This window comes from Streptomyces sp. NPDC043726, from assembly GCF_056436565.1.
On sequence record NZ_JBWKCI010000005.1, the window covers coordinates 461,707 to 555,806 of the forward strand.

Below are 94,100 nucleotides of genomic sequence, written 5' to 3' on the forward strand. Positions count from 1 at the left end.
GCGCTCGGCCCGGCGTTCCGGCCCAGCCGGGTGATCGCCGTGCCGCAGCTGCCCAGAACCCGCAACGGCAAGGTGATGCGGCGCCTCGTCCGCGACGTGCTCACCGGCCGGGAACCCGGCGACCTGTCCACCCTCGTCAACCCCGAGAGCCTCGAGGCGCTGCGCGCGGCCGTACGGCAAGACCCCTCATGACGGGCGACCCGCCCCTGGACCGAAGGAATTCCATGCCGACCGTCGACATTCTCCTGCCTGGCTTCGGCCTCGACACCGACCAGGGCTACCCCGCCTTCTGCGGGGTGTTCCTGGTACGCGGCCCCGACGCCGCGGGACGGCCCCGGAACATCCTCGTCGACGCCGCCCACGTGGGCCGGCGCCCCTTTCTGTGGGCGGCGCTCGCCCGCCACGGGCTGGCCGCCGCCGACATCGACACCGTCGTCCTCACCCACGCCCACTGGGACCACGTGCAGAACATCGACCTGTTCCCGTCGGCGACCCTGGTGCTCCACCCCGACGAGCGCCGCTACGCGCACACCCCGCACGCCAACGACTGGGCCACGCCCGCCTGGACGGGACTGCTGCTGGAGCAGCTCCCCGTCCGCGAGGTCGTCGACGGCGAGGAGCTCATCCCCGGCGTCGACGTCATCGGTCTGCCCGGCCATTCACCGGGCAGCATCGGCCTGACGGTGGACACCGCCGCGGGCCGCGCCACGATCACCGGCGACGCCCTGCACTTCGCCTACGTCGCCACCACCGGGCGCAACCCCCTCGTCTTCTGGGACGCCGACCAGGCCGAGCACAGCATCGGGCGGATCCTGGAGGTGTCCGACGTGATCTATCCCGGCCACGACCGCCCCTTCCGGCTCGCCCCGGACGGTGAGATCGACTACCTGGCATCCTTCGCCCTCACCCTGACCGGAGTCGGCCCGGACACCCCGGGGCTCGGCTTCGCCGACTCCTCGGCCCGGCCGTCCTGGGTCATGCCGGGCATCGAGGAGCAGCGCGCGCTGTACGAGAAGAACGCAGATGACAGCCGGCTACGGATCAGCCGGGTGCCGCGGGTGGTCGGGCCGGTGCCGGATCTCCGAGCAGCCGGTCCAGGGAGCGGTTGAGCCGGGCGAAGAACGGGCCGGGCTCCTCGCGCGGGAAGAAGTGACCGCCGGGCACGAGGGTCAGCCGGAAGTCGCGTGCGTACCGCTCCCACGCCCGCACCCGTGCCGGGTCCACCAACGGGTCGTCGAAGCCCGCGAACGCCTCGACGACCAGGGGCAGCCGGGCCCGCTCGTCGTCCGGGTCCGGCAGCCCCGCCCGCCCATGACTCGCGCAGACCCGCAGATCGTCCCGGACGATGGGCAGCAGCACCCGCAGCCAGTCCTCCCGCTGCAGGAACTGCGGGTCCATCCCCCCGAAGTCGACCAGCAGACGGGCCAGTTCCCGGTCCTCGTACCGGTCGGGCGCGGGCAGCGTGGGGGTGAGATGCGGAGGAGCGTAGGCCCCGAGGAACAGCGCCTCGGGACCACGGCCGCCCGCCCGCAGCCGGGCCGCGGCCAGCGCGGCGGCCACCAGTGCCCCCATGCTGTGGCCGTACGCCGCCCAGGGGCCCTCGTCGAGGCAGTCCGCGAGTTCCCGCCCGAGGACCTCGACGAGTTCCCCGGCGTCCCGGAAGCGGGGTTCCCGGTAGCGGGCCTCGCGCCCGGGCAACTGCACCGGCAGCACGTCCACACCGGACGGCACGCGGGCGCCCCACGAGCTGAAGAACGATGCCCCGCCGCCCGCGTGGTGGAAGCAGAACAGACGCAGCCGGGCGTCGGCGCGGGGCGCCCGGCTGAGACAGGACACGGCCGCGGTGGTCACCGGAGCGCTCCGGCCGGCGTGCCGTTCAGACGGCGGCGGGCGCGCAGCACGTGCGCGCGGACCGAGGCCGCCCGTCGTACCGCTCCCGCCGTGCCCGCCATCCGCAGCGCCTGCGCGAGCAGCCACAGCCGGGTCTCGGCGGCCTGCTCGGGCCGGCCGCCGAGCGTGTCGTTCTCGACCAGCCGCAGGCGGGGGACGGTGCTTTGGAGCAGCCGGGCGTCGGACCAGGGCGCGATCTCGTCGTCGCGGCCGGCCACGCAGGCGACCGGGACGCGCAGTCCGTGCAGCCGCTCCTCGTCCAGGCCCCAGTCGGCCAGCGCGGCCGGAAGCCGGTCCCCCGGGGTGCGCATCACATGGGACAGGGTGAGGCGCACCAGACGCGGCAGCGGTGTGCGCTCCGCGGTCCGGGCGAAGAAGTCCCGCACCGGCGCGCCGACCACGGCCAGCCCTCGGACGCGGTCGTCGTCCAGCACGTGACGCAGGGCCAGATGGCCGCCGAAGCCGAGACCGACGACGCAGGTGCGGGAGGTGTCGGCGGCACGGCCGAGGAGATCGACGAGGTAGGTGAGCATGCGCACGCTGTCCGTTCCGTAGGTGAGGGCGTTCTCGCCGACCCCGGGCAGTTCGGTGACGACGACGGCGGCGCCGAGCCGGTCGGACTCGGCCAGCAGCGGCGCCCACTGCTCCTTGACACCGGCGATGCCGCCGACGACGAGGATCAGCGGCAGCCGCTCGCGCAGCGACAGGCCGGTGGCCCAGCACGCGAAACCGGCTTCCTCGAAGGGGAGATCGAGCCGGGAGACGCCCCGGACGCCTCTGCGCCAGCGGTCGAAGGCCGCGACGCAGGCCTGCTGGGCGGCGAGCCGATCGGGGCCGTCGGGGTAGGGGAAGCGGGCCATCGCCCAGTAGCGGACCGCGTCCAGATCGCGGCCGCGTGCCTCGGCCGCCACCGCGAGCGAGGACCAGGCGTGGGTCCAAGCGCCCTCGTCGTCGGCGGCGTCGGCGAGGTTGTCCGTCACCTGGTGGATGACGTCGGCGGGGATGCCCTGGGCGTGGGCGTGCGGGAGGGCGAACCGTCGCAGCTCCGCCATGGGGATCATCGGGCTGCTCCCTTCTTCTCCGGTTGCTGTGCGGGGACGCGGTCCCGAAGGTCCGGCCGGGGTGACGGCCCGCGGCCGGTGGCGAGCCGGGCGACGCAGGCCCGGATCCGCCTGCCGAGGCCGGGGGACCAGACCAGGTCCAGCTGGGTGTCGAGGAACAGCGCGTGGAAGTGCAGGCCGGCGTCGGGGCGCGGGGGCCGGGAGTCGGCCGCGGGACGAGTCATCGCACCGTCACCACCAGGTGCATCTGCCGGAACGTCCTGACCTCCAGCAGATCGGCCACGGGGATGCGCCGCCCCACGACGCGTTCCACCACGGTCACCAGCCGCAGCAGCAGCACCGAGTCCCAGTCGGGGAAGTCGTCCAGCGGCCGGTCCAGGTCCTCCTCCTCCAGGTACAGGCCGAGTTCCTCCTCCAGGAGCGTGCGGAATTCCGCCGTACCGGCGAGGGCGGTGGTGGTCATGTGCGGTCTCCGTCGTCGGGCCCGAACGCGGCGTGCAGCCGCAGATGGGCGGGGGCAGGGGTGAGGTCGCGCAAGTCGTGCCGGAAGAAGACGGCGTCGGGGTCGTCCGGGTCGGTGCCGACCGGGGTGAAGCCGTGGTCGGCGTAGAACGCGCCGAAGGCGGCGTTGCGCGGCGAGGGCAGATAGCGGCCCGTCACGGCCCGCGCCTTGGTGGCGCGGGCGAATTCCAGCACCGCGGCCACACAGGCGCTCTCGATGCCCCGGGCGAACACGCGGCAGCTGAGGGCGAAGTTGTCGACGCGCAGCACGTCTTCGTCGCGCCGCAGGAACAGCGCGCCGACCAGGCCGTGGTCGCCGAACCGGTCACGCGCGTGCACCGCGAGCACGTGGTGCCCCGGCTGCGTCATCCGCTCCGTCACCTGAGGGACGTCGAGCCGCTCGGTGGCCAGGTGGAACTGGTTCGTGCGCAGGGTGAGTTGCGAGATCCGCGCGAGTTCCGACTCGTGCGGCGGCCGCAGGACGACCTCCAGCTTGAGCCCGTCGAGGTAGTCCTGGTAGGAGGCGACGTCCTCGCGGAACTCCTGCCGCCGGGCCTCCGTGCGGTAGCGGTCCGCCCGTTCCAGGTCGGCCTCGGTCAGTTCGAACAGGTCGAACCAGCCGTCGGCCAGCAGCGCCGAGGGGTGCAGGGCGGGTTCGTCGTCGACGCGGACCACGGCGACCTCGGCCAACTGCTCGGCGACGAGCCCGCATTCGAAGAGGCTGTCGTCGACGAAGACGAGGCTGTCCAGGCCGAGTCCGAGCCGCCCGGCGATGCCCCGGAGATTGTCGTGCTTGGGCTTCCAGTTGGCGCTCACGTGCACGAAGTCGGGCTCGCGCAGCACCATGCCCGGATGCGTCCCCAGAGTGCGGGTCACCAGGTCCGCGTCGTTCTTGCTGCTGATGGCGAGCAGCACCCCCTGAGCGGCGAGCTGCCGGAGCACCCGCTGGAACTCCGCGAAAGCCTCGCCGCGCAGCCCCGCCCCGAGCTCGATGCCGCCGGGGCCGTCCTCGCCGAGCACCCCGCCCCACAGGGTTCCGTCCAGGTCCAGCACCAGCACCTTGCGGGTGCGGCCGAGGCGGGCGCGGACGATGTGCGCGGCCTCCCGGGCGTAGGCGGCGAGCAGCGGCTCGGACAGCCGGGCGCGGGCGTACTGGGCGGCGCGCGGTTCACCGGCGGGCACGCCCTCGCCGATCAGCGGATCGAGGTCGACGACGACCACGCCCGGGTGATCCGCGGCGAGCGCCAGCAGCCCGCTGTTGAACTCCCGCCACACCACGCCGAGTCGGGCGCGGTGGCGCAGGTCGACGAGCTGGTGGGTGAGGTGGCGGTGCAGCGGGACGGTGTTGAGCACGAGCAGGCCGCGGCCGGCCTGTTGATGGGCGTGTACGGCCGCGGAGAGCAGCGCGAGCTGGGTCCGTGCCGCCTTCTCGACGTCCTCGGCCCGCCAGGGCGCGGTGAGGCCGCCGACGACCGTGTGCGCGTCGAGCACGCACAGCGTCAGGTGGGACCGTCCCGCGTCCTGCGACGGGTCGGCCGGCCGCATCAGGTCCTGCACGTACGAGCCGTAGGGGGCGACCTTCGCGTCCAGCAGCAGTCCGTGGCGGGCCAGTTCGGCGGTCAGCGGTCCCACCAGCGGGGCCACCGTGGACTCGCCGGTGACGGCCACGGAGACCACCGGCGCGTCGGGGGCGTGGCGGCGGACCTCCTCGGGGTCGAGCCGGGCCAGCAGCTGGCCCGCGGCGGGGAGGTCGGCCCGGGGCATCCGGGCCAGCAGCGCCCGCACCGTGCCGTACTCCGCGGGCAGCCGGCCGGCGCGGTACAGGCCGCGCAAGGTGGCGAGGGACGCCTGGTCGTGCCAGCTCGCCGGGGACTGCGGGCCCGTGATCCGGTCCTGGGCCTGGGTCATGACCGCTCCAGGGCGAGACCGGACTTGATCCACTTGCTGGACTCGACGGCCACCGCGACGGCACGCCCGGGATCGTCCCATTGCTCCAGGAGTTCGGCGAGCTGGAGGAAGGGCAGGGCGTTGCCGTTGTTGCCGACGGTGCGCACCACGTTGATCCGTCGGGCGCCCGGCGCGGGCATGCCCGCGGAGATGCGGTCGCTCATCCGGCCGGAGAGCTGCGGAGGCAGCAGGTAGTCGACCTGGTCGGCGGTCCAGCCCAGGTCGCCGAGGAGTTCCCAGAACGTCTGCTGGGCCAGGAGCGGCACGGTCTCCTCGATCGCCTTGTAGTCCTCGGACACCGCCGGACGGTCGCTGTGCCGGTCGCCGAGCCCGAACCAGTCGATGATCTGGCCGGGTTCCCGGTTCAGGCCCACCAGCCGGTTGAGCACCTGGCGGATCGCGATGCCCGGGCCGAGCGGTTCGGTGCTGAGCACGGCCGCTCCGGCGCCGTCGCCGAAGAGGGCGTAGTTGACGAGTTCGGCGGAGCTGCGGGTCCCGGGGTCGAAGTCCCGCTCCAGGTGCTTGGCGCACACGTCGCCGCCGATCACCAGGGCGTTGGCGCAGCGCCGGGCCAGCAGCAGGGTGCGGGCAACGTCGAGGGCCTGGACCGCGCCGGCGCAGCCGGACTGGAGCTGGTAGGTGGGGGTGTTGTCGATGCCGAGCCGGTCGGCGACCAGGTTCACGGTGGCGGGCATCAGGTGGTCCGGGGTCGCGGTGCCCATGACGACGCAGTCGATGTCCCGCGGTTCGAGACCGGCCTTTGCCAGCGCCCGGTCGGCGGCGGTGGCGGCGATGTCGGCCAGCGTCTGCCGTACCTGACCGGTGGCCAGGTCGACGGCGAAGTACCGGCTGGTGTTGCCGATGAACATCTCGGCCCAGGTCTCGTCGACGCCGACGAGTTTGGCGAGGGCCGCGTTGTCCACGGGATCCCCGGGCAGGCAGGTGCCGACCGAGGCCAGGTGTGCGGTGGGGGCGTTCATCGGCCGGTTCCTTCCGGGGTCAGGGTTACGGCGGCGTCGTCGAGGCGGCGGCCGCGCAGATAACGGACCAGGTCGCCGACGGTGCGCATGCTCTCCAGCAGTTCCTCGACCGGGAGCGTGCCGAGCCGCGGCAACTCGTGTTCGATCCGCGCCTTGAGTTCCACGGCCTGGATGGAGTCGAAGCCCAGGTCCTCGTGGAGCCGGGTGTCGTCGTGGATCAGGCCCGGGTCGTGTCCGCCGACCCGGCACACCAGTCGGCGTGCCAGTGCGGCCAGGGAGTCCGGCTCGTCCCCGGCCGGGGACGGCGGACACGGGTCCCCGCGGTCCGCACACGGCGGTCCCGCGGTGTCCGCGCCGCGGGGGGCGGGGGGCGCGGACGGTTCCGGACGACGGGGGGCGGCGCCGGAGCGCCAGGCGCGGAAGGACGTGTCGAACAGGTGGGGCGGCAGCCGTCGGGGCAGCCGGTCGGACTCGGTGTACAGCACGTCCCAGTCGGGGGTGAGGCCTGCGCACCACAGCTCGCCGAACAACTGCTGGGGCCGGTGGCCGGGGGCGCGTTCGCCGGGGTGCGCGGCGTGCAGGCTCACCGGCGAGCCGACCTCGGCGCGCAGGCGGGACAGCAGCGGAGTGAGCACAGCGGACGGGCCGAGCTCCACCACGTGGGTGACGTCGGTGGCGAGCAGCGCGCGGGCGGCGTCGGCGAACCGCACCGGCGCGGTGATCTGCGCCGCCCAGTAGTCGGCGTCCAGGGTCTCCGTGTCGGTCAGCTCCCTGCCGTGCACGGTGGAGAAGACCGGCAGGTTCGGCCGCCGGTCGGCTGTGCCCGCGCACGCCTGGCGGAACTCCTCGACGACGGGCAGCATCAGCGGCGAGTGGAAGGCGTGGGAGACCGCGAGCGGCCGTGCGGCCACCTTGCGTTCCGCCAACTCCATTGTGAGCTCCACGAGTTCATCGCGGTCGCCGGCGATCACCGTCCGCCGGGGGCCGTTGGCGGCGGCCAGGCCGAGCCGTTGCCGTCCCGCGAGCAGCGGCTCGACCTCCGCGGCGTCCAGGGCCACCGCGAGCATCCCGCCGCCGTCGGGCAGCCTCTCCATCAGTGCCCCGCGCCGGGCGACCAGCCGGGCGGCCTCCGCCGGGTCGAGCGCTCCGGCCACGCAGGCGGCGGCGAACTCGCCGATGCTGTGCCCGATGACGTAGGCGGGCCTGATCCCGGCCTCGGCCAGGGTGGCGGCCATGGCGTACCCGATGGCGAACAGCGCGGGCTGGAGCAGCCCCGGGCGGTGGATGCCCGGGCCGTCGTCGAGGAGCAGATCGCGCACGGAGTGCCCGGTGTGCGGGGCGAGCAGCTTGTCCAGGTCGTCGAGGTGGCGTGCGTAGACGGGGCACGACCGGTACCAGGAGGCGGTGGTACGCGGGTCCTGGGCGCCCTGCCCGGTGAACGCGAACGCCACCGACGGCGCCGCACGGCGTGTGGTCCCGCTCCCGTCGGCCTGTTCGGCGGCCTCGCGCAACCCCGCCACCAGCGCGGGCAGGTCGGGGGCGGCGACGGCCGCCCGTCGCGGCAGCCGGGACTTGACCCGGTTGCTGGTCCAGCACAGCTGCGCCAGCTGGTCGCCCGGTCGGCGGGCCAGGGCGTCGGCCTGGACCAGCAGGTTGGCCCGCAGCCCCTCCGCGCTGCGGGCGGAGACGGTGAACACGCCCGGTGCGCCGGGGCGGGTCCGGTGGCTCACCCGGGGTGCGGAGGCCAGCACGGCGTGGGCGTTGCTGCCGCCCATGCCGAAGCTGCTCACCGCGGCGTGCACGGTGCCGGAGCCCAGCCGGAGCGGCGACTTGAGCAGGTTCAGCCGGTTTCCGGACAGGTTCAGGCGCGGGTTCTCGTCGTGGGCGTAGCGGCTCGGCGGCACCGTGCGGTGGTGCAGCGCGAGGACGGCCTTGATCAGTCCGGCGAGGCCCGCCGCGCCCTCGGCGTGCCCGAAGTTGCTCTTGACCGAGCCCAGCGCGACGCTGCCGCCGCTGCGGTCACCGGTGAACCGGCCGAGCGCCTGGGCCTCGATGAAGTCACCGAGCAGGGTGCCGGTGCCGTGTGCCTCGACGAACCCGATGTCGTCGGCAGTGACGCCGGCCCGCTGCCACACCGACTCGATCAGCTGTTCCTGGGCCCAGCGGTTGGGCGCGGTGATGCCGTTGCTGCGGCCGTCCTGGTTGCTCCCCGTCTCCTTCAGCACGGCGTACACCGGCTGACGGTCCGCCAGGGCGTCGCTGAGGCGGCGCAGCACCAGCACCGCCACTCCCTCGGCGCGCCCGATGCCGTCCGCCGCGGCGCTGAAGGGCTTGCAGCGGCCGTCGGGCGCGGAGAGACCGGCCTGGGTGTAGAAGATGTTGATGACCGGCGTCATGATCAGGTTGGTGCCGGCCACCAGGGCGTGGTCGCTCTCGCCGGAGCGCAGCGAGTTCATGGCGAGGTGCACGGCGACGAGGGAGGAGGAGCAGGCCGTGTCCACGGCCAGGCTGGGCCCCTTGAGGTCGAGGTGGTACGAGACGCGGTTGGCGCCCATGAAGTAGCCGTTGCCGGAGCCGTGGCGTGCAGTGATCCGGTCGTAGTCCCCGAGCGCCAGGAACGCCCACTCGTTGGCCATCACCCCGACGAACACGCCGGTCGCCGTACCGGCCAGGTCCTGAGGAGCGAGAGTGGCGTCCTCGATCGCCCGCCACGCGCACTGCAGCAGCATCCGCTGCTGCGGATCCATCGCGGCGGCCTCGCGCGGCGCGATCCCGAAGAAGGCGGGATCGAAGGCGTCGGGGTCGTGGATGAAGCCGCCGCGCACGGTGTTGCTGCGGCCGGGCGGCCGGTCGTCGGCAGGGGTGGAGGAAGCGAAGTGGTAGCGCTCGGCGTCCCAGCGCTGTTCGGGCACCCGGCCGGTGCCGTCGCGTCCGTCCATGAGCAGCGCCCAGTACTCCTGGGCGTCGCGTGCGCCGGGGAACCGGCAGTCGAGACCGACGACCGCGATGGGTTCGCGCACGGTCATGACCGGCCCTCGCCGTCCGACGCCAGGTCGGCCAGGCGTTCGGCGAGATGGGCGGCTATGGCGTGCACGGTCGGGAAGTCGTACGCGATGGTGGGGGAGACCGGGATCCGGTGCCGCTCCTCGATCTCGCCGCAGATGCTGATCGCCGCGACGGAGTCGATGCCGTAGTCGGCGAGGGGGGTGTCCGGGTCTATCTCCTCGGCCGTCCGGCGCAGGTGGAAGGCGACCCGCCCGGTCAGCCACGGTTCGAGGTCGGATGCCGTGCCGTGGGGCGAGTGCCGGTCCATGGGAGCGGTGGGAGGGGCGGCGCGGGTTTCGGGGGCGATGCTCATGGCTTTTCTCTCTCCGAGGGGCTGAGGGCTTCGGATCAACGGGGGGTGGAGGCGGGCTCCGGTGCGTTGGCCGTCGCGGGGACCAGGGCGGCGACCGAGGGCTGGAGTCGCTGGTGCAGCACCGGCAGGGCGCCGTCGAGGAAGAGCCGGCGCATGAGGGTGCGCTGCGTCTTGCCGCTGGTGGTCTTGCGGATCACGCCGGTGCGCACCAGGACCACGTTCACGGAGGGCAGTTGGAACTGACGGCTGAGCAGGGACTGGACGCCGGCGGCGAGGCCGGCCAGGTCCTGGTCGGCGGCGTGGGCCCGCAGCTCCTGCACCACGACCACGTGCGCGCGCTCGGACGCCTCGTCGGTGACGGTGAAGACCGCGCCCCCGCCGCGCCGGAAGGAATCCCCGGACTCCTGGACGGCCTGCTCGATGTCCTGCGGATAGAGGTTGCGGCCGTGCTGGATGAGCATCTCCTTGATCCGCCCGGTGACGTAGAGCTCCTCGTCGAGCAGGGCCCCGAGATCGCCGGTGCGGAAGTAGCCGACGCGGCCGTCCGCCGTCTCGGCCCGGAAGGTCTCGGCGGTGAGTTCCTCGCGGTTCCAGTAGCCACCCGCCACCGAGTCGCCGCGCAGCCAGATCTCGCCGACCTGGCCGCCGGGCAGGACCCGCAGGGTCACCGGGTCCACGATCAGCACCTCGGTGTTCTTCGGCCGGCCGCAGCCGACCAGGGTGCGGGTGGGCCGGTCGGTGCGGGCGGGGCGCAGCTCGTCCTGCTCCAGGGCCTGCGCGTCGACGGTCAGTTCGACGTGCGGGGTCTCGGTGTCCCCGCTGGAGACCAGCAGGGTGTTCTCGGCCAGGCCGTAGCAGGGCAGCATGGCCTGCGGGCGCAGCCCGTTGCCGGCGAAACGGCTCACGAAGGCGCGCAGGGTGTCGGCGCGGACCGGTTCGGCGCCGTTGAGGGCGACCCGCAGGCTGGACAGGTCCAGGTCGGCCGACTGTTCCTCGGTGACGCGGCGGGTGCACAGCTCGTAGCCGAAGTTCGGGGAGGCGGTGCCCTCGACCCGGTAGTCGTGGATCATGCGCAGCCAGCGGTGCGGTTGCTTGATGAAGGCGATCGGCGACATCTGCACGCTGGTGCCGCCCACCCACAGCGGGTGCAGGGTCATGCCGATGAGCCCCATGTCGTGGTAGAGCGGCAGCCAACTGCCCGCCACCACGCCGTCCGGGGTCACCATGGCCCCGCGGATGGCCTCCTCGTTGGCGGCGAGGTTGGCGTGCGTGACCATGACGCCCTTCGGCTCGCTGGTGGAGCCGGAGCTGTATTGGAGGAAGGCCACGTCCGAGTCGCGGGTCCGGGGCGGGGTCCACAGGTCCGGGTCGGCCGTCTCCTCGGTGTCCCCGCCGGTGGCCAGGCACAGCACGTCGCGCTCGCCGGCGGCGGCCAGCCAGGCGCTGATGCCCTGCCGGTACTTCGGCAGCGTCAGCACCGCACCGACGTCGGCGTCCCGCAGGATGCCGTGGACGCGGGCGAGCCGTTCGCCCGGCTCGTCGGGCAGGGGCGCGGGGATGGCCGTGCGTCCGGCGTAGAAGCAGCCCAGGAAGGCCGTGACGAAGTCCAGGGTCGGCGGGTAGAGCAGCAGCACCGGACGCGAGGGGTCCTTGGGGGACGCCTGCCGCAGCCGGGTGGCCACCACGCGGGCCCGGCGGTCGAGTTCGGCGTAGCTGAGGTGTTCGGGCCGCATGTCCGGGCCGTCTTCGTGCAGGTAGACGAACGCGGGACGCCCCGGATGGCGCTCCGCGCCGGTGCGTACGGCGTCCGTCATCGTCCGGTAGTGAAGCTGGTGTGGCACGAGCTGTCCTCTCCCCGATCCGATCCCTTGCGGCGGCACCGAGTGCCATCCGATGTCCCCACCCTTGGGGTGCGGTGAAAAGGCGGCGTAAAGCGAAAATTGGTGCGCACGTCAACGGTTTGAGGCGGAGCGCCGACCGGATGCGACGGAGGGTGCCGGTTGGGACACGTAAGGTGCTGGCACCCGGTGCCTGAACTGTTGTGCGAGGAGGCCACGTGTGGGCAGAGGACGTGTTCGAGGCCGGCCGGCTCCCCGACGCTCCGCTGCCTCCCGGCGGGCATGCCGTCTGCCTTGGCCGACTGGCCGAGTGGGCGGGCCGACCGGAGGGGTATGGCGGTGCGGACCTCGCCCGGGCACGGTCGTGGGGAGCCAGGTCGCTGCTGCGTCACGTGGTGGCCGCGCTCGGCGGCGCGGAGCCGCACCACGTGCTCCTGGACCGGGACGGGCGCGGACGGCCGGTGCTGCGCGCGCCCGCCGGGCTGGACGTGAGCATCAGTCACACCGACGACGTGCTCGTCGTCGGCGTCGCCCGCGGCCGCCGGATCGGCGTGGACGTGGAGGCGCGGGACCGCCCGCTGCTGGCGCCGGGGCTCGCCGAGAAGATATGCCACCTGGAGGAACTGGCCGAGCTGCGCGACCTGTCGCCCGTCGCGCGGAACGCGCGGCTGGTACGGCTGTGGACGCTCAAGGAGGCCTACACCAAGGCCCTCGGCCTCGGCCTGGCCCACGACTTCGCCCGCCTGCGCCCCCGGCTCGTCCCGGAGACCGGCTGGTGGCTGGAGCGGACCGCGCCGGGCTGGCGGCTGCGGTGCGATCCGGTCATGGACCGCTTCGTCGTGGCTCGCGCGCTGGGACCCGACGGGTGAGGGCCCGGGGTCCGGGAATCGAGTCAACGGTGTTTCGATACACCGTTGACTCGATTGCTCGCCGGGTCTAGCGTCAAGGCCGAACGGCACTCGCTCACGATCACCCTCTTCTCACCGAGGAGCGGACATCCGTGACAACTCCCTTACGCCGCACGTCCTCCGATCACCCGTCACAGACCGGGCACCCGCACCGCTGGCGCGTCCTCGCGGTTCTCCTGGTCGGGCTGCTGCTCGTGGTCCTGGACACGTCGATCCTCAACGTGGCCCTGAAGACCCTGGCCGAGCCCGCCCCCGAGGGCCTCGGGGCCTCGCCGGGCGCGCTGCAGTGGTCCATCGACTCCTACGCGCTCGTCTTCGCCGCGCTGCTCTTCACCGCCGGAGCGCTCGCCGACCGCTGGGGGCGAAAACGCGTCCTGCTGGCCGGACTCGCGGTCTTCGGCGTCTGCTCCCTGTGGTCCGCCTACGCCCGCAGCGCCGAGGAACTGATCGTCGCGCGGGCCGGGTTGGGGGTCGGGGCCGCCTTGGTGCTGCCGGCCACCCTGGCGATCATCATGGCGGTGTTCCCGCCCGCCGAGCGCCCCAAGGCCATCGGTCTGTGGGCCGGTGCCGCCGGACTTGCCGTCGCCCTCGGACCGATCACCGGCGGCGCGCTGCTGGAGCATTTCTGGTGGGGCTCGGTGTTTCTGATCAACCTGCCCGTCGTGCTGGTCGGCGCGGTCGCCGCCCTCGTCGTGATCCCCGAGTCCAAGGACCCCGGCCGCGGCGGCCTCGACCCGGTCGGCGCCCTGCTGTCCGTCGCCGGACTGACCTCACTCGTGTACGGCGTGATACGGGGCGGCGAGTCCGACCACTGGGCGGAGGCCGCGGTGTGGGGCCCGATCCTCGGGGGTCTTGTGGTCCTGGGCCTGTTCGCCAGGTGGGAGCATCGCGCCGAACGGCCCGCGCTGGACCTGGAGCTGTTCACCGTCCGGCGCTTCTCGGCCGCTGTCACCGTGATCGGCCTGGTCTTCTTCGCCCTGCTCGGCGCCACCTTCTTCCTGGTGTTCTATCTCCAGAGCGTGCGCGGCTGGACGCCGTTGGAGGCCGGGTTCCTGCTACTGCCCCTGGCCGTGGCCCAGTTGGCCTGTTCGGCGCCGGCCACACTGCTGGCCAAGCGGATCGGGGCGGGGCCGGTGTGCGCCACCGGCATGCTGCTCACCTCGCTGGCCTTCCTCGCCGTGGCCGTCATCGACGAGCGGACCGACGTCTGGGTCATCGAGTCCGTCCTGTTCGTCATGGGCCTCGGCATCGCCTGCGTGATGCCGCCCGCGACCTCGGCCGCCATGTCCGCGGTCTCCCCGGAACGGGCGGGCACCGGCTCGGCGGTCACCACCACCTTCCGTCAGGTGGGCGGCGCCCTCGGGGTCGCCGTCCTGGGCTCGGTGCTCTCCGCCGCCTACCGCTCCCGGATCGAGGACGACCTGACGGCGCTGCCCGCCCCCGCCCGCGAGCCGGCGCGAGAGTCCATCGCCACCACCCTCACCGCCGCCCGGGAGCTGGGCCCGCACGGTGCGCCGCTCGCCGACCGGGCCGTCGACGCGTTCCTGGCCGCCATGCACCTCACGGCCCTCGTCGCGGCCGGCGCCACCCTGCTCGGCGCCCTCGTGAGCCTGTTGTTCCTGCCCTCCCGTGCCCTCGCCGGTGCCGCCGGCGGCCAGGGGGCGACCGCGCGAGAAGTCCACACCACGGAGGTCTGAGCCGTATGCCCCACGCCGAGCCGCCCACGGCTGCCCCGGGACCGTCCCCCCGGGGCGGCCGTCAGCGCGACCCCGCCGCCGACCAGGCCATCCTGCACAGCACCCTGGGCCTGCTCAGCGAGGGGTGCAGCTTCGGCGACCTGTCGATGGACCTGGTCGCCCAGCGCGCGGGCGTTGCCCGAGCCACCATCTACCGCCGCTGGCGCAACAAGGAGGAGCTGGTGCTGGCCGCGCTGGGCAGCCTCGACCTGCCCGTGCCGCCGCTGGACGGGCTCAGCCTGCGGGACCGGCTGGTGGCCCTCGTCGACCAGCTCCGCCACCGCGGCCAGGACACCAACCTGCACCGGCTGATCGGCAGCCTGCTCGGTGAGGCCGTACGCCGCCCTCAACTCGTCGAGCGGTTCGAGGACACCGTCGTCGCCGCCCGCCACGAGGCCCTCCTGCGGGTCCTGGCCGACGGCGTCGACAGCGGCGAACTCCGCGCCGACCTCGACCTCGAGGACGCCGTCGAGATCCTCACCGGCCCGATGGCCGCCCGCCTGATCCTGCGCCAACGCCCTGTGCGTTCAGCGGCGTTCGCCGAACGCATCGTCGACACCTTCCTCAACGGAACCCGCACGAGCCGCGCCGGGACCCACCCGGCCACCCCACCGGAGCACCTGCCCCCACCAGAGGAGCCGCTGCCATGAAATTCCTCTTCGACGACCCCGCCTTCGACTACCAGGCACTGCGCGCCGCCGGATACGCGGACTACGGTGGCGCGCAGCTCGGCGAGGTCGTCGCGGTCGCCTCCCGCATCCCCGGCGGAGACACCGACGCCTGGCGGCGCGCGTGGACCTCGCTCGCCGAACGTGTCCACGGCCTGGCCGTCACGGCACGCGGCGAGGGCCGCACCGACTCCGCCCGGGCGGCGCTGCTGCGCGCCCACAACTACTACCGGACCGCCGAGTTCTTCGAGCGGGACGACCCGCATGGCGCGGAGGCGGCGCGGCTGATGCGACTGTCCCGGGAGACCTTCGCCGACGCCGCCGAACTCATGGAGCACCCGCCGCAGTTCATCCGCATCCCCTACGAGGACACCTCCCTGCCCGCCTACCTCTACCGGGTCGACGACTCCGACGAGCCCCGGCCGACGATCATCCACCACGGCGGGCTCGACTCCACGGTCGAGGAGGGCTACTTCTTCGTCGCCGCCGCGGCCCTCGCGCACGGCTGGAACTGCCTCTGCTTCGAAGGGCCCGGACAGGGCTCCGTCGTGCGCGACCAAGGCCTGGTCTTCCGGCCCGACTGGGAGAACGTCGTCACGCCGGTCGTGGACCACGCCCTGGGCCTGCCCGGCGTGGACCCCGACCGGCTGGCGCTGGTCGGTACCAGCCTCGGCGGGCTGCTCGCCGTGCGGGCGGCGGCCTTCGAGCACCGGCTGGCCGGCTGCGTCGCCCACGACGCCGTCTGGCAGCTCGGCGACGTCGTCGCCCTGCCGCCCTTCGTGCTGGAGTGGGTCGAGCAGGGACACGACGACTTCGCCAACCCGGTCATGTGGGGGATCGCGGCCCAACAGACCTTCACCCGCTGGCTGCTGCGACACGCGCTGTGGACCTTCGGCACCGACACCCCGGCCGGACTGCTGCGCCGGCTGCCCGACTTCGACCTGTCGGAGGTCATCGGTCGGGTGCGCTGTCCCGTGCTAGCGATGGACGCGGAGGAGGACCTGTTCTTCGCCGGGCTGGAGCACGCCAAGAAGGTCTACACAGGGCTGAACTCGCCCAAGACGCTGCAGGTGTTCCCCGCGGACGAGGGTGGCGGGGCGCACTGCCACTCCGGAGCCATGCGGCTCTTCCACGACCGGTTGTTCTCCTGGCTCACCCGGACTCTCGACCCGGGGCGGACGGTCGCGGTCTGACCGTCCCGGCCCCGGACGGTGTCCGGCGGACAGCCCGGCCCTGGGTTGCGGGCCGGGCTGCCATCCAATTCGAACGGCCGAAATGCATTCCCGGCGCGAATCCGGCGGCCCGAGTTGTGTTGCACTTAATGACGGCGTAACAGGGAGGGGGTGGCAGCGAGAGGAGGGCTCGCATATGCTTCACGCACCAGTCGATATATCGTCGACTATGTGCGTCCCAGACCTGAGGACGGACGGGGGAACCAGAATAAGTTGAATGCGTACCCACGCATTCTGGGGGGTTTGCTGTGGCCCTGTCCTCTGTACAGGCTGACCAGCCACTGCGCTACGACCTGCTCGGGCGCCTGCGGGTGACCCGGGGCGGTGCCGACCTGACACCCGAGCCGCCCAAGCTCGTCAAACTGCTTGCCCTGCTGCTGATCAGGGCGGGTGAGCCGGTGGCCGGAGAGAAACTCGTGACGGAACTGTGGGAGGAGGATCCACCGCGCTGCGCGGTCGCGAGCCTGCGGGTGTACATCTCACAACTACGGAAAATCCTGAGCACGCCGCGAGGAATATCGCCGATCCTCACGACGCCGCCGGGATATATCCTCGACACCGGCGGTACGGTGACCGATCTCCATGAATTCGAGATGCTCTACACCCGTGGCCGAGAACGCTATATGGCAGCCGATTACCAGCACGCCGCCGAACTGCTCCGCCGGGCGCTGTCGCTGTGGCGCGGCCCCGTGCTGGAGGGTATTCCCGGCTCCCTCGTCATAGATTCGTTCACCACGGTCCAGGACGAGAAACGGCTGAATTGCACCGAGCTGAGGATGGAGTCAGCGCTGGCCCTCGGCCGCCACCACGAGATGATCGAGGAACTGCGCGGCCTGGTCCTGCAACACCCGCTGCGGGAGCCCTTCCACCACCAGTTGATGGTCGCCCTGTACCGGGCGAACCGTCAGGGCGACGCGCTCGCGGTGTACCGCAGCGCCCGCCGGGTCCTCAGAGAGGAACTGGGCGTCGAGCCCGGCCCGTCCCTGCGTCTGGCCCACGAGGCGATCCTCGGAGCGGACCCCGAACGCCTGGAGGCGGCGGGGGTCATTCCCGCCCTGCATTGAAGGCCGGCGGCGGGCGGCCGACGGCCGTCGCACTCCTCGGGGCGCAGCGGTCCGCGCCCGTACGCCTTTGACAACTGGCGAATGGTTCGACGGTCAGCGGCGGGAGCGGACCCTCGCCTCCTTGGGCGGATCGATGAACTGCAGCTCCAGGGTCACCGGCGGCTCGGCCACGCCCGGCCCGCCCGCCGCCGCCCACTCCACGATCTCGTCGACGCTGTCGTGGTCCGAGGCGAAGCCGATCCAGGTCGGACGTCCGCCGGAGCGGCGGCCCGCCGCCGAGGGCCCGACGACGATCACGTTGGCCTGGTCGCACGGGCCGAGGCAGTCCGTCGTACGGATCCGGAAGCCGTGCTCGGCCGCCGCGCCGCGCAGGATCTCCAACTGCCCCTCGTGATCGGTGCCGGGGTGCTTGCGGGCGTTGCCGCAGCAGCAGCCGCGGCAGACGACGAGCGTGCAGGCGGAGGCGGAGGCGGTGAGGGGGGTGCGGGGCGTCGAAGGCATGACAGAAGCATGCCGTCCATGGCGTTCGTGCCGGTCACCGGGCCGCCCGCTGCGTACAGTTGACGCCGTGACCGACAGCAACAGGCTTCCGCTCGCCGTGTTCGACCTCGACAACACCCTCGCCGACACCGCCCACCGGCAGCGGTTCCTGGAGTCCAAGCCCCGCGACTGGGACGCCTTCTTCGCCGCCGCGCCCGCGGACCCGCCGATCCCCGAGGGCATCGCGCTGGTGCTGGCCAGCGCCGAGGAGTGCGAGATCGTCTACCTCACCGGCCGCCCCGAGCGCTGCCGAAGCGACACGCTGGAGTGGCTGGCGGCCCAGGGTCTGCCCGAGGGCCGGGTCCACATGCGCCGTGACAACGACCGCCGCCCCGCCCGGCGCACCAAGCTGGAGATCCTCCGGCGCCTCGCCCGCACCCGGGAGATCCGGGTCCTGGTGGACGACGACGAACTCGTCTGCGCGGACGCGGAACAGGCCGGATTCACCGTCGTACGGGCGCACTGGGCGAAGCCGTCCGCGGCCCTGAAGACGGCACAGGAGAAGGAGGGGCGGACCTGATCTCCGGCTCATGAGAAGTCGAGCACCACGACGTCGGTGAGCCGGCGGTATCCGAGGCGTTGGTACAGGGCGTTGCTGGTGGGGTTGGCCGCGTTCGTGTACAGGACCACCTCCTCGGCGCCCGCGGCCAGTGCCGCCCGGCTCACCTCGACCGTCACGGCTGCCGCGTAGCCGTGGCCACGCAGGTGGGCCGGGGTGTAGACGGGGTCCACCCGGACCTGGCCGCCGACCATCGGGTTGGCGCCCGCCATGGAGACGGGGGAGCCGTCGGGGGTCTCCCAGAAGGTGTAGCGCTTCTCGGCGAAGCGCGTGCCCGCCCAGGTGGCCGCGGTGATGGAGACCTCCTCCCCCACCTCCGCCGCGAACTCGCGGCACCAGCGCATCAGGTGCTCCTGGTCCTCGTCGCCCACGAGCCGGCCCCGGCCCGCCGGGAAGGGCTCCGGCGGGGTGAGCGCGTCCAGGCGGTACAGGTGCAGCCGTACCCGGGGCTTCGAGGTCGTGCCGGTGTGCCGCTGCCAGGCCTCGGCGAACGCGTTGGCGGTGCTCTCGTCCGCGGTGACGTACGGGATGGAGTGGCCGAGGGCCAGCAGGTGCGTGGCGAGGGACTCGGCCTGGGCGGGGGTGAGGGAGGTGACGTTCAGGCCGAGGTTCGGGAAGCAGTAGAACGTCGCCCGGACCTCGCCCGCCCGGTCCAGACGGCCGAGGACCGGTGCGCCGCCGCCGTACGCCTGCGGCCCGAGCGTGCGGAGTTTCTCGGTCACCGACAGCGGGGTGGTGTGCAGTGCGGGCCGTGAGCGCAGGAACTCCCCGGCGTGGGTGAGGAATTCGTCGATGTCTTGGGTGAGGTGCCAGTCCTCTGAGGGCATGCGTCATCCATGCCCGTCGCAGGGCGTCGTTCACGCCCCTCACAGGACATGCCGCCTCACAGGACACGTCCCTCACAGGACATGCCTCTCACAGGACGTCATACGTCAGATGCGTCGCCGTCGTGGTCGGCGTCACGCTTCGCCGCACCAGCGTCCGCGGCGGGCCGCCGGTGAACAGGGGCGTCCCCGCGCCGAGGACGACCGGCGCGAGATGCAGGGACAGCACGTCGACCAGACCGGCGTCGAACGCGGAGCGGATCGTGGCGCCGCCGCCCATGAGGACGACGTCGAGGCCCTGCGGCGCGCGTTCGCGAGCGGCCGCGACGGCATCGGCGACCCCCGTCGTGACGAACGTCCAGTCGAGACCGGTCAGCCGTACCGACTCCGGCGGCGCGCCGGTCACGACGACGAAGGCGGGTTTTCCCGCCTCGCCCGCGCCGTAGCCGACCTCGTCGTCCCAGCCGCCCGGCCCGTCGACGATGTCGAAGAGCCGGCGGCCGAGGACGACGGCACCCGAGCGGGCGGTTGCCTCGCGCAGGAGCCGGCGGTCGTCCGGGTCGTCGGAGAACGCCCAGGTGTGCAGGGCCTCGCCACCGGTGCCCAGGCCGTTGTCGGGGCCGGGGTCAGGACCGGTGACGAAGCCGTCGAGGGAGACCGAGATGTCAGCGACGATGCGTGTCATACCAGTGCTGACCCGTCTCTCCCCCCGAACTCATCGGCGGCTGTCAGTCGGAGTCCTCGAGCCGGAACCCGACCTTCAGGCCGACCTGCCAGTGCGCGATCTCTCCGTTCTCCAGCTGGCCCCTGACCTGGGTCACCTCGAACCAGTCCAGATTGCGCAAGGTCTGCGACGCGCGGGCGATGCCGTTGCGGATGGCCTGGTCGACGCCCTCGTGCGAGCTGCCGACGATCTCGGTGACCCGATAGGTGTGGTTCGACATGCGGGTGCTCCTCTCCATCACTCCACCGTGCCTCAGGCGGCGACGCCGCGCGAGCCGTCGGTCACCGCGCCACGCTCAGTGACAGGGCGAACCGGCCTTCCTCGTCCGTCCACCAGTGGGTCAGGTCGAGACCCGCCGCGGACAGTTCGGCGCGCACCCCCTCCTTGCGGAACTTCGCCGAGATCTCGGTGTACAGCTCCTCGCCCGGCGCGAAGTCGACGGCCAGGTCCAGCGCGGGCACCTTCACCGTCTGCCCGGTCCGGGCCCGCAGCCGCATCTCGATCCACTCGCACTCGGGGTCCCACAGCGCCACATGGTCGAAGGCGCCGGGATCGAAGTCGGCGCCGAGTTCGCGGTTGACGACCGTCAGGACGTTCTTGTTGAACGCGGCCGTCACCCCGGCCGCGTCGTCGTACGCCCTGACCAGCACCTTCTCGTCCTTGACCAGGTCCGTTCCGAGGAGGAGGGCGTCGCCGGGGGCCAGCAGGGCGCGGACCCGGGCGAGGAAGTCGGCGCGCTCGGCGGGCAGCAGGTTGCCGATCGTGCCGCCGAGGAACGCCACCAGCCGGGGGCCTGGGGTGTCGGGCAGGGTGAGCCCGCCGGTGAAGTCGGCGATGAGCGCGTGCACGGCGAGTCCGGGCCGCTCCTCGATGAGGGCGTGCCCGGCCTGGGTGAGGGCGCTCTCGCTGACGTCGACGGGGACGTAGGTGTGCAGTTCGGTCAGCGCGTCGATCAGGTACCGCGTCTTCTCCGAGGAGCCGGAGCCGAGTTCGACCAGGGTGCGGGCGTGGGTGGCGGCGGCGATGTCGGCGGCGCGGGCGATGAGGATCTCGCGTTCGGCGCGCGTGGGGTAGTACTCGGGCAACTCGGTGATCCGCTCGAAGAGTTCGCTGCCGTGGGCGTCGTAGAACCACTTCGGCGGGAGTGCCTTGGGGGTGCGGGTGAGGCCGTGCAGGACGTCGGCGCGCAGGGCGGCCTCCGTCGCGTCCTCGGGCAGCTGGCGGGTGAGAAGGAACGGGCTCACGTGCGGGGCTCCTTGAGGGGAGTGAGGGTGACGTCCGTGCGGCTCGCCACGAGGAGAGTGCGGTCCGGGACCTCGTGCCAGAGCGGATCGTCGTCGTACGGCTCGGAGGCCACGACCGTGCCGTGGCCGGGTGTCGTCAGGTACCACAGCGTGTCGCCCCAGGCGGTCGCCGCGATGGTGTCGCCGCTGGTCAGCAGCAGGTTCAGCCGGGCGTCCGGCGCCGCCTCGGCCACCTCCTGGACCGTGTCGGCCAGCGCCTGGCCCGTGTCGTCCCCGGCGCGCAGCCGGGCCAGGACCAGGGCCCACACGAACGCCGAGTCGTTGCGGGCCTCCAGGGACAGCAGGTCCACCGCCGGCAGGGTCCGGGTCAGCGGCGCCAGGGAGTCCGGCCAGCCCGGCACGGCGCCGTTGTGGCTGAACAGCCAGACGCCGGAGGCGAAGGGCGCCGCGGCGGCCTCCGCGTCCGCGCCGGACAGGGTCGCGTCCCGGACCGCCGCGAGCAGCGCCGTCGTCCGTACGACCCGGGCGAGATCGGCGAAGGACTGGTCCGCCCAGATCGGACCCGCCCGCCGGTAGCGGGCCGGCACCGGGTCACCGGCCGCGTACCAGCCGACCCCGAAACCGTCGGCGTTGACCGTGCCGTACCGCTGCCGCCGGGGCGCCCAGGACTGCCGGTACAGGCCGTGCGGGGGCCGTACGACGTAGCTGCCGAGTGGCTCCTCGGGCCCCAGATACGCCAGATGACGGCACATCAGACGGCCTCCGAGCGGGCCGTGCGGAAACCGGAGAAGATCTGCCGGCGGACGGGGTAGTCCCAGTTGCGGAACGTGCCCCGGCAGGCCACCGCGTCCACGGCGAACGAACCGCCGCGCAACACCTTGTACTCCGGCCCGAAGAACACCTCCGAGTACTCCTTGTACGGGAAGGCGACGAACCCGGGGTAGGGCAGGAAGTCGCTCGCCGTCCACTCCCACACATCGCCGATCAACTGGCGCACACCCAGCGGGGATTCGCCCTGCTCGTAGCTTCCGGCGGGGGCGGGGCGCAGATGCCGCTGGCCGAGGTTGGCGTGCTCGGGCCGCGGGTCCTCGTCACCCCAGGGGTAGCGCATCGAGCGGTCGCCGACGGGGTCGTGCCGGGCCGCCTTCTCCCACTCGGCCTCGGTGGGCAGCCGCCGGCCGGCCCAGCGGGCGTAGGCGTCGGCCTCGTACCAGCTGACGTGCACGACCGGCTCGTCGGGCGGTACGACCTCGGTGACGCCGAAGCGGCGGCGCAGCCACTGGTCGCCGTCCCGGCGCCAGAACAGCGGGGCGTCGATCGAGTGCTGCCGGATGTGGTCCCAGCCGGCCGGGGCCCACCAGCGCTCGACGGAGTAGCCCCCGTCCTCGATGAACGCCTGGTACGCCTCGTTGGTGACCGGGGCCGTGTCGATGTGGAAGGGTGCCACCTCGCGCCGGTGCGCGGGGCGTTCGTTGTCCAGCGCCCAGGGCTCGGTGGAGGTGCCCATGGTGAACGGGCCGCCGGGGACGAGGACTTCGGCCGGGCCGGTGAACAGCGGGGCCGGATCCGGGTCCGGGGCGGTCAGGGCCTGCGGGCCCTTGCGGAGCTGATGGGTGATCAGCATCGTCTCGTCGTGCTGCTGTTCGTGCTGGGCGATCATCCCGAAGGCGAAGCCCGCCTCGGTCAGCCGGGTCCCGTGGAACGCGGTGCTCTCCAGCAGGTCCATCACCCGTCCGCGCACGTCGGCGGCGTACAGCCGGGCCTCGGCGGGCGGCAGCAGCGGCAGCGTGGGACGGGCGGAGCGCGGGTGCTCGAAAGCGTCGTAGAGGCTGTCGATCTCCGGGCGCATGGCCTCCCGGCCCGCCACCGCCCGCAGCAGCCACTGCTCCTCCTGGTTGCCGATGTGCGCCAGGTCCCACACCAGCGGCGACATCAGCGGGGAGTGCTGTGCGGTCAGGTCCGGGTCCTCGACGCAGCTGGTGAGCAGGGTGGTGCGGTCCCGGGCGGTGGTGAGGGTCGTCAGGGCCCGGACCCGGAGCTCATCGGTGTCGACGGAGGGCTCGGTCATGAGCTGAAGTCCTTCCCGTGCAGGCGGTCGAGCAGGTCGTCGGCGGGACTGCGGCCCCGGGTGATGTAGCGGTCCCGGTACGCCGCGACGGCGGCCGTGACCTCGTCGGTGGCGCCCATCCTCGGCAGCGCCTCCAGCGCGGCGGCGAAGCAGAGGACGGCCGCCTCGTGCAGTTCGGGGTCGGACATGCCCTGCCGGGCCGCGTCGGTCCACAGCGGGTTGTGCGGCGCGGGGCTGGGCAGCGCCCGTTCGGCGAGCGGCTTGACCGCGCGGTAGGCGGTCTCGGCGGCCTGCGGGTCGTCGAACAGCGCGGCCGTCACGGCGAGCGGCACGATCCAGCCGTCGTCGCCGGGCTGTGCGTCGATCATGCGCAGTTCGAGATGGCCGCGCGGTCTGACCGGCGGGAACAGGGTCGTCAGGTGGTAGCCGAGGTCCTCCTGCGTGGGCGGTCTGGGTATCGCCGATCGGGTCCATTCCCGGAAGGTGAGCCCCTCCGGGACCTCCCAGGGGCCGCTGTCCTGGCGTACGCACATCACCGGCGCGTCCAGGACGTGCCGGGCCCAGGCGGCGCGTGGATCGCCGTCCAGCGGGGGTGCGCCCGCCCGGCCCGCGCCGATCTCCATCCACATCAGCTGCCGGGTGGAGCGCCAGCCGGTGGGCTCGTTCCCGGCGAGGGGGGAGTTGGCGAAGGCCGCCACCAGGACCGCGCCGAGCTGGTGGGCGAGCCACCAGCGCCGTACATGGCCGAGGGGTCCCGGTTCCTCGTGGCCCGCGTCGAGGCAGACCTGGACGGAGGCCGAGGTGCACATCATGGCGCGGCCGGCCGGGCCCCTGCGGTCCAGGCAGGCCTCCATGGCGTCGTAGCGCGGCTCCCGCAGATAGCGGCGGGGTTCGTGCCAGGGATCCTGGCCGATGCCGACCAGACCGAGACCGTGCCCGCGCAAGGTGGCGCGGACGGCGTCGAGGTCGGCGGAGACGGTACCGATGCACTCCATCAGGGAGGCGGCGGGCGGCGAGCTCAGCTCCAGCTGACCGCCGGGTTCGACGGTGAGCGCCGACCTCAAGGGCACGGTCCGCAGGGCGGCGTAGGCCGCTTTGAGTCGTTCGGGTGTGACGGGGAGCTGCGGGCTGCGCAGCTCGTGGACGAGCCATTCCACCTCGACCCCGAGGGTGCGGGGCGGACCGGTCTTGAAGCAGATACCGCGGACCAGGGCCTCGACCTCGGCCTCGGAGACCGAGGTGCGGGGCCTGGTACAGCCGCTCGGCGAAGAGCCGCTAGACGAATCTGGCATGTCGGGATCCTCCTGATATTCCACCATGCCACCAGCCCGGCATTTCGGGTGGGCCGGGACGGCACACTCGTCCCACCCAAGACGCTGAAATGGCTCCGCACAAGGGCGCCTCCCCGGATGTTCTTCTTCGGTCACATCCGGTTTCCGCGGGTTTCCGAGGGTGTTCGCGGCTTCAAAAACTCTGTTGCACCTCCTGTGGAGCATCGCCCACGATGCGTGCATGAGCACGACGGGGGAGTGCGCCCGGCGCGCGCTCGAGGCGCTCACGGGGGTGGCGCCATGAGCGCGCGCCTGCGGGGGATCGCACAGCAGACGGAACAGATCGTGGCGGCGGGCGGCTACACCCGCTCCGACGGCCGCGAGGTGCCGATCGCGCAGGCGGTGGCCGCCGCCAGGCGCGGCACGCGCATGTACGGGCCCGAGCCCGTGCCGGTGCCGCCCGCGCCGCCGGTCGTCCCGCGCGTCGAGGTCACGGGCGAGTCCAGCCTGGAGGCGGCGCGCAGGCTCGGGGACGGCACGGCCGTACTGAACTTCTCCTCGGCCCGCAACCCGGGCGGCGGCTACCTCAACGGCGCGCAGGCGCAGGAGGAGGCCCTGTGCCGCGCCTCGGCGCTGTACACGTGCCTGATCGGGGTCCGGGAGTTCTACGACCATCACCGCGCGCACCGGGACGCGTTCTACACGGACCGAGTCATCCACTCACCCGGCGTGCCCGTCTTCCGCGACGACCGCGGACGCCTGCTGGACGAGCCGTACACGCCCGGCTTCCTCACGTCCGCGGCGCCGAACGCGGGAGTCGTCCGGCGTACGGCACCCGAGCGCGTCGCCGAACTCCCGGCCGCCCTCGCGCAGCGCGCCGAGCGGGTGCTGGAGACGGCCGCGGCACACGGCTACCGGCGGCTGGTGCTGGGCGCCTGGGGCTGCGGGGTGTTCCAGAACGATCCGGCGCAGGTGGCGGGCGCGTTCCGCGGACTGCTCGGACCGGGCGGACGGTTCGCGGACCGCTTCGAGCACGTGGTCTTCGGGATCCTCGACCGTACGCCGCAGGCGGCGACGCGGGCGGCATTCGTACGGGCGTTCGCGCCGGCGTCGGAGCGCGGGACCGCTCAGCTCCAGCCGTAGCGCTCCCGCAGGCGGTGCCGGACCAGGTTGAAGCGCATCCGGTCCAGCGCGCACGCCTCGCGCCGCATGCCCCGCTCGTGCAGCCGCAGCACCCGGTCCACGTCGACCCAGGATTCCCGCCCGGACCGGTCCCAGGGCCCGTTCCCGATCGGCACCCAGTCCCGGTCGGCGTCATGCCGCTTGCTGGACAACTGCACGGCGAGAAAAGTCCCGGCCGGCTCCCGGGCCACGACGAGCACCGGGCGGTCCTTGCCCCGGCCGTCGTTCTCCTCGTACGGCACCCAGGTCCACACGATCTCGCCGGGGTCCGGGTCGCCGTCGTGCGCGGGCGAGTACTCGGTGCGCACCCGGCCCACCTCTCGGGGGTCGGCCTCGACGGTGGCGGACGGGCCGGAGCGGCCGGGGACGTCTTCTTCGGTGGTCGCGGTCACGGGGATCACGTTAGAGGGTGCCGCCGAACGGCGTTCAGGCGACCGGCGCCTCCGCGGCCACCTGCTCCGGCGGCCACGTCTCGTGCCAGCGCAACTCCGCCTCCAACTGGGCCGCGAGCGACAGCAGAAGGGGCTCGCTGTGGGAGGGGCCGAGGAGTTGGGCCCCCACGGGCAGTCCGCCGTCGACGAACCCGGCGGGCACGTTGACGCCGGGCCAGCCCAGCACGTTCCACGGCCACGCGAAGGGACAGGCGGCGATCATCGCCCGGTCGGTGGCGAACCCGCCGAGCCCCAGCATCGCGCCGATCCGCGGCGGGGGAGCGGCCGTGGTCGGCGCGAGCATCACGTCGTACGACTCGAAGAACGTGCCGATACGGCGGTGCAGGACCGCCTCCGCGCGCCGGGCCGCCCGCAGGGGTGCCCCGCCGAGCAACTTGCCGAGCCGGGCGGCGTCCAGGGTGCGCCGGTCGAGCAGGGCCGGGAAGGGCGACTCGCTGACCCACTCGGCGATCCCGGCGGTCGCCCGGGGCACGAAGGTGAGCCCGATCTGCCCGTACGGCGGATCGGCCTCCTCGACGGTGTGCCCCAACGCGGCCAGTTGGTCCGCGAGTTGGACGACCTTGGCCCGTACCTCCGGCCGGAGCCGGGCGGGCACCGCGGTGAACGGCGGCTTGAGGGAGAGCGCGATCCGCAGCCGCCCCGGGTCCCGGCCCACGGCCGCCGAGGCGTCGACGGCGGGCGGCCGGTGCGGGTCGCGCTCGTGGTTGCCGCTCGCCGCGTCGAGCAGCAGGGCCGCGTCGGCGACCGTGCGGGCCAGCGTGCCGTTGACAGTGATGCCCTGGAAGGACTCGCCGCGCGGCCAGGTCGAGATCCGGCCGCGCTGCGGCTTGATGCCGATCAGATGGGTCCAGGAGGCCGGGATCCGCACCGACCCGGCGCCGTCCGAGCCCAGCGCGGCGGGCACCAGACCGGCGGCGACGGCGGCGGCCGAACCGCCGGAGGAGCCACCGGGAGTGTGCGCGGTGTGCCAGGGGTTCCGGGTCTCACCGAAGGCCGGGCCCTCGGTGAACGGCCACTGGCCCAGCTCGCAGGTGTTGGTCTTGCCGACGATCACGGCCCCGGCCGCGCGCAGCCGCCGTACCGCCTCACCGTCCTCGGAGATCGCCGGGAATTCCCCCTGGCAGCCGAACGCGGTGGGCTCGCCCGCCACGTCCATGTCGTCCTTGACCGCCACCGGCACCCCGAGCAACGGCCGCCGCGCCCCGGCCGCGAGTTCCTTGTCCGCCGCGTCCGCCTCGGCGAGCGCCGCCTCGGCCCGGACGATCCGGAAGGCGTTGAGGGAGCCCTGCGTGGCCTCGATGCGCGCCAGGGCCCGCTCGACCAGCGCCCGGGACGTCACCTCCCCGTCGGCCAGCGCGCGGGCGGACTCCGCCAGGCCTGCGGAACGGTCGAACGTCATGCGGAACACCTCCGGGGACGGCCTTGTCTACTGAACAGTAACCTCTGGGGGTCCGCGACGGAACGTCCTCGCGGCGAGCCGGACTTGGGTGTACGGGGCACCATTGCGCGAACCATTGACGCACTCTGGCCCCAGTCCTAACTTCTGACCGACTTGCCGAACTGAGTTCGAAATTCCGAACGTTCGGCGTTTTCCGTGTCAGAGGGAGAGCCGCCCATGACCCCCGTCCCCGCGTCCCGCCGCACGCTGCTGCGCGCGATGGCCGCCGTGCCCGCCTCCGCGCTGCTGCTGTCCGAGGCCACGGCCCATGCCGCCGCACCCCCCAGCGGCTCGGCGACCCGCTACACGATCGTGCCGTTCCCCAACAGCGACGACGGAACGGTGAACGTATACCAGTCCGACGACGCCACCGACTTCCGGCTGCTGCGCTCCTCCGCCTACACCCCGCCCGCGGGCCGCATCCGCGACGCCAGCGTCATCAGACACTCGGACGGCTACTACTACGTCACGTACACGACCCGAACCTGGCAGGACACCAGCACGACGATCGGCTTCGCGCGCAGCGCGGACCGGGTCAACTGGACCTTCCTGTACGACCATCCGGTCCCGATCGCGAACCTGTCCCGGGCGTGGGCGCCGGAGTTCTTCGTCGACAGTGACGGCAGCGTGAACGTCATCGTGTCCTGCTCGACGGCCAACGACGAGTGGATCTTCACGCCGTATCTGCTGAGGGCGACGAACTCCGCGCTGACGGGCTGGAGTTCTCCGGTCGCCCTGTCCGGCATCGGCGCCAACCACATCGATACGTTCGTGGTGCGGACCGGCTCGACCTACCACGCCTTCACCAAGAACGAGACGACGAAGTACATCGAGTACGGCACGGCATCGAGCCTGGCCGGCCCCTACACGATCACGCGCACCGGCAACTGGGCGGGCTGGGGCAGCTATCGGGAGGGCCCGGCGCTGATCCAGCTGGACAACGGAGCCTGGCGGCTGTTCTTCGACGGCTACGGCGACGGCACCTACTACTGCAGCGACAGCTACGACACCTTCGCCACCTGGTCGGCGCCCGCCGCCCTGCCCGCGATCTCCGGCACGGCACGCCACTTCACGGTGGTGAAGGAGACGGTGTTGGGCGGCCCGAGCCTGGCCCGCAACGTCACCCGCTCCTTGCGGTCGGCCAACTACCCCACCCGCTACTGGCAGCAGCAGTCGTCCCTGCTCAACCTTCCCGTCGTCAGCGCGTCCAGCACGACGGCGGAGAAGCAGGCGGCCACGTTCACGGTCGTCGCCGGCCTCGCTGACGCGAACGGCTACTCCTTCCGGGACGCGTCCGGGAACTACCTGCGCCACTACGACTTCCGTGCTCGCTTCGACGCGAACAGCGGAACGCCGACGTTCGCCAGGGACGCGACGTTCATCGCGCGCACCGGGACGGCGAGCGGTTCGCTGCGCTTCGAGTCGTACAACTACCCGGGCCGCTACCTGCGGCACTACGGCTATCAGCTGCGAGTGGAACGGTCCGACGGGACGGACCTGTTCCGCCAGGACAGTTCGTTCGTCCCGGTGACATCCTGGGCCTGACCTGCACACCTGGGCAAACGTGCTGGTGGTCGCGGGTTGTGCCGCTGCGAGCAGATCACGGGGCTCGAACCGTCCCCGGGGTGGCTGCATGGGCAGCGGCACAGTCACCTCCCTCCGGCGTTGGGAGCGGACAACGACGGGCCCGAAACGCATGGACCGACCGGTCGGTACGTGCTCGGGTGGGCCCGCATCAGGGCAATGCCGTCAGGGGCAATGCCCGCGCGAGGCCTCGCCCGAGTCAGGCGATGTGCGCGTCCCTGCCCGCCAGGAGAACTCCATGGCCCATCAGCACGCCCATCCGCACACCCCCCAGCACCATCAAAGACCCCGGCCCCACCCGCCCGGCAGGTCCTTCCTGCTCGTCAACGGACTGACCTTCGCGGTTCACCTCCTGCTCGCCTGCACCGCCGAGGACCTGCTGGCCACGCGCATCGCCGGACAAATCACCCTCGGTGTCGTCACACTTCTCGCCCAGGTATTGCTCCTGCTGTGGACGGCGGCGCGCTACGACCGCGCCCCCTACGGCGAAGCCCACGACGAGACACCGAGCGACGAGGCCTCGTACGGGCCGCAGGGGGAGCGCTGATGCTTCCTCAAATGCTGCTCGCAGGGGCACCCGGCACCCTCGACCTGGACGCGGACACCCGCTCCTGGGTCCTCGTCGGCTTTCTGACCTTCATCGTCCCGATGCTGCTGATCTGTGTGCTCAACGGCCCCGAGCGCGACCGGGTCAACGACTTCTACACCGCGGGCCGCAGGCTGCGCCCCGTGCAGGGAGCCATCGTCCTCTCCGGCGTCTATCTCTCCGCCGCGACCGTGCTCGGTACGACGGGAACCGTCGCGGTCTTCGGCTTCGACGGCCTGTTCGTGGCCCTGTGCACCGTACTGTCGCTCGGCGTCCTGCTCCTGCTGGCCGGCCCGCTGCGCGAGCGCGGCAGTTACACCCTCGGCGACACCTTCGCCCTGCGCGCCCCGGGGCCCGCCGTGCGGATCGCGGCGGCCGTCGTCACGCTGAGCGCCTGCATCCCGTATCTGATCGTCCAGCTCTCCGGCGCAGGCCGCACCACCGCCATGCTGCTCGGCCTTTCCGGGCCGGGCGCCGAACAGACCGTCATCGTCATGATCGGCACGCTCGTCGTCTGCGCCACGGCCTTCGGCGGGATGCGAGGCATGATCGCCCTGCAGATCATCAAGACGGTGCTCCTGCTCGCCATGGCGCTCGCCGTGGCCGCGGTGCTGCTGCACCGCTTCCACTGGAGCGCCGACGCCCTCATCGACACCGCCGCTCGGGGCAGTGGCCGCCCCGAGGGCTACATGCGTCCGGGCTTGCGCTTCGCAGCCGGCGGCCCGGTCAAGAGCACGCTCGACTTCATCGGCCTGATGATCACCGTGGTGCTGGGTGTGGCGTGCCTGCCCCATGTCGCCACCCAGCTCAATACCGCACCCGACCCGGCCGCCGCCCGACGTACGGTCCGCCACACCATCGGCATCGTCGGCGCCGTCTGCCTCGTCACCACGGTGCTGGGCTTCGGCGCCTCGGCGTTGATCGGTGCCCCGAAGATCCTCGCCGCCGATCCCGGAGCCACCAGCAGCCTGCTGATGCTCACCGGCGATCTGGCGGGAGGATCGTCGGCGCGGACGGGCGAGGCATGGCTCGTCGTGCTGGTCGCCTGCGCGGTGTTCCTCACGACCCTTGCGGTCGTCGCGAGCGTGACCCTGGCGGCGGCGGGCGCCGTGGCCCACGATCTCGTGACCAACGTCGTGCGCCGCGGGCGCACCACCGAGGGGCGGGAGGTGGCCGCGGCCCGTATCGCGTCCGCCCTGGTCGGGGTGCTGAGTATTTTCTGCGCGGTGTGGGTCCAGGGCTGGAACATGGGCTTCCTGTCCACGCTCTCCCTGGCGGTGGCGGCCTCCTGCCTGCTCCCGGCGCTGGTGTACGCGTTGTTCTGGCGCGGCTTCACCCGCCGGGGACTGCTGTGGACGCTTTACGGCGGCCTGGGCTCCGCGATCGGACTCCAGGTCTGCAGCCCTGTCTTCTCGGGCAACCCGATGGCGCTGGTGCCCGAGTGGCACATCGACTGGTTCCCCCTCCAGACCGTCGCGCTGGTGTCGCTGCCGGTGGCGTTCCTCCTCGGCTGGCTCGGCAGCGTGACGGGACAGCGGCACCGGGCCCCGGTGACGCAGGCGCAGGTGGAGCCCGACGCCCTGACGTACTGACGCACGAAGGCGGCGGCCGGCGAGCGCCCACACAAGCTTCCCGACCGCCGCCCCGGTATCAGCGGGACTTGTGGCGCATCTCCCGGGGGCTCACCCCGTAGCGTCGGTGGAAGGCCGTGCTCATGGCGCTGGCCGAGGAGAAGCCCGAGGCGAACGCCAGGTCCGTGATCGTCATGTGTGCGCAGTCGGTGCACAGGAGACGCTCGCGGACCAGACGGAGGCGCTCCTCGCGGATCAGATCGCGGGGTGTGGTGCCCACGTGCTGGAGTGCGAGCTGGATCTGGCGGAGGGACCAGCCGAGGGCGCGGGCCATGGAGTTGCCGGACAGGTCGGGGTCGGCCGCGTGCTCGCGGACGTGGCGGCGGACCACCGCCTCGACCTCGGCCAGATGCCCGGGCGCGCCAGGGCGGTCGTCGCCGCAGGCGAGCATGCAGAGCAGCTCGACGACGCGGTCGCAGACGGCGTCGAACTGCGGGGTGGTGAGGTGCTCGCGCTCCTCGCTCAGGCTGTGCATCACGGACTGCACCACGCGGCCGAGACCCTGGGTCAGATCGAGGCCGGTCGCCAGCGGTGCCTTCCGGTTCAGCGGGCCGTCGATCTCCTGGGCCGGGATCGACATGATGACAGCGCGCAGGGACGCGCCGTGCTGGAGCTCGAAAGGCGCGCCGAGCGTGAACAGGCTGCCCGTGCCCGGCCTCAGCCGCACCTTCTGGTCGCCCTGGCACAGCCGCAGTTCGCCGGAGAGCGGGAAGAGGAGCCGGTAGTCGGGGTCCGGCATCTGGCGGATCAGGCCCGGTGTGCGGGCGTACTCGATCTGGTCGCTGTGCCAGGTGACGACCTGGTAGGTGTCGCTGCGCTGACGGACCATCTCGCCGCGGAAGCCCTCGGCGCGGGCGTACTTGTAGTCGAGCCGGGTCTGGTACGTCCCGACGCGCTCGCTCCACAGGTCGGTCCGCTCGCCTGCCGCGACCTCGGCGGTCCTCGTCGTCTCCACGACGTAGCTTCCCGTGGGCAACGCTTTCCCTTCATGGTGATGTGCTTCGAACGGCCTTGTCCGTTACTCGGCGCAGACTAGGGATCGGCAATCGGTTTCCGGAACTCGTCCCCGCCTCATTGGCCGGTGCCGGAGACGAGCCTGGCGCGATCGGCCCGTCCCACGAACGTGCCTGCGTCCCACGGCAACTTCCTTGCGCGCTCGGACAAGTGCGTCACGCGACGTCCTACTACCGTCGTGCGCCCGTCGACCCGCCACCTGCTGTGAGGACCTGATGACGGAACGGATACCGGAGACGGTGTTCTGGTGCCTGGCCGTTGGCCTGATCGCCGTCGCCGTGCTGCTGGTGCGCGAACGAGGTATCTCCGCGCGGCAGCGCAGACGGAACACCGCATTGAGCGACCGACTGCGGGGCTGGGACGAAGAACTCCGTCATCTCGTCTCGGCCCGGCTGCCCGCCTTGGAGGACGCGGCCCACCAGCAGTTCCCGGCCGTCGGCCTGCTCGACGAGCGGCTCGCCGACACCGAGTTCGCGAAATGCCTCGACGCCGTTCTGGAACGGTTCGTCGGCGCAGTGGAGCACGCACGCTCGCGCGCCGACCAGTCGGCGAAGGCCGCCCTGAAGGCGTCGATGCGTTCCCTTCAGGCGATGGCCAACGAACAGCAGGTGGCCATCGCCGAGATGCAGGACCGGCACGACAACCCCGGCGTGCTGCGCGACCTGCTCGAAATCGACCACACCAACGCCCAGTTCGGCCGTCGTGCCCAGGCCGTCGCCGTGCTGTGCGGATCATGGCCGGGCCGCCAGCGTGCCACCTCCGCGCTCATCGAGGTCGTACGCGGCGCCACCTCCCGCATCCGCGACTACCGGCGCATCCGCATCAACGGCGAGGTCGACATCGCCGTGCGCAGCCGCGCGGTCGAACCGGTGGTGCTCGCGGTCGCCGAGCTCCTCGACAACGCGGCACGCCACTCGCAGCCGGGCACGACCGTCGAGGTCACCGTCCAGACGGTGCACAACGGCGCCTGCGTGGTGATCGACGACGCCGGGGTCGGCATGGACGGACGGGCGGCCGAGGATGCCGCCGAACTGCTCGCCGGCGCACACGCGGTGGACATCACCCGGCTCGGCGACCCGCCCCGCTTCGGCTTCGCCGTCATCGGGGCGCTGACCGAGCGCTACGGGTTCACCGTCTCCGTGGACACGCTCTCCCCGTACGGCGGTGCACGCGCCGTGGTGTTCCTGCCGGCCGCCCTGCTCACGCACCTGGCCCCTGCGCAGGGGCCGGCGCCGACCGCCGAACCGCTCGCGCCCGCCCCTGCGCAGGGGCGCGTGCCGACCGCCGAACCGCTCGCGCCCGCCTGCGTGCCCGCCCCTGCGCAGGGGCCCGCGCCGACCGCCGAACCACTCGCGCCCGCCCCTGCGCAGGGGCCCGCGCCGACCGCCGAACCACTCGCGCCCGCCCCTGCGGAGGGGCGCGTGCCGACCGCCGAACCGCTCGCGCCCCCGTCCGGCACGACACCCCTCGCGGACCCTGATGACCGCGAGCCCGAACCCGAACTCGATCCCGGACCGGCAGCGGCGACCACGCCCGGAGGCCTGCCCAGGCGCCGCCGCCGCGCACGGCGACCGGCCGCGCGGCCCGCACCGGCGGCCGACGAGGTCGGTGGCCGCTCGGCCGAGGAGAACGCCCGGCGCATGGGCGCCTTCGCACGCGGCACCAGTTCCGGCAGGGCCGCCCGGCACACGATCCACGACGACGAAGGGAACAGCCACGAATGACCGGGCCCACCAACAACACGTTGGGCTGGATGCTGGACGAGGTGCTGAAGGTCCCGCGGGCGCGGCACGCGATCCTGCTCTCCGCCGACGGCATGCTCCGCGCCCATTCCAAGGACATCGACCGTGACGACGCCGAACGGCTGGCCGCGGGCCTGTCCGGCGTCCAGTCGATCAGCCGCAGCACCGCCGAGTTCTGCGGCACCCCGCACACCCCGTGGCGGCAGACCCTGATCGAGTTCGCGCACGGCTACGTCTTCCTGGTCGCCGCCGGCGAGGGCGCCTACCTCGCGGTCTCCACCGGCGAGGACGTCGACATGGAGGCGGTCACCTACCGCATGCACAAACTCGTCGACCGGCTCGGCAAGGAGCTGACCAGCCCTGCCCGGCAGGACACCGGCAGCCCGGCATGACACCCCAGCGCCGCCCCACAGACAGGCTGGTGCGGTCGTACGTCGTCACGGACGGCCGCGCCCACCCCACCCGCAACACCCTGGACCTGGTCACCCTGCTGATCGCGGCCGACGATCTGCCGCTGACCGGTCTCAACCCGGAAAAGCGCAGGCTCATGGAGCTGTGCCGGCCCGGAGCCCTGTCCGTCGCCGAGGTGGCCGGCCATCTGTCGCTGCCGGTCGGTGTGACCAAGGTGCTGATCGCCGACCTCATGGACAGCGGCCACATCGTCACCCGCGCGCCCATTCCGGCGGCCCGCCCGGCCGACGCCCGCATCCTCCGGGAGGTGCTCGATGGACTCCGCGCCCGCCTCTGACGACGTCTACCTGAGCCCCAGCGTGCAGACGGCGGTCAAGCTGCTGGTCGTGGGCCACTTCGCGGTCGGCAAGACCACGTTCGTCGGCACGCTCTCCGAGATCCGGCCGCTGCGCACCGAGGAGGTGATGACCGAGGCCGGGGCCCTGGTCGACGACCTGGCAGGGATGCGGGACAAGACGACCACCACGGTCGCCCTCGACTTCGGGCGGCTCACCCTCAACGACAGCCTGGTGCTCTACCTCTTCGGCACCCCGGGCCAGCAGCGCTTCACCCGGCTGTGGCAGGACATGACCCAGGGCGCGCTCGGCGCGCTCGTCCTCGCCGACACCCGCCGCCTCAGCCAGTCCTTCGAGGTCATGGGCGTGCTGGAGGAACACGGACTGCCGTACGCGGTCGCCGTCAACCAGTTCCCCGGCGCCGCCGCGCACCAGCTCGACGAGGTGCGCGACGCCCTCGACCTGCTCTCCGAAACCCCCCTCGTGCGGTGCGACGCCCGCGACCGGGTCTCGTCCACGCGGGCGCTCATCAGCCTCGTCGAATACCTCCTGAACCGCACCGGCAACCTGGAGCACGCGTGACCTCCACATCTCCCGTACCGCCCGTGCCGCCGGGCTGCCCCGCGCACGAGTCCCTGTACGGGCCCGAGTTCGCCGCCGATCCGGCCGCCGTCTACCGGAGGCTGCGCGAGGTCGGACCGATCGCGCCGGTCGAACTGGCGCCCGGCGTGACCGCCTCGCTGGTCGTCGGATACGACGCCGCCCTGCACGTGCTGCGCGGCACCGAGACGTTCTCCAAGGACGCTCGCCGCTGGAAGGACCTGGCGGACGGCATTGTCCCCATGGACAGCCCGGTCGTGCCGATGATGATGTACCGGCCGAACGCACTGTGGACCGACGGCGCCGAACACCGCAGGCTGCGCGGCGCGATCACGGACAGCCTGGCACGGGTCGACTCCGCCACCCTGCGCGGCCATGTCGAGGCGAGCGCGGACACCCTCATCGACCGCATCGCCCCGGCCGGGCGGGCCGATCTGCTCGGCGAGTACGCCCAGGTGCTTCCCCTGCTGGTGTTCAACCGTCTGTTCGGCTGCCCGGCCGACTACGGCGAGCGGCTGGTGCGGGGGATGTCCGGGATCTTCGACGGCGTGGACGCCGAGCAGGCGAACGAACTGCTCGCTACGACGCTGCTGGACCTCGTCACGCTGAAGCGCCGGCGGCCCGGGGCGGACGTGACCTCCTGGCTCATGGCCCACTCCGCCGGGCTCACCGACGAGGAGATGGTGCACACCCTCGTCCTGCTCATGGGCGCGGGCACCGAACCGCAGCAGAACCTGATCGCCAACAGCCTCCGGCTGCTGCTGTCCGACGACCGGTTCGCGGGCAGTCTCTCCGGCGGCAGCCTGCCGGTGGAGGACGCCCTCGACGAGGTGCTGTGGACCGACCCGCCCATGGCCAACTACGCCGTCCACTACCCGGTCCGCGACGTCGTGCACGAAGGGACGCTGCTGCGGGCCGGGCATCCGCTCGTGGTCAGTCTCGCCGCGGCGAACACCGACCCGTCTCTGACGACACATCAGCGCGCGGGCAACCGAGCCCACTTGGCCTGGAGCGCGGGCCCGCACAACTGCCCGGCACAGAGCCCGGCCCGGCTGATCGCGGCAGTGGCCGTGGAGAAGCTGCTCGACCGGCTCCCCGACGTCGAACTCGCCGTACCGGTCGAGGAACTGGCGTGGCGACCGGGCCCCTTCCACCGGGCCCTGGCCGCACTGCCCGTGACGTTCCCGCCTGCCGCTGTCACCCCGCCCGGCGTCGGCGACGAGCAGCCCGTGGCACCCACCGCCCCGGTGCCCCGGCCGTCCGACGCGCCCGCCCTCGTGCGGCACGGATGGGGCGCCCGGCTGCTGGCGTGGTGGCGTGGCGAGTGATCAGGACAGGTGGACCGGAAGGGTGCGGTGGCCGTTGGAGATGAAGGAGTCGACGGGTTCCAACTCGCCCTGCGCCACAGCGAGTCGGAGCCCGGGGAAGCGGTCGAACAGAGCCCGGAGTGCGATGCGGGCCTCCAGCCGGCCCAGCGGGGCGCCCAGGCAGAAGTGCAGGCCGTGCCCGAAGGCGAGGTGCTCCTTGTCGGCGCGGGTGACGTCGAAGCGGTGGGCGTCCTCGCCGTACTTGCCGGGGTGACGTCCGGCGGCCGCGTACGCGGCGAGGATGGCCTCGCCCTTGCCGATCACCACCTGGTCCGGGCCGCCGAGCTCGCTCATCTTGAGGTCGTCGACGGCGTACCGCAGGGGCAGGCTGGCGACGGGTGCCTCCACGCGCAGCGCCTCCTCGACCACGTCCTCCCAGGGGACGCGGCCGGAGCGGACGTGGGCGAGCTGGTCCGGATGGGTCAGCAGGAGGTGGATGGCGTTGTCGATCAGGTTGACCGTGGTCTCGTGGCCGGCACTGACCATGAGCACCAGGGTGTCGAGCAGTTCCTGCTCGCTCAGCCGGTTGTCGCCGTCGCGGGCCGCGATCAGCGCGGAGGCCAGGTCGTCGCCCGGCGAGCGCCGCTTGACGGCGACGAGTTCGCCCAGCGCCGCGTACAACCGCGCGTAGTTGTCGGTGACCTCCTCGGGGGTGGCGGAGGTGTGGAAGACACCGTCCACGACGGCCCGTAGCTCGGCACCCTGTTCCTCGGGCAGGCCGAACAGTTCGCTGATCACCCCGATCGGCAGCGGATAGCAGAACTCCTCGCGCAGATCGACGGCTCGGCCCTGCCGACCGGCCGCCTCGATACGGTCCAGCAGGCCCGCGGTGATCTCCTCGACACGAGGCTGGAGCGCCGCGGTGCGCCGTGCCGTGAACGCCTTGGAGACCAGGGCCCGCAGCCGTTTGTGCTCGCCTCCGTAGGCGGTGAACATGTTCTGCACCGCGACCCAGGTGAACAGCGGCCACTCAGGGGAGATCTCGCCGTTGATCCACCGGGGCCAGTGCCGGCGCGGGTCCTTGGAGACGCGCGGGTCGGTGAGCAGACGCTTGAGGAGGTCGGGGCTGCTGACAGCCCAGGCCTGGACGCCGTCGGGCAGTTCGACGAGGGTCACCGGTCCGCGCTCGCGGATGCGGGCGGCCTCGCCGTGGATGTCGCGGCCGGTCGGGTCGATCACTAAGGGGCGGGGGTGTCCCATGGAAGCCTCCCTGGCGCTCGCACAAAGATACGACCGGTAAAGCTACTTGGACGTAGCGTGTCCGGGCGAGAGTGCCCGGTGCGCGCTGCGCACGGGGACAACTTCTCTGCGCCCGGCCGCAAGTCGGCGGTACCTCGTGATGGATGCGACCGGGCTGTGTCGAGGTGCGGACCGTGGCCGCGGGCGGCTGGTGGGATGCCGTATCCGTACCCCTCGGGCTTGGCCTCGGCGCCCTGTGGCGCCTCGGCGACGAAACGGGAGCCGTGATCCGGGACAAAACTTCGCCGGGTGCCTGTACTCGATGCTCCCCCCTGGATCCGCCGCCGGTTGGAGCATCCCGCGAAACCGCTGCCCTCGCGCTCGGCCGCGTCGAGCGTGAGCGGGGTCAGGGCGCCGGACGCCCCCACCACCGGTGTCGGTGAAGGGCAGTTCGCGCTGCACGGCCCTGCCCCCGGTGATCGTCACGTCGGACATGTGGGTACGGCCCGCAGGCGGAGGGCCCGGTCCAAGATGGTCAGCCGGTAGTGGCCGGGAGACAACGTGATCGTGCTGCCCGGCCGGGAGTTGGCGGTCATCACCGCGGCGCGCAGGCTGCATGTGCCGGACGCGGTACGGCACTTGCCGTCCGACGGATCGGCGTCCACCCCGTCGGAGGTGGTGTCCACGGTGAACCCCGACGGGTCGGCGGCCGGGGCCGCGGCGGCATCGGCGGCGGTGGCGGTGAGGGCCAGGACCATGGGGGCGAGTGTCGCAGGGGTGACTCGGACTCTCATGCGGTGAACTCCTCCGTCGAGGGATCTGGGCGTACCGTCCCCCGACATGGTTGCCCTGGGCTACGTGTGATGCGTCACAGTCAGTTATGTTGTACACAATTTAATTGACGGCTAGCGTTTGAGCTCGACACCACCGCACAGGGAGGCAACGCCATGGATCCCGTCCGCTATGAGGATTACCGCCCCGCCGAACGTCCGGCCTATCAGCAGGAATTGGACGCAGTGGTCGCGCAGGTGGCGCAGCGCACCCGCACCTCGGTCGAGCGCGAGAGCGTCGGTCGGGCCGTCCGCACCGCCCACGGAAAGACGTACGGTCTTCTCAAGGCCACCGTCACGATCGGTGACAACCAGGGCTTCCACGGGCAGGGCATCTTCGCCCGGCCCACCGTGTACGACGCCGTCGTCCGCTACTCCAACGGTCTGGGCCACCAGCGTCCCGACCACCAGCTGGGCGCGGCGTGCGGGATGGGCATCAAGCTGTTCGGGGTGCCCGGCACCTCACTGCTGGAGGACGAACCGGACACCGGCACCTTCGACCTCAACCTGATCAACAACGAGGTCTTCTTCGCGAACACCGCCCACGACTACATGGTCATCGAGGAGCTGTTCGCCGAGCTGCCCGAGGGCCTCGCGAACCCCGCCCGCCGCAAGACCTGGATGGCGGAGTTCCTGACTCGCCGGGGCACGCTCACCGACCCCGACGGCTGGCTGTGGGACGAACTGTTCGCCATGCTCTCGTTCACCACCGTCCCGCGCAGGAACCTGCTGTCGTACACCTACAACAGCATGGGCGCCTTCCGCTACGGCGATCACATCGCCAAGATCCGCACCGTGCCGACCGCCGAGTCCGTGGCCTCCCTCGCGCACCGGATCGTGGACGTGCGCGCGGACAACGAGGCGTTCCGCCGCACTCTGGTCGCCGAGGCCGCGGAGCGGGACCACTCCTTCGAACTCCAGGTGCAGCTCAACACCGATCTGTCCCGCATGCCGGTGGACAACACCTCCGTGAAGTGGCCCGAAGAGCTGTCCCCGTGGGTGACCGTCGCACGTGTGGACCTTCCGCGCCAGGACATCGGCGACGACGACAACGTGGCGGCCGCGGATGCCACGTCGATCACACCGTGGCGCTCACGCGAGGAGCACCGGCCCATCGGCGAGATCCAGCGGGTGCGGCAGGAGGTGTACCGGCGCTCGTCCATCGAGCGGCACCGCGTCAATGGACAACAGCGGCGCGAACCGGCCGGCAGCGCACAACTGCTCGGCTGACCCGCCAAGCCCTTTCCTGCCACCCTCGGTGTCCGCCGGGCAATCCGGCGGCGCCCGTCCTACCCCTGCTCGGGGACGGCCATCTCCCCCAGCAGTGACCAGTCGTCCTGCGGAATGTTCGCGTTCACGATGCGGGGTGTCTCGACCAGGTGGGGCGGCAACGTCTGCTGCGCGGCCCTGAAATGCGCCGACTGCACGTGAGCGGCGCCTGCTTCGTCATCGCGGAAGGCCTCGACCAGGACGTACTCCGTGGGGTCCGACACGCTTCGCGACCAGTCGAACCAGAGGCAGCCGGGCTCCCGGCGCGTGGCGTCGGTGAACTCGGCGGTGATCTCCGGCCACCGGTCGGCCTGCTCGGGACGGACTCGGAACTTGGCGGTGATGAAGATCATCAGTCTTCCTGCCTTCTCGTAGTGCGTGATGACAAGACCGTACGACGGCAGCCGCGTAAGGCAGTTCACCCGCGCCGGGAAGGGCCCTGTAGGAGAGGGGAGCCCCGGCTTGTCTCTCATACGGGTCAGCCGGCGGGGTCGAGGAGGTTCTTGCGGACTCCGTGGCAGAGCTCCGTGCCGGACTTGGCGTGCTCGCACCGGGCGGTGAACCGGCCGTGCAGAACCGGCATTGGGTGCAGCCGGGCGAGCCGCGCACCAGGACCCGGTCGCCGGTGTTCGCGGTGCGCGGCAACCTGAACGCCCCGCGCGTGCTATTGACCGTGTTCCGTCAGCGTCTTACTCTCCCGGTCAATGTAAGGAAACTTTCCTAACAATCATCGACGCGCAAGGAGACCCCCCATGCGCAGACCCTCCTCGACTCTGCTCGCCGGCACGCTGCTTGCCGCACTCGGCCTCGGCCTCGCCCCCACCCCCGCGCTCGCCACGGCCCCCGCGCCCGCCACCACCACAAGCGTCCAGATCTCCGTCGCCCCGCAGTGGCAGCCGAACACCTCGTACACCGCGGGCACGCGTGTGTCCTATGGCGGCAAGGACTACGAATGCCTGCAGAGCCACACCTCCCTCACGGGCTGGGAGCCCTCCAACGCGCCCGCCCTGTGGAAGCTGCTGGGTGACAGCAGCGGCGGTACCGACACCACCGCTCCCGCCACCCCGACCGGCCTGCGCACGACCGGCACCAGCTCCTCCAGCGTCTCCCTCGCCTGGAACGCCTCCACCGACAATGTGGGCGTGACCGGCTACCTGCTGTACCGCGACGGCGCCCAGGTCGCCACGACGACAGGCACCTCGTACAATGTCGGCGGCCTCTCGGCGAACACGGCGTACACCTTCACTGTCCGGGCCCGCGACGCGGCGGGCAACGTCTCCCCGGCTTCCAGCGCCGTCACCGCCACCACACAGAGCGGTGGCGAGCCACCGCAGGGCACCACCCCCGCCGCGATCAACGGCCGACTCAAGGTGTGCGGTGTCAAGCTGTGCAACCAGTACGGCAAGCCGATCCAGCTGCGCGGCATGAGCAGCCACGGCCTCCAGTGGTACGGCCAGTGCCTGACCGGCGGCTCTCTGGACGCGCTCGCCACCGACTGGAACTCCGACGTGCTGCGCATCTCCCTCTACGTCCAGGAGGGCGGCTACGAGACCAACCCGCGGATGTTCACCGACCGGGTGCACCAGCTCATCGAGATGGCCACGGCCCGCGGCATGTACGCCCTCGTCGACTGGCACCAGCTCACGCCCGGCGACCCCAACCACAACCTGTCCCGCGCCAAGACGTTCTTCACCGAGATCGCCCAGCGCCACCGCGGCAAGACCAACCTGCTCTACGACATCGCCAATGAGCCCAACAACGTCAGCTGGGCGCGCGTCAAGTCCTACGCCGAGCAGCTCATCCCCGTGATCCGGGCCCAGGACCCCGCCACCCCGATCCTCATCGGCACCCACGGCTGGGGCTCCCTCGGCATCTCCGACGGCCGCAACGAAACCGACGTCATCAACAACCCGGTCCAGGCGGCCAACATCATGTACACGTTCCACTTCTACGCGGCCTCGCACGGTCAGGAGTACCTGGACGCCCTGAACCGGGCATCGGACCGGATCCCGATCTTCGTCACCGAGTTCGGCACCCAGGAAGCCTCCGGTGACGGCCCGAACAACTTCACCCGCACCCAGCAGTACCTCGATCTGATGGCCGCCAAGAAGATCAGCTGGGTCAACTGGAACTTCTCCGACGACGAGCGTACCGGCGCCGTGTTCAAGCCCGGCACCTGCAACAACAACGGCCCCTGGACCGGCACCACGTCACTCAAGCCGGCCGGTGTCTGGATCCGCGACCGGATCCGCACACCGGACTCCTTCCCCGCGACCTGAGCGCGCCCCGAAGCCGCCGGAGGCCGAAACAGGCCTCCGGCCGGCCCTCCCGGAACACCGCGGGCGGGTCCGTGGAGGCGCTGCCCGGCAGGGTCGTGGTACCGACCCGTTCGGCCACTGCCCCGCCGGGCGTTCGCGTGTCCCCGTACGCAGGGCGTCCCGTCTTCCGGAACCCCGCCGGGATCCTTGACCACCGGGCGGTACTCCACAATGCTGTGTTGCGACACATGAGATGTGTGCCGTAATGAGCAACATTCCGATCAAGTCTCGACCAGCCGAGGAGTGGCCATGACGCACCAGGTCCGTGCTGTCGTCGCGCGGGGCAAGGGCGCCCCCGTGAGCCTGGAGACGATCGTCGTGCCCGACCCGGGCCCGGGTGAGGCGCTGGTGCGGATCGAGGCCTGCGGTGTCTGCCACACCGATCTGCACTACAAGCAGGGCGGGATCAACGACGACTTCCCGTTCCTGCTCGGCCACGAGGCCGCCGGGGTCGTCGAGTCGGTCGGGGACGGTGTCACCGATGTCGCGCCCGGCGATTTCGTGGTCCTCAACTGGCGTGCGGTGTGCGGGCAGTGCCGTGCCTGTCTGCGGGGGCGGCCCTGGTACTGCTTCGACACCCGCAACGCGAAGCAGAAGATGACCTTGCTGGACGGCACCGAGTTGTCGCCCGCCCTCGGCATCGGCGCCTTCGCGGAGAAGACGCTGGTGGCGGCCGGGCAGTGCACCAAGGTCGACCCGGCCGTCTCCGCGCAGGTCGCCGGGTTGCTGGGATGCGGGGTGATGGCCGGTATCGGCGCCGCGATCAACACCGGGAACGTGGGCCGGGGCGACACGGTCGCGGTCATCGGCTGCGGCGGCGTCGGCGACGCGGCGGTGGCCGGCTCCCGGCTGGCGGGCGCCGCGAAGATCATCGCCGTCGACATCGACGACCGCAAGCTGGACAAGGCCCGCGCCATGGGCGCCACCCACACCGTGAACTCCCGTACGACGGACGTCGTCGAGGCGATCCGCGAGCTGACGGGCGGCTTCGGGGCGGACGTCGTCATCGAGGCGGTCGGCCGCCCGGAGACGTACGAACAGGCCTTCTACGCCCGCGACTTGGCCGGGACAGTGGTCCTGGTCGGCGTCCCGACCCCGGAGATGAGGCTCGAACTGCCGCTGCTGGACGTCTTCGGCCGCGGCGGCGCGCTGAAGTCGTCCTGGTACGGGGATTGTCTGCCCTCCCGCGACTTCCCGATGCTGATCGACCTGCATCTGCAGGGCCGGCTCGACCTGGACGCCTTCGTCACGGAGACCATCGCGCTGGACGAGGTCGAAAAGGCCTTCGAGCGGATGCACCACGGTGACGTGCTGCGCTCGGTGGTGGTCTTCTGATGGCCGCCCGTATCGAACACCTCGTCACCTCCGGCACGTTCTCGCTGGACGGCGGCACCTGGGACGTCGACAACAACGTGTGGCTCGTCGGCGACGACCACGAGGTGATCGTCATCGACGCCGCCCACGACGCCGAGGTCATCGCCCGGGCCGTCGGCCACCGTCGCCTCACCGCGATCGTGTGCACGCACGCGCACAACGACCACATCGGTGCCGCGCCCGGACTCGCGGCCCGCACCGGCGCCCCGGTCCTCCTGCACCCGGACGATCTGCCCCTGTGGAAGCAGACCCACCCCGAACGGGCACCGGACGCCGAACTGACCGACGGCCAGGGCCTCTCGGTGGCCGGAGTCGAGCTGACCGTGCTGCACACGCCCGGCCATGCCCCCGGTGCGGTCTGCCTGTACGCGCCTGCCCTGTCGGCGCTCTTCAGCGGCGACACGCTCTTCGCGGGCGGGCCGGGGGCGACCGGACGGTCGTACAGCCATTTCCCGACCCTCGTCGAGTCGATCCGGGAGCGGCTGCTGACCCTGCCGGGCGACACCGTCGTCCACACCGGGCACGGGAAGACGACCACCGTCGCGGCGGAGGCGCCGCACCTCCAGGAGTGGGTCGACCGCGGCTTCTGACCGTCTCGTGACGGCCTTCGTGGAGCGCCCGTTCCGCCTGTTTCCGCAGGTGGTTCGGGCGCTTCGCGCTGCCCGGGGAGCGCCGCGCCCAGCGGCCGGAAACCGGCGTTTCGACGCCTTGACAACGCTTCGGAGCCGCCCCCAGACTGGCGTTGCGTCAATCGCAATCCGTTTCGCTATACGCACCGAGGTGTCATGATGATTCCCGCGTGCCGTCTCGAGGACCTTCCCCGAGGCGAGGCCTACCGGCTCGACATCGACCCGCCGGTCTCGGTGTTCCACACCGACGACGGCGAGCTCTTCGCCATCGACGACACCTGCACCCACCAGGACGCGTCGCTCGCCGACGGCTGGCTGGAGGGCCGCGAGGTGGAATGCCCGCTGCACGCCTCGAAGTTCGACCTGCGGACGGGTGCGGTGGACGCCCCGCCGGCCAAGCTCCCGGTCCGGACGCACGAGGTCGTCGTCGAGGACGGCGTGATCCACGTCCTGTTGTCCACCGAGGCGCCCAACCTGCCGCCCTGCATCGCGGCGCGGCTCGCCGGTGGTCCCGCGTGAGGACCGTCGCCGTGGTCGGTGCCTCGCTGGCCGGCCTGTCGGCGGCACGCGCACTGCGCAAGCAGGGCTACGACGGCCGCCTGGTCGTCATCGGGGACGAGCTCCACCGCCCCTACGACCGGCCCCCGCTGTCCAAGGAGTTCCTGGCCGGGACCCTCGGCGAGGCCCAACTCGCCCTGGAGGGCGACGACGAGGACCTCGGGGCGCGGTGGCTGCTCGGCGTCCGCGCGGCCGGACTCGACCACGCGCGGCGGGTGGTCAGGCTCGCCGACGGACGGGAGGTCTCCGCCGACGGCGTCGTCATCGCGACCGGCGCGGCGGCCCGGACCCTCCCCGGCTCCGAGGGACTGGCCGGCGTACACACCCTGCGCACGCTGGACGACGCCCGCGCGCTGCGGGACGAACTGGCGCGCGGCGGACGGCTGGTGGTGATCGGCGGAGGGTTCATCGGAGCCGAGGTCGCCTCCACCGCGTACGCCCTCGGGCTGGACGTGACCGTCGTCGAGGCCGCCCCGACACCGCTCGCCGGACCGCTCGGCGTGACCATGGGCGCCGTCGTCTCCGCCCTCCACGCCGACCACGGCGTACGGCTGGTGTGCGGTGCCGGCGTCAAGGGGCTGAGCGGGGAGACGCGCGTCGAGGCCGTCCTGCTGGAGGACGGCCGGAGCGTCCCCGCCGACATCGTGGTCGTCGGTGTGGGCGCGCGCCCGAACGTCGAGTGGCTGGAGGGTTCCGGCATCGCCCTCGACGACGGCGTCAAGTGCGGCGCCGACGGCCGCACCAGCCTGGCCGGTGTGGTCGCGGTCGGCGACTGCGCCAACTGGTACGACCCGCGCGCGGGTTGCCATCGCCGCGTCGAGCACTGGACCGGCGCCCGGGAGCGGCCCGACGCCGCCGTCGCCGCTCTGCTGGCGGGCGGTGCCGTGCAACCGGGTGTGCCCCGGCCGCCGTACTTCTGGTCCGACCAGTACGGCGTGAGGATCCAGTTCGCCGGACACGCGGCCGGCGCGGACAGCGTGACCATCGAGGCCGGCACCGCGGACGGCCGCGATGTCCTGGCCGTCTACCGGCGGGCCGGGGACCCGGTCGCCGTGCTCGGGATGAACCAGCCCCGGCTGTTCACACGCTGGCGCAAGCAGCTCGCGGCCACCGCGTCCTGAGCACCGCCCGCATCGACGACCCTCCACGACGTTCTCCCGAGGAGTGCACCGTGACCTCGACCGGCCTGCCGGACAGTCTGATCGCCACTCTCCCCGGCTCCTCCTACACGGATCCGGGGACCTTCGCCCAGGAGCAGGAGCGCATCTTCGAGACCATGTGGTTCTGCGTGGCGCGCGCCTCCGAACTGGCGAAGCCCGGTGCCTTCCGCACCGTCGACGTGGGCCGCGAGAGCATCCTCGTCACCCGGGCGCGCGACAACACCGTCCGCGCGTACTTCAACGTGTGCCGGCACCGGGGCGCGAAGCTGTGCACGGAGGAGTCCGGCGAGGTGAAGCGGGCCTTCCAATGCCCGTACCACGCCTGGACGTACGACCTGAACGGCAAGCTCGTCGCGGCGCCCAACCTCACCAGGATGCCGGACGTGGGCCGTACCGAGTACGGCCTGGTGAGCGTGGCCGTACGGGAATGGCTCGGCTATGTGTGGGTCTGCCTCGCCGAGAACCCGCCCTCCTTCGAGGAGGACGTCATCGGTGAGGTGGTCGCCCGCCTCGGCGACGTCGAGTCGATCGAGCGGTACGGGATCGAGGACCTCCAGGTGGGCCGCCGTATCACCTACGACGTGCAGGCCAACTGGAAGCTCATCATCGAGAACTTCATGGAGTGCTACCACTGCGCCACGATCCACCCCGAACTCACCGAGGTGCTCCCGGAGTTCGCGGACGGCTACGCGGCCCAGTACTACGTCGGCCACGGCGCGGAGTTCGGCGAGGAGGTTCGGGGCTTCACCGTCGACGGCTCCGAGGGACTGGACCGTATTCCGGGGGTCGCCGACGACCAGGACCGCCGGTACTACGCGATCACGGTCAAGCCCCAGGTGTTCATCAATCTCGTGCCCGACCACGTCATCCTCCACCGGATGTATCCGGTGTCCGTGGACCGCACGGTCGTCGAGTGCGACTGGCTGTATCTGCCGCACGTGGTGGAGAGCGGCAAGGACGTGAGCCGGTCCGTGGAGCTCTTCCACCGGGTCAACCAGCAGGACTTCGACGCCTGCGAGCGTACGCAGCCCGGTATGAGTTCGCGGATGTACGCCAAGGGCGGTGTGCTGGTGCCCAGCGAGCACCACATCGGCGCCTTCCACGACTGGGTGACTGAGCGCCTGGGCATCCCCCAGCGGTGATCCCGGGGTGTTCCAGGGCTGATCCCAGGGTGTTCCAGGGGCGACTCAGCCCAGGAAGCCCATCCGGTGGCTGATCTCCTCGGCGCCCTTGACCAGCACCGGGGAGAGTTCGTGCAGCCGCCCCTCGGTGAACCGGTAGGCGGGGCCGGAGGCGCTGAGCGCGGCGATGACCGCGCCGTCCCGGTCGCGGACCGGGGCGGCCATCGCGTGCAGCCCGATCTCCAGCTCCTCCAGGGTGAAGGCGTAGCCGCGCTCCCGTGCCTCGGCGAGGTTCTTCTCGAGCTTCGTCTTGGCGGTGATGGTGTGCGGGGTGACCTTCTTCAGTCCGGCGGCGGTCAGCAGCGCGGCGCGCTCCTTGGCGGGCAGGTGAGCCAGCAGGATCTTGCCGCTGGAGGTGGCGTGCAGGGGGGTCAGCTGGCCGACCCAGTTGTGCGCGGTGACTGCTCCAGGGCCGCGCACCTGGTACAGGTTGATCGCGTAGTGCTCCTGCATGACGGCGATGTTGACGGTCTCGCCGATCTCCTCGGCGAGCCGCTCACAGACCGGGCGGCCCTGCTGGGTGATGTCGATGCGGCCGGTGACCGCGCCGGCCAGGCGGACGATGCCGAAGCCGAGCCGGTACTTGCCGCGCTCGCCGGCCTGCTCCACCAGACCGCGCGCCTCCAGGGCGCCGAGCAGCCGGAACGCGGTGGACTTGTGGACGTCGATCTCGCCCGCCACCTCGCTGACGCCCGCTTCGCCGCGCTGGGCGAGGATCTCCAGGACGCTGATGGCCCGGTCCACCGACTGCACTCCGCCGGTCTGCGGGTTTGACGTTTCCGAGTCAGGGCTGTAGTTGCTCACAGTGAAACTATACGCGCAGTAAACAACGTAACGGCAAGGAATCATGGCCCGCCGAAGTTCTTCGAAGTTGCGCGGTTCGCAACCTGGCGCGTATAGCGATACCGGCGCTAGCATGCCTCGCACATCTACGGCGCGAGCGAGACGAGGCACCATGGCTGATGTGCACTACGACTTCGTCATCGTCGGCGGCGGATCGGCCGGCAGCGCACTGGCGAACCGGCTCTCCGCCGACCCGGCCAACCGGGTCCTGGTCCTGGAGGCGGGCCGGTCGGACTACCCGTGGGACGTCTTCATCCACATGCCCGCCGCGCTGACCTACCCGATCGGCAGCCGCTTCTACGACTGGAAGTACGAGTCCGAGCCCGAGCCCCACATGGGCGGCCGGCGCGTCTACCACGCCCGCGGCAAGGTGCTGGGCGGCTCCAGCAGCATCAACGGCATGATCTTCCAGCGCGGCAACCCCATGGACTACGAGCGCTGGGCCGCCGACCCGGGCATGGAGACCTGGGACTACGCGCACTGTCTGCCGTACTTCCGGCGCATGGAGAACTGTCTGGCGGCCGATCCGGACGACGAGTTCCGCGGCCACGACGGCCCCCTCGTCCTCGAACGCGGCCCCGCGACCAACCCCCTCTTCGGCGCCTTCCTCAAGGCCACCGAGGAAGCGGGCTACGCGCCCACCGACGACGTCAACGGCTACCGGCAGGAAGGCTTCGCCAAGTTCGACCGCAACGTCCATCGCGGACGCCGGCTCTCGGCCTCCAAGGCCTACCTCAAGCCCGCGATGAAGCGCCCGAACCTCACCGTCAGGACCCGCGCCCTCGTCACCCGCGTCCTGTTCGAGGGCAAGCGAGCCGTCGGCGTCGAGTACCAGCGCGGCCGGGGCGCTCGCCGGCGGGTCCGCGCCCGGGAGGTCATCCTGTGCGGCGGTGCCATCAACTCCCCGCAGCTGCTGCAGCTCTCCGGCGTCGGCAACGCCGAGGAACTGCGCGCCCTCGGCATCGACGTCGTCCACGACCTGCCGGGCGTCGGCGAGAACATGCAGGACCACCTGGAGGTCTACGTCCAGTACGCGTGCACCCAACCCGTCTCGATGCAGCCGTACATGGCGAAGTGGCGGGCCCCCCTCATCGGGTTGCAGTGGCTCTTCCGCAAGGGCCCGGCCGCGACGAACCACTTCGAGGCGGGCGGGTTCGCGCGCAGCAACGAGGACGTCGACTACCCCAACCTGATGTTCCACTTCCTGCCGGTCGCGGTGCGCTACGACGGCTCCTCGCCCGCCGGCGGGCACGGCTACCAGGTGCACGTGGGGCCCATGTACTCCGACGCCCTCGGCTCGGTGAAGATCAAGAGCAAGGACCCGCGCGAACATCCGGCGCTGCGCTTCAACTACCTCTCCACCGAGCAGGACCGCCGGGAGTGGGTCGAGGCCATCCGGGTCGCTCGCAAGCTCCTCAACCAGCCGGCGCTCGCCCCCTACAACGGCGGCGAGGTCTCGCCCGGCCCGCGGGTGGAGACGGACGAGGAGATCCTCGCCTGGGTCGCGAAGGAGGGCGAGACCGCTCTGCATCCGTCCTGCACCTGCAAGATGGGCACCGACGAGATGGCCGTCGTCGACCCGTCGAGCATGCGGGTGCACGGCGTGGAGGGTTTGCGGGTGGTGGACGCGTCGGTGATGCCGTACGTCACCAACGGCAACATCTACGCCCCGGTCATGATGGTCGCGGAGAAGGCCGCCGACCTGATCCTCGGCAAGGAGCCGCTCGCGCCGTCGAAGGCCGCGTACTACCGCCACCGTGACGTCCGGGCGCGGGCGGAGCAGTAGTTGGCGGCCACCGGGCTCCGCGCGCTGCTGAACAGCGTCCGCTACGAGGTGCTGCCCGCGCGGGCGACCGAGGACAAGGTCCTCGCCCATGTCCCGCGCGACGTCGTGGTCACCGTGACGGCGTCACCGGTCAAGGGTCTGGAGCCGACCCTGGACCTCGCCGCGCGCCTCGCCGGGCACGGTTACCGGGTCGTCCCGCACGTCCCGGCACGGCTGCTGCGCGACGACCGGCACCTGAAGGAGGTCGCGGGACGGCTGCGGGAGGCGGGCGTGGACGACGTGTTCGTCCCCGCCGGGGACGCCGACCCGCCCGCCGGGGTCTACGACGGGGCGCTGCCGGTGCTGCGCGGGCTGAGCGAGCTGGGCAGCCCCTTCGCCCGCGTCGGCGTCACCGGCTATCCCGAGAGCCATCCGCTCATCCACGACGACGTCACCGTCCAGGCGATGTGGGACAAGCGCGAGCACGCCACGTACCTCGTGAGCAACCTGTGCTTCGACCCGCGGGTGCTGGGGGAGTGGATCGCTCGTATACGACGCCGGGGCGTCACGCTGCCTTTGTACGTCGGTGTCGCCGGGCCCGTGCGGCGGACGAAGCTGCTGGCCGTGGCGACGAAGATCGGCGTGGGGGAGTCGACGCGCTTTCTGACCCGGCACGCCTCGTGGTTCGCGCGGTTCGCGGCACCCGGAGGGTATGACCCCGAGCGGCTCCTGAACCGCACGCGGGCGGCTCTGACGGCACCCTCGGCGGGGGTCGCGGGGCTGCACGTGTTTACGTTCAACCAGGTCGCCGAGACCGAGCGGTGGCGCCGCGCGCTGCTCGACCGGCTGGGCGGCTGAGCAGGGGAGTTCGCCGGTGCGGGCGAGGAGAAGGGCGGGACCCGTGGTCCCGCACCCTTCGTGCGTCAGCTCATTCGCGCGTGCGCTCAGTCGTGCGTGCGCTCAGCGGAAGACCACCGTGCGGTTGCCGTCCACCATCACCCGGCTCTCGCTGTGCCACTTCACCGCGTGCGCGAGCACCTGGGCCTCCACGTCCCGGCCGACCGTGACCAGGTCGCCGGGGTCGAGCGAGTGGTCCACCCGGATCACGTCCTGCTCGATGATCTGGCCCTCGTCCAGGTCCGGCGTCACGTAGTGCGCCGTCGCGCCGACGAGCTTCACTCCGCGCCGGTAGGCCTGGTCGTAGGGGCGGGCACCCTTGAAGCTGGGGAGGAAGGAGTGGTGGATGTTGATGGCGCGGCCCTCCAACTGCTTGCACAGGTCGTCGGAGAGGACCTGCATGTAGCGGGCCAGTACCACGAGGTCGATGTCCAGCTCGCGCACCAGCTCCAGCAGCCGCGCCTCGGCCTCGGGCTTGGTGTCCCTGGTCACCGGGATGTGATGGAAGGGGATGCCGTAGCTCTCCGCGAGGCCCTCGAAGTCCCGGTGGTTGGAGACGATCGCGGGGATCTCGATGTTGAGGGCGCCGGTGCGCCAGCGGAAGAGCAGGTCGTTCAGGCAGTGGCCGAACCGGGAGACCATGATGAGGGTGCGGGTCGGCGTGGCGGCCTCGCTCAGGGCCCAGGAGATGCCGTAGGCCTGGGCCACGGGGCCGAACCGGTGGCGCAGGCCTTCCAGTTCGGTCTCCGGGTCGGAGACGTCGAAGTGGACCCGCATGAAGAAGCGGTCCTGAAGTCGGTCGTCGAACTGCCGGCTTTCCAGGATGTTTCCGGAGTTCCTGACGAGAAAGCCGCTCACGGCGTGCACCAGTCCCGCGCTGTCGGGACAGGAGAGGGTCAGGACGTACTCACGGCCGGGCTGGGGTCGGGGGGACATGTGCGGCCTCCGTCGGTGCGTAATGCACAACATGGTGAGCGATACGCAACATGGTCGGCTCGGTGCCGTGCGCGGTCAAGGGTGGATGGCCAACGGCACGCATCGCGAAATCGTCATCGGTCAACCTCTTGACGTCGGTCGGTCCATTCGACACTGTGTTCCACCACAAGCAATCAGGTGCACGATGCGCAACGAATTTCCATGGAAAGGCTCGTCGCGTGGCAGACCTGTATGTGGCTGGCGAATGGCGGGATCCGGTCGCCGGCGGACACCGGGACATCCGCTGTCCCGCCGACGGCACCCTCGCGGCGACCGTCTCGGAGGCGACCCGCCCCGACACCGAGGCCGCGATCGCCGCCGCCCGCCGCGCCTTCGACGCCGGACACTGGCCGGACACCCCCGAGCGTGAGCGCGGCGCGCTGCTGCTGCGCACCGCCGACCTCCTCGAGCGCGACGCCAAGGAGTTCGCCCGCGCCGAGTCCCTGGACACCGGCAAGCGGCTGGTGGAGAGCGAGTACGACATCGCCGACGTCGTCTCCTGCTTCCGCTACTACGGCGGCCTCGCCGGCACCGACGCCGGACGCGTGATCGACACCGGCCGCGAGGACGCCGTGAGCCGCGTGGTCTACGAGCCGGTCGGGGTGTGCGGGCTCATCACGCCTTGGAACTATCCGCTTTTGCAGGCCAGTTGGAAGGTCGCCCCGGCCCTCCTCGCGGGCAACACGATCGTCCTGAAGCCCAGTGAGCTCACCCCCTCCACCTCCGTCCTGCTGATGAAGGCCCTTGAAGAGGCCGGGCTCCCGGCCGGCGTAGCGAACCTCGTCCTGGGCGCCGGGCCCGAGGCGGGCGCGCCGCTCGCCGAGCACCCGGCCGTGGACATGGTCTCCTTCACCGGCGGTGTGGAGACCGGCAAGCGGATCATGGCCACCGCCGCCGCGACCGTGAAGAAGGTCGCGCTGGAACTCGGCGGCAAGAACCCCAACGTCGTGTTCGCCGACGCCGATTTCGACACGGCCGTCGACTTCGCCCTCACGGCCGTGTTCCTGCACTCGGGCCAGGTCTGCTCGGCCGGGGCCCGGCTCATCGTCCAGGACTCCCTGCGACCGCTTCGTCGACGAGGTCGTCCGCCGGGCCCGGCGGATCCGGCTCGGCGGCCCCTTCGACCCCGACGCCGAGACCGGGGCGCTGATCTCCGCGCAGCACCTGGCCAAGGTCGAGGCGTACGTCGCCGCCGGGCTCGCCGAAGGAGCCGTACTGCGCTGCGGCGGCGCCCGGCCCGGCGAACAGGCGCTCGCGGACGGCCACTTCTACCTGCCCACCGTGCTCGACGAGTGCCGGCAGGACATGCGCGTGGTGCACGAGGAGTCCTTCGGGCCCGTGCTCACCGTGGAGCGCTTCACCGACGAGGACGACGCCGTGCGCATCGCCAACGACACCGAGTACGGACTCGCCGGAGCCGTCTGGACGCAGGACTCCGGCAGGGCCCAGCGGGTCGCCCGGCGGCTGCGCCACGGCACGGTGTGGATCAACGACTACCACCCCTATGTGCCGCAAGCGGAATGGGGTGGCTTCGGGCACTCGGGCGTGGGCCGGGAGCTGGGACCGACCGGCCTGAACGAGTACCGCGAGCCCAAGCACGTCTGGCAGAACATCCGACCCCGGCCGCAGCACTGGTTCCGCGGCTGAACGCCGAAAGAAGGTCGAACGTGACCACACAGACCGAGGTGCCGCAGCGGCGCGGCACGCCCAAGGAACCGGGTTCCACCCCGGTCGTCTCCGTGCGCAGGCTGTGGAAGGTGTTCGGGCCGAAGGCCGACCAGGTGCCGGGCTCCGAGGAGTTGTGCGGACTCACCCGGCGCGAGCTCATGGACCGCACCGGCTGCACCGCCGCCGTACGCGACGTCCACTTCGACGTCTCGCCCGGCGAGGTCTTCGTCGTCATGGGCCTGTCCGGCTCGGGCAAGTCCACGCTGGTGCGCTGTCTGACCCGGCTGATCGAACCCACCGCCGGCGAGGTCGTCTTCGAGGGCGAGGACATCCGCCAGGCCGACGACAAGCGGCTGCGCGAGCTGCGCCGCCACAAGTTCTCCATGGTCTTCCAGCACTTCGGTCTGCTGCCCCACCGCCGCGTCGTCGACAACGTGGCGTTCGGTCTGGAGATCCGCGGCACCGGCCGGGCCGAGCGCGTCAAGCGGGCCCAGGAGGTGGTCGAACTGGTGGGTCTCGCGGGCTACGAGAACTCCTATCCGGACCAGTTGTCCGGTGGCATGCAGCAACGCGTGGGCCTCGCCCGCGCGTTGGCGGGCAATCCCGACGTGCTCTTCTTCGACGAGCCGTTCTCGGCGCTCGACCCGCTGATCCGCCGGGACATGCAGAACGAGGTCATCCGGCTGCACCACGAGGTCGGCAAGACGATGGTGTTCATCACCCACGACCTCTCCGAGGCGCTCAAGCTCGGCGACCGCATCCTCATCATGCGCGACGGCAGGACGGTCCAGTGCGGCACCGGCGACGAACTCGTAGGCGCCCCGGCCGACGACTACGTCCGCGAGTTCGTCAAGGACGTGCCGCGCGGCGACGTGCTCACCCTGCGCTGGATCATGCGGCCGGTCGCCGACGGCGACGCCCTGGACGGACCCGAGCTGGGCCCGGACGTCGTGGTGAAGGAGGCCACGCGGGCCGTCCTCGCGGCCGACAAGCCGGTCAAGGTCGTCGAGGACGGCAAGCTGCTCGGCATCGTCGGCGACGAGGAGATCCTCGCGGTGGTCGCCGGACAGGCAGGCGGCGCCTGATGACCGTCGCCGTGGAGAAACCGGAACGGACACGGGAGGCCGAACCGGCGGCGCCCGTGGAAGAGACGCGCAAGATCAGCAGGTCCATGCTGGTCGGCGCGGTCCTGGTCGTCTGGCTGGTGCTGTTCGCCGTCCTGCGCGGCAAGCAGACCCTCGCCCTCGCGGCGGCCGACCTGACCGATCTGCACCGGTGGTTCAACGACGTCAACGACTCGATCGGCGCCAACCGCAACTCCAACCCGCTCTTCCTGTACTTCTTCAACGAGATCCGCCTGGCCATCGACACCCTGGTGACCTTCGTCCAGGAGCTCATCTCACAACCCTCCGCCGACCGGCCCGTGCCGCGGATCGGCTGGCTCGGTGTCGTCGGCATCGCCGGCTATGTCTCCTGGGCCGTGGGCAACTGGCGGGTCGCGCTGCTGGCGGTGGCCGGGTTCACCTTCCTGGGCCTGCAGGGCCTGTGGCAGGAGAGCATGGACACCCTGGCGCTCACCGTCTCGGCCGTCTTCGTGGCACTGCTCTTCGCGATCCCGCTCGGCGTGTGGGCGGGGCTGTCCGACCGGTTCAACCGGATCGTCACGCCCTTCCTCGACTTCATGCAGACGATGCCGACCTTCGTCTACCTGGCCCCGTTGACCCTGTTCTTCCTCATCGGCCCGGCCTCCGCCACCATCGCGACCGTGATCTACGCGGCACCTCCCGCGATCCGCATCACCGCGCACGCCATCCGTTCCGTGCCGGCGACGACGGTGGAGGCGGCCGACTCCCTCGGCGCGACCCCACGGCAGGCCCTGCAGAAGGTCCTGCTGCCGATGTCCAAGCGGACCGTGGTGCTGGGCGTGAACCAGACCATCATGGCCGCCCTGGCCATGGTGACGATCGCCGCCCTGATCGACGCGCCCGGCCTCGGCAAGACCGTCATGCAGGCCCTGGAGTCGCTCGACGTCGGCACGGCCTTCAACGCCGGTCTCGCCATCGTCGTCCTGGCCATCGTGCTGGACCGGGTCACCACCGCGGCGAGCACCCGCGAGGAGGCCGCCCGGCGTTCATGGAACCGCCTCTCGACCTGGCGGCGCCCCCTGCTGGGCGCGGGCGCGGCGGTCATGGCGGTGCTGGTCTACCTGTCCCACACCTATGTGTGGGCGGCGGAGTTCCCCGGCGACGGCGACACCGGCAGGGCCATCTCCAGCGGCGCGGACACCGTGACCACCTGGGCGCAGGACAACCTCTCGGGCCTCACCAACGCCTTCCGCGACGCCCTCACCAACGGGCTGCTCAACCCGTTCCAGACCCTGCTCACCGACTCACCCTGGTGGCTCGTCGGCGCGGCGCTGATCGCGCTCGGCGTCGTCCTCGGCGGCCTGCGCGCGGGCATCACCACCACGGTGTGCGTGGGCCTGCTCGTCGCCACCGGGGTGTGGTCGGACAGCATGACGACCCTCGCGTCGACCGTCGTCGCCACGGTGCTCGTGATGGTGCTCGGCGTCGTCTTCGGCGTGTGGATGGGGCGCAGCGCGCTGGTGGACCGGCTGCTGCGGCCGAGCCTCGACGCGGCCCAGGTCATGCCGCCCTTCGTCTATCTCGTGCCGTTCCTCGCGCTGTTCGGCGCGACCCGCTTCACGGCGATCGTCGCCGCCGTCGTCTACGCGGCCCCCGTCGCCGTGAAGATCATCGCGGACGGCATCCGGAACGTGCCCGCCACCACCGTGGAGGCGGCCACCGCCGCCGGGTGCAACACCTGGCAGATCATCATTAAGGTCCAACTGCCCATGGCCCGCGGCGCCCTGGCCCTCGCGACCAACCAGGGCCTGATCTACGTGCTGGCGATGGTCGTGGTGGGCGGCCTGGTGGGAGCGGGCGCCCTCGGCTACGACGTCGTGGCCGGCTTCTCACAGGGGCAGTTGTTCGGGAAGGGGCTCGCCGCGGGGCTCGCCATCGTCCTTCTCGGCGTCATGTTCGACCGGATCACTCAGGCAGCGGCGCGCCGCGTCGGCGCATAAGGAGCACCACACCATGGCAGGACACTGGCGAGCCGGCGCGGCCGGCCTGGCGATACTGGGCCTCACCCTCACGGCCTGCGGCGGTGCGAAGGTCGGTGACGAAAGCGCCGGCGGCTCCGGTGAATCGGGCAAGTGCGGCACCTTCAACCTCGCGGTCAACCCGTGGGTGGGCTACGAGGCCAACGCGGCCGTCATCGCGTACGTCGCGGAGCACGACCTGGGCTGCGAGGTCACCAAGAAGGACCTGAAGGAGGAGATCGCCTGGCAGGGCTTCGGGACGGGCGAGGTCGACGCCGTCGTCGAGAACTGGGGCCACGACGACCTGAAGAAGAAGTACATCACCAACCAGAAGACCGCCGTCGACGCGGGCCCCACCGGCAACGAAGGTCTCATCGGCTGGTACGTGCCGCCGTGGCTGGCCAAGGAGCACCCGGACATCCTCGACTGGAAGAACCTCGACAAGTACGCGGCCGAGTTCAAGACGTCCGAGTCCGGCGGCAAGGGCCAACTCCTCGACGGGGACCCCTCGTTCTTCACCAACGACGAGTCGCTGGTGAAGAACCTGAAGCTGGACTACAAGGTCGTCTACGCGGGCAGCGAGACCGCCCTCATCCAGGCCTTCCGCAAGGCGGAGAAGGACAAGGAATGGGTGATCGGCTACTTCTACGAGCCGCAGTGGTTCATGTCCGAGGTGCCGCTGCAGAAGGTCAGGCTGCCCGAGTACGAGGAGGGCTGCGACGCCGACCCCGAGAAGGTCAACTGCGACTACCCCGTGTACAAGCTGGACAAGATCGTCAGCGCGAAGTTCGCCAAGTCCGGCAGCCCCGCCTATGACCTGGTCAAGAACTTCACCTGGACCAACGACGACCAGAACGCCGTGGCCAAGTACATCGCCGTGGACCGGATGACCCCCGAAGCGGCGGCCGAGAAGTGGGTCGAGGCCAACCGCGACAAGGTGGAGGCCTGGATCAAGTAAGTACTCGCCGGGTGCCCGGTGGGCGGTGCGCGGTGACGCGTACCGCCCACCGGGCATCGCTGTTTTCCGGGGCGTTGTCCGCCGTTGCCCGACGTCACCGGACCTCTTGACACCCCTCCGCGGCGGCAGGCACATTGAGTTGCGCAACCTGAATCACGTTGCGCACGAAGCAACTCAACCGGAGGTGCGGCGATGGCGGGACCCCGAGTGGTCATCATCGGAGCGGGAGTCGTCGGCGCGGCGCTCGCGGACGAGATCTCCGCACGCGGCTGGACCGAAGTGACCGTGGTCGACCAGGGCCCGCTCCCCGCCACCGGGGGTTCGTCGTCGCACGCCCCCGGCCTGGTCTTCCAGACCAACTCCTCCAAGACGATGACCGAACTGGCCCGCTACACCGTCGAGAAGCTCTGCTCCCTCGACGTCGACGGCAAGCCCTGCTTCCTCCAGGTCGGCGGCCTGGAAGTGGCGACCACCCCGGAGCGGCTCGCGGAACTGCACCGCCGGCACGGCTGGATCACCGCCTGGGGCGTCGAGGCACGGATCCTGAGCGCCGACGAGTGCGTCGAGCAGCACCCGCTCGTCAACCGCGACAGGGTCCTCGGCGGCCTCCTCGTCCCGACCGACGGCCTCGCCAAGGCCGTCCTCGCCGTCGAGGCCCAGATCCGCCGGGCCACCGAGCGCGGTGTGACCTTCCTGGCCCGCCACGAGGTGCTGGACATCCTCCGGGCCGACGGCGAGGTCACCGGCGTCCGCACCGACCGGGGCGACCTCGAAGCCGACATCGTCGTGTGCTGCGCCGGCATCTGGGGCCCGAGGATCGCCCGCATGGTCGGCATGAACCTCCCGCTGACCCCGCTGGCCCATCAACTCGCCTGGACCGGACCGATTCCGGCGCTCGCCGGCCAGACCGAGGAGGCGGTCCGCCCGATCCTGCGCCACCAGGACGCGGACCTCTACTACCGCGACCGCTTCGACGGCATCGGCATCGGCTCCTACGGCCACCGCCCGATGCCGGTCTCCGCCGACGACATCCTCTCCGTGGCCGAGGCCGACGAGATGCCGTCCGTCCTGCAGTTCACCGAGGAGGACTTCGAGGACGCCTGGACCGAGACCCGGTCCCTGCTACCGGCGACCCGCGAGGCGAAGGTCGAGGAGGGCATCAACGGCCTGTTCTCCTTCACCACCGACAACTTCCCGCTGCTCGGCGAGTCGCGGGAGGTCAAGGGCTTCTGGGTCGCCGAAGCCGTCTGGGTCACCCACTCCGCCGGCGTCGGCCGCGCCATGGCCGAGTGGCTGGTCGACGGCCACTGCTCGTCCTTCGACCTGCACGAGTGCGACGTCAACCGCTTCGAGCCGCACCAGCTCGCCCCGGAGTACGTCCTCGCCCGCGACTGCCAGAACTTCGTCGAGGTCTACGACATCCTGCATCCGCTGCAGCCGTCGGGGGATCCGCGCCCGATCCGCACCAGCCCCTTCCACGCGCGCCAGCAGGAGCTGGGCGCCTTCTTCCTGGAGGCGAACGGCTGGGAGCGCCCCCACTGGTACGAGGCCAACGCCGAGCTGGTGGAAGGCCGTACCGTCCCCACCCCCAACGACTGGGCCGCGCGGTTCTGGTCGCCCGTCGTCGGCGCCGAGGCGCAGGCCACCCGTGAGACCGTCGCGATGTACGACATGACGGCCCTCAAGCGCCTGGAGGTGAGCGGCCCCGGCGCCGCCGACCTCCTGGAGCGCCTGTGCACGGGCAAGGTCGCCAAGTCCGTCGGCTCGGTGACGTACACCCTGCTCCTCGACCACGACGGCGGCATCCGCAGCGACATCACCGTCGCCCGCCTGGCCCGCAACCTCTTCCAGGTCGGCGCCAACGGCAACCTCGACCTCGACTGGTTCACCCGCCACCTCCCCGCCGACGGCACCGTCCAGGTCCGTGACATCACGCCGGGCACCTGCTGCGTCGGCCTGTGGGGCCCGCTCGCCCGCAAGGTCCTCCAGCCCCTGACGGACGAGGACTTCTCCGACGAGGGCCTGAAGTACTTCCGCGCCAAGCGCGCCCACGTCGGCAGCGTCCCGGTGACGGCGATGCGGCTGTCGTACGTCGGCGAACTCGGCTGGGAGCTCTACACCACCGCCGACCAGGGCCTGAAACTGTGGGACACCCTGTGGCGGGCGGCGCGGCCCCTCGGCGGCGTCGTCGCGGGCCGCGGCGCCTTCAACAGCCTGCGCCTGGAGAAGGGTTACCGCTCCTTCGGCACCGACATGACCTTCGAGCACGACGCCTACGAGGCCGGCGTCGGCTTCGCCGTCAAGCTCGACAAGGGCGACTTCATCGGCAAGGCGGCGCTGGAGCGCCGCAAGGCCGACGTCCGGCGCAGGCTGACCTGCCTGACCATCGACGACCCGCGCTCGGTCGTCATGGGCAAGGAGCCCGTGTACGACGGCGACCGCCCGGTCGGCTACGTCACGAGCGCCGCGTACGGCTACACGATCGGCAAGGGCATCGCGTACGCCTGGCTCCCGACGGAACTCACCACCCCCGGCACGGCCCTGCGGATCGGCTACTTCGACCAGTACGTCGAGGCGGTCGTGGCCGAGGAGCCCCTGTTCGACCCGACGATGTCCCGCCTCCGTGGCTGACCGGGGGAAGACCAGGCCCTGGTCTGCCCGGCGAGGTGGGCCCCATGACCCGGGCGATGCTGCCGGCCGACGTCGTCGAGGCCGCCGAGAGGAACGCGACCACCGTATGAACGCGCTGAACGGAGACGCCCGATGAGCCCCCGCACCCCCGGCGCCGACCTCCCCGAGCACCCCGAGCGGCTGTGGCGGAACCCGGAGCCCGCGCGGTCCTACGACGTGGTGATCGTCGGAGGCGGCGGACACGGCCTGGCCACCGCACACTACCTGGCCAGGAACCACGGCATCACCAACGTCGCCGTGCTGGAGAAGGGCTGGCTCGCGGGCGGCAACATGGCCCGCAACACCACGATCATCCGCTCCAACTACCTGTGGGACGAGAGCGCCGGCATCTACGAGCACGCGCTCAAGCTGTGGGAGGGCCTGGCCGAGGAACTGGACTACCCGATCCTGTTCTCCCAGCGAGGCGTGCTGAATCTGGCCCACAGCCTCCAGGACGTCCGCGACAGCGTGCGACGGGTGGAGGCCAACCGTCTCAACGGCGTGGACGCGGAGTGGCTCGACGCGGACGGCGTCAAGGACGTCTGCCCGATCGTCAACACCTCGCAGGACGTGCGTTATCCGGTCCTGGGCGCCACCTACCAGCCGCGCGCCGGCATCGCCAAGCACGACCACGTGGCCTGGGGCCTGGCGCGCTCGGCGGACGCGGCGGGCGTCGACATCATCCAGAACTGCGAGGTCACGGGTCTGGACGTGGCCGGTGGCCGGGTGGTCGGAGTCCGGACCGACCGAGGCCCCATCGCGGCGGGCAAGGTGGCGCTCTGCTCGGCGGGCCACACCTCGGTGCTGGCGGCGATGGCCGGCATCGAACTCCCGCTCCAGAGCCACCCGTTGCAGGCCCTGGTCTCGGAGCTGTTGGAACCGGTCCACCCCACGGTCGTCATGTCCAACGCGGTCCACGTGTACGTCAGCCAGGCCCACAAAGGGGAGTTGGTGATGGGCGCGGGCATCGACGCGTACAACTCCTACACGCAGCGCGGCGCCTTCCACATCATCGAAGAGCAGATGTCGGCGGCCCTGGAGCTCTTCCCGGTCTTCGCCCGCGCGCACGTGCTGCGCACCTGGGGCGGCATCGTGGACGTCAGCCCCGACGCGTCACCGATCGTCGGCCTCACTCCGGTGGACAACCTCTACCTCAACTGCGGCTGGGGAACGGGCGGTTTCAAGGCGACCCCGGGCGTGGGCTGGGTCTACGCCCACACGATCGCCCACGACGCCCCGCACCCGCTGAACGCCCCCTTCTCGCTCGACCGTTTCACCACCGGCGCGCTCGTCGACGAGCACGGCGCGGCCGCGGTGGCCCACTAGGACCACTGGACGCTTTGGGAGCCGATCCATGCTGCTCATCCCCTGCCCGTGGTGCGGGCCCCGCGACGAGGCTGAGTTCCACTACGGCGGCCAGGCCCACGTGCCCTACCCGCAGGACCCGGCGTCCCTCTCCGACGAGGACTGGGCCCGCTACCTGTTCTTCCGCGACAACCCGAGGGGCCCCTTCGCCGAACGCTGGAGCCACGCGTCGGGCTGCCGCCGCTGGTTCAACGCGGTACGGGACACGTCGACGAACGAACTCCTGGCGGTCTACCGCCCGGGCGAACAGCGCCCGGCACCGGCCGAGCCGAGGGCATGGGCGCCGGCCCTTCCGGAACTTCCGCGTCTCTCAGCCCGTCCGGCGTGTGTGGTCGAGGGGGCGGAGCCCCTTCAGGACGGGACGGGTAGGGGCGGCGGGGGCGAGAACCAGCCGTTCCGCCACCCGACCCGCGGCCGAATCAACCGCCACACCCCCCTCACCTTCACCTTCGACGGCACCCGATACCAGGGCTACCAGGGAGACACCCTCGCCTCCGCCCTCCTCGCCAACGGCGTCATCCGGACGGGCACCAGCATCAAACTGGGCCGCCCCCGCGGCATCTTCTCGGCCGGCGCCGAAGAACCCAACGCGGTCATCCAGATCGAGGAACCCTTCCCCGAGCCGATGCTCCCGGCCACGACCGTCGAGCTCTACGACGGCCTGGTCGCCACCGGCCTCCCCGGCCAGGGCCGCCTCGCCACCACCCCCGACCCCGCCCGGTACGACGCCGTACACGCCCACTGCGACCTGCTGATCGTCGGAGCAGGCCCGGCCGGCCTCGCGGCGGCGGCCGCGGCGGCGAACAGCGGCGCCCGAGTCATCCTCGCCGACGACCAGCCGGAACCGGGCGGCAGCCTCCTCGGGACGGCCGAACACCTCGACTGGGTGAGGGAGACGACGGAGCGGCTGGCCAAAGCCCCCGAGGTCCGCGTCCTGCCCCGCACCACCGTCTTCGGCTACTACGACGACAACCACCTCCTCGCCGTCGAACGCCGCACCAACCACCTCGGCGCCGACGCCCCCGACACGGTCTCCCGCGAACGCGTCCACCGCATCCGCGCCCGCCGCGTCGTCCTCGCCACCGGCGCCCACGAGCGCTCACTGGCCTTCCCGGACAACGACCGTCCCGGAGTGATGCTCGCCGCCTCGGCCCGCGCCCACGTCAACCGCCATGGCGCCCTGCCCGGCCGCCGGGCGGTGATCTTCACCACGAACGACAGCGCCTACGAGGCGGCGCTCGACCTCGCCTCGGCAGGCCTGGCCGTCGAGGCGATCGTCGACGTCCGCCCCGCACCGGGGGAGTGGGCCGAGCGCGCGAGGGCGGCCGGCATCGAGGTGCTGGCCGGCCACGCCGTCACCGGCACGGAGGGCGAGGCCCGCCTCACCGCCGTCACCGTCGCGCCGTACGGGGAGACCGCGGGGCAGCGGCGGTTCGCCGCCGACCTGCTGCTGGTCTCCGGCGGCTGGAACCCGGTGGCGCACCTGTTCAGCCAGTCGGGCGGCAGGCTCCGCCACGACGACACCCTCGGCTCCTTCGTCCCGGACACCTGCCGGCAGGCGGTCGAGGTGGCGGGCAGCGCGAGCGGTGCCTTCGACCTGGCCACCGTCCTGGCGCAGGGCGCGGCGGCCGGAGCCCGAGCCGTGGAGGCCGAGGGCTACCCGTCCGAGTCGCCCCGCCTCCCGGAACCGCCCGCGCGGCCGCGACAGACGCCCCCGACGCACGTGTACGTCGTCCCGGGGGGCACCGCCGACGCCCCCCGTTTCGTCGACCTCCAACGCGACGTCACCGTCGACGACCTGGCCCGCGCGACCGGCGCCGGCCTGCGCTCGGTCGAACACACCAAGCGCTACACGACGGCCGGCACCGCCAACGACCAGGGCAAGACGTCCGGTGTCCTGGCCGGCGGAGTCGTCGCCGAGCTGCTCGGCGTGGACATCTCGGCGCTGGGTACGACCACGTTCCGCCCGCCGTACACGCCGGTCTCCTTCGCCGCCCTCGCGGGCCGCGACCGGGGCGCACTGAGCGACCCGGTCCGTACGACCGCCCTCCACGCGTGGCATGTCACGCACGGCGCCCTGTTCGAGAACGTCGGCCAGTGGAAGCGCCCTTGGTACTACCCCCGGGACGGCGAGGACAGGGAGACCGCCGTGCTGCGCGAGTGCGCCGCCACCCGCGAGAGCGTGGGCTTCATGGACGCCTCCACCCTCGGCAAGATCGACGTCCAGGGCCCGGACGCCGGTGCCTTCCTCGACCGGCTCTACACCAACATGATCAGCACCCTGAAGGTCGGCATGATCCGCTACGGCGTCATGTGCCGCGCCGACGGCATGGTCTTCGACGACGGCACGGTCATCCGCATCGCCCAGGACCGCTTCCTGGTCACCACGACGACCGGCAACGCCGCCGCCGTACTGGACTGGATGGAGGAGTGGCTGCAGACCGAGTGGCCGGAGCTGAAGGTGCACTGCACCTCCGTGACCGAGCAGTGGGCCACGGTCGCCCTGGTCGGCCCGAAGTCCCGCGCGGTCCTCGGCTCACTCGCGCCCGAACTGGCCGTGTCCAACGCGGACTTCCCGTTCATGGCCTGGCGGGAGACGACCGTCGCGGGCATCGCGGCCCGGGTCTGCCGGATCAGCTTCTCCGGCGAACTCGCCTACGAGATCAACGTGTCGCCGTGGCAGGCGCTCGCCCTGTGGGAGGCGGTGCACGAGGCCGGCGCCCCGTACGGCATCACCCCGTACGGCACGGAGACCATGCACGTCCTGCGGGCCGAGAAGGGCTACCCGATCATCGGCCAGGACACCGACGGCACGGTCACCCCCCAGGATCTCGGGATGAGTTGGGCGGTGTCGAAGAAGAAGCCGGACTTCATCGGCAAGCGGTCGCACCTCCGCGCCGACACCTCCCGCCCCGACCGCAAGCACCTCGTCGGCCTGCTCCCCGAGGACCCGGGCACGCTGCTCCCGGAGGGCACCCAGCTGGTCGCCGAGCGCGAACTGCCCGCCCCGCCCGTCCCGATGCTCGGCCATGTCACCTCCAGCTACCGCAGCGCGGCCCTCGGCCGGACCTTCGCGCTCGCCCTGATCAAGGGCGGCCGGGACCGCATCGGCGAACGGCTGTACGCCCCCGTCGGCGACCACCTGGTGCCGGTGACCGTCGCCGGCCCTGTCCTCCACGACCCCGAGGGAGCACCCGCCGCGATGGCTGACACCGCACTCACCAGCCCCCTGTCGCACGCCGCCGGCCGCCTGGCCGCCGCCACCCGCGGCTCCGGAGGCGCGATCCGGCTGGCCGAACTCCCCTTCCTGACCCAGCTCGACGTGCGCCTCGACGCCAAGGGAGCCGCGGCGGAAGCCGTAGGCCTCGCCCTGGACCTGCAACTGCCGCTCCAGCCGAACACCGTGGTCCGCGCGGGCGGGCTCACCGCGCTGTGGCTCGGCCCGGACGAGTGGCTGCTCGTGGCGCCGCCGGGCAGCGAGCGGGAGCTGGAGGAGCGGATCCGGGGAGCCGCGGGTGACGCGCCGGTCTCCGTCACCGACGTCTCCGCGCAGCGCACCACGCTCCTCGTCTCGGGCCCCCGCGCCCGCGACCTGCTGGCCCACGGCTGCCGGCTCGACCTGCACCCCCGCGCCTTCGGCCCCGGCCGCTGCGCCCAGTCGACACTGGGCCGCACCCAGGTCGTCGTGGTCGCGCGGGACGAGCCCAGGGCCGGGTTCTGGATCCTGGTCCGCTCGTCGTTCGCCGGCTACCTGACGGACTGGCTCCTCGACGCGGCGACGGAGTACGTCTGAGTGACCGTCCCACGGACGCCGCTGGACATCGACGTGTGGCGTCAGCCAACCCTGCCCGGAGCCGGTACGAGGAGAGCCCGAATGACCCTCCTCAACACTTCCGGTGACCGGCCCCTGATGGGTCGCATCGACCTCATGAGGCCCGCGGCGGCACCCTGGCGGTCGGTGATCGGGTCGCGTAGCGTGCGTCACCGGCTTCGGCGGCCCGGGTGCGGGGTGCCGGCGAGGGAGAGGGGACGCCGATGGGCGGTGCTGATCGTCCGGCTCGGCCGGAGGGCGGTGGGCCCGGCCTCGGCAGACGGCGGTTCCTCGGGTTCGTGCTGGCCGCCCCGACCCTGGTGGCCGCTGCCGAACTCGGGTCCGCCGGGCGGGCCGTGGCGGACGGCATACCCTCGCCCGAACTCACCGAACTGGTCGATCTGAACGACGTGATGAGCGCGGCCGCGCTGCCGACCTCGAACCTGATCAGGGTGGAGGTCCATGCGGACGGCACCGTGTCGTTCGCGTTGCCGCGGGCCGAGGTCGGGCAGGGCATCACCACCTCCACGGCCATGCTGATCGCCGAGGAGATGGACGTACCGCTGGAGCGGGTGCGGGTCACCCTCGCCGACGCGCGGCCCGAGTTGGTGTTCAACCAGCTCACCGGTGCCTCCAACACGACCGTCTCGACCTACACCCCGGTCCGGGTCGCGGCCGCCGTCGCCCGCGGACGCCTGTTGCGGGCCGCTGCGGTCGAACTCGGCGCGGTGGTCACCGATCTGACCCTGAAGGCCGGTGTCATCACCGACCTCGCAGGCCAGAGCATCGGGATCGGCGAACTCGCCGAGAAGGCCGCGAGCAGCCACTCGCAACAGGTCGCCGTCGAGCTCAAGCCGCCTGAGCGGTTCTCCGTCATCGGCACGCCTCGCGGCCGTGTCGACGCCCTCGCGGCGGTCACCGGACGCAAGAAGTTCGCCATGGACCTCGACATCCCCGACGCCATGCCGACCATGGTGTGCCGTGCGCCGACGATCAACGGCAAGGTCGGATCCGTGGCCAACCTCGACGAGGTCCGCGCCCTGCCGGGCGTCACCGACGCCGTCGTGATCTCCACCGGTGTGGCGGTACGGGCCCGGACTTTCGGGCAGTGCATCGACGCCGTACGCGCCCTGCGGGTGTCGTGGCGGCCCGGTACCGCGGAGGGCAAGTCCGACGCGACCGTGCTGGAGGAGCTGAAGGCAGCCGAACTGCCGCTCGGGCTGCCGCCGTTGACGCCGAGCGTGGAGGGAAGGTTCACCTTCCACTTCCGTGGCAACAGCGCGCTCGAACCCAATTGCGCGACAGCCGACGTACGTTCCGACCGGGCCGAGATCTGGGCGTCCCTGAAGTCGCCCATCGTCGCCCAGCAGACCATCGCCGCCAAGCTGGGGCTGCCGCCCGGCGCGGTCACCGTGCATGTCGCGGAAGGCGGTGGCTCGTTCGGACGCAAGCTCTTCTTCGACGCCGCGCTGGAAGCCGCCGAGATCTCCCGGAAGATCGGCAAACCGGTCAAGCTCATGTGGCATCGCGCCGACGACGCCCGTCAGGGCCGCACCCACCCCATGGCCACCTCACGGGTCCGTGTCGACTACCTCGGCGACACCGTCCTCGGCTACAGGCAGCGGCACACGAGCGTGGCCACCGACCTGGGGCACGGGCTCGGCGAGGTGTTCACGGCTCTGGCGGCGCGGCTGCCGGTGGGGGACATCGGCTTCTCCGAGACCTTCTTCCAGCTGTCGCAGTCGATGCCGTACGACTTCGGTGTGCACAGCCGCCTCCTGAGCGAGACGGACAAGGGCTTCAACACCGGCAGCATGCGCAATGTGTACTCGCCCGACGCCACCTGCGCCCGCGAACTCGTCGTGGACCGCCTGGCGTCGAGAATGGGCAAGGACCCCTACCGCTTCCGGCGGGACTTCCTGCGCGACGAGCGTGCCCGGGCGGTGCTGGAGAAGGTCGCCGAGGCCGGGAACTGGGGCCGGGACATGCCCGACGGGACCGCACAGGGCATCGCCTTCCACTCCGAGTACCACTCGGTGAGCGCGGCGCTGATGGAGATCGACTGCCGGCCCGGGACCGTGAACCGGCCCGTGCGCGACGGGGTGACCGGACCCCGCGTCACCAAGGCCGTGTTCGCCGTGGACGTCGGGCTCGCCGTCAACCCCCGCGGTCTGGAGGCGCAGATGATGGGCTGCGTCATGGACGGCATCGCGCTGGCCCTGACGTCCAGTCTGCACCTGCGGGACGGCCACTTCCTGGAAGCGAGCTGGGACAACTACTTCTACACCCGGCAGTGGAACACCCCGCCCGAACTGGAGATCATCGTCATGCCGACCACCACCGGGGAACCGGGCGGCGCGGGGGAGCTGGGCGTGGCGGCTTCCATGGCGGCGGTGGCCTGCGCCTACGGCCGTGCCACCGGCACGATGCCCACCACCTTCCCGATCAACCACGGCACGCTCTCCTTCACCCCGAAGCCCACCGTCCCGCCCGTCCCGCCGTCCCCCACCGACGGCCTGGACCACGCCCGCTGACCGTTCAGGACTTCCGGATGTCCGGTCTCGCGGACTCCCGGACGAGGAGTAGCCATGCCCGAGCACACATTCCGCCTCAACGGTGAGCAGGTGACCGTCGACGTCGCCGACGACGAACGCCTGTTGTGGGTCCTGCGGGACATCCTGGGCGTCACCGGGCCCAAGTACGGCTGCGGCATCAACGTGTGCAAGGCGTGCACCAGCCACCTCAACGGCAAGGCGGTCAACCCCTGCGCGATCCCGGTGGGGAAGCTGGAGCCGACGGACGAGGTCACCACGATCGAGGGCCTGGCGGACACCGTCGGCGCCGACCTCCACCCGATGCAGCAGGCCTGGCTCGGCCAGGACGTGGCGCAGTGCGGGTACTGCCAGCCCGGCCAGATCATGGCGGCCGTGGCCCTCGTCCGTCGGGTGGCGGAGGAGGGCCGCGAGATCACCGACGCCGACCTGGACGCCATCCGCAACGTCTGCCGATGCGGCACGTACTTCCGCATCCGCGAGGCGATCAGGGCGGGCGCCGAGATGATGTGAGGGCGCCGCGTGTCCGGTCACCGCAGGGCCGCCCGGATCTGCTGGAGGAGCGCCGGGTAGTCCTCGCCGTACGTGACCACCGCCGCGAACACCGCGTCCAGGGCGGCCCGGAGCGGGTCGGGTTCGGCGGCGCCGGGAATCGCGGGGAGCGCCATGTGAGGCTGGGACATGCGCAAGGAGGCGTCCGGCGCTCCGTGGGTGACCAGCAGCCCGGCCGAGGCCCCTCGGACGCGGCCCGTCGAGGGCTGCGCCGCGGGTGACGTCACGATGGCGGCCGCGGGTCCCACGATCGCCTGCGCCGGGCTCTCGTGCTCGGGCCGGAAAGGGGGCCGCTCGGGTGGGACGGCCCGGCCCACGGTCCCGTCGGGCGCGGCGGGGTCGTCGGTAAGGGCCTGCCACATGCGGTCCCAGTCGTCGAAGGGCGGCGGCAGCGGGCGCCCTTCGTCCAGGGCGGTCAGGCCCGCGGCGACCCAGTCGAGTGCGGCGAGACCGGCCGCCTCGCAGGCACGGCGGGCCGCCAGCACGGCCACCGCGCGCTGGGTGTCGGGTCCTGCCGCGTCGAGGGCGTGGACGAGGGCCGGATCGAACTCCAGGAGACCGCGCACGTTGCCCCGGACGCTGCGCAGGGTGTCGCTCGGAAGCCGGCCGCCCCACTCCCACCGCTCGTGGGCGAGCCGGCGCTCCCGGTCCTGCCGTTCCTGAGCCTCACGGGCCAGGCGCTCGGCTTCGGCGCGTTCCGCGGGCGTGGGAGGCGGCGGCTGCTCGCGGGCGTAGTCGTGCCAGTAAGCGGCGATCCCGGAGGTCTGCTTCACGACGCGGTCCGGGGCGGGCGTGCCGGGCCAGAACTGCAGGAGGTAGGAGTCCTGTTGGGGTTCCTCGTCGAGCCGTGTGTCGAGTTCGTTCCCGGCGTCCATGCCCCTGGCGCAGTAGCGCACGCGGTAGTCGATCTCCTCCAGGTCCAGCTCCCAGGAGTCCTCGCCGCCCCACTCCACGAGCGAGGCGCTGTCCGAGGCGGGCCGGAAGGACACCTCCACGACGTCCTCCCACGCCGGGTCCAACCGCGGTTCCTCGTCATGGACCTCGACGGTGAAGCCGACGCTTCCCGTGTGCAGCCCGGTCAGCAGGAACAGGGCACCCGGTACGGCCGCCCCGCACAGCCCGGCCCGCTGCCCGGCGAACGAGTCCGCGAGATCCGTGCCGCAGGCGTCCGGATCGCTCTCGACGTAGATCTGCCCGTAGTGGACATGCACTTCCCCCTCGACCGGCCTGCGCACCACAACCCCCTCGCCTCTCCCGCCCCCTGAACCGGGCGATCACCAGGAGACTACGGCGAGGCACTGACAACGAGGGCCGCCCCGGGCCTGCGAGTGTCAACAATTTCGTCGACTGTCTTGTCGTCACCTGAGCCTTGGGGCTACGTTCCTCGCTGTACCGCCGCGGCTCCTTCCCTCGACGATCGAACGGAGACAGAGCATGCCCACGCTCTTGAGATGGTGTCGGTGGAAAACCCGGCCTTTCCTGACGGTTCTCGCCGTCTGCCTCGCGGTCGTGACCGGCGCGAGTGTGGCGCTCGCGAACACCTCGGCGGGTACGACCTCCGCCGCCGACACCTCCTCAGGGATCGCCCCCGCGATGTCCTGCCCCGACCTCCGGTCGCTGGACCTCGCCGCCGCCGTCCCGGACGTCCCGTTCCAGATCGGCTCCGCCGCCGTGGTCGCCGCCGCCGACAACTCCCTCGGGGACTGGGCGTACTGCAATGTGCAGGGCGTGATCGCGCCCCAGATCCACTTCCAGCTCCGGCTGCCCCAGTCGGGCTGGCAGGCCGACTACCTCCAGCTCGGCTGTGGCGGCCTGTGCGGCAACGTCAGCACCAACAGCGCCCCGGCGTCGAGCGGTTGCGCCCCGCTGACCGACGGAGCCTTCGCCGTCGCCTCCAGCGACGAGGGCCACTACCAGGGCGGCGGCCTGTTCTCCACCGACCCCACCCTGCGCGCCGACTTCGGCTACAAGTCCGACCACCTGCTCGCCCAGGCAGCCAAGGCCGTCATCGAGAAGTACTACGGCCGACCCGCGGCCCACTCCTACTTCGACGGCTGCTCCCAGGGCGGCCACCAGGCCCTCACCGAGGCCCAGCGCTACCCGGACGACTTCGACGGCATCATCGCCGGAGCCCCGGCCAACAACTTCACCGCCCTGAACACCTTCTCGCACGCCTGGACCGCGCAGTCCGTCTTCCTCGACGGCGGCCCGGCGACCATCACCACCGCCGACCTCGCCCCGATCCACGCGGCCGCGCTCAAGGGCTGCGGCGCCCCCGCCGACGGCGTCATCGCCGACCCGTTCGCCTGCGACTGGGACCCGGCGAGCATCAAGTGCGCGGCCGGACAGACCTCGACGGCCGCCGACTACTGCCTGACGGCGGATCAGGTCACCACCCTGCGCCGCATCTACGCCGGCCCGACGGACGAGAACGGCAAGCTGCTCTACCCCGGTTACCAACTGCGCGGCTCCGAACTGAACTGGGCGAACGTCATCGTGCCGACCACGGCCACCGGCACCACCGGCGACATGAACTTCGTCCGCGAGACCATCCGTTACCAGATCTTCGACAGCCCGCAGCCGACCCTGACGTACAAGGACGTCAAGTTCACGGCCGCCTACTACAAGAAGGTCATGCGGCTCGGCGAGGGCATGTACGACGCCACCGACCCCGACCTGAGGGCCTTCAAGAAGTCCGGCGGCAAACTGATCCTCTGGCACGGGCTCGGGGACCAGCACATCCCGGCGGTCGGCACACTGGAGTACTTCAAGGCCGTGCAGAAGCGGACCTCGACCGATGACTTCGCCCGGCTCTTCCTGCTCCCCGGTGTCGCGCACTGCGGTGGCGGCCAGGGCCCGGACAGCCTCGACGCGCTGACCGCGATCGTCGACTGGGTCACGCGGGGCGAGGCGCCTGACAGCCTGCTGACCAGGGCGCTCGACGGCAGCGGGAACGTCACGTCCGCCCGGCCCGCCTACGCCTTCCCCTACGTCGCGAAGAACACCACCGGCGGCCCGGCCGACGACCCCGCCAGCTACACCCCGGTCAAGTCCACCGCCCAGGCGGGCCTGACCCTGAACTGGCTCGGCTCCTTCCGCTCCGGCTACGAGACCGTCGGCAACTGGGTCGACGGCAAGTGGGTGGTGAGGAAGGGCAAGGTGTGAGAGAAGACAGAAGGGGCCGCCCGTCGCCGGGCGGCCCCCTCTCGTCGTCCTCACGGGGTCAGGCTCGCCCAGAAACCGAGGTTGTGCTTGTCGGCGAAGTCCCGGCTCGCCTGGGAACAGGCGGCCGGGGGCTCACCACTCGCCGGAGAGCTGTCGCAGGCGGCCAGTGCCATCAACTCACCGCTCGCGGAACGGTACTTGGGCCAGTCCGGCGTACCGGACCCGTTCGGATCGCCGAAGGCGGCGAACCGGCCCCAGTACGTGATCATCTGCCGGGACAGCTCCAGTTGATCGTCGTCGTACGGCAGGGTCTGACCGAGGTAGTCCCAGAGGTAGCCGAGATCGTCGACGTGGATCGCGCCGCCGAAGGGGAAGTCGCGGGCGGCCTCGCTGCGTTGCTGGATGAGGTGGATCGAGGTGAAGTGCGGGGTGTCGCTCTCGGCGAACTCGTAGGCGTACGTCGGCACCCAGCGCGCGAACGCCGCCATGAGCTGCTGACGGGAGTACGAGGTCGAGCCGTTCTGGGCGTCGGTCCAGGCCTCGCCCGGGGTGTCGTAGGCGCTGAGCGGGTATTCGGCCAGCACCTTGTCGGCGGAAGCCCCGTAGGCCGAGCGGACGGCGGCCTCGTACCGGTCGGCCGTCATCGGCGTACCGAGATAGTCGTAGTTCTGGAAGGTGGACAGGCCGCGCTCGCTGTCGGTCTGGCCGAGCAGGACGGGGACCCGGTGGAAGGCGCCGGTCTGCACGGCGGTCGCCGGGTTGACCGGGAAGGCCCGGCCGCCGAGGGAGAGGGAGACGCCCGACGTGCGCTGGGCGGCGAGGAGTTCGGCCGTCGGCTTGGCGCGCAGGCAGGCGAGGAGGTCGGGGGCGGTGTCACAGCCGACGGTCTTGACGAAGGCGGTGCTCTGCGCCTGGCCCGAGGCCGCGGACTGGAGGTTGCAGCCGCCGCTCATGATGACCGCGCGGGCGAACAGGCCCCGGGCGGTGGGTGAGGTGAGGTGGTCGCAGACCGAGCCGGCACCGGCGGACTGTCCCGCGATGGTCACGTTCTTCGGGTCACCGCCGAAGCCGGAGATGTTGGCCTGCACCCAGCGCAGGGCCGCCTGCTGGTCCAGGAGGCCGTAGTTGCCGGGGCCGTTCTCGCTCTCGGCCGTCAACTGGGGGAGGTTGAGGGTGCCGAGCACGCCGAGCCGGTAGTTGACGGTGACGACGACCGTGCCGGTCTGGGTGGCGAACTGACGCGGGTTGGTGTCCTGGCCCGCGCCGCCGGTGAAGCCGCCGCCGTGGATCCACACCAGTACCGGGGCCTGGGCGCGGGCGGAGTCGGGGACGTAGACGTTCAGGCCGAGGCAGTCCTCGGTGGTGACGGTCTTCTCGTAGCCGGGGTCCCACCCGGTGTTCTGCGCGCATCGCGAGCCGAAGGACGTGGCGTCACGGACGCCCGGCCACTTCTCGGCGGGCCGGGGCGCGGTCCAGCGCGCCGCGCCGGAGGGGTCGGCGGCGTACGGGATGCCGAGCCAGGCGGCGTAGCCGGTGCGGTGGATGCCCCGGACCTTGCCGTCCGCCGTCTGCACCACGGCGGAGACGGGACGGGATCCGGACTTCGAGGACGACTGGGCCTGGGCGACGATCGGCATGAGTCCCAGGGCGAGGAGGCAAAGGGCGGTGAGTGCGACGCGGACTCTGCCGCGTGTGGTGGTGGGCGGTCTCATAGCTCCCTGCTCTTCTAGGGGCGAGGGGTGGCCGGTGTGAACGTAACCGCAGTCAATATTGTCAGCAATATGCTGGACAGAACTCCGCCCCGGCTCCACACTCGGTCCGCAACCGCCCGACACCCGAGCCGAGGTGACCGAGGGTCACTTCCGTTCGCGTCAGGGGGCGTCGGGCGGTCTGCCGGGCTCGGGAACCGCCCAGGGGCCCCGCACCCTCTGTGAGGGAGAGGCTTGTGGCAGGGCCGCGCGAACATGGGGGTTGTGGTGAGCCAGTTGCTCTATGGCGAGCGGTCGTGGAATCCGCTGACACGTACGGAGCTGACCGACGGCGGGCTGCGCAGGGGCGGCCGGAGCATGCCGCTCGGCGAGTTGAACCTCGCCGCCATGGCCGACGCGTACCAGCGCGGGTACTGGCTCGGCGGTGGCGGCACGGAACGCCCGCTCGGATCGCTGCCGGACGGACCGGGCGCCGTCCCGGTGACCCGGATCACCGGCACCACCAGGCCCTGGAAGGTCCGGCAGGCCGCCGATTTCGCCCGCACCCTGGGCGAGTTGGCGGTACGGCACTGCGGCGGCCCGGAGCACGTGGCCGCGCTGGCGGCCCGGGCCCGCGCCGAGGGCGTGCCGCTGTGGATCGCGCGCCGGTTCGCCCAGGGTCCCGCCGGGCCGATCGCCGTCGCCGTGGACCGGCACCTGGTGCGGGTCGACGTCTGGGGGCCGCACGCTCCCGTCGTGCGGATCCGGGCGCCGTACGGCTTCCGGGGCGAGGGCGCGGATCCCGCGCAGGGGCTGCTGCTGACGGTCGGTGACGTCTCGGCCCAGGTCGTCCTCAAGCGGACGATCCGCAAGTCCAAGCGGCAGACGGAGATCCGGCTGCCCGGGCAGCACTGGGTGCTGCGGCGGGAGGACGCGAAGAGCTCCCGGCTGCTGCGGGACGACCGCCCGGTCGCCCTGCTGACCCGCCCGCGCGGCCGGCCGGTGCCCGAACCGGGCACCGTCCTGATACCGCTGTCGCCCGTGCGGCACGAGAGCACCGACCCGCTGGACGCCGTCATCGCCCACGCCATCGCCGTCGCCTTCGGCATCGGCGACACGACGGGCTCGGCCCGCTTCCGCAAGGAGCGGCGCCGGTCGCAGACCGCCGAGCCGATCGCCCCCGACGAGTGGTGGGACCGCGCCTGGTTCAGCAACCTCGGCCAAGGCCGCGAGGACAACGAGTCCGGCGGTTCCGACGGCTGGGGCGCGGACGGCGGGGACGGCGGCGACTCCGGAGGGGGCGACGGGGGCGGCGGCGACGGCGGCGGAGGGGGCGGAGGGGGCGGCGGCGACTAGGCCGCGGTGTCGGAGCGGCGGCGCATGAAGTACAGGGCGCCGCCGGCCACGAGGAGGACGGCCACGATGATGCCCGTCCAGGCGCCCGCCGACAGGCCGCTGTCCTCGTCCTCGGTCGCCGAGGCGGCGGGGGAGGACGACGGGGTGGACGCCTCGGGGGTCGGGGTCGGAGTCGGCGAGGGGGACTCCGGCGCGCTCGGTGAGGGGCTGACCGGCTTCGCGCCCGGCGCCGCGGCCTTGAGCTGGAGCACGGGCGCCTCGTTGCCGTGCCCGTGTCCGTGCCCGTCGCCGCCGGACTCGCCCACCTCGATCCAGCGGTCGACCTTGCCGTCGCCGTAGGTCTGGAGCGTCTTGAACACCAGCTCCTTCGCGTCGGGCAGCTGGCGCACGACGACGGAGTGCGCGGCGTCGTCACCCACCGCGACGGCCGGGCCCTTGACGGTGTAGCCGTCGTCCTCGGCGGTGAACTCCCAGCCCGTGGGCCCCTCGTCGTAGGTCACGTCCTCGGGAGCGATGCCCTTGGGCAGGACGATCCGCAGCTCGGTGATCCCGGCCGTGGCGGACTCCGACTCGGCGGTGAACTCGATGCGGACGTTCTCGGCGAGGGCCTGGGCCTGTTCGGACTCGACCTCGACATGGGCGGCGGCGGAACCGGCGGTGAGGAGGACGGCCGCGGTGGCCGTCAGGGCGGCGGTGGTGAGGGACAGGCGCCGCGCGGTGGTGGTACGGAACATGTGAGTCTCCGGGCGTGGGGGAACGCGGAGCGGACCAGACGCCGCTCCGGTGCGGTCAGTTGGCGAGTGCGGTCCCGCACCGGGGAGGACCCCGCCGTACCACCACGTCCGCGAGCACCGCCGTCTTCGGCGGCGGCGGTCCGGTCAGCGCCAGGACCCATGCCGGTCCTACGGTCGTGAGGGTGGCCGCGTGCTCCCGGCCCAACGCCCGCGCGGTGGCGATCCGCGTCCGTACGGCGTCGACCGCCGAGGTCAGACCGCGGGCCAGCGTCCAGCAGGCCGCGTCCGCGCGGTGCAGGAGCACCGCGACCACGAGGGCGGCGACCGCGTGCACGGCGGTCATCGCGGGAGAGGCGTGCACCTGCTCGTGCCAGGGGCGGCCGGCCGTCGTGCCGTGGTGGACGTGCCCTGCCGCGACCGGTCCGGCGCGGTGCGCGTGCGCGGCCGACAGCCACAGGTGCAGCGCCGTCTGCGCGACACCGCACGTGCCCACCACCGTGCCGAGCGAGCGCGGACGGCGCGCACCGGCGAGCCCGACGCCGAAGAGAACGACGGCCGCCGCGGCCGCCTGCCGCCACGGCACCGCGCCGTCGGCGGCCAGCTCATGCGCGTACACCCCGAGCACGGTCCCGGCCACCGTGAACACCCCGGCCCGCGTCACGCGCAGCGGCGCGGGCCGCGACGGGGGACATGGGCTGCTGGGCTGGTTCATGGCCCGCCCATCATCGGCCATGACAGGCCCGGAAGGCAGGCGGCTCCCGCAAAGTCGGTGCCGGAGGGTTCCTGGCCGCCGGGCCCGAGACGCGCCCGAGGCCGGGCCGCCAGAGTGAAGCGGACGTGTGTCAGGCCCGGCCGTGGCCAGGTTCACATGGCGTGGGCCGGGTGTGGCCGACACCATGGGGGCTCTCACCGGCAGGCGAAGGGATCACGAATGTTCCGCAAGGTGCTGGTCGCCAACCGTGGCGAGATCGCGATTCGGGCGTTTCGCGCGGGTTATGAGCTGGGCGCGCGCACCGTCGCCGTCTTCCCGCACGAGGACCGCAACTCATTGCACCGGCTGAAGGCCGACGAGGCGTACGAGATCGGCGAGCCCGGTCACCCGGTGCGCGCCTACCTCTCCGTCGACGAGATCGTCGCCGCGGCCCAGCGGGCGGGCGCGGACGCCGTCTACCCCGGCTACGGATTCCTCTCCGAGAACCCCGAACTGGCCCGTGCCTGCGAGGCCGCGGGCATCACCTTCGTCGGCCCCGGCGCCGACATCCTGGAGCTGACCGGCAACAAGGCCCGCGCGGTGGCCGCCGCCCGCGAGGCCGGCGTGCCCGTCCTCGGCTCCTCCGCTCCCTCCAACGACGTCGACGAACTCGTCCGCGCCGCCGACGACATCGGCTTCCCCGTCTTCGTGAAGGCCGTCGCGGGCGGCGGCGGACGCGGGATGCGCCGCGTCGAGGACCCCGCCCAGCTCCGGGAGTCCATCGAGGCCGCCTCCCGCGAGGCCGCCTCCGCCTTCGGCGACCCGACCGTCTTCCTGGAGAAGGCCGTCGTCGAGCCCCGGCACATCGAGGTGCAGATCCTCGCCGACGGCGACGGCAACGTCATCCACCTCTTCGAGCGGGACTGCTCGGTGCAGCGCCGCCACCAGAAGGTGATCGAGCTCGCCCCCGCCCCCAACCTCGACCCGGCCCTGCGCGACCGCATCTGCGCCGACGCCGTCCGCTTCGCCCGGCAGATCGGCTACCGCAACGCGGGCACCGTGGAGTTCCTCCTCGACCGCGAGGGCAACCACGTCTTCATCGAGATGAACCCGCGCATCCAGGTCGAGCACACGGTCACCGAAGAGGTCACCGACGTCGACCTCGTCCAGGCCCAGCTGCGCATCGCCGCCGGCGAGAGCCTCGCCGACCTCGGGCTCGCCCAGGAGACGATCACCCTGCGCGGCGCGGCCCTGCAGTGCCGTATCACCACCGAGGACCCCGCCAACGGCTTCCGCCCCGACACCGGCCGGATCAGCGCCTACCGCTCACCGGGCGGCTCCGGCATCCGGCTGGACGGCGGCACCACCCACGCCGGCACCGAGATCAGCGCCCACTTCGACTCCATGCTGGTCAAGCTGACCTGCCGGGGGCGGGACTTCGCCGCCGCGGTGGGCCGGGCCCGGCGCGCCGTCGCCGAGTTCCGCATCCGCGGGGTCGCCACCAACATCCCCTTCCTCCAGGCGGTCCTGGACGACCCGGACTTCCAGGCGGGCCGGGTCACCACCTCCTTCATCGAGCAGCGCCCGCATCTGCTCACCGCCCGCCACTCCGCCGACCGCGGCACCAAGCTGCTGACCTACCTGGCCGACGTCACCGTCAACCGGCCGCACGGCGAACGGCCCGACCTGGCCGACCCGATGGCCAAGCTGCCCCCGGTGCCCGAGGGACTGCCCCCGGCGGGCTCCCGGCAGCGGCTCGTCGAGCTCGGTCCCGAGGGCTTCGCCCGCGCCCTGCGCGAGGCACCCACCATCGGCGTCACCGACACCACCTTCCGCGACGCCCACCAGTCGCTGCTCGCCACCCGGGTCCGCACCAAGGACATGCTCGCCGTCGCCCCGGTCGTCGCCCGCACCCTGCCCGAGCTGCTCTCCCTGGAGTGCTGGGGCGGCGCGACCTACGACGTCGCCCTGCGCTTCCTCGCCGAGGACCCCTGGGAACGGCTGGCCGCCCTGCGCGAGGCGGTGCCCAACATCTGCCTCCAGATGCTGCTGCGCGGCCGCAACACCGTCGGCTACACCCCGTACCCGACCGAGGTCACCGACCACTTCGTGCAGGAGGCCGCGGCCACCGGCATCGACATCTTCCGCATCTTCGACGCCCTCAACGACGTCGACCAGATGCGCCCCGCCATCGACGCCGTACGCCAGACCGGAACCGCCGTCGCCGAGGTGGCCCTCTGCTACACCTCCGACCTGTCCGACCCGAACGAGCGGCTGTACACCCTCGACTACTACCTGCGCCTCGCCGAGAAGATCGTCGACGCGGGCGCCCACATCCTGGCCGTCAAGGACATGGCCGGACTGCTGCGGGCCCCGGCCGCCGCCACCCTCGTAGCGGCGCTGCGCCGCGAGTTCGACCTGCCGGTGCATCTGCACACCCACGACACCGCGGGCGGCCAGCTCGCCACCTACCTCGCCGCCGTCCAGGCCGGAGCGGACGCCGTCGACGGAGCCGTGGCGTCGATGGCGGGCAGCACCTCGCAGCCGTCCCTGTCGGCGATCGTCGCCGCCACCGACCACTCCGCCCGCCCGACCGGCCTCGACATCCAGGCGATCGGCGACCTGGAGCCGTACTGGGAGAGCGTCCGCAAGGTCTACGCCCCCTTCGAGGCCGGACTGCCCGCGCCGACCGGGCGCGTCTACCACCACGAGATCCCCGGCGGACAGCTGTCCAACCTGCGCACCCAGGCCATCGCGCTCGGCCTCGGCGACCGCTTCGAGGACATCGAGGCCATGTACGCCGCCGCCGACCGCATGCTGGGCCGGCTGGTCAAGGTCACCCCGTCGTCGAAGGTCGTCGGCGACCTCGCGCTCCACCTCGTGGGCGCGGGCGTGTCCCCGGCGGACTTCGAGGCCGAGCCCGACCGCTTCGACATCCCCGACTCCGTCATCGGCTTCCTCCGCGGCGAACTGGGCACCCCGCCCGGCGGCTGGCCCGAGCCCTTCCGTACGAAGGCGCTGCGCGGCCGGGCCGAGGCCAAGCCGCCCGCGGAACTGTCCGCCGACGACCGCGGGGGTCTGGTCAAGGACCGCCGGACCACCCTCAACCGGTTGCTCTTCCCCGGCCCCACCCGCGAGTTCGAGGCACACCGCCAGAGCTACGGCGACACCAGCGTCCTGGACAGCAAGGACTTCTTCTACGGCCTGCGCCAGGCCAAGGAGTACGCCATCGACCTCGAACCCGGGGTGCGGCTGCTGATCGAGCTCCAGGCGGTCGGCGAGGCCGACGAGCGCGGCATGCGGACGGTGATGTCCTCGCTGAACGGCCAGTTGCGGCCCATCCAGGTCCGCGACCGCTCGGTGGCCTCGGACGTCCCGGCCACCGAGAAGGCCGACCGCGCCAACCCCGGCCATGTGGCGGCCCCGTTCGCGGGCGTGGTGACCCTCGCCGTCGCCGAGGGCGACCAGGTGGCGGCCGGGGCGACGGTCGCGACCATCGAGGCGATGAAGATGGAGGCCTCGATCACGGCCGCCAAGGACGGCACGGTCTCCCGGCTCGCCGTGAACCGTATCCAGCAGGTCGAGGGCGGCGACCTGCTGGTGGAGATCTCCTAGTCCCGACGGCAGTACAGGAACAGGTGGGGCTCCGGCCCCGCTCCGGGGTGGTCCGGGGTGAAGAGGGTGCTGTTCCGCGACAGCACCGTCAGCCCCGCCGCCTCGACCATGTACGTGAGGTCGTCCTCGGCGAAGCTGGTCGCGCGGACCGGGCGGCCCATGAAGACGACCTCGACGTCCTCCACGTCGGCCGGCACGGTGGCCAGGACCAGGTGCCCGCCGGGCTTGAGGGCCCGAGCGAGCCGCCACATGAGGCTCGACTGCTCGGCGCGGTTCATCTGGAGCAGCGAGAAGAACACGCAGACGCCGTCGAAACGGTCGTCGTCGAGGGGCAGTTCGCGGATGTCGGCATGGCGGAACTCGGCCTCGGGGACCTGGCGGGCGGCGAGTTCCACCATGACGGGGGAGACGTCGACGCCCAGCACCGAGTGCCCGGCAGCGGTGAGCACCGCCGCGGTGGGCCGCCCGGTTCCGCTGCCCACGTCCAGCGTCCGCGCGGCCGGCGGCAACCGCTCGCTCAGCCACTCCAGCGCGGCCAGATGCGCGGGGGCGTGCGCGAACGCCTTCTCGTAGTCGGCGCCCAGCACGTCGAACAGGGCGGCGGCGGGCGGGCGTTGGTCCTCGTGCGGCACGGCGGGTCTCCCTATCGCTCGTCGGCCCGCATCGTCGCACCCGGCGCACGCGGACCACAACGACGGCCCGGTGCGCGTCCGCGGGCCCCGGGCAGGGGAGAATGAGGGCCCAACCGACGGTCGAACCTTGCGGAGGAGCCGGGAGATGCAGCACGAGCGAGCGGGTCAGGTCGCCGGGCCCGAGGACCTCATCGATGTGGCCCGCCTGGTCACGGCGTACTACGCGCTGCACCCCGACCCGGCCGAGCCCGGGCAGCGGGTGGCGTTCGGCACCTCGGGCCACCGCGGCTCGGCCCTGGCGGCGGCCTTCAACGAGGACCACATCGCGGCCACCAGCCAGGCCATCTGCGAGTACCGCACCGCCCAGGGCACCGACGGCCCCCTGTTCCTCGGCGCCGACACCCACGCGCTGTCGGAGCCGGCCAGGGTGACGGCCCTGGAGGTGTTCGCGGCGAACGGGGTGACCGTCCTGATCGACGAGGCGGACGGGTACACGCCGACTCCGGCGGTCTCGCACGCCATCCTCACCCACAACCGCGGCCGCACCTCGGGCCTGGCCGACGGCGTGGTGGTCACCCCCTCGCACAACCCGCCCGCCGACGGGGGCTTCAAGTACAACCCGCCGAGCGGCGGCCCGGCCGGCTCCGAGGCGACGTCGTGGATCCAGGACCGCGCCAACGAGATCATCACGGGCGGCATGAAGGACGTACGCCGTATCCCGTACGCCCGCGCCCTGACGGCTCCCGGCACCGGCCGCTACGACTTCCTCGGCACGTACGTCGCCGACCTGCCGCAGGTCCTGGACCTGGAGGCGATCCGGTCCGCCGGAGTGCGCATCGGCGCGGACCCGCTGGGCGGTGCCTCGGTGGCGTACTGGGGCCGTATCGCGGAAGAGCACGGCCTGGACCTGACGGTCGTCAACCCGCTCACCGACCCCGCCTGGCGCTTCATGACGCTGGACTGGGACGGCAAGATCCGCATGGACTGCTCCTCGCCGTACGCCATGGCCTCGCTGATCGAACAGCGCGACCGCTACGACATCGCGACGGGCAACGACGCCGACGCCGACCGCCACGGCATCGTCACTCCGGACGGTGGCCTGATGAACCCCAACCACTACCTGGCGGTGGCGATCTCGTACCTGTTCGCGCACCGGCGGGACTGGCCGGCGGGCGCGGGGGTCGGCAAGACCCTGGTCTCGTCGAGCATGATCGACCGGGTGGCGGCGGACGTGGACCGACGGCTGGTCGAAGTCCCGGTCGGCTTCAAGTGGTTCGTGGACGGCCTGTCCGACGGCACGCTCGGCTTCGGCGGCGAGGAGTCGGCGGGCGCGTCCTTCCTGCGCCGGGACGGCTCGGTGTGGACGACCGACAAGGACGGCATCATCCTGGCGCTGCTCGCCTCCGAGATCACCGCGGTCACGGGCAGGACGCCGTCCCAGCACTACGCCGAGCTCACGGACCGCTTCGGCGCCCCGGCGTACGCCCGCGTGGACGCCCCCGCGACCCGCGAGGAGAAGGCGTTGCTGGCCAAGCTGTCCCCGCAACAGGTGACGGCCGACACGCTCGCCGGGGAACCCGTGACGTCGGTACTGACGGAAGCACCGGGCAACGGCGCGGCCCTCGGCGGCATCAAGGTGTCCACGGCCAACGCCTGGTTCGCGGCGCGCCCTTCGGGCACGGAGGACGTGTACAAGATCTACGGGGAGTCCTTCCTCGGGGCGGACCATCTGGCCCGGGTCCAGGAGGAGGCTCGGTCGGTGGTGCTTGGGGCGCTGGGCGGCTGACGTGGATGACGCGGTGGTGACGGCGCTGATCGCCGCCGGGGCCGCGATCGGCGGCGGTGCGCTGACCGGCTGGTTCGCCCTGGCCGCCGCCAAGCGCCAGGCCGCGGCGGCGTGGGCGGCGGGCGAGCGGCAGGCCGCGGCGGCCTGGGAGGCGGGCCGCCAGCAGGCGGCCGCCGCCTGGGACGCGGGCCAACTCCAGGCCACGGCCCAACTGGACGTGGCCCGCCGGACGCTGACCGAACAGACGCTGGCGAACCAGCGGGAGGTGCGGCGGGCGGCGTACGTGACGTACCTGAGTCGGACGGACAGCGCCCAACAGGCGCTACAGGCCTGGCAGAGCGCGATCGGTACGGCGGAGGAGGCGCCGCGGCGGCGGGAGTACGACGCCGCGATGGGCCCGGTCGCGGAAGCGCTGAACGTCGTACGGCTGGAAGGGCCGGACTCGGTGGCCGCGGCAGCGGAGACCCTGCGCGGCGCCCTCGCCGCCACGGCTCCCGGGAGCCGACACTCCCTCGCACAGCGGGAGTTCCTGGAGGCTGCTCGGGTGGCGCTGACGCCTGCGTAGCGCGTGTCGGCCGATAAGATCCGCAGTGCCCGAGATGAGGGGTGCCCGGTGCCATTGAAGGTGTCGTACGAGGACAGGTCCGACGGCGTCACAGTCGTGCGACTGGCAAGCGATGGCGAGGCGTGGGACGCCAGTTCCGCATCGGGGTTGCGCACAGGGATGCTGAAGCTGGTCGAGAAGCGGCGGTCGCAATTCGTCGTCGACCTCAGCGGGATCGATCACGTCGACAGCAGGGGTGCGGGCGGGCTGGTCGAGGACCTGAAGTGGGTGTGCTTCAAAGGCGGGGCGATCTCCCTGGTCGTGACGAGCGCGGGCTGGCACGCTCTGTTGGCCGACACCGGCCTGTACAGGATCATCCGCGCCCACGACACCGTGGAGAACGCGGTCAAGGGGGTCGCTGCCGAATACGAGGAGGGGAGCGAGGAGTACGTGCGCCACTGCCGCGAAGCGAACAAGAATCACGTCGCATCGGGCGGCCACACGTACGAACACCTCTCCGAGGATGTCACGCTGGTGAGGGTCATGGCCGGGCAGCCACTCGGCGATCTTGACGTGTACACCGCACCGCCCCTGCGCAACTTGCTCGTCGACCTGGTGAACCAGGGACGGTACTTCCTGGTTCTGGACTTGACCGACGTCGGATGGCTCGACTCGACTGCGCTGGGCGTGTTCGTCGGATGTCTGAAGAGAGTCCGCGCCCACCACGGCTCCGTCGTGTTGGTTGTGCCCGCTCTGCAGATCTCGAAGGCTTTTCGGATCACTGGGCTGACCAAGGTGTTCCCCCTCTTCGACACCGTGGACCCCGCTGTCGAACACATCGGCCGGGAGGCACCCGGCTTGCATGCCTGACGCCGAGAGCCAGCCGGGCGAGGAGCAGCCCGCACGGCGCTCACCCTGTGCGGTTGGTCCCGGGCCGATAAGATCCGCGGTGCCGAGATGAAGGGGGATCCGGTGCAGCAGAAGGTGTCGTACGAGGACCAATCCGGCGGCATCACTGTCGTGCGGGTGGCGCGCGACAGTGACTGGGTACCCGAACTGCGCGAGTTGCTGGTGCGGTTGGCCGGGGACGGGCGGCTGCTCTTCGTCGTCGATCTGAGTGCCCTGGACGACATCGACGGTACCGGTCTGGGCGTGCTGGTCGGAGGGCTGAAGCGGGTGCACTTCGAGGGCGGGACGCTCGCGTTGGCCACAGCGAACGAGCGGGTGCGCACCATCTTGACCAAGTCACAGCTGACCAGGGTCTTCCGCGTCCACACCGACGAATCGAGCGCGGTGGCGGCGATCACCGCCGCCTACGCGAAGGAGAGCGTCGAACAGCGACGCGCGGCCATCGCGGAGCGCGCCGCCCTCAAGCGGCGGCCACTGGAGCAAGGCGTCGTCGTCTCGGGCGATTTCACGTACGAGCATCTCTCCGAGGACATCACGCTGGTGAGTGTCCTGAGTGAGGAGCCGGAGATCACCGTCTACACGGCGCCGGTCCTGCGTAAGGTGCTCGTCGATCTGGTGAACCGAGGACGGTACTTCCTGATCGTGGATCTGACCTCCGTCGACCTCATCGACTCGACCGGGCTCGGGGTGCTGATCGGCTGTCTGAAGCGCCTCCGTCCGCACGGCGGTGTGCTGGCCGTGGTCGTACCGGAAGCGCGAGTGGAAAAGGCGTTCCTGATCACCGGACTGTCCCATGTGTTCCCCAAGTTCGACACGGTGGATTCCGCGGTCGAGTTCGTCGGGCGTCAGGTGCCCACAGCACATGTCTGACAGCGCGGGCGGTCGGCGCACCGCAGCCCAATGGGACCCCGTACGACTGGGAGTTCATCCCGCACCCGGGCCCGACAGCGGCGCCGATCTGCCGTTGACGGAGTATCTGCCGCGCCCGCACGACGAGACGCTGCGCCGGCGGCTGGCCCGCACGGCGGCATCGAGCGACGCCGTGTTCGTACTGCTGGTGGGGCGTTCCGCGAGCGGAAAGACCCGGGCCGCCTATGAGGCGGTGGCGGCGGTTCTGCCCGACTGGCCCGTGGTGCACCCGGCGGACGGGGAGGAGCTGATCGCGGCGGAGATCGGCCCCCGTACGGTCCTGTGGCTCGACGAGACCCAGCGCTATCTGCACGGCGCCTCGGGCGAACGGGCCGCTCGGGCGCTGGGGCGGCTCCTAGACCAGGTGGCCCCGCTCGCCGTCGTGGGCACCCTGTGGCCGGAGCACCTGCGGCGGCTCACGGAGAACAGTCAGGGCGCCGAGGGCGATACCCCTTACACGCGAGCATTGTTGACCGGTCGGCATGCCAGGATCGCCGTGCCGGACACCCTGCCCGCCGATACTCCCGACGTCGCCGCCGCCGCGGCCCGCGACCCGCGCCTGGCCTCCGCCGTACGTGCCGCGGGCGCCGGCAACCGTGTGCTCCAACACCTCACCGGTGGACCGGAGCTGGTGCGCCGCTGGGAGATGGGCCCCGATCAGTGGTTCACCGCGCCCGAACACGCCGTGCTCACCGCCGCCGTCGAGGCACGCAGGCTCGGTCACGCCAGCGCCGTACCGGCACGGCTGCTGATGGAGGCCGCCGCCGGGTTCATGGACTCCGGCGCCCGAGCCACCGCAGGTAAGGAGTGGTTCCCCGCGGCCGTCAGCGCGCTGACCGCCACGGGACGCGGCCCCGCGCCGCTGATCGCGGAACGGCACGGACCGGGTGTCGGCGACCCCGACAGCTACCGTCCGGACGACTATCTGGAACAGCACATCCGCCGAGTCCGGGCACACCGCGCACCACCGGCCGAGTTCTGGACCGGAGCGGCCTGGGCCCGCACCCCCGATGACCTCTACGCCTTCGCACGCGCGGCCGAACAGCGCCGCCGCTACGCCTGCGCCGCCGCCCTGTACGAGAACGCGGTCCAGCACAACCACGACCGAGCGCGTGCCGCCTGGGCCGTCCTGCGCGAGACCACCGACGGTCCGGCCGCCGCCGAGGAGACCGCCGCCACGGACCCCGGCGCGTGGGCGGCGCTCGCCGTGTCCAGGGAGAACCACGGGGACAGATCTGCTGCCTACGACGCCTACCGACGCGCAGCCGAAGCGGGGGACGCCTGGGCCTGGTCGGCCATGGCCCGGCTCCGCGAAACCGAGGGCGATCCGGCCGCAGCGGACGCCGTCGCGGCCCTGGCAGCGAGCGCCGGCCAGCCCCTCGCCTGGCGCACGCTCGGCCGGATGCGCGCGGCCCACGGCCCCTCCGCGGCCAAGGCGTTCGAGCAGGCCGTCAGTGTCGGCGACGGGTGGGGACACATGGGGCTCGCGCAGGTCGCGGAGCGCTCCGGCGATCTCACCGAAGCCGTGGAGCACGCGGGCCGGGCCGCGCGGACGGGGATAACTGCCGCGTGGGCTTTGCTCGTACGACTGCACTGGGCGCTCGGCGACCCCGCGTCCGCCGTGACGGCGGCCACCGGCGGCGCGGATGCCGGAAACCCTGAAGGCTGGTCCCTGCTGGCTCAACTACGGTGCTCCGAAGGCGACTTGTCCGGTGCCGCCGCCGCACACCGCGAGGCCGCCGCCCTCGGAGTCGGCGCCGCCTGGCGCGAACTCGCCCTGCTCGCCGAGTCGGAGGGCGACGGTGCCGCCGCCGAGGAAGCCGCCGCACAGGCCGTGCGCATGGGAGATCCGGAGGCTTGGACCGCCCTGGCCGAGGCACGTCAGGAGCGCGGCGACGACACCGGCGCCGCCCATGCCGCGACGGAGGCGGCCCGCGCCGGTGACGTCGAGGCATGGATCACGCTGGCCCGCGCCCGCGAACGCGCCGGGAACACCGAAGGCGCGGAACGTGCCGCCGACCTGGCCGCCGACCGCGGCTCACCGGCGGCCTGGGCCGCGTTGTCCCGGATGCGGGAACGGGCGGGAGATCGGGCGGGCTCCCGGCGCGCGGTGTACAGAGCGAGTGCTCTGGGTGCTTCCGACGCCTGGACCGCCCTGGGGCGTGTCCGGGAAGCACGCGGCGACACCGCCGCCGCCGAACGCGCCTACCTCCGCGGCTGCGAGGCCGGCGACACGGAGGCGTACGCCGCGCTGGGCGCCCTCTACCTGGAACAGAGCCGGACAGTCGAGGCTTGCGCCGCTTACCGCTCCGCCGTGGACGCCGGCCTCCCCGACGCCTGGGAAGGCCTCCTGTCCGCCCTGGCGGCCAAGGCGCCGCGTCCGGCTTCGGCGCAGATGGTGGAGCGGCTCCGCAGCAAGGGACTTCCGCCGCAGGACTGAGAGGAGACCGGCATGGCCGCCACCTACGACGCGCTCGGCGCCCACTACGCCCGCACACGGCAGACCGATCCCCGGATCGCCGCGCAGATCCACGCCGCCCTCGGGGACGCCGCGGACGTGATCAACGTAGGTGCGGGGACGGGTTCTTACGAACCGGCGCGGACGGTTCTCGCGGTCGAACCCAGCCAGGTCATGATCTCCCAGCGGCCGTCGGGGGCCGCGCCCGCCGTGCAGGCCCTCGCCGAGCACCTCCCGGTGCCGGACGACGCCGCCGATGCCGTCATGGCCCTGCTGACCGTCCACCACTGGACCGACCTGGCGGCCGGGATCAAAGAACTGCGCAGGGTCGCCCGCCGGCGCATCGTCGTCCTCACTTGGGATCAGCGCGTGTTCCGCGAGCGGTTCTGGCTCGTGCGCGACTACCTGCCGGAGGCTGCCGCGTTCGCCGAAACCCATGCCCGCCCGGTGGAGGCGCTGCTCGACCTGCTCGGCGGGGGACGTCAGGAACCGGTCCGCGTTCCCCACGACTGCGTCGACGGTTTCGGCGCCGCGTTCTGGCGCCGCCCCCATGCCTACCTCAACCCCGGGGTGCGCGCGGGGATCTCCATGCTGGCCCAGACCGGCGAGGACGCCCTCGCGCCGGGACTGACCCGGCTCGCCTCCGACCTGGTGACCGGCCGTTGGGATGCGCGATACCCCGAGCTGCCGACGCTCGAATCCATCGACGTCGGGTACCGGCTGCTCGTGACCGACATCTGTACCGCGAAGGTGGCATGATCAAGACGAGTTCGGTCGAGTCCTGACCGGCTCTGGTCTGTAACTGAGTGATTCCACGGGGGAGTTCACATGCGTCCACTGACGCGCAGGGGTCGTTTCGTCGTGCCTGTCGGGCTCGTGCTGGGGCTTGTGACGGCGTGCGGGGGTGGGGACGGCGGTGGAAGCGGGAGTCAGGGCGAAGCTGAGGCTCCCACGGGCGGTGGCAAGAGCACGACCGCCGCCGTCAAGGCCTACGATCCTCCGCTGAAGTTCCAGGACCTGCCCGGGCACGAGATCGCGGGCGGCCTCAGTGACGGGAACTGGTCCGTCGAGCTCAAGGGCACCACGGCGTACGCCGTCTCCGACGAGGAGCTGCGGGCGGTGAGCGTGCTCGACGGCGAACCGCTGTGGAGCGTGACGGCCGAGGGGCAGCTCGACCGGGACACCGACTACGGCACCGACGTGATCGCGGGGCCGCACCTCGTCGAGATCGACGGGCAGCCCGCCGTACTCGCCGCCTTCTCCGTCATCGAGTCCGGCTCCGGCACCACCCCCGACCGGACGCTCGTCGAACTCACCGCCGTCGCCGCCGACTCCGGCGAGCGGCTGTGGTCCAGCACGCTGGAGCGGCCCGAGGGGCACGAGGAGGGCGACCCGTACTTCGCCGGGGCCGACTCCACCACCGCGGTGCTCACCTTCGGTGACGAGAGGGATGCCGTGACCGTCGGCGTCTCGTTCCTCACCCGCAAGACGGCCTGGACCGAGAAGGGCTTCCACGCCTCGTTCGTCGACAGCGGCATCGTCGTCGGACGCGGCGGCGCCGACGGCGACCTCGGCGGCGAGGCCACCGTGGAAGGCCGCAAGGCGGGTGACGGCAGCAAGGCCTGGACGTATCTGGACCGGCTCGACCAGGCCGAGCTGAACCCGGTCGGCGGCGGGCTGTTCACGGCCGAGGTCGACGCGTCCTACGAGACCGGGAGCGATGTCGCCGCGCTGCTCGCCACCTCCACCGGCAAGCAGCCCGCCGGACTCCTGTCCAGCAAGGCACTCGGCCGACCGGACGAGCTGTCCTGCTGGTTCGGCGGGCGTTCCGCCGTCCTGTGTGAGGTCGGGGAGGAGTACGACGAGCGGGTCGTCGCCCTCGACCCCGAGAACTGGACCGAGCTGTGGGCCATCGACGGCGACGACGAGAGCCGGCTCATGCCCGACATCGCCACGGTCTTCCACGGCTCCGTGTACGGGGAGACCGAGAACGGCTTCGTGGTCCTCGACGCGCGGACGGGTGAGGACACGGCCTCGGGCGCCGGGGAGGCGCCGTTCGAGGTGAACGAGTACGCCGGGCTGTTCCCGACGTCACTCGGCGCGATCGAGGCCCATCGGGCCATCGGCTAGAGCTCCGCGCGGCTCAGACCAGCGGCTCGCAGAACGGCCCGTCGGGGGCGAGGCGGTGAGCGTGCACGGTCATGTCCTCGCCCCTGAGATACGCCAGGAGCCACTCGCCGAACGACATCTCGTACAGCGCGAAGCCGAAGCTGTCCCACTCCTGCACACCCACGGCCCAGGGTCCCGAGGGCTCCTCGGGTATGCGGAGGAAGATGTCCTCCGCGGTCGAGGTCGTCGCGACCGGCAGCAGGTCGCCGGGGCCGGAACCCGGTGCGCTGGTCAGGAAGTCCGCCGAACCCTCTTCGCCATAGAACTCGAGCTGTTCCTTGATGTGGCCCCCCAGGTTCCTTACCGGGTGGCCCGGGTGGTCCAGGTACACCTGCTTGTTGATCAGGACGGGACCGTAGGCGTCGGTGACGGCCCGGAAGTCGGAAGGAAACGACACTCCCAGTTCCTCCTCCAGCCGGGCCCAGGGTTCCGGATCGGACCAGTTGAACCCGGGCTCACCCAGCAGTGCCTTGATGTTGTCGAGCGTCGCCATACATCCCCCATCGCCAAGTACCGCGCAGAAGACTACGGGGCGCCACTGACAACGGGCTCAGCCGAGCCGCAGCTGCATCAGCGTGAGGTCGAACCAGCGGCCGAACTTGGTCCCGGCCTCCCGGACGGTGCCGACGTGCTCGAAGCCCCGGCGCTCGTGCAGCCGTACCGACGCGGTGTTCCCCGACTCGATGCCGGCGATCATGCTGTGCTGCCCGGTGGCGCGGGCCGACTCGATCAGCGCGGTGAGCAGGGCGCCGCCGATGCCGAGGCCGTGGTGCTCGTCGCGGACGTAGACGGAGTCCTCCACGGTGTGGCGGTAGCCCTCCAGGGTCCGCCACGGCGCGTACGCCGCGAAGCCCGCGATCTCTCCCGCCACCTCCGCCACGAGCGCCGAGCGCCGGTCGAGATGGTCGGCGAACCAGGCCCGGCCCTCGGCGGGGGAGTGCGGCACCTGCGTCCACAGCGCGGTCGAGTGCTCGACGGCGTGGTTGCGGATCGCGACCACGGCCTCGGCGTCCTCCGGCCGGGCCGCGCGGACCGTCACGCCCCCTCGTTTCTCGTATATTGGAATCATGTCCAATATGATAGATCCTCTGGTCGAGCGGATCGCCACCCGGATCCGGGCGGAGCGCGAGCGGCGCCGCTGGACGCTCGCCCAGCTCGCGGACGCCTCCGGCGTGTCCCGGGCGATGATCAACCGGATCGAGCGCGGCGAGAGCAACCCCACGGCTGTCGTGCTGGGCAAGCTGTCCGCGGCCTTCCAGCTCAGCGTGGCCTCCCTGCTCGCCGTGGCCGAGGAGGCCCCCGTCGAGGAAAGGCCGCAGGGCGTACGGCGGCGGGGCGACGACGTCGAGTGGACCGACCCCGAGACCGGCTACCGGCGACGCCAGATCACCTCGCCGCGCTTCCCCGCCGAGATCGCCGAGATCCATCTGCCGCCCGGGGCACGTGTGCCCTACCCCGCCGCCGCCTTCGCCTTCCTCCGCCAGCTCGTCTGGGTGCTCGAGGGGCGGCTGACCTTCCACGACGGCGACAGCATGCACGAGCTCGGCCCCGGGGACATCATCGAACTCGGCGATCCCGCACCGCGCGTCTTCGTCAACTCCGATGACACCGCGTGCCGTTACGCCGTGGTCCTCAGCCGGACCGGCCGGCCGTGACCGCGACACCCGGCCCGGCCGCGACCAGGCCCCTCCGCCGCGGCACGACCGCCCTGCTCGCCGCCCTGGCCGGCACCGCGATAGCCGACAACTACACCCTCCAGCCCGCCCTCACGGTCGTCGCCGCCGACCTGGACGTCCCGCTCTCCGCCATCAGCCTCGTACCCTCCGCCGCACTGGCCGGCTCGATGACCGGGTTCGCCCTGCTGCTGCCCCTGGCCGACCGCCTCGCCCCCCACCGTCTGGTCGCCGCCCACTTCACCGCCCTCGCCGCCGGCCTCGTCCTCGCCGCCACCGCGTCCGACGCGGCCGTGCTGGTGGCAGCACATCTCCTCATCGGCGCCGCCGCGTCGGTCGCCGCCCAGGCGAGCGTCATCGCGGGACGCCTGGCCGCGCCCGGCCGACGCGGAGCCGCGGTCGCGCTGGTGGCGACCGGCCTGTCCGCGGGCATCCTGCTCAGCCGCCTGGTCGGCGGCGCCCTCACCGACCTCCTCGGCTGGCGCGCGATGCTCCTGGTCTGCGCCGCCCTGGCCCTGCTCGGCGCCGGTACGGCCGCGACCCTGCTGCCCCGCACCCGACCCGACGCCCGTGCCTCCTACCGCGCCGCCCTCGCCGCGCTGCCCACCCTCCCCCTGCGCGAGGCGAGGCTCCGGCGCGCCATCGCCACCGGGGGCCTGTGGTACTTCGCCTTCACCCTGCTCTGGGTCGGCCTCGCCCTCGCCCTCGCCCGGCCACCGCACTCCCTCGACCCCACCGCCATCGGACTGTTCGGCCTGGCCGGAGTACTCGGCTTCGCCGTGCTGCCCTTCACCGGGCGCCTGGTGGACCGCCGCAGCCCGCACGCCGTGATGACCGCCGCCGTCACCGTCGCCGCGAGCGGCACCCTGCTCATCGCCCTCGCCCCGGACAGCGTCCTCGCCATCGCCGTGGGGCTGGCCGTGTTCGACGCGGGCTGCTTCGTCGCGCAGGCCGCCAACCAGAGCCTCGTCATGGGCATCGACCCCGCCAACTCCGGCAGCCTGAGTGGCGCGTACCTCGTCTCCTACTTCGCCGTCGGAGCCCTGGGCACCGCGCTCGCCGGGCCGCTGGTCGACGGCATCGGCATGCGCGGTACCACGCTCGTCGCCGTGGGCGCGCTGGCCGGGGCCGCACTCCTGGCCCGCGCCGCCGAACCCCTCGTACGAGTGAGACAAAAACGTTAGAGTCGGGGCAAGCCTGGGAAACTCCGGAAGAATCCTGATTACGAGTCGGCGTCAGGAGACACCCGTGGAGTACTACGACCTCGGCCCGCACGGCCGGACCGTCACGACCGCATCGCCCGAGGCGCAGCTCTGGTTCGACCGCGGGCTGACCTGGACCTACGGCTTCCATCACGAGGAGGCCGTCGAGTGCTTCCAGCGGGCCGCCGCGGCCGATCCCGACTGCGCCATGGCCCACTGGGGCATCGCCTACGCGCTCGGCCCGAACTACAACAAGCCCTGGGAGTTCTTCGACGAGCGGGACCTGATCCGGACCGTCGAGCGCACCCACGACGCCGTCGAGGCCGCCCACGCCAAGGCGGCCGGCTGCACCCCCGTGGAACAGGCCCTCATCGGCGCCCTGCGCGCCCGCTACCCGCAGGCGAAGGCCGTCGAGGACTGCTCGGTGTGGAACGCGCCCTACGCCGACGCCATGCACGCCGTCCACCGACTCGCCCCCGACGACCCGGACATCGCGACCCTCTACGCCGACGCGCTGATGAACCTCACGCCCTGGCAGCTGTGGGACCTGCGCACCGGCGAGCCGGCCGAGGGGGCCCGGACGGTCGAGGCCCGAGAGGTGCTGGAGCGCGTCCTGGACTCCCCGCAGGGCCGGCTCCACCCGGGCGTCCTGCACATGTACGTCCACCTGATGGAGATGTCGCCGACACCCGAGGTGGCCCTGACCGCCGCGGACCGGCTGCGCGGGCTCGTGCCCGCCGCCGGGCACCTGCACCACATGCCCTCGCACCTGGAGGTGCTGTGCGGGGACTACCGGCGGGTGGTCTCGGACAACACGAACGCGATCCTCGCCGACGAGAAGGTCCGCGAGCGCTCCGGCGCGATGAACTTCTACACGCTGTACCGCGCGCACAACTACCACTTCAGGATCTACGGCGCGATGTTCCTAGGCCAGTCGCGGGTCGCGCTGGAGACCGCCGACCAGCTCGAGGCGGCCGTGCCGGAGGACCTGCTGCGGGTGGAGAGCCCGCCGATGGCCGACTGGCTGGAGGCGTTCCTCGCCATGCGCGTCCACGTCCTGATCCGCTTCGGACGCTGGTCGGACATCCTCGAACTGCCGCTGCCCGCCGACCCCGAGCTGTACTGCATGACGACCGCGATGCTCCATTACGCGCGTGGCGTCGCCCTCTCCGCCCTCGGCCGTGTTCCCGAGGCCGAGGCGGAGCAGCGGCTGTTCCAGGAGGCCGCCACCCGGGTCCCGGAGACCCGGATGCTGTTCAACAACACCTGCGCCGACATCCTCGCCATCGCCGCGGCGATGCTGGAGGGCGAACTGGAGTACCGCAAGGGCCGGTTCGAGGCCGCCTTCGCCGCGCTGGAACGCTCGATCGAGCTCGACGACAACCTCCCCTACGACGAACCCTGGGGCTGGATGCAGCCCGCCCGGCACGCCTACGGTGCCCTGCTGCTGGAACAGGGCCGGGTCGCCGAGGCCGAGGCGGTCTACCGGGCCGACCTAGGCCTGGACGGCACCCTCCCACGGGCCTGCCAGCACCCCGGCAACGTATGGGCGTTGCACGGACTCCACGAGTGCCTGATGCGCCAGGGCAAGGATGCCGAGGCGGGCATCATCGCCCAACAGCTGCGGATCGCGGCCGCGTTGGCGGACGTACCGATCGAGTCGTCGTGCTTCTGCCGCCTGGAGAAGCCGGAGAAGGCGGCGGAGGGGGCGAAGGGGGACTGCTGCGCGGGCGATTAGATGGGTGTTGTCCCCGATGGTCGGGGTCCTCCCGGGCGTGGCACGGTGACGTCGTACCGGCGAAACCGTCGCCGCCCCGGACGAAGGAGGGCCGCCCATCCACCCCCGCAAGGCCGCCGACATCCCGAAGCACAACCGGCCGAAGCAGCACCGCCCGAAGGCCCATTGGCCCGTAGCCCACCGGCCCGGGGCGCATGGGCCTGAAGCCCACCGGCCCGGGGCGCATGGGCCTGAAGCCCACCGGCCCGGGGCCTGCTGGCTCGTAGCCCACCGGGCCGGGGCCTGCTGGCTCGTAGCCCACCGGGCCGGGGCCTGCTGGCTCGTAGCCCACCGGCCCGGGGCGCATGGGCCTGAAGCCCACCGGCCCGGGGCCTGCTGGCTCGTAGCCCACCGGGCCGGGGCCTGCTGGCTCGTAGCCC

Annotated in this window: 79 protein-coding genes and 4 pseudogenes (1 of these 83 running past the window's edge); 51 read left to right on the forward strand and 32 right to left on the reverse strand. The window is 71.9% G+C overall.

What is annotated here, in order from left to right:
• Together AC068Z_RS17665 and AC068Z_RS17670 are read left to right on the forward strand one after the other, a co-directional pair.
• On the forward strand, positions 1-192 hold the final stretch of the coding sequence (locus tag AC068Z_RS17665) for an AMP-binding protein (RefSeq protein WP_478556133.1). 1,737 nt of this gene lie to the left of the window's left edge; only the last 192 of its 1,929 coding nucleotides appear in the window; its start codon lies off the left edge, out of view; the stop codon is at positions 190-192.
• 32 nt (positions 193-224) lie between these two features.
• Positions 225-1,109 (forward strand): MBL fold metallo-hydrolase, encoded by an 885-nt coding sequence (locus tag AC068Z_RS17670; protein WP_478556135.1) that lies wholly within the window; start codon positions 225-227, stop codon positions 1,107-1,109.
• Here AC068Z_RS17670 and AC068Z_RS17675 read toward each other — a convergent pair.
• From AC068Z_RS17675 to AC068Z_RS17715, 9 genes are read right to left on the reverse strand one after another with little or no spacing between them, the layout of a single operon-like run.
• A complete protein-coding gene (locus AC068Z_RS17675) occupies positions 1,042-1,851 on the reverse strand; it encodes a thioesterase II family protein (protein WP_478556137.1) in 810 nt (269 codons plus the stop codon). The two genes, AC068Z_RS17670 and AC068Z_RS17675, sit on opposite strands and share 68 nt — an antisense overlap.
• Entirely contained in the window at positions 1,848-2,951 is a 1,104-nt protein-coding gene (locus AC068Z_RS17680; RefSeq protein WP_478556139.1) for an alpha/beta fold hydrolase, read from the reverse strand. The genes AC068Z_RS17675 and AC068Z_RS17680 overlap by 4 nt, the downstream gene beginning before the upstream one ends.
• Positions 2,948-3,175: a hypothetical protein gene (locus AC068Z_RS17685; protein ID WP_478556141.1), complete on the reverse strand. Its 228-nt coding sequence runs from the start codon at positions 3,173-3,175 to the stop codon at positions 2,948-2,950. The genes AC068Z_RS17680 and AC068Z_RS17685 overlap by 4 nt, the downstream gene beginning before the upstream one ends.
• Positions 3,172-3,414 carry a phosphopantetheine-binding protein gene (locus tag AC068Z_RS17690; RefSeq protein ID WP_478556143.1) on the reverse strand — a complete coding sequence of 81 codons (243 nt, stop codon included), beginning with the start codon at positions 3,412-3,414 and terminating at the stop codon, positions 3,172-3,174. The genes AC068Z_RS17685 and AC068Z_RS17690 overlap by 4 nt, the downstream gene beginning before the upstream one ends.
• Positions 3,411-5,360, reverse strand: a complete 1,950-nt coding sequence (locus AC068Z_RS17695; RefSeq protein WP_478556145.1) for an HAD-IIIC family phosphatase — start codon at positions 5,358-5,360, stop codon at positions 3,411-3,413. Before AC068Z_RS17695 ends, AC068Z_RS17690 begins: the two co-directional genes overlap by 4 nt.
• Positions 5,357-6,379, reverse strand: coding sequence for a 3-oxoacyl-ACP synthase III family protein (locus AC068Z_RS17700; RefSeq protein WP_478556147.1), 1,023 nt, complete (start codon positions 6,377-6,379; stop codon positions 5,357-5,359). Before AC068Z_RS17700 ends, AC068Z_RS17695 begins: the two co-directional genes overlap by 4 nt.
• Positions 6,376-9,405: a type I polyketide synthase gene (locus AC068Z_RS17705; protein WP_478556149.1), complete on the reverse strand. Its 3,030-nt coding sequence runs from the start codon at positions 9,403-9,405 to the stop codon at positions 6,376-6,378. The genes AC068Z_RS17700 and AC068Z_RS17705 overlap by 4 nt, the downstream gene beginning before the upstream one ends.
• Positions 9,402-9,737: an acyl carrier protein gene (locus tag AC068Z_RS17710; RefSeq protein ID WP_478556151.1), complete on the reverse strand. Its 336-nt coding sequence runs from the start codon at positions 9,735-9,737 to the stop codon at positions 9,402-9,404. Before AC068Z_RS17710 ends, AC068Z_RS17705 begins: the two co-directional genes overlap by 4 nt.
• A 35-nt stretch (positions 9,738-9,772) precedes the next feature.
• On the reverse strand, positions 9,773-11,578 hold the full coding sequence (locus tag AC068Z_RS17715) for a fatty acyl-AMP ligase (RefSeq protein ID WP_478556153.1): 1,806 nt from the start codon (positions 11,576-11,578) through the stop codon (positions 9,773-9,775).
• 215 nt (positions 11,579-11,793) lie between these two features.
• Here AC068Z_RS17715 and AC068Z_RS17720 point away from each other — a divergent pair, with 215 nt between their 5' ends.
• From AC068Z_RS17720 to AC068Z_RS17740, 5 genes are all read left to right on the forward strand, one after another.
• On the forward strand, positions 11,794-12,444 hold the full coding sequence (locus tag AC068Z_RS17720; protein ID WP_478556155.1) for a 4'-phosphopantetheinyl transferase family protein: 651 nt from the start codon (positions 11,794-11,796) through the stop codon (positions 12,442-12,444).
• A 131-nt stretch (positions 12,445-12,575) separates the two neighbouring features.
• The gene (locus tag AC068Z_RS17725) at positions 12,576-14,180 is read left to right on the forward strand and encodes a DHA2 family efflux MFS transporter permease subunit (RefSeq protein ID WP_478556157.1); all 1,605 of its coding nucleotides are present in this window, start codon (positions 12,576-12,578) and stop codon (positions 14,178-14,180) included.
• Between the two features lie 5 nt (positions 14,181-14,185).
• Positions 14,186-14,869, forward strand: coding sequence for a TetR/AcrR family transcriptional regulator (locus AC068Z_RS17730; RefSeq protein ID WP_478556159.1), 684 nt, complete (start codon positions 14,186-14,188; stop codon positions 14,867-14,869).
• A complete protein-coding gene (locus AC068Z_RS17735; protein ID WP_478556161.1) occupies positions 14,866-16,080 on the forward strand; it encodes an alpha/beta hydrolase family protein in 1,215 nt (404 codons plus the stop codon). The genes AC068Z_RS17730 and AC068Z_RS17735 overlap by 4 nt, the downstream gene beginning before the upstream one ends.
• 287 nt (positions 16,081-16,367) lie before the next feature.
• Positions 16,368-17,183: an AfsR/SARP family transcriptional regulator gene (locus AC068Z_RS17740; RefSeq protein WP_478556163.1), complete on the forward strand. Its 816-nt coding sequence runs from the start codon at positions 16,368-16,370 to the stop codon at positions 17,181-17,183.
• Between the two features lie 93 nt (positions 17,184-17,276).
• Here AC068Z_RS17740 and AC068Z_RS17745 read toward each other — a convergent pair whose 3' ends face one another.
• Complete coding sequence (locus tag AC068Z_RS17745) at positions 17,277-17,684, reverse strand: (2Fe-2S) ferredoxin domain-containing protein (RefSeq protein ID WP_478556165.1); 408 nt, start codon at positions 17,682-17,684, stop codon at positions 17,277-17,279.
• A 67-nt stretch (positions 17,685-17,751) separates the two neighbouring features.
• Here AC068Z_RS17745 and AC068Z_RS17750 point away from each other — a divergent pair, with 67 nt between their 5' ends.
• The gene (locus AC068Z_RS17750) at positions 17,752-18,243 is read left to right on the forward strand and encodes a phosphatase domain-containing protein (protein ID WP_478556167.1); all 492 of its coding nucleotides are present in this window, start codon (positions 17,752-17,754) and stop codon (positions 18,241-18,243) included.
• 8 nt (positions 18,244-18,251) lie between these two features.
• On the opposite strand, the gene AC068Z_RS17755 is transcribed toward AC068Z_RS17750, so the two are convergent.
• The 7 genes from AC068Z_RS17755 to egtA all read right to left on the reverse strand — a co-directional run bounded on the left by AC068Z_RS17755 (position 18,252) and on the right by egtA (position 24,434).
• Positions 18,252-19,109: a GNAT family N-acetyltransferase gene (locus AC068Z_RS17755; protein ID WP_478556169.1), complete on the reverse strand. Its 858-nt coding sequence runs from the start codon at positions 19,107-19,109 to the stop codon at positions 18,252-18,254.
• Positions 19,110-19,197: 88 nt separating this feature from the next.
• The gene (locus AC068Z_RS17760) at positions 19,198-19,791 is read right to left on the reverse strand and encodes a dihydrofolate reductase family protein (protein ID WP_478556171.1); all 594 of its coding nucleotides are present in this window, start codon (positions 19,789-19,791) and stop codon (positions 19,198-19,200) included.
• Positions 19,792-19,834: 43 nt separating this feature from the next.
• Positions 19,835-20,050 (reverse strand): dodecin, encoded by a 216-nt coding sequence (locus AC068Z_RS17765; RefSeq protein ID WP_451726823.1) that lies wholly within the window; start codon positions 20,048-20,050, stop codon positions 19,835-19,837.
• A gap of 61 nt (positions 20,051-20,111) precedes the next feature.
• Positions 20,112-21,074 carry an L-histidine N(alpha)-methyltransferase gene (gene egtD, locus AC068Z_RS17770; protein ID WP_478556174.1) on the reverse strand — a complete coding sequence of 321 codons (963 nt, stop codon included), beginning with the start codon at positions 21,072-21,074 and terminating at the stop codon, positions 20,112-20,114.
• Entirely contained in the window at positions 21,071-21,826 is a 756-nt protein-coding gene (gene egtC, locus AC068Z_RS17775) for an ergothioneine biosynthesis protein EgtC (RefSeq protein WP_478556176.1), read from the reverse strand. The genes egtD and egtC overlap by 4 nt, the downstream gene beginning before the upstream one ends.
• Positions 21,826-23,142, reverse strand: a complete 1,317-nt coding sequence (gene egtB / locus AC068Z_RS17780; RefSeq protein WP_478556178.1) for an ergothioneine biosynthesis protein EgtB — start codon at positions 23,140-23,142, stop codon at positions 21,826-21,828. Before egtB ends, egtC begins: the two co-directional genes overlap by 1 nt.
• Positions 23,139-24,434 carry an ergothioneine biosynthesis glutamate--cysteine ligase EgtA gene (gene egtA / locus AC068Z_RS17785; protein ID WP_478556180.1) on the reverse strand — a complete coding sequence of 432 codons (1,296 nt, stop codon included), beginning with the start codon at positions 24,432-24,434 and terminating at the stop codon, positions 23,139-23,141. Before egtA ends, egtB begins: the two co-directional genes overlap by 4 nt.
• 279 nt (positions 24,435-24,713) lie before the next feature.
• Between egtA and AC068Z_RS17790 the strand changes: the two genes are divergently transcribed.
• Positions 24,714-25,556: a TIGR02452 family protein gene (locus AC068Z_RS17790; protein ID WP_478556182.1), complete on the forward strand. Its 843-nt coding sequence runs from the start codon at positions 24,714-24,716 to the stop codon at positions 25,554-25,556.
• On the opposite strand, the gene AC068Z_RS17795 is transcribed toward AC068Z_RS17790, so the two are convergent.
• A complete protein-coding gene (locus AC068Z_RS17795; protein ID WP_478556184.1) occupies positions 25,541-25,987 on the reverse strand; it encodes a type II toxin-antitoxin system PemK/MazF family toxin in 447 nt (148 codons plus the stop codon). The two genes, AC068Z_RS17790 and AC068Z_RS17795, sit on opposite strands and share 16 nt — an antisense overlap.
• A gap of 34 nt (positions 25,988-26,021) precedes the next feature.
• Positions 26,022-27,446, reverse strand: a complete 1,425-nt coding sequence (locus AC068Z_RS17800; RefSeq protein ID WP_478556186.1) for an amidase — start codon at positions 27,444-27,446, stop codon at positions 26,022-26,024.
• Between the two features lie 216 nt (positions 27,447-27,662).
• Here AC068Z_RS17800 and AC068Z_RS17805 point away from each other — a divergent pair, with 216 nt between their 5' ends.
• The 3 genes from AC068Z_RS17805 (at position 27,663) to AC068Z_RS17815 (ending at position 31,247) form a co-directional block, all read left to right on the forward strand.
• Positions 27,663-29,030, forward strand: a complete 1,368-nt coding sequence (locus tag AC068Z_RS17805; RefSeq protein WP_478556187.1) for a glycoside hydrolase family 43 protein — start codon at positions 27,663-27,665, stop codon at positions 29,028-29,030.
• 277 nt (positions 29,031-29,307) lie between these two features.
• Positions 29,308-29,616 (forward strand): hypothetical protein, encoded by a 309-nt coding sequence (locus AC068Z_RS17810; protein WP_478556189.1) that lies wholly within the window; start codon positions 29,308-29,310, stop codon positions 29,614-29,616.
• A gap of 11 nt (positions 29,617-29,627) precedes the next feature.
• The gene (locus tag AC068Z_RS17815; RefSeq protein WP_478556191.1) at positions 29,628-31,247 is read left to right on the forward strand and encodes a sodium/solute symporter; all 1,620 of its coding nucleotides are present in this window, start codon (positions 29,628-29,630) and stop codon (positions 31,245-31,247) included.
• 58 nt (positions 31,248-31,305) lie between these two features.
• On the opposite strand, the gene AC068Z_RS17820 is transcribed toward AC068Z_RS17815, so the two are convergent.
• The gene (locus AC068Z_RS17820) at positions 31,306-32,262 is read right to left on the reverse strand and encodes an AraC family transcriptional regulator (protein ID WP_478556193.1); all 957 of its coding nucleotides are present in this window, start codon (positions 32,260-32,262) and stop codon (positions 31,306-31,308) included.
• A gap of 253 nt (positions 32,263-32,515) precedes the next feature.
• Between AC068Z_RS17820 and AC068Z_RS17825 the strand changes: the two genes are divergently transcribed.
• The 5 genes from AC068Z_RS17825 to AC068Z_RS17845 are packed head-to-tail and all read left to right on the forward strand — an operon-like array spanning position 32,516 to position 36,716.
• On the forward strand, positions 32,516-34,024 hold the full coding sequence (locus AC068Z_RS17825) for an ATP-binding protein (protein ID WP_478556195.1): 1,509 nt from the start codon (positions 32,516-32,518) through the stop codon (positions 34,022-34,024).
• Positions 34,021-34,434 carry a roadblock/LC7 domain-containing protein gene (locus AC068Z_RS17830; protein WP_451726787.1) on the forward strand — a complete coding sequence of 138 codons (414 nt, stop codon included), beginning with the start codon at positions 34,021-34,023 and terminating at the stop codon, positions 34,432-34,434. The genes AC068Z_RS17825 and AC068Z_RS17830 overlap by 4 nt, the downstream gene beginning before the upstream one ends.
• Complete coding sequence (locus AC068Z_RS17835) at positions 34,431-34,790, forward strand: DUF742 domain-containing protein (protein WP_478556197.1); 360 nt, start codon at positions 34,431-34,433, stop codon at positions 34,788-34,790. Before AC068Z_RS17830 ends, AC068Z_RS17835 begins: the two co-directional genes overlap by 4 nt.
• Positions 34,768-35,370, forward strand: a complete 603-nt coding sequence (locus AC068Z_RS17840; protein ID WP_478556199.1) for a GTP-binding protein — start codon at positions 34,768-34,770, stop codon at positions 35,368-35,370. The genes AC068Z_RS17835 and AC068Z_RS17840 overlap by 23 nt, the downstream gene beginning before the upstream one ends.
• On the forward strand, positions 35,367-36,716 hold the full coding sequence (locus tag AC068Z_RS17845) for a cytochrome P450 (RefSeq protein WP_478556201.1): 1,350 nt from the start codon (positions 35,367-35,369) through the stop codon (positions 36,714-36,716). Before AC068Z_RS17840 ends, AC068Z_RS17845 begins: the two co-directional genes overlap by 4 nt.
• Here AC068Z_RS17845 and AC068Z_RS17850 read toward each other — a convergent pair whose 3' ends face one another.
• Together AC068Z_RS17850 and AC068Z_RS17855 are read right to left on the reverse strand one after the other, a co-directional pair.
• A complete protein-coding gene (locus tag AC068Z_RS17850; RefSeq protein WP_478556203.1) occupies positions 36,717-37,955 on the reverse strand; it encodes a cytochrome P450 family protein in 1,239 nt (412 codons plus the stop codon).
• Between the two features lie 461 nt (positions 37,956-38,416).
• The gene (locus tag AC068Z_RS17855) at positions 38,417-38,728 is read right to left on the reverse strand and encodes a CSLREA domain-containing protein (protein WP_478556205.1); all 312 of its coding nucleotides are present in this window, start codon (positions 38,726-38,728) and stop codon (positions 38,417-38,419) included.
• Between the two features lie 153 nt (positions 38,729-38,881).
• On the opposite strand from AC068Z_RS17855, the gene AC068Z_RS17860 reads away from it, so the two are divergent.
• On the forward strand, positions 38,882-39,994 hold the full coding sequence (locus tag AC068Z_RS17860) for a catalase family protein (protein ID WP_478556207.1): 1,113 nt from the start codon (positions 38,882-38,884) through the stop codon (positions 39,992-39,994).
• 59 nt (positions 39,995-40,053) lie between these two features.
• Here the strand turns inward: AC068Z_RS17860 and AC068Z_RS17865 are convergent, their stop codons facing one another.
• Positions 40,054-40,386 carry a putative quinol monooxygenase gene (locus tag AC068Z_RS17865; RefSeq protein ID WP_478556209.1) on the reverse strand — a complete coding sequence of 111 codons (333 nt, stop codon included), beginning with the start codon at positions 40,384-40,386 and terminating at the stop codon, positions 40,054-40,056.
• 399 nt (positions 40,387-40,785) lie between these two features.
• Between AC068Z_RS17865 and AC068Z_RS17870 the strand changes: the two genes are divergently transcribed.
• From AC068Z_RS17870 to AC068Z_RS17895, 6 genes are all read left to right on the forward strand, one after another.
• On the forward strand, positions 40,786-42,312 hold the full coding sequence (locus AC068Z_RS17870; protein WP_478556211.1) for a cellulase family glycosylhydrolase: 1,527 nt from the start codon (positions 40,786-40,788) through the stop codon (positions 42,310-42,312).
• Positions 42,313-42,600: 288 nt separating this feature from the next.
• Positions 42,601-43,686, forward strand: a complete 1,086-nt coding sequence (locus AC068Z_RS17875) for an S-(hydroxymethyl)mycothiol dehydrogenase (RefSeq protein ID WP_478556213.1) — start codon at positions 42,601-42,603, stop codon at positions 43,684-43,686.
• Positions 43,686-44,315, forward strand: coding sequence for an MBL fold metallo-hydrolase (locus AC068Z_RS17880; protein WP_478556215.1), 630 nt, complete (start codon positions 43,686-43,688; stop codon positions 44,313-44,315). The genes AC068Z_RS17875 and AC068Z_RS17880 overlap by 1 nt, the downstream gene beginning before the upstream one ends.
• Before the next feature lie 195 nt (positions 44,316-44,510).
• Entirely contained in the window at positions 44,511-44,873 is a 363-nt protein-coding gene (locus AC068Z_RS17885; protein ID WP_478556217.1) for a bifunctional 3-phenylpropionate/cinnamic acid dioxygenase ferredoxin subunit, read from the forward strand.
• Positions 44,870-46,033, forward strand: coding sequence for an NAD(P)/FAD-dependent oxidoreductase (locus tag AC068Z_RS17890; protein ID WP_478556219.1), 1,164 nt, complete (start codon positions 44,870-44,872; stop codon positions 46,031-46,033). Before AC068Z_RS17885 ends, AC068Z_RS17890 begins: the two co-directional genes overlap by 4 nt.
• 50 nt (positions 46,034-46,083) lie before the next feature.
• On the forward strand, positions 46,084-47,214 hold the full coding sequence (locus AC068Z_RS17895) for an aromatic ring-hydroxylating oxygenase subunit alpha (protein WP_478556221.1): 1,131 nt from the start codon (positions 46,084-46,086) through the stop codon (positions 47,212-47,214).
• 45 nt (positions 47,215-47,259) lie between these two features.
• Here AC068Z_RS17895 and AC068Z_RS17900 read toward each other — a convergent pair whose 3' ends face one another.
• A complete protein-coding gene (locus AC068Z_RS17900; protein WP_478556360.1) occupies positions 47,260-48,006 on the reverse strand; it encodes an IclR family transcriptional regulator in 747 nt (248 codons plus the stop codon).
• Between the two features lie 202 nt (positions 48,007-48,208).
• Between AC068Z_RS17900 and betA the strand changes: the two genes are divergently transcribed.
• On the forward strand, positions 48,209-49,882 hold the full coding sequence (betA, locus tag AC068Z_RS17905; RefSeq protein WP_478556223.1) for a choline dehydrogenase: 1,674 nt from the start codon (positions 48,209-48,211) through the stop codon (positions 49,880-49,882).
• Positions 49,883-50,719, forward strand: a complete 837-nt coding sequence (locus tag AC068Z_RS17910; RefSeq protein ID WP_478556225.1) for a methylenetetrahydrofolate reductase — start codon at positions 49,883-49,885, stop codon at positions 50,717-50,719.
• A 102-nt stretch (positions 50,720-50,821) separates the two neighbouring features.
• Here AC068Z_RS17910 and purU read toward each other — a convergent pair whose 3' ends face one another.
• Positions 50,822-51,694: a formyltetrahydrofolate deformylase gene (gene purU, locus AC068Z_RS17915; protein ID WP_478556227.1), complete on the reverse strand. Its 873-nt coding sequence runs from the start codon at positions 51,692-51,694 to the stop codon at positions 50,822-50,824.
• Between the two features lie 218 nt (positions 51,695-51,912).
• On the opposite strand from purU, the pseudogene AC068Z_RS17920 reads away from it, so the two are divergent.
• The 10 genes and pseudogenes from AC068Z_RS17920 to AC068Z_RS17965 all read left to right on the forward strand — a co-directional run bounded on the left by AC068Z_RS17920 (position 51,913) and on the right by AC068Z_RS17965 (position 68,373).
• Positions 51,913-53,380: pseudogene (locus tag AC068Z_RS17920) on the forward strand (aldehyde dehydrogenase family protein).
• 20 nt (positions 53,381-53,400) lie between these two features.
• Positions 53,401-54,486 carry a quaternary amine ABC transporter ATP-binding protein gene (locus AC068Z_RS17925; RefSeq protein ID WP_478556229.1) on the forward strand — a complete coding sequence of 362 codons (1,086 nt, stop codon included), beginning with the start codon at positions 53,401-53,403 and terminating at the stop codon, positions 54,484-54,486.
• Between the two features lie 473 nt (positions 54,487-54,959).
• Positions 54,960-56,486 (forward strand): ABC transporter permease, encoded by a 1,527-nt coding sequence (locus tag AC068Z_RS17930; RefSeq protein WP_478556362.1) that lies wholly within the window; start codon positions 54,960-54,962, stop codon positions 56,484-56,486.
• A 13-nt stretch (positions 56,487-56,499) separates the two neighbouring features.
• The gene (locus AC068Z_RS17935) at positions 56,500-57,462 is read left to right on the forward strand and encodes an ABC transporter substrate-binding protein (protein WP_478556231.1); all 963 of its coding nucleotides are present in this window, start codon (positions 56,500-56,502) and stop codon (positions 57,460-57,462) included.
• A 192-nt stretch (positions 57,463-57,654) separates the two neighbouring features.
• The gene (locus AC068Z_RS17940; RefSeq protein ID WP_478556233.1) at positions 57,655-60,093 is read left to right on the forward strand and encodes a GcvT family protein; all 2,439 of its coding nucleotides are present in this window, start codon (positions 57,655-57,657) and stop codon (positions 60,091-60,093) included.
• Positions 60,094-60,225: 132 nt separating this feature from the next.
• A complete protein-coding gene (locus AC068Z_RS17945) occupies positions 60,226-61,458 on the forward strand; it encodes a sarcosine oxidase subunit beta family protein (protein ID WP_478556235.1) in 1,233 nt (410 codons plus the stop codon).
• Positions 61,459-61,486: 28 nt separating this feature from the next.
• Positions 61,487-64,707: pseudogene (locus tag AC068Z_RS17950) on the forward strand (sarcosine oxidase subunit delta family protein).
• A complete protein-coding gene (locus tag AC068Z_RS17955) occupies positions 64,700-65,290 on the forward strand; it encodes a sarcosine oxidase subunit gamma (RefSeq protein WP_478556237.1) in 591 nt (196 codons plus the stop codon). The pseudogene AC068Z_RS17950 and the gene AC068Z_RS17955 overlap by 8 nt, the downstream one beginning before the upstream one ends.
• A 242-nt stretch (positions 65,291-65,532) precedes the next feature.
• On the forward strand, positions 65,533-67,842 hold the full coding sequence (locus AC068Z_RS17960) for a molybdopterin cofactor-binding domain-containing protein (RefSeq protein WP_478556239.1): 2,310 nt from the start codon (positions 65,533-65,535) through the stop codon (positions 67,840-67,842).
• 54 nt (positions 67,843-67,896) lie between these two features.
• Positions 67,897-68,373, forward strand: a complete 477-nt coding sequence (locus tag AC068Z_RS17965) for a (2Fe-2S)-binding protein (protein ID WP_478556241.1) — start codon at positions 67,897-67,899, stop codon at positions 68,371-68,373.
• Between the two features lie 17 nt (positions 68,374-68,390).
• Here AC068Z_RS17965 and AC068Z_RS17970 read toward each other — a convergent pair whose 3' ends face one another.
• A complete protein-coding gene (locus AC068Z_RS17970; protein ID WP_478556243.1) occupies positions 68,391-69,647 on the reverse strand; it encodes a hypothetical protein in 1,257 nt (418 codons plus the stop codon).
• A 274-nt stretch (positions 69,648-69,921) separates the two neighbouring features.
• Between AC068Z_RS17970 and AC068Z_RS17975 the strand changes: the two genes are divergently transcribed.
• Positions 69,922-71,577 carry a tannase/feruloyl esterase family alpha/beta hydrolase gene (locus tag AC068Z_RS17975; RefSeq protein WP_478556245.1) on the forward strand — a complete coding sequence of 552 codons (1,656 nt, stop codon included), beginning with the start codon at positions 69,922-69,924 and terminating at the stop codon, positions 71,575-71,577.
• 50 nt (positions 71,578-71,627) lie between these two features.
• Here AC068Z_RS17975 and AC068Z_RS17980 read toward each other — a convergent pair whose 3' ends face one another.
• Entirely contained in the window at positions 71,628-73,214 is a 1,587-nt protein-coding gene (locus AC068Z_RS17980) for a carboxylesterase/lipase family protein (protein ID WP_478556246.1), read from the reverse strand.
• 339 nt (positions 73,215-73,553) lie between these two features.
• Between AC068Z_RS17980 and AC068Z_RS17985 the strand changes: the two genes are divergently transcribed.
• The gene (locus AC068Z_RS17985) at positions 73,554-74,621 is read left to right on the forward strand and encodes a hypothetical protein (protein ID WP_478556248.1); all 1,068 of its coding nucleotides are present in this window, start codon (positions 73,554-73,556) and stop codon (positions 74,619-74,621) included.
• Here the strand turns inward: AC068Z_RS17985 and AC068Z_RS17990 are convergent.
• Together AC068Z_RS17990 and AC068Z_RS17995 are read right to left on the reverse strand one after the other, a co-directional pair.
• The gene (locus AC068Z_RS17990) at positions 74,618-75,355 is read right to left on the reverse strand and encodes a DUF1775 domain-containing protein (RefSeq protein ID WP_478556250.1); all 738 of its coding nucleotides are present in this window, start codon (positions 75,353-75,355) and stop codon (positions 74,618-74,620) included. The two genes, AC068Z_RS17985 and AC068Z_RS17990, sit on opposite strands and share 4 nt — an antisense overlap.
• 55 nt (positions 75,356-75,410) lie before the next feature.
• Positions 75,411-76,067, reverse strand: coding sequence for a hypothetical protein (locus AC068Z_RS17995; RefSeq protein WP_478556252.1), 657 nt, complete (start codon positions 76,065-76,067; stop codon positions 75,411-75,413).
• Between the two features lie 219 nt (positions 76,068-76,286).
• Here AC068Z_RS17995 and AC068Z_RS18000 point away from each other — a divergent pair, with 219 nt between their 5' ends.
• Positions 76,287-79,661 carry a pyruvate carboxylase gene (locus AC068Z_RS18000; protein ID WP_478556254.1) on the forward strand — a complete coding sequence of 1,125 codons (3,375 nt, stop codon included), beginning with the start codon at positions 76,287-76,289 and terminating at the stop codon, positions 79,659-79,661.
• Here AC068Z_RS18000 and AC068Z_RS18005 read toward each other — a convergent pair.
• Positions 79,658-80,293 carry a class I SAM-dependent methyltransferase gene (locus tag AC068Z_RS18005; protein WP_478556256.1) on the reverse strand — a complete coding sequence of 212 codons (636 nt, stop codon included), beginning with the start codon at positions 80,291-80,293 and terminating at the stop codon, positions 79,658-79,660. The two genes, AC068Z_RS18000 and AC068Z_RS18005, sit on opposite strands and share 4 nt — an antisense overlap.
• A gap of 145 nt (positions 80,294-80,438) precedes the next feature.
• Between AC068Z_RS18005 and pgm the strand changes: the two genes are divergently transcribed.
• From pgm to AC068Z_RS18050, 9 genes and pseudogenes are all read left to right on the forward strand, one after another.
• Entirely contained in the window at positions 80,439-82,079 is a 1,641-nt protein-coding gene (pgm, locus tag AC068Z_RS18010; protein ID WP_478556258.1) for a phosphoglucomutase (alpha-D-glucose-1,6-bisphosphate-dependent), read from the forward strand.
• Between the two features lies 1 nt (position 82,080).
• Positions 82,081-82,644 (forward strand): hypothetical protein, encoded by a 564-nt coding sequence (locus AC068Z_RS18015; RefSeq protein ID WP_478556260.1) that lies wholly within the window; start codon positions 82,081-82,083, stop codon positions 82,642-82,644.
• A 60-nt stretch (positions 82,645-82,704) separates the two neighbouring features.
• Positions 82,705-83,016, forward strand: a pseudogene (locus tag AC068Z_RS18020) (STAS domain-containing protein); the annotation flags it as partial.
• Between the two features lie 150 nt (positions 83,017-83,166).
• Positions 83,167-83,493: an STAS domain-containing protein gene (locus AC068Z_RS18025; protein ID WP_478556364.1), complete on the forward strand. Its 327-nt coding sequence runs from the start codon at positions 83,167-83,169 to the stop codon at positions 83,491-83,493.
• Positions 83,494-83,580: 87 nt separating this feature from the next.
• Positions 83,581-83,904 (forward strand): annotated as a pseudogene (locus AC068Z_RS18030) (STAS domain-containing protein); the annotation flags it as partial.
• A 159-nt stretch (positions 83,905-84,063) separates the two neighbouring features.
• Complete coding sequence (locus AC068Z_RS18035) at positions 84,064-84,402, forward strand: STAS domain-containing protein (RefSeq protein WP_478556366.1); 339 nt, start codon at positions 84,064-84,066, stop codon at positions 84,400-84,402.
• Positions 84,395-86,881, forward strand: coding sequence for a hypothetical protein (locus AC068Z_RS18040; RefSeq protein ID WP_478556262.1), 2,487 nt, complete (start codon positions 84,395-84,397; stop codon positions 86,879-86,881). The genes AC068Z_RS18035 and AC068Z_RS18040 overlap by 8 nt, the downstream gene beginning before the upstream one ends.
• A gap of 12 nt (positions 86,882-86,893) precedes the next feature.
• Entirely contained in the window at positions 86,894-87,658 is a 765-nt protein-coding gene (locus AC068Z_RS18045) for a class I SAM-dependent methyltransferase (protein ID WP_478556264.1), read from the forward strand.
• Between the two features lie 102 nt (positions 87,659-87,760).
• The gene (locus AC068Z_RS18050) at positions 87,761-89,029 is read left to right on the forward strand and encodes a PQQ-binding-like beta-propeller repeat protein (protein ID WP_478556266.1); all 1,269 of its coding nucleotides are present in this window, start codon (positions 87,761-87,763) and stop codon (positions 89,027-89,029) included.
• 13 nt (positions 89,030-89,042) lie between these two features.
• Here the strand turns inward: AC068Z_RS18050 and AC068Z_RS18055 are convergent, their stop codons facing one another.
• The gene (locus AC068Z_RS18055) at positions 89,043-89,561 is read right to left on the reverse strand and encodes an SMI1/KNR4 family protein (RefSeq protein WP_478556268.1); all 519 of its coding nucleotides are present in this window, start codon (positions 89,559-89,561) and stop codon (positions 89,043-89,045) included.
• Positions 89,562-89,618: 57 nt separating this feature from the next.
• On the reverse strand, positions 89,619-90,137 hold the full coding sequence (locus AC068Z_RS18060) for an N-acetyltransferase family protein (RefSeq protein ID WP_478556270.1): 519 nt from the start codon (positions 90,135-90,137) through the stop codon (positions 89,619-89,621).
• Between the two features lie 7 nt (positions 90,138-90,144).
• Between AC068Z_RS18060 and AC068Z_RS18065 the strand changes: the two genes are divergently transcribed.
• The 3 genes from AC068Z_RS18065 to AC068Z_RS18075 all read left to right on the forward strand — a co-directional run bounded on the left by AC068Z_RS18065 (position 90,145) and on the right by AC068Z_RS18075 (position 93,681).
• On the forward strand, positions 90,145-90,723 hold the full coding sequence (locus tag AC068Z_RS18065) for a helix-turn-helix domain-containing protein (RefSeq protein WP_478556368.1): 579 nt from the start codon (positions 90,145-90,147) through the stop codon (positions 90,721-90,723).
• Positions 90,720-91,925, forward strand: coding sequence for an MFS transporter (locus AC068Z_RS18070; RefSeq protein WP_478556272.1), 1,206 nt, complete (start codon positions 90,720-90,722; stop codon positions 91,923-91,925). Before AC068Z_RS18065 ends, AC068Z_RS18070 begins: the two co-directional genes overlap by 4 nt.
• Before the next feature lie 64 nt (positions 91,926-91,989).
• Entirely contained in the window at positions 91,990-93,681 is a 1,692-nt protein-coding gene (locus AC068Z_RS18075; protein ID WP_478556274.1) for a hypothetical protein, read from the forward strand.
• Positions 93,682-94,100 lie beyond the last annotated feature (419 nt).

What these genes read in the sequence shown, in the direction of transcription:
- AC068Z_RS17670 (WP_478556135.1), top strand. Translation starts at nt 225, where the DNA reads ATGCCGACCGTCGACATTCTCCTGCCTGGCTTCGGCCTCGACACCGAC.
- AC068Z_RS17680 (WP_478556139.1), bottom strand. Translation starts at nt 2,951, where the DNA reads ATGATCCCCATGGCGGAGCTGCGACGGTTCGCCCTCCCGCACGCCCAC.
- AC068Z_RS17685 (WP_478556141.1), bottom strand. Translation starts at nt 3,175, where the DNA reads ATGACTCGTCCCGCGGCCGACTCCCGGCCCCCGCGCCCCGACGCCGGC.
- AC068Z_RS17690 (WP_478556143.1), bottom strand. Translation starts at nt 3,414, where the DNA reads ATGACCACCACCGCCCTCGCCGGTACGGCGGAATTCCGCACGCTCCTG.
- AC068Z_RS17695 (WP_478556145.1), bottom strand. Translation starts at nt 5,360, where the DNA reads ATGACCCAGGCCCAGGACCGGATCACGGGCCCGCAGTCCCCGGCGAGC.
- AC068Z_RS17700 (WP_478556147.1), bottom strand. Translation starts at nt 6,379, where the DNA reads ATGAACGCCCCCACCGCACACCTGGCCTCGGTCGGCACCTGCCTGCCC.
- AC068Z_RS17705 (WP_478556149.1), bottom strand. Translation starts at nt 9,405, where the DNA reads ATGACCGTGCGCGAACCCATCGCGGTCGTCGGTCTCGACTGCCGGTTC.
- AC068Z_RS17710 (WP_478556151.1), bottom strand. Translation starts at nt 9,737, where the DNA reads ATGAGCATCGCCCCCGAAACCCGCGCCGCCCCTCCCACCGCTCCCATG.
- AC068Z_RS17730 (WP_478556159.1), top strand. Translation starts at nt 14,186, where the DNA reads ATGCCCCACGCCGAGCCGCCCACGGCTGCCCCGGGACCGTCCCCCCGG.
- AC068Z_RS17735 (WP_478556161.1), top strand. Translation starts at nt 14,866, where the DNA reads ATGAAATTCCTCTTCGACGACCCCGCCTTCGACTACCAGGCACTGCGC.
- AC068Z_RS17745 (WP_478556165.1), bottom strand. Translation starts at nt 17,684, where the DNA reads ATGCCTTCGACGCCCCGCACCCCCCTCACCGCCTCCGCCTCCGCCTGC.
- AC068Z_RS17755 (WP_478556169.1), bottom strand. Translation starts at nt 19,109, where the DNA reads ATGCCCTCAGAGGACTGGCACCTCACCCAAGACATCGACGAATTCCTC.
- AC068Z_RS17760 (WP_478556171.1), bottom strand. Translation starts at nt 19,791, where the DNA reads ATGACACGCATCGTCGCTGACATCTCGGTCTCCCTCGACGGCTTCGTC.
- AC068Z_RS17765 (WP_451726823.1), bottom strand. Translation starts at nt 20,050, where the DNA reads ATGTCGAACCACACCTATCGGGTCACCGAGATCGTCGGCAGCTCGCAC.
- egtC (WP_478556176.1), bottom strand. Translation starts at nt 21,826, where the DNA reads ATGTGCCGTCATCTGGCGTATCTGGGGCCCGAGGAGCCACTCGGCAGC.
- egtB (WP_478556178.1), bottom strand. Translation starts at nt 23,142, where the DNA reads ATGACCGAGCCCTCCGTCGACACCGATGAGCTCCGGGTCCGGGCCCTG.
- egtA (WP_478556180.1), bottom strand. Translation starts at nt 24,434, where the DNA reads ATGCCAGATTCGTCTAGCGGCTCTTCGCCGAGCGGCTGTACCAGGCCC.
- AC068Z_RS17790 (WP_478556182.1), top strand. Translation starts at nt 24,714, where the DNA reads ATGAGCGCGCGCCTGCGGGGGATCGCACAGCAGACGGAACAGATCGTG.
- AC068Z_RS17800 (WP_478556186.1), bottom strand. Translation starts at nt 27,446, where the DNA reads ATGACGTTCGACCGTTCCGCAGGCCTGGCGGAGTCCGCCCGCGCGCTG.
- AC068Z_RS17805 (WP_478556187.1), top strand. Translation starts at nt 27,663, where the DNA reads ATGACCCCCGTCCCCGCGTCCCGCCGCACGCTGCTGCGCGCGATGGCC.
- AC068Z_RS17810 (WP_478556189.1), top strand. Translation starts at nt 29,308, where the DNA reads ATGGCCCATCAGCACGCCCATCCGCACACCCCCCAGCACCATCAAAGA.
- AC068Z_RS17815 (WP_478556191.1), top strand. Translation starts at nt 29,628, where the DNA reads ATGCTGCTCGCAGGGGCACCCGGCACCCTCGACCTGGACGCGGACACC.
- AC068Z_RS17825 (WP_478556195.1), top strand. Translation starts at nt 32,516, where the DNA reads ATGACGGAACGGATACCGGAGACGGTGTTCTGGTGCCTGGCCGTTGGC.
- AC068Z_RS17830 (WP_451726787.1), top strand. Translation starts at nt 34,021, where the DNA reads ATGACCGGGCCCACCAACAACACGTTGGGCTGGATGCTGGACGAGGTG.
- AC068Z_RS17835 (WP_478556197.1), top strand. Translation starts at nt 34,431, where the DNA reads ATGACACCCCAGCGCCGCCCCACAGACAGGCTGGTGCGGTCGTACGTC.
- AC068Z_RS17840 (WP_478556199.1), top strand. Translation starts at nt 34,768, where the DNA reads ATGGACTCCGCGCCCGCCTCTGACGACGTCTACCTGAGCCCCAGCGTG.
- AC068Z_RS17850 (WP_478556203.1), bottom strand. Translation starts at nt 37,955, where the DNA reads ATGGGACACCCCCGCCCCTTAGTGATCGACCCGACCGGCCGCGACATC.
- AC068Z_RS17855 (WP_478556205.1), bottom strand. Translation starts at nt 38,728, where the DNA reads ATGAGAGTCCGAGTCACCCCTGCGACACTCGCCCCCATGGTCCTGGCC.
- AC068Z_RS17860 (WP_478556207.1), top strand. Translation starts at nt 38,882, where the DNA reads ATGGATCCCGTCCGCTATGAGGATTACCGCCCCGCCGAACGTCCGGCC.
- AC068Z_RS17865 (WP_478556209.1), bottom strand. Translation starts at nt 40,386, where the DNA reads ATGATCTTCATCACCGCCAAGTTCCGAGTCCGTCCCGAGCAGGCCGAC.
- AC068Z_RS17870 (WP_478556211.1), top strand. Translation starts at nt 40,786, where the DNA reads ATGCGCAGACCCTCCTCGACTCTGCTCGCCGGCACGCTGCTTGCCGCA.
- AC068Z_RS17875 (WP_478556213.1), top strand. Translation starts at nt 42,601, where the DNA reads ATGACGCACCAGGTCCGTGCTGTCGTCGCGCGGGGCAAGGGCGCCCCC.
- AC068Z_RS17880 (WP_478556215.1), top strand. Translation starts at nt 43,686, where the DNA reads ATGGCCGCCCGTATCGAACACCTCGTCACCTCCGGCACGTTCTCGCTG.
- AC068Z_RS17885 (WP_478556217.1), top strand. Translation starts at nt 44,511, where the DNA reads ATGATGATTCCCGCGTGCCGTCTCGAGGACCTTCCCCGAGGCGAGGCC.
- betA (WP_478556223.1), top strand. Translation starts at nt 48,209, where the DNA reads ATGGCTGATGTGCACTACGACTTCGTCATCGTCGGCGGCGGATCGGCC.
- purU (WP_478556227.1), bottom strand. Translation starts at nt 51,694, where the DNA reads ATGTCCCCCCGACCCCAGCCCGGCCGTGAGTACGTCCTGACCCTCTCC.
- AC068Z_RS17930 (WP_478556362.1), top strand. Translation starts at nt 54,960, where the DNA reads ATGGACACCCTGGCGCTCACCGTCTCGGCCGTCTTCGTGGCACTGCTC.
- AC068Z_RS17935 (WP_478556231.1), top strand. Translation starts at nt 56,500, where the DNA reads ATGGCAGGACACTGGCGAGCCGGCGCGGCCGGCCTGGCGATACTGGGC.
- AC068Z_RS17940 (WP_478556233.1), top strand. Translation starts at nt 57,655, where the DNA reads ATGGCGGGACCCCGAGTGGTCATCATCGGAGCGGGAGTCGTCGGCGCG.
- AC068Z_RS17945 (WP_478556235.1), top strand. Translation starts at nt 60,226, where the DNA reads ATGAGCCCCCGCACCCCCGGCGCCGACCTCCCCGAGCACCCCGAGCGG.
- AC068Z_RS17955 (WP_478556237.1), top strand. Translation starts at nt 64,700, where the DNA reads ATGGCTGACACCGCACTCACCAGCCCCCTGTCGCACGCCGCCGGCCGC.
- AC068Z_RS17960 (WP_478556239.1), top strand. Translation starts at nt 65,533, where the DNA reads ATGGGCGGTGCTGATCGTCCGGCTCGGCCGGAGGGCGGTGGGCCCGGC.
- AC068Z_RS17965 (WP_478556241.1), top strand. Translation starts at nt 67,897, where the DNA reads ATGCCCGAGCACACATTCCGCCTCAACGGTGAGCAGGTGACCGTCGAC.
- AC068Z_RS17980 (WP_478556246.1), bottom strand. Translation starts at nt 73,214, where the DNA reads ATGCCGATCGTCGCCCAGGCCCAGTCGTCCTCGAAGTCCGGATCCCGT.
- AC068Z_RS17990 (WP_478556250.1), bottom strand. Translation starts at nt 75,355, where the DNA reads ATGTTCCGTACCACCACCGCGCGGCGCCTGTCCCTCACCACCGCCGCC.
- AC068Z_RS17995 (WP_478556252.1), bottom strand. Translation starts at nt 76,067, where the DNA reads ATGAACCAGCCCAGCAGCCCATGTCCCCCGTCGCGGCCCGCGCCGCTG.
- AC068Z_RS18000 (WP_478556254.1), top strand. Translation starts at nt 76,287, where the DNA reads ATGTTCCGCAAGGTGCTGGTCGCCAACCGTGGCGAGATCGCGATTCGG.
- pgm (WP_478556258.1), top strand. Translation starts at nt 80,439, where the DNA reads ATGCAGCACGAGCGAGCGGGTCAGGTCGCCGGGCCCGAGGACCTCATC.
- AC068Z_RS18025 (WP_478556364.1), top strand. Translation starts at nt 83,167, where the DNA reads ATGGCCGGGCAGCCACTCGGCGATCTTGACGTGTACACCGCACCGCCC.
- AC068Z_RS18040 (WP_478556262.1), top strand. Translation starts at nt 84,395, where the DNA reads ATGTCTGACAGCGCGGGCGGTCGGCGCACCGCAGCCCAATGGGACCCC.
- AC068Z_RS18045 (WP_478556264.1), top strand. Translation starts at nt 86,894, where the DNA reads ATGGCCGCCACCTACGACGCGCTCGGCGCCCACTACGCCCGCACACGG.
- AC068Z_RS18055 (WP_478556268.1), bottom strand. Translation starts at nt 89,561, where the DNA reads ATGGCGACGCTCGACAACATCAAGGCACTGCTGGGTGAGCCCGGGTTC.
- AC068Z_RS18060 (WP_478556270.1), bottom strand. Translation starts at nt 90,137, where the DNA reads ATGATTCCAATATACGAGAAACGAGGGGGCGTGACGGTCCGCGCGGCC.
- AC068Z_RS18065 (WP_478556368.1), top strand. Translation starts at nt 90,145, where the DNA reads ATGATAGATCCTCTGGTCGAGCGGATCGCCACCCGGATCCGGGCGGAG.